This is a genomic window from Methylotenera versatilis 79 (assembly GCF_000384375.1).
GTDB lineage: Bacteria > Pseudomonadota > Gammaproteobacteria > Burkholderiales > Methylophilaceae > Methylotenera_A > Methylotenera_A versatilis_B.
This window is the reverse complement of sequence record NZ_ARVX01000001.1, coordinates 1,381,952-1,497,294: the sequence shown is the minus strand read 5'-3', so window position 1 is coordinate 1,497,294 and position 115,343 is coordinate 1,381,952. Positions and strand designations below refer to the sequence as shown.

Below are 115,343 nucleotides of genomic sequence, written 5' to 3'. Positions count from 1 at the left end.
GCCATATTATATTAGTGCGAAGACCTGTTATATCAACAGATCAACCACCACTGAATAACGATTTAGCATTACTTTTACAAAATCATTACACTGAAAATGTCAGCGATTTAAGCAGCCAAATTACTGGGTTTATTCATATGCAAAACATTACAGCACTCAGCATTTCATCCACTGCAATTAGATCTGCTTTTAATCTAAAAAAAAATCCACGCTATTTAATGCCACATCTTGTCATTGACTATATTACCGCCAATCAACTTTATGATTAATTTATTGTTAAAAAGTAACTGAATAATTCACAACAATCACTACTATTACAAATTTCATGCAAAATAAAAAAGCCTCCAAATGGAGGCTTTTTTGCAAAACTATTAATTAGCTTTTAAATTAAATGCGAATTAAGCAGCTTTTGCTTTGTTACGACGACGTGCAATACCGAAAGCACCTAATGCAGAAGCCATTAATGGCAATGCAGCTGGAACTGGCACAGCGCTTACGCCAACAGCATGATCATCAAAGTCAGTTAAATTAGCAGCTGAGTCATCTAAAAGCAACAAGAATTGGTCAGTAAAACCATATGTACTTCCTGTGACTACTGCAATGCTTGAATTACCGTTAGTAAATTCTACACCATTTGCATCTCTGAATAAAAATTCCAATGCACCACCAGCTGAAACGAAAGAGAAAGTATCACCGTCACCTGTTTTGTTAGAGAAAATGTCTACACCGTTGATGAAAACGTTTGTGTAGCCAGCTTCTGTAAAGCTTGCAAGGTTTGTAAATGTAACAATATCACCCGCATCAGCAGATAAAAAACCGTATGCAAATGTAGCACCTGAACCAACACCGATAACGTCGTTATATGTGTTTGTTGAGATAGTCGTACCTACTTCTGTGAATGTTAATGCTGCTTGCGAAGACATTGCTGCGAATGTGAAACCTAACGCGATTAAAATCTTTTTCATGGTATTTCCCCTATTAAGATTGAACTGAACTTGCTAAAACAACTAACTAAATTTGACAGTTTCAATAATAGGTAAGCGGAGAATTTGCATCAATAGCCCATACGGGCTAACGAAAAATTGACAATATTAATGGTAAATACAGAAACAATATAACCCATTGAATTTAATAAATTAATTAACAGTTAAAAAAACCATTTACATGTGAATTTGTTTAACTGTTTGTAGCTTTTTTGCAATTACTTCAACATTATTGTTGTATTGTTGCATTTTTGGCTCAATTGGGTTCGCTACCCAACCCGCTAAGCTTACATTTCTGGCCTGAATCGCCTCTGCTGTCAGTAACGCATGGTTTATGCAACCCAACCTTATGCCAACAACTAAGATTATAGGGATATTTAATGCGCCTGCCAAATCCGCCATACTAACTGTGTCGTTAAGTGGCACTAAAAAACCACCTGCACCTTCTACAATCACAATATCAGCCATTTCGCTCAATACATTGAATGCTTGTTTAATCACTGCTAATTCAATCACTTCACCAGCCAACTCAGCCGCAATGTGCGGCGCGATGGGTTCTTTAAAGCTGTAAGGATTCGTCAATTCGCGCGGTACCTTTATATTGCTTGCCGCTTCCAGCTTTAAAACATCATCATTTACCCATTCACCATTAATCAATTCACAGCCAGCAGCAACTGGTTTCATACCAACTACTTTGTAGCCTTGTGCAATATATTGCCGAATCAATTTGCAGGCAACATAGGTTTTGCCTATGCCTGTGTCGGTACCGGTAATGAAAAATGCTTGTTTCATTCGAATAGAATTTTCGTTGCTTATTTTGTCAGTTTTATTTGTACGTTTTAAAAGTGATCGGCGAAACGCCTACGCCTAAATCTGAATTAAGCCCATTTTTTGTATCAGCTTTCCAAGCATGCCCATACACCACTTCAAATGTAGCTGGCAACTTCCCACCATCTTCTACGGCTTGCCGAAATTGCTCATATTGTTGTGTTAACTGCTGTAAAAATCCACGTCCTTGTAAGCCGCGAGCACGGCCTTGCGTTGCATTATGGGCGCCGATGGATTTCAAATCTTTCATGACACTTTTTACATCATCATAAGTCAGCGTATAACGCTCAACATCCAGCACTGGCGCGCTAAAACCTGCGCGAGTTAAAGCATCACCAATGTCATGCATATCAATAAATCTGCTGACACGCGTCGTTGAGGTTTCGGAATTAGCAGAGCGACTAGCTACGCGCAACTCTTTTAATGTATCTGGCCCGAACGTGCTAAACATGAACAAACCATTCGGTTGTAATACACGTGAAACTTCACTAAATGCCGCGTCTAAATCGTTACACCATTGCAAAGCTAGATTTGACCACACCATGCCCAAACTGTTGTTTACTATTGGCAGTCGCTCAATATCTGCACAAATTAAGTTTTTTTGTCTCAATAATTTGCTTAGCCATTTTTTTAGTACAGGCTGTTGTTGATGCGTTTTTTGTAGCATTCCAAGCGCAATATCCAGTGATACAACCCGTGCACGACTAAACTTTTTTTGTAATGCGAAACTGCCATGCCCTGTACCGCAGCCCGCATCTAATATCACTTTTGGCTTAATTTTAACCAAGTCTAATCGACTGAGCATTTCAGTACGAACCAGCTTCTGTAGGATGGCGGCGGCATCATACGTTTGCGCTGCGCGGTCAAACGATGCGCGCACGCGTGCTTTATCCATCCAGTACCCGTCTTTGAAATCTTGGTCTTGCGAATTTAAATCTTGCATTAAGGTTCTAAAAATTGGTTGAGTGCAGCGATGAATTGCTCTGAATGTGACAAGAATGGCGCGTGTGCACTACCAGACATGACACGTAAAAATCCGTGCGGAAGTTGTTGCATCATCCAATGCGCAGCTTGTACAGGTGCGAGTGTGTCGCGATCGCCATGAATCAATAATGTAGGCTTGCGAATATTGCTTACTTCAGCACGTAAATCCGATTCCAATAAAATCTGTAATGCGCGCTGCAATGTGGTTTGTGTAGGCGTTGGACGCGTTTCAAAGCTAGCGCGCAACTGTTTAAGCGTACTGCGCGCGTCATCCGCTTTCATGCATTGTAAGGTTAAAAATTGCAATATTGTCGCTTTGTAATCGCTGTTTACAGCCGCTGCAAAAGACTCAAAGTTAGCAGAATCAATGCCTGCATCCCAATCGGCTTTATTCACAAAACAAGGGGTTGAGCCGACTAAAATTAAACGCCGAATACGGTCAGGCTGGTTTAAAGCAATACGTTGTGCAATCAACCCACCCAGCGACCAACCGAGCACATCCGAAACACCTGGAATCACTTGTGCGACTTCATCCGCTAACGCGTGCAAATGATACGGCTCAATTGGACGGCTATTACCCATACCCGGCAAATCGACCAGATACAGCATATATTGTGCCGACAGTTTTTTAATTAATGGCTGCCAAACACCACTGTGCATGCCCCAGCCGTGCAACATAACCAACGGTTGGCCTTGCCCGATTATTTCAACATGTGCGCTCATACTGCTTCCAACCTTTCGGCCATCACTTTTTCCGTCGTGTTGATTGCATGCGCTAAGCGCAATACATCATCAACAGAATGCGCGGCCGATAATGAAATGCGCAGCCGCGCAGTATTTACCGGCACCGTTGGCGGGCGAATCGCTGGCACTAAAATTCCGATTACTTGCAAGTGTTCACTTAAGGCCAGAGCCGCATGATTACTGCCAACAATCAAAGGCTGAACTGCTGTATCAGATGGCAATAATTGCCAATTTTTTAGGGTTAAGTTTGCTTTAAGCGTAGCAATCAAAGTATTTAAATGCGCACGTAAATCATCACCGTTTTTGATCAACTCAACTGATGCTGACAATGTTGCAGAAAGTGCTGGCGGCGCAGGTGTTGAGTAAACGTAACTATTGGCTTTTTGAATCAAGTAATCAATCACCACTTGCTCACCAGCCACAAATGCGCCGGCAACACCGGCCGCTTTACCCAAAGTTGCCATCATAATAATTCGTGGTGACTTTAGATTAAGGTGGCTCAAACTACCTTTACCATGCTTGCCCAACACACCAAAACCATGCGCATCATCGATATAAAGATAAGCATCATATTTTTCACACAGTGCTAGATATTCAGCCAACGGTGCAATATCGCCATCCATACTAAATACTGCGTCGGCAGCAATCAATTTATGGTTTGCGGTACTTTCTTTTAATAATTTTTCCAGCGCCACTACATCATTATGCGGAAAACGATGAAACGCTGCGCGAGACAAATAAGCGCCTTCATTTAAACAGGCATGATTTAATTTATCGGCAAAAATCGCATCGTGGCGCCCCATTAACGCACCAATTACGCCAATATTCGCCATATAACCAGTTGAAAATAATAACGCAGCTGGCATTTCTACAAATCGCGCCAATTGCTTTTCTAACGCATCGTGGTAACGATGATGGCCAGTGATTAAATTAGAAGCACCGCTGCCAACGCCCGAATCGCCTGCTGCTTTTTGCATGGCGGTGATCAATTGCGGGTGATTTGCCAAGCCCAAATAATCATTACTGCAGAAGGATAAAAAATGTTTGTCGTTGGCAATTATATGTTCGGCTTGCGGCGAATCCAGCAACCTGCGCTGACGCAATAAGCCATCCGCTTTGCGCTGGATCAGCTCGTTCCTTAAGCCCGAAAAAAAACTTAACTCCAAGCTTAATTCATCTTTTAATGCAGTTAGCATGACTTAGAATCTACGGTTTTAGATTTTATTAATACCCAGCTTAGCGAATAATTTTTTATCCGTTGCTGCTTCAGGATTACCTGTTGTTAATAATTTTTCGCCGTAAAAAATACTATTCGCGCCCGCAATAAAACAGAGTGCTTGAATACCTTCGTGCATGCTTTGGCGGCCAGCAGATAAACGCACAAAACTATTTGGCATGGTGATGCGTGCCGCCGCAATCGTGCGCACAAACTCAATCGGATCCAGTTCATCTGTACCGTGCAGTGGCGTGCCTTCTACTTGCGTCAGCAAATTAATAGGCACACTTTCAGGTGGACGTTCCATATTCGCCAACTGCGCCAACAAGCCCGCACGCTGGTTGCGCGATTCACCCATGCCGATAATGCCGCCACTACAGACATTGATATCTGCGTTACGCACACGGCCAAGCGTGTCTAATCTGTCTTGGTAAGTACGTGTGGTAATCACATCGCCATAAAATTCTGGCGCCGTGTCTAGATTATGATTGTAGTAATCCAAACCAGCGTCTTTTAACTGCTCAGCCTGACCTTCTTTCAACATACCCAAAGTAGCGCAAGTTTCTAAACCCATCGCTTTCACTTCAGCAATCATCTTCAACACTGGCTCTAAATCACGCTGCTTAGGACCGCGCCAAGCTGCCCCCATACAGAAACGACTCGCACCGTTGTCTTTCGCCTCTTGCGCCGCGGCTAGTACTTCATCTAATTTCATCAAAGGCTCAGCTTCAACCTCTGTATGGTAACGCGCCGCCTGTGGGCAATAGCCACAGTCCTCAGAACAGCCGCCCGTTTTAATGGACAAAAGTGTGCTCACTTGCACCGCATTAGGGTCAAAATTTGCACGATGAATCGTTTGTGCTTGATTGATTAAATCACTAAATGGTAGCTCAAACAAAGCTACAATTTCATCCACACTCCAGCGATTAACCGTTACTGCTTCGCAGGCGCTGCGTTTCAGTGCATCTGTATTAATAACGGACTCATTGAGTATAATGGGTTCATTCACAGATTCTTGGTTTTGATTTTTGATTGCTTCTAGCATGGGGCATTCCTCTTGATATCGCTTAGGCTATATTCGCGTGGTCTATGTGGCTATTTTTATTAGAATATTAACGGCTATTTAACCCAAATTATAAGCGGTAAAGACAGTATGAAGCAAACAATAAACAACTGGTTAAAAAATAGTCATCCGTTAAATTTTAGATCAATTTTCACCTTACTTTTAAAACCACACTGCTTCTTGTGCGCATCAATACAAACTGAGAAACACGGCTTGTGCCAAGATTGTTTAAAAGACTTAACTTGGTCGCCTGCCAGCAGTTGCCCGCAATGCGGCTTGAGCTCAAGCAGTCAGCTTTGCGGTAGCTGCATCAGTTCAGCGCCCAATTTCAATGCGACACATGCGGTATTTTTGTACGCGTATCCTGTCGGCACCATGATACAACGCTACAAATACGGCGGAACATTGAGCTTAAGTCATACTTTTGGGCAATTAATGGGCGAAAAAATACACACAATAAACAATCATGACGCGATAGATTTAATCATTCCCATGCCGATGCATCCCACACGTTTAAAAGAACGCGGCTTTAATCAAGCGCTTGAAATCGCTAAAACTTTAGACAACCATTTCAATAGCACTTCAAAACTAGATTACAAGTGTGTGATACGTCAGACACTTACACCGCCACAAGCCAGCTTGCCGCTAAAAGATCGCGTTAAAAATATCAAAGGCGCATTTAAAATAAATAAAAACTTAACGGGCAAACGCATTGCGATTGTTGATGATGTGATGACCACAGGTGCTAGCTTAAATGAACTGGCTAAAACGCTAAAACAAGCAGGTGCAACGCATGTAGAATGCTGGGTTATTGCACGCACGCTACCTCATTAAGAACTGAAACCATGTTTACCATCGCATTATTTGAACCAGAAATCCCACCAAACACAGGCAATATAATTCGCTTATGCGCCAATACTGGCGCCGATTTACATTTAATAGAACCGCTCGGTTTTAAGTTAGAAGACAAACAATTGAAGCGTGCTGGTTTGGATTATCATGAATATGCCAATCTAAAAGTACATAAAAATTGGGCTGATTTCAGTTTAGCGATGCAAGGTCGACGACTGTTTGCGATAACCACCAAAGGCAGTCAAAATTATGCAAAGGTAGATTTTAAAGCCGGTGACGTATTTGTATTTGGTCCAGAAACACGCGGTTTACCAGAAGACATTCGCGCTGAGTTTGCAGCAGAACATCGGCTGCGATTACCCATGTTGCCAGATAGTCGCAGTTTGAATCTATCTAACAGTGCAGCTGTGTTGCTATATGAAGCTTGGCGGCAGATTGGATTTGTGGGTGGAATTTAGCTAGATTGACTAAAGAACTCACTTTTAAAATTTATTTATATGAACTAATCGACCTAAAAACCTTCGGTTTTTTGTCCACGTCCTAATAAAGTCATCACCGCATCGCGCGCTGATTTTCCATGAGTTAACGCTTGATTTACTTCAAAAGTGATTGGCATATCGATGCCCATCCCGTCAGCACGGCGCATCACTTCACGCGCAGTATTGACGCCTTCAGCTACGTGACCTAAACCCTGTAATATGTCTTCTAAACTTTTACCGCTAGCCAGCTGCAAGCCTACTTCGCGGTTTCTGGAATATTGACCGGTACAGGTTAAAATTAAATCGCCCGCGCCAGCTAAACCCATAAAAGTTTCAGTTTTTGCGCCTAATGCCACACCGAAACGAGTGATTTCCGCAAGGCCACGTGTAATCATTGCAGCGCGAGCATTATTACCAAAACCCATGCCATCACTGATGCCTGCCGCAATTGCCATCACGTTTTTTACCGCTCCACCAACCGATACACCGACTACGTCAGTGCTGTTGTAAACGCGGAGATTCCTACCATGAATCAAGTTGGCGGCAGAAATTGCAAAATTTGCATCATTCGCCGCCAGCGTGACTGCGGTTGGCAAGCCACGCACCAGTTCTGCTGCAAAGCTTGGGCCAGAAAGTGCGCCCCATTTTTGTTGACCACTTAATTCTTCTAATGCCACTTCATGCGGTAATTTAGCGGTTTGCGGCTCTAAACCTTTGTGCGCCCAGATAATCGGCTGATTAGACTTTAACGCTTTGATTTCTTTTAAAATTGACCTGAAACCTGCAGTTGGCACAACAGACAAAATAATATCGGCACCATCAATTGCAACACTTAAGTCGTCTTCAACTTGTAAATTATCATTGAATTTAAAGTCGCCCAAATACATAGGATTAGCGCGCGCTTTGCGCATGCCAGACACATGTCCGCTATTGCGCGCCCACAAAGAAACCTTGTGCTGATGACTAATTTGTATCGCAAGCGCCGTACCCCAAGCGCCTGCACCCAACACTGCGATTTTAGCCATTTATTGAATACTCATTAGTTTGATTTTTACCACTGACATTTAAACTACTGAATTAAACCAGCAGATTAATTAGAACCCCAAAGCGCGCTATTTGGTACATAGCCAGTTGCGCCATCGCGGTGTTTTACCTTGATCCAACCCGTTTTGGTAGTGGATGGCAACAACTCTAACACCACATCTTTTTCAACTGTCGCCACCAAGCTAGCACTGGCATCTTCTGCGGATTTAATATCGGTTTTTGCAATCACCAACACTGTGCGCTTATTGCTTAACTGCTTGCCTTCTACCCAACTTAAGCCGCCCAATGCATCGCGCACTTTTATCCATTCACCTAGATTCACAATCACTTCTACTGGATAACCTTGCCCCAAAATGTAAAGCTTGCTGGCTTCTGTAGATGGTGCGTCATACAGAATCGCTTTAGGCGCGGCGATAGAACGGTAATCGAGTGCTAATGCATTAAAAGAAAATGTTAAGCCAATCAAAATCGCTAGCGTTTTGATTGGGCTTAATATTTTCTTGGTTAATATCATGATAGACAACATACTTAAAATCTTAGCATTTAAAATCTTAACTTTTGAAGTCTTAATAATTAAATTAGTTAGCTTTTGCAGCATTTTCAGCTTGTTGTTTTTGTTGCATAAACAACGCTTCAAAGTTGATTGGATTTAATAAAACTGGCGCAAAACCGGCGCGCGTAACTAGATCAGATACTACTTCGCGTGCGTAAGGAAATAAAATATTAGGGCAAGTAACGCCTAAAATCATTTCTAGATTCTCTTCTGGAATATTGCGAATAGCAAAAATACCCGCTTGTGTCACTTCAACCAAAAAAGCTACTTTATCGCCAATTTTAGCTGTTACAGTTACTTTAATGGACGCTTCAAAAATGCCCTCTTCCAGTTTTTGCGCAGTGTTACCTAGCTCAACATTTACTTGCGGCGGTGTACGATCAGTAAAAATTTGTGGCGCATTGGGGATTTCTAGCGAGGCATCTTTTACGTATAACTTTTCAATTGAAAAACCAGGTTGTACATCTTGCTCTGTTGCCTGATTTGCTCCGTTTGTTTCTGCCATATTATTTTCCTAAAACGATTATATTTACTTACATTAAAAATAGTTAACTTAGACTACTAAGCCTATATAAAAATACAGGCTTAAAAGTTTAAGTGCAAAAAAGCATTTTATCTTTTAATTGCTTTTTGTTCATTACATTATTGTGACAACGCTTTAACAGCCAACTTTTGTGCAAATACTTAACCTGGTTATTCAGTCAAATATTTAGATTTTTAACAGTGAATCCAGTTTTCCCGCCAAATCCAGCGCACGCAAATCGTCATACCCACCAATGTGCAATTCATCAATATAAATTTGCGGCACCGTACGACGACCTGTTTTTTGCATCATTTCTTGCCTTAACTCTGGCTGCAAATCGACGCGAATCTTATTGATTTCCACGCCTTTTGCCACCAAAAGTCGCTCTGCATTGATGCAATAAGGGCAAGTGCCCGTGGCGTACATTAACACATTCGGTGAGTCAGTTTTTTGCATGTCCGCGTTTGACGGACTAGTGTGCGCGCCATTGGTTTGCGTACCGTTATTTTGTGTATTGGTATCGTCCATTTACTATTAAACGCCTAGCTTTTCACCAAAGGCAATTTAGCTTCTGTCCATGCGCTCAAACCACCTTGCAGATTACTAATCTGGCTAAACTGCTGCGCTTTTAAAATCTTAATCGCATTTTTAGCACGCGCGCCACGTTGGCAATGTACCAGTACTGGCTTTTCTTTAAACTTTTCAATCTCTTTTAGTCGACCAGCCAACTCGGCAACTGGGATATTTTTTGCGCCTTGAATATGTCCGCTAGCAAATTCAGTGGCATCGCGCACATCTAATATTAACGGCTTACCGCGATTCAACATTAACACGGCTTCTGCAGCAGATAAATTCGCCACGCCGCTTGCACCGCGATTCAGCATTGGCCACAACAAAGCTACGCCAGAACCAACAGCCAAGCCAATCAGCAATGCGTTATGTTTTACAAATTCATATAGTGCTGCATCAGTCATATTGTTTCCAAAAATTGATATATTCGCAAAATGATTAATTGCGAGCCATTATTTAAATACGCATTTAGATGCGCATTAGACAGCCAACTATTATAATGGATAACTTAACCAATATTTAACGCTATTATTTAAGCTTGCATATTAATTAGCCCAGCAAATGTTTAATCTTAGCGTCAATTAATTTGATTTGGTTTCAATCAGCGCGCTAATTAAGATATAAATCTAAGTTATAAATCAAGTTACCGATTAGGAAGAATTTCACATGCCAGCTACGCCAATTATCAAGCCAGTTACGCCAGTTATATTATTGATTTTAGATGGTTTTGGCCATCGCGAAGAGTTGACCAATAACGCGATTGCGCAGGCAAATACGCCTAATCTAGATGCGTTAAAGCGCAGCGAACCGCACATGCTGATTAACGCTTCTGAACATTATGTCGGTTTGCCTGATGGGCAAATGGGTAACTCTGAAGTAGGTCATTTAAATATTGGCGCTGGACGCATCGTATTTCAAGATTTTGAGCGCATTAACAATAGCATTGCTAGCGGTGATTTCTTCAAACACGCCGCTTTAGTTAACGCATTGCAACAGCTAAAAACCAATAACAAAGCTTTGCATATTTTTGGATTATTGTCAGACGGTGGCGTGCACAGTCACATTAACCATATTTTAACCATGCTTGAAATGGCGGCACAGCAAGGTTTGCAGCGCGTGTATGTACATGCATTTTTAGATGGTCGCGATACGCCGCCAATCAGCGCAGTGCCTTATATTGCTTTGCTGGAAGATAAACTTAACACCCTGGGCGTAGGAAAAATTGCTTCTGTTTCTGGCCGTTTTTATAGTATGGATAGAGACAAACGCTGGGAACGCGTTGTGCCAGCTTACGAAATGATTGTAAACAGCATTGGCGAATATACAGAAGCGAGCGCCAGCGAAGCCTTACACAATGCTTATGCCAGAGGCGAGCAAGATGAATTTGTGAAATGTACAGTGATTCGGCAAGCAAACGAAGCAGAAACGCGCTTAGAAGATGGCGATTGCGTGGTCTATATGAATTTTAGAAGTGACCGTGCAAGACAATTAACCGACGCGCTATTAAATGACGATTTTTCTGGTTTTGAGCGCAGTCGCGTGCCAAAACTTTCTGGCTATTTCACGTTGACGCAATACGATCAAAACCAACGAAAAGCCACGCCTATTTTCGCCGCCACTAGCGTGCCGAATACGTTTGGTGAATATGTTTCTAGCTTGGGTTTAAAGCAATTACGCATTGCAGAAACTGAAAAATATCCGCATGTGACTTTCTTTTTTAATGGCGGCGATGAAGCAGTTTTTAACGGTGAAGACCGTATTTTAGTGCCTTCGCCCAAAGTCGCCACTTACGATTTACAGCCTGAAATGAGCGCGCCTGAATTGACTGATAAATTAGTCGCGGCGGTAAATAGTCAACAATATAGTGCGATTATTTGCAATTACGCTAATGGCGATATGGTTGGCCATACTGGCAATTTAGCCGCGGCAATTATCGCGATTGAAACGCTAGATACTTGCGTAGGCCGCGTGGTAGAAGCGGCCAGAAAAAATGGTGCAGAAGTCATTATCACCGCAGACCACGGCAATGCGGAAATGATGTTTGATGGCATTAATAACCAAGCACACACACAACATACCACCAACTTAGTGCCAATGATTTATGTAGGACGTAAAACTGAATTGGCAGAAGTAGGCGCACTTTCTGATTTAGCACCAACCTTATTAACCATGATGGGATTACCGCAACCCATTGAAATGACAGGTAAAAGCCTAGTTAGCTTTAAGGTTTAGATTGAGTATGACTGACGCATTCAATGATTTTGAGCTTAATACGATTTAATGTTTAATTCATTACGCGCTTCAATTTTTGTGATTATGGCAGCAATGTCGTTGAATGCTACGTTAGTTAACACCAGTTTTGCCGCAAAAAAAATCGATGCTGCAAAAGAAGATTTGGGCGACTTACAGAATAAGATTCAAGCTTTAAAAAAAGAATTAGATAACAAACAAGCCGCGCATAAAGATGCGACTGACGCGCTAAAAGATTCTGAAACAGCCATTAGCCAAGCGAATAAAAAGCTGGTCGATATTAACCAGAAACAAACGCAAAATAAAAACACGCTGATTTCGCTAAAAAAAGAATCGTTGAACATAAACGAAAAACTCAGCGAGCAACAAAAACAGCTAAGCATTTTAGTGCGACAGCAATATGTGCACGGCAATCAAAGTTATACCAAACTACTGTTACAAAACAAAAATCCCAGCCAGATTTCACGCGATATTCAATATTACTCTTACATTGCAAAAGCCCATGCGCAATTAATCGATGAAATGCAAGCCAGTCTTGCTAAAGTAAAAATATTGAATAATGAAACCGCTGCCACTTTACAAGCTGTCGCCGACCTTAAAGCCAAACAACTGGCAGAACGAAAAACATTAGAGCAGCAAAAAAGTGAAAAATCTAAAGTAGTTAAGTCGCTTTCCGGCCAAATTTCTGCAAAGCGCAATGAAATAAAAAAGCTCAAACGTGATGAACAAAACTTATCCCAATTGGTTGAAAGACTCGCCAAAATTATCGCCAAACCGCCAAAAAAAGTGGTTAAACGCAAAGCCGTGGCTAAAAAATCCAATGATCCTGATTCGAATACTGCCGAAGCAAAACCGAGTAGCCAGACAATTGCGAAAAATGAAGAAACGCCAACCAATGCCTACGCTGGCAGTAACTTTTCCGCATTGAAAGGCAAGCTTAACTTACCGGTGCGCGGCGATGTCACTAATCGATTCGGTAGTAGCCGAAGTGATACGGGCGTTTTATGGAAAGGCTTATTTATCCGCGCCAATGAAGGTAGCGACGTGAAATCGGTCGCCAGTGGTCGCGTTGTGTTTGCGGACTGGATGCGCGGATTCGGTAATTTGATTATTGTCGATCACGGCAGTGGCTACATGAGTTTGTATGGCAATAACCAAGCAGTATTGAAGCAAGTGGGCGACGAAGTAAGTGCTGGCGATAATATTGCAGCGGTTGGCAACAGCGGTGGCAATGAAAGTAATGGCCTGTATTATGAATTACGACGTCAAAGCAAACCATTTGACCCGCTTAGTTGGAGTGTTGTACGTTAAACTTTTACGCTAAATTTGATGGTTAAGTTAAACAAGTCAGTTTAATCAATTAGATAATATCCGTGATTATCAACATTTAGTATCGGTAGAATTTAGTCGTTTTATACCGTTAACAATCCTTACAAAGTGATTTTACAGCAATAAAAAAGCGTGCTTTAAGCACGCTTTTTTATTCTAGCTTAATTAATACTTACTTAGCTTCTTCAGGTGCTGCCTCAGCTGCTGGAGCGGCTTCTGCTGCAGGTGCTGCTGAATCAAGTGTGATACCAGGCACGCGTTCTTCTGCAGTTGGCTCATATCCACCCGCGCCGCTTGCTGCTGGAGCAGCATCTGCTGCCGGTGCCGCTGCTGGAGCTGATTCTGCTGCAGGTGTTGGTGCAACTTCTGGCGCCGCTTCCTCTTTTTTGCCACAAGCTGTTAACAATAATGCGCCTAGTAATACTGGAACTAATAAATTTGCGTTTAATTTCATCTTATACTCTCCAAAATTTTTATTAAAAATCAACCACGTAAAAAGTTTTTTTAAACTTACATTCACAATAATAGCAAAACTAGCGTCAATGTCATAATGATGAACTTTACCCCAAATATTTTTCAACCGTCTGTTTGTTACTTAACATTTGAATTTGATAAAAAATCTGAAGCAATTAACTCGCCTTTTGCATAAGCTTCCATTTCATAAGGGCTTTTGAAATAGCCATATCGACAAGACCACACATATTTTAACAAGTTCATGCCATGCAAAAACTGCGAAACATGCATAAGCTCATGCCCTAATAACTCTGCGCCGCGTTTTGTATTTTGCTGATATACACCAGCACGAAAATAAATAGTGCGCCCCAACACAACAGCGCACATATTTCGACGTAACCAAAATGGCACTTTTCCATCCACAATACGGACTTCATTCAATACAATCTGCGCGAAATAAGGCCTAAATAATGCGCGTTCTTGTAAGCTTAATGGACGGCCTTTATACGGTGTACTCACAAATAATTCACTTAACAAATAATTCGCTTAATTGTTAATCACCTAAAGCATGCAAAATAACGCGTCTTGTGGCTGGCACATGCCGATGTTCAAACAGAAATATGCCTTGCCATTGACCTAACGCCACTTTGCCATCCGATATCGGAATTGACATACTGGTTTGTGTTAGCGCGCTACGCACATGCGCTGGCATATCGTCAGGACCTTCAATTGTATGAATAAACAAATCATCGCCATCAGGCACTAAGCGATTAAAAAATGCCTGCATATCCACCAATACATCCGAATCATAATTTTCGTTAATCATCAAACTAGCCGAAGTATGTTGAATATATAAAGTGAGCAAACCAGTGCTAAAGTTGAGCTGTTTAGTCCAACTCAATACTTGCGGCGTGATGTCATAAATATTGCGACCTTGCGTGTTAACACTTATTTCTTGAGTAAATTGCAGCATGCTTAAACCTTTTGTTTAACCTTATCAGCATAACTTATTCGTTTACTTTTTAAAAATAGTTGACGACGTATACTTTTTAATTTAACCTTTTAGTTAATTAACCAACTAGTTAATTATAATACTAACTAAATACATCAGTTTAACTATGACAACAGACCAACTTAGCAATACCTTTTCCGCATTGGCAGACCCTACTCGCCGCGCTATTCTAGCGCGCTTAGCGCTAGGTGAAACTTCGGTTAATGAACTCGCCGCACCATTTGAAATGAGTCTGCCTGCAGTAACGAAGCACTTAAAGGTGTTACAGCGCGCAGGTCTTATTAGTCAAAGCCGCCAAGCACAATCCAGACCCTGCAAGCTTGAGGCAAAACCGTTGCAAGAAGTTGCCACTTTTTTAGTGCAATATCAGCAATTTTGGGAACAACGGCTTGATCAGTTAGATAGCTACCTATTATCACTCAACTTGAAGGAGAATGAGAAATGACAGCATCGTTTAAAATAAATCCTGAGTTAGACCTTGTATTGGAACGCATCATAGATGTGCCACGCGAATTAGTGTGGGCTGCATGGACGCAACCCGAACAACTTAAACAATGGTATTGCCCTTTACCTTGGAAAACCATCGAATGTGAAATTGACTTGCGTCCTGGTGGAAAATTCAGCACTACAATGCAATCGCCAGAAGGTCAGCGTTTTCCCAATAATGGCTGTTATTTAGAAGTGATACCAAACCAAAGGTTAAGTTGGACTAATGCACTAGAACCAGGTTTTCGTCCTGCTAAACAGTTGGAAAAATCACCTGATCATGAGTGCGCAGAACTATTAATGACTGCCATGCTTTTATTAGAACCGCATGAAAAAGGCACTAAATATACCGCTATTGCCTTACATCAGAACCAAGAAAGCCGTAAAAGACATGAAGATATGGGCTTTCACGAAGGCTGGTCAACTTGTGCGGAACAGCTTGTAGCTATGATAAAAAACAATATGAAATAAATATAATTACGCAAAAAAATACACGCTTTGCAAGCGCTTAATATATTGGCTTGCAAAGCAAAATGACTACTTACCAATAATATGGGTAGCCAAAACCGCCGCCCCAACCAAAACGGCTACCAAACCCTCTGCCATAATAGCCATAAGGGTTACCGTAAAAACCGCCGAATCTTGGCCCCCAAAATGGATCATAGTAGCGATTTTGGGCTGCATCACGCTCACGTTTGAGTATTTTTTCAGCCGCTGCACGCTCTTTCGCACGTTTGTTTATTTCATCTGCAATTGCATTTTGTTTGGCTAATTCGTTGCTTTCGTGAATGTAATCCAACACTTTGGTATCCACACCTTTTTTGTTCAAATCTAACGTCTGCGCAGGTGTTAACTCATAACGCGAATTACTCGCTTTGATTTTTGCGATAATTTCATCTGGCGTTTTATTCAGTTTAGAGTCTTTTACAATCTCCTCTAAACTCACTGTTGCAACAGGTTGCGGCAATATTTTTGCCAAATCTTCTGGCGTGATTCTTTCAATTTTAGCCTGTTGTTGTCCAGTGGTAGCGCAGCCAGACACTAAAACCAAACTAATCATTAATGCTAATAAATTTTTCATTTTGAACTCGCTTTCATTAAAACTGGTGATACCGGCATAAAGCTGGCATCGTACGAATTTTTCACGTTAAATCGGTCAGACGTCGCAGGTATCAATTGCATCAAACCTTGTATTTTTTATTGGACATCGCTGAAAGCTTAAAGTTAGATTCAGCAGTACTATAAGTCGCACTCACGTTAACACCGCACGCTAAATTCAAAACAGCGACTAAAAAACTGTGCTTAAAAAATGGTTAACTATTTTCAAGAACTAACTTTCAAGTTCTAGCTTTCAAGCAATAGCGTTTTCATCAGTGTTAACTTGCAAATTAGCCCTTTCTAAACAGCATCTTACTCTCTTTAAATTCAACCAATATAGTATCTTTCGCCACAAAATTGCCCGCCAAAATCTCACGTGCCAACGGATTTTCAATCTCGCTTTGAATCGCGCGTTTAAGTGGGCGCGCGCCGTATACCGCATCAAAGCCCGCGCTAGCGATTTCCGCAATCGCGGCATCAGTCATATTCAGCGTCATATCCATCGCCGCTAAACGTTTAGCCAGCAGCTGGATTTGAATTTGCGCAATAGATTTCACCTGTGCTTCACCCAGGCTGTGAAAAACGACCACTTCATCGATACGGTTGACGAACTCTGGTCTGAAATGCGTTTTAACTTCGCCCATTACCGCAAGCTTTACTAACTGATAGTCTTGATCAGCCATGCTTTGAATCATCTGGCTGCCGAGATTAGACGTCATGATAATCACCGTATTCTTAAAGTCTACCGTGCGACCTTGGCCGTCTGTTAACCTGCCATCATCCAGCACTTGTAACAACACATTAAACACATCCGGATGCGCTTTTTCCACTTCGTCCAGCAGAATGACTGAATATGGTTTGCGACGCACCGCTTCTGTTAAAGTGCCGCCCTCTTCATAACCGACATAACCTGGCGGTGCACCAATCATACGGGCGACACTGTGCTTCTCCATAAACTCACTCATGTCAATGCGAATCAAATGGTCTTCAGAATCAAACAAAAAGCCTGCTAACGCTTTACAGAGTTCCGTTTTACCGACCCCCGTTGGGCCTAAAAATAAGAAGCTACCATAAGGACGGTTTGGGTCACTTAAGCCTGAACGTGAACGACGAATCGCATCAGAAACCAAGCGCACCGCTTCATCTTGACCAACAACACGTTCGTGCAACTTGGTTTCCATCGTCAGCAACTTCTCACGTTCGCCAGTTAACATCTTGCTGACAGGGATTCCTGTTGCTCGACTGACGACTTCTGCAATCTCATCAGCACCCACTTCGGTACGCAGCATTCTATTTTTGGTCGGCGCTGCATTTGCTTCAGAATGCGAAGCTTCTTTTAACTGTGCTTCCAAAGCAGGCAATTTACCGTATTGCAACTCAGACACTTTTTGCCATTCGCCTTTACGCGTGGCCTCTTCCATCTCAAATTTAACTTTGTCGATGGCTTCCTTAATATGGCTAGTGCCTTGCACCTGCGCTTTTTCAGATGTCCAAATCTCTTCTAAATCGGCATATTCTTTTTCAAGATTTTCAATCTCTTCTTCAATCAAGCCGAAACGTTTGCGACTACCTTCGTCTTTTTCGCGGCGCACCGCTTCACGCTCAATCTTCAGTTGAATCACGCGACGCTCTAATTTATCTAATACTTCTGGCTTAGAATCGATTTCCATTTTGATACGCGATGCCGCTTCATCAATCAAATCAATGGCTTTATCGGGTAAAAATCGGTCTGTAATGTAACGATGACTTAACTCAGCTGCCGCAACAATCGCTGGGTCAGTAATCTCAACGCCATGATGCAACTCATATTTTTCTTGTAAGCCACGCAGAATAGCAATAGTCGCTTCAACGGTCGGTTCATCCACCAACACTTTTTGAAAACGCCGCTCCAAAGCCGCATCTTTTTCAATATATTTGCGATATTCATCTAAAGTGGTCGCGCCAACGCAATGCAACTCGCCACGTGCCAATGCGGGTTTCAGCATATTGCCCGCATCCATCGCACCTTCGGCTTTACCCGCGCCGACCATGGTATGAATTTCATCAATAAATACGATGGTTTGACCTTCATCTTGCGACAGTTCTTTTAATACCGATTTCAAACGCTCTTCAAACTCGCCACGGTATTTTGCGCCCGCCAACAAAGCCGCCATGTCTAATGACAAAACCTTTTTACCTTTAAGCGATTCGGGCACTTCGCCATTCACAATACGCTGCGCCAAACCTTCGACAATCGCGGTTTTACCCACACCAGGCTCACCAATCAATACCGGATTATTTTTTGTGCGGCGCATCAATACTTGAATCACACGGCGGATCTCATCATCACGTCCGATCACGGGATCTAATTTGCCCAAACTGGCACGCTCGGTTAAATCTACCGTATATTTTTTGAGTGATTCACGGTTACTTTCACCTTCTTGGTCGTTTACTTGTTCATTACCGCGCACTGCGGTAACAGCGGCTTCTAATGCCGCTTTAGTTAAACCATTTTGTTTGAGTAATTTTCCTGTTTCGCCTTTATCTTCAGCGAGCGCCAGCAAAAACATCTCGCTAGCAATGTAAGCATCGCCGCGTTTTTGTGCAATTTTGTCGGTCACATTCAGTAGATTATTCAAATCACGTGAAATCGCAATTTCGCCATTTTGTGCAGTAGATTTTGATAAATTGGCAATCGCCGCGTTTAAGCCAGTTTTTAACGGCGCAAGGTTAACTCCCGCGCGCGAAAGTAATGAAGCTGCGCCGCCATTATCTTCTTGCAGCAAAGCCAGCAACAGATGTTGCGGTTCAATCGCTGTATTATCCGCACCGATTGCAAGGCTTTGTGCATCGCTTAAAGCTTGTTGAAATTTGGTGGTTAACTTGTCAAATCGCATCGTTTTATTCCTCTTAAAACTAGTGTAATCAATACCATGTCATTAAACCCATGTAAAAAACTGGTGTAAATTTACCGGATGAAATTTACACTTTAAAATAGAGCTCTACTTATACAGTGGAGGTGTTTGCAGATTTATCAATCTGTACTTCATTTAGTTTTTGTTTGATTTTTTAGTTTTCGATTTAATTTAGCTTCTGCTGTTGATGCAACTCAAACTTAAGAATACAATCGCGTCTCATGAGCTTTGGTCAACATCAGCACAGCATGAAACAGCGCTTAATTGCGTTTTTCGCTATTGTGTCGATTTTTCTAGGCATCATCGCACCAAACGTTTCGCATGCAATGATTGCCAAGCAAGTGCCTTTGGGCATGGTAAAAGTATGTGGTGCAAATGGCACTACTTACATTCCAATCAATTTTGCGCAGGCAAAAGATGCCAGTCAAAATTTAAATGCGCAGCTGCTCGATAGCAATGCAAGCGGTAACAATTCTAAAGGCAAATCTTCCTGTAATCACTGCGATCAGCATGCAAACAGTTATGCAGACTTAATCCGTTTTAATCATGCATTTTTTGTTGATGACCTAGCAAAACAATCTAGCCAGTCATTTTATCGTTCCCCTGTAACAACTCTTCCTGTCAGTCAGCACAACCCTCGCGGTCCTCCGCACATTCAACTGTAATTATCTCGCTTTAAGTTTCATCATTTAAGTTTTGTTGCCTTATTTAAGTCGTATTTTTGCGTGGCTTAGATTTTCAATGTGACATTTTTAACCGAATCATTTTTCGGCTTAATTATTGACTTAAATGTTGAATGCAATAGACGCGACGAGTGTCATACACGAATTAAGATTAGGTGTCATACACGCATTAATCCGAATATTCCGCTAATTTTTGTAGCGCAGTTCTGCTCACATGCATATGACAATTTTCGATTCGCTTATCGCCGTATAAAGTCGTCGTTTAGTACGATATTTTTATTCTAATATTTTTTAATCAAGGTATTTTAAAATGAATCCCGCTCCTCTAATAGATAACACCGCGCTGATATTGCTACTTGCATTTTCAGTATCCGTGCTCGGTTTGTTTGTATTTATTTGGTCAATGTCGAATGGTTTTTTTAATACAAAACAAAGCGGTTCGCACATTATTTTTGAGAAAAACGAAATTGGTCTGGTAGAAGATCCTGCCGCTAATCAAACCGATAACGAGTTACAAGAAGCAGCAGGTGAAACCGATGCAAGCCTGTCTGCCAAAGAATTGGCTGATCGCCAAATCGCCGATGACTCTTCTGCGCTTCCCGCTTTCGTCTGCCTGCTGGCTGGTATGTGCTGGCTTATCATTGGCTCCGCCGCTGCGATTATCGCTTCCATTAAACTGCATCAACCCGATTGGCTGGTCGATAGTGCCTGGATGACATTTGGTCGCTTACGTACCATCCATTTGAATAGCGTGATTTACGGCTGGTCTTCAATGGCAGGTATTGGTGTGAGTTTATGGCTGATTCCGCGTTTATTAAAAACGCCATTAAGAGGCGCAAAATTTGTTTATGTAGGCGCTTTTATCTGGCACACCGCGTTAATGTGCGGCGTGGCGGCGATTGGTTTTGGTTATACAGATGGCATGGAATGGTTAGAAATGCCTTGGCAGATTGACATATTTATCGTCATCGGCGGCGCGTTAATGGGCGTACCATTATTTTTAACATTAGCTAAACGCAATGTCGATCATCTTTATGTATCGGTCTGGTACATTGGCGCAGCACTTATCTGGTTCCCTATTCTGTTCTTTGTTGCCAATATTCCAGGCTTACATTTTGGCGTGCAAGGCGCCGCGATGAACTGGTGGTATGGACATAATGCGTTGGGATTATGGTTCACACCAATCGGACTAGGCGCAGCTTACTACTTCATTCCTAAAGTATTGGGCAGACCAGTCTATTCATACAACCTATCATTGCTGGGCTTTTGGTGTTTAGCGTTTTTCTATTCGCAAGTAGGCGGTCACCATTTGATTGGCGGCCCATTACCCACTTGGATGGTGACGCTATCGATTGTTCAATCGATGATGATGATTATTCCGGTTATCGCAGTTGCGGTAAACCATCACATGACAGTTGGCGGTAATTTCAAAGCGGTTCTGCATTCGCCTACGCTTAGATTCATCGTATTAGGTTCTATGCTATATGTAGCCGCGTCTGTGCAAGGTTCGCTAGAAGCATTACGCTCAGTTAACTTAATCACACATTTCACCCATTACACAGTCGCCCATGCGCATTTAGGTATGTACGGCTTTTTCACCATGGTCATGTTCGGCTCTATTTACTTCATTATGCCGCGCATCGTCGGTTGGGAATGGCCACATGCTTGGATGATCAGCGCGCACTTTTGGTTAGTGTCTATCGGTTTTGCTATTTATTTTATTGGCTTAACTATTGGTGGCTGGCTACAAGGTGAAATATTGGTCGATGCAACTAAACCATTTATGGATTCTGTTGCAGTGACAATCCCCTACTTGAAATCCAGATCAGTTGGTGGTGGATTGATGGTATTAGGGCATGCAATTTTCATGGTTCACTTTATTCTGATCAGCTTGCGTTTTGGCCGCAAAAAAGATGCGCCTGTGCAATTGATTCCTAAAGTGAACATTCCGTTTATTAAAGATGCAAAAGTTGCATCTAAAGAATTGAAGAGAGGTTAGTATGGCCGGCCATATTGATGAGAAAAAACTAGTCATTGGTGCGTTAGTGATTATATTGATATCTTCACTTGCACTAGTGATTCTGCCTTATATCCAAATGAAACCTGTGCCAGCGCCTGCAGCATTGAAGCCTTACACAGACGTGCAAGCAAAAGGTCGCGAAGTTTATATGAGTTTAGGCTGCGTTTATTGCCACTCGCAACAACCGCGTGATCCGAAATTTGCTATCGCCGATGAAAAACGTGGTTGGGGCAGAGCGTCTACCGCAGCCGATTACGCCTATGACAAAGTGCATTTATTGGGCACCATGCGCACAGGGCCAGATCTGTTGAATATTGGCGCGCGTCAGCCTTCACAAGAGTGGCATTTAGGCCATTTGTATCAGCCACGTGCTTACGTGCCAGGCTCTATCATGCCAGCGTTTCCGTTTTTATTTGTAGAGCGTAAAGGTCAAATTGAACCAGGCGATGTTGTAGTTAACCTGCCGCCAGCCTTCAAAAAACCGGGCATTACGATTGTGGCAACCACCGATGCGATAAACCTTGTTGAATACATGAAATCGCTGGACAGGACTTATCCAATCAAAAAATCCATCTCTGAAAGTTTAACAACTGAAAAACCCGCTGAAACAACTAAGTAAATGGCGCAGATTAAAGGAAAACTACCATGAGTAAAAACTTAAACGAAGCGCAAAAGCGCGAAAAATTCGATCCTAACGAAGACAACAAACCATTGCCTTGGTTTATTACCATGACTATTGGCGCGCTAATTAGCTGGGGTTGCTTTTATATTAAAGACACCGTAATGCTAGACGCGCCAGAAGCGGGTGATAGCCGTTCGCATGAAGTTGCCGCGCTAGAATGCGCTGGCAGTACCGCAGCCAAAAAAGCCATTGATGGCGGCGCGATATTTCAAGCCAAATGCGTAGCTTGCCATCAAGCGAACGGGAAAGGTGTTCCAGGCGTGTTCCCACCGCTGGCTGGTTCAGAATGGGTAAAAGGGAAGCCAGAAGTATTGGCGCACATTTTACTGCACGGCATTAGCGGCAAATTGCATGTGGAAGGTGTTGAATATGCTGGCCAAATGCCGCATTTTAAAGACCAACTTAAAGATGATGAAATTGCCGGCGTATTAACGTATATTCGCGGCGAGTGGGGAAATACATCACCTGCAGTGGATGAAAAAGTAGTTAGCGAGATACGCGAAGCAACGCAATCGCGCACTACACCTTACAACGGCGACGATGAGTTATCAAAACTCTAACGGCTTTAATTAAGTCATTAAATTTAAGTGAATAATTTAAAATCTAATGTCCGCATTAACTAAAAAAAACCTCATTGCAACGCTACCTTTCCTGGTAGCGCTGTTTTGGGGTTTATGCTTTTTTAACATGACCAGCAGCTTTTCAAATCTCACGTTAGAATCAGAGCGAAAAGCCAATTTGTTTGCCACACAGCCTGAATTTTCGATGCACTTAACCGATGAAAATGGGCAAATTCTCATACTGTCTAATCTGGCAAAACAGCAAAACAAAACCTTGATCACACAGTTTATCTACACGCAATGCAAAACGCTTTGCTTAACGCTTGGCGATTACTTTCAACAAGCGCAAACAGCCATCAAAACGCAGGGTTTAGCGCAGAAAATACATCTAGTCAGTATCAGTTTCGATGTGAATGAGGATAATCCTGAACGTTTAAAAAGCTACCGCAAACGCATGCGCGCCGATGAGAATATTTGGTCGCTGGCTACTATGCAAAGCATGCAAGATTTAGCAGCTGCAAAACAAGATTTAGGCTTAATCGTATTGAAAACGCAATTTAAAGATTATGTACACAACAGCGCGTTTTTAGTGATTTCTAAACAAGGCAAGTTGCTGGGGATTTATGACGATGACGATATACAAGGCGCATTAATATTGGCGGCTAAACAAGGTTAACTATAGATGAGCCACCTTAAATTCAATCAACTAATCAACAGAAAATTAATTAACAATCCTGTAGTTTTATGGCTATTTATTTTGCTGGCAATCACGCCCTCAACGCCCATTTTCAAATACTTAATTGCCGACAGCATGGCATTTCATATGTTAGTGCAAATACCTTTGTTGATATTGGCAGGTTATTTGATTGGCAGATGTTTAAAATTACACCCCAACCCCAAATCGCTTTACATCATTTTAAGTTGCTGGCTTTGGTTTTTATTTGCCACCCTATTTTGGATGTTACCAATCAGCTTGGATAAAGCCTTACTCAGTTACGGCTGGGATTTTTTCAAGATAATCAGCTTGATGCTGTCAGGTTTATTGTTAACAATCGCACTTTCTAGCTCTAAAATACTATCGTTATTTTTTATCGGCAGCACGGTAATGATGCTGTTTTTTATTGGCTACTATTACCAAGATACAACCTTGCGGCTGTGTAACAGTTACCTTATCGAATCGCAACAAAACGCTGGTATTGGCTTAATCGCAATGGCTTTTGCGATTGTGTTTTTATGCGCTGCGGCGCTGTACAAAGAAGCTTAACCATTAAATTTAGCTAATATTTAAAAGCTATTTAAGACTTAAGTGGTATTAACTTAAAACCTTCTTTTTGCGTGTTCCAGGCTAAATAAACTTGCTGATGATATTGCAATAACTGCGGGTAATCTGCTTTATCAGCTGTGCTGGCGAGCTCTTTTGTATCGCTCCAACTTCTGCCGCCATCTTCTGAAAACATGCCGATTATTTTATTGTTTTTCGCTTCAATCTCATGCCAAACTAACCAAACGTGCTCATCACCCGTTTTGTTGCTAATACTTAAAATGGCAGGACGACCTGCCTGATTTTTGTTATTGCCGAATTTCTTAGCTGGTGAAGATGCCCACGCCACGCCATCCATGCGACTGTAATACAAACCTGGCCCTGATTTATCGCCCGCTTTATCATTAGCACTGGCATCTTTTCCATCAAAATAAGCAATGTGATATCCCCACCAATCTTTGCCTGCACCGCCAGCCGCTAACGCCCCGCCGTGATGTGGGCAGCCGTCAATTTGCCAATGCCCAAAAGTGGCACGATGCAGTTGAGGTTTTGCGTTTTCTTGCGGAATCTCTGCAATCATATGATCACGCTCACTGCTTTCAAACACATGTCTCCATAGTACAGCCATAGTACCGTCTGGCTTATTCGCGGTTACAATTCTGCAGCACTCACAACTACTATCCGCCAGCTTTTTTTCTGCTGCAAAACTTTCACCATGATTATTTGAAACCGCATAATAAATCGCTGCGCCATCATACTTTTTACCATCTTTTTTAGCGTTAACTGCATCGCGCTTATCAATCCACGTAACAGTGATTTTGCCGTTTGGGCTGACATTTAATGCATTAAAAGCGTGTGTTATTTCAGCACGATCCTGATGCACGATATAAGGCTTTTCAAAACTTTTTCCCGCATCGATGGAGCGCGCGAACCAGATATATCCAGCAAAATGTGTAGTTAAATTTTGCGTCCAAGTCAGGTAAATATGATTATCTGCGTCTAACGCAATATCTGGACGCGCCTCATTACTTGCGCCAATCTTTTGCGCGATGGGGTTCACTTTAGCTGGCGCTGAAAATGTTTTACCCAAATCGGCACTTTTATCCACCAATAAAAAACCGTCTTTAACAGATACGCGCCACAGATTACCTTTGGTATCAAATGCCACATCGGTTGCAGATAAGCCAGGTGCAGGATGTTGCATATGCGCTTCATGTGCAAAACAAAACATTGAATACAAAAACAAATATATTAGTAATAAAAATCTTTTAATCAATTTAAAACCTCATTTATTCAATCACTTAAACAATCGACTCAATCAAAAGTATTATTACAATTCAGATTAAGCCGATTACCTTAGCTATAGTTAACCTATTTTAATACTTAAATTCTGCACCGACATAAACGGAACGGCCATCGCCCGGCAGAAATAATGATTGGTTCGTGCCAGGTCGTGTCGCATCTAAAATCACGCTAGTTGAAGCTGCGTATTTTTTGTCATTCAAATTACGCGCATCTAAGAACCATGAAAAATGCTCATTCACTTTTTGACCTAGTTTCATGCCAAATAGCGTGTAACTATCGGCGTATAAGGTTTCTGCAAAATCAACCGCGTAGCGTTGCGGCGAAAACTCTACCGTTGGGCCGACATAAAAACCATGATTTCGATACATTAACTCGCCGCGCAATAAGCTTTTTTGTAAGCCGGGTAAATCGCGATTACCAAATGTATTGTCATTATCAAACTTGAATTGGTTGATCAACAAACTTTGGCGCCATTCTAAATGCCAAGGTAATCTGGCGGTTAAACCTAACTCAATACCCGCGTGAATGGTTTTATCGGCATTGGTCGTTTGCGTTGCTGCAGCTGGATTATTACCCGCTGCAAACACCGCAGTTTGCAATAACTCATTGTTTAACTTGGCGTAGTAGGCTGAAAAATCCCAGTCGATTTTTTCACTATTGCCGCGCGTGCCCACTTCAAATGTGGTGCCATCTTGCGCTTCTACGATGTTTGGCGTTAAACCACCAGTTAACTCGCCAAAAGATGGCGGCTCATAACTGCGCGACACATTGGCGTAAAACTGCACATTCGGTCGATAGTCATACAAAACACCTACTTTAGGATTCGTTTGCACATAAGTGGCATCAAAACTTTCATCTTGCGCGGCGCTGCTGAAAAATTTATCTTTTAATTGACGTTGCGAATGCGTGTACTGTAAACCGGTGACCAACGAAACATCTGGCAATATATAAAAACGGTTTTCAGCATAAGCTTCCAAATTTTTGGAACGGTTCTCCAGCTTATTTTGTCTTGCACCTCTTACGCCAAGATTGTTCGTCCATCTATCGTCATAACCTACGCCAAAACTTGGGTTAACACCTAAAATGAACTCATTTTTATGCCCAAAAAGTTCGCCTTCTTGCGAATATCTAGCCTCAAAACCATAGTCGTTCGTGTCTTGGTCTAACACTTGAAAAATAGGATGGAATAAATCTTTGTGCGAAAAATATGCGCTTAATTGTAAGTTGCTATGGTCGCCAATAAGGATATTGGTTTTGTTGGCAACGCGGATCAAATCAATATCGCGTTTTTGCTGGCCTGTAACTGTGCTCAAAAATGCAGCGCTAGGATCATCTTTCAATTGCGCTTTAGTTAAGTTACCCGGTAAATTTGAATCACTTTTGGCATAGCCAACATAGAAACGCGTTTCTATATCGCTATTGATACGATAGCCAAAGTTGGCATTGATGCGCTCGGTATTTTGCGTCGCATAATCGCGAAAACCATCCTGATTAAATGTGCTGCCGCTTACAAAATAATCGAAATCGCCCACTACGCCGCCAGCGCTTAAACCTAAACGGCGATAATCGAAACTGCCAGCCTCTGCACGTACGCTGAATTTTTCAGCATCATAACCAGATGGCGAAATAAAATTAATCGCGCCGCCCAAATTGCTTGCCCCATATCGCAACGCATTCGCACCGCGATACACTTCAATATAACGTGTTGCCATTGGCTCAATCGCTTGATAATCGAAACCACCATCGGCCTGATTCACTGGAATGCCATCTTGCATCAGCTTAATGCCACGCCCGTGGAACGTTCGTTGCAAGCCAGAACCGCGAATGGAAAGTCGTGTTTCTTCTGCGCCAAAACGCGATTGCGCCAACACGCCAGTCGCTAAACCAAGTGTATCTCTAAAATTTGAAACGCGGCCTTCGCGCACTTCATCTAAATCCACAATCGTTACGCCACCAGCGGTTTTGTTAATCGCTTGCTTTGCTTCTTCAATATTGGGTTGAGTAATTGGGCTTATTTTAGTCGCGCTGACATCCACTTCATCTAAGTGAATGGTTTCGTTGTGTTCTGCAAATGCGGTGTGTGAAAAGCCAATAGCTAATGCACTTAACACGCATAAATGGTTAGATTTAATCATTTAAAACTCCAAAAAATAGGGTTTATCGCAAACTGATTGCGACAAAGAAACGGATATTTTTAGAGTGTGCTAGGCGGGGCTTGCGAGGGAGGTGAAACGTAAGGACGGGATACAACAGTTGGTGCAGCGTATTGCGCAATTTGTTGTGCGGTTGCAGCTAATACGGCGATGATGAATGTGTTTGTCGCGGGCAAACTTGCAGTAACAGCAGCGTTGGAACAAAACGGACAATGTTCTAGATGCATTGCCATAGTTTTTGGCGATGATTTACTCACCACAAATTCGGTCGCCAATTGCTTGCCTTTGGTCGTCAGCACTTGAATCACTACTTTTTCGCCACTGCTGGTACAGACTTCTTGTGTAAAGCTATTACTGTTATTTTGAGCGGCTAATGCATGCGAAATGCTAGGTGCGACAGACGCAAAAATGATTGCGAAAAGCGCAATATGATGAATAAAACGAAATAGTCTTTTCGACAACATGTCGCGCATTGTACTTTTCAGCGCCACAGATTGCAACTTTCGCGCAGTAATGCCAAGCGATAATGCAATCAAGAAGTAATACAAATGAGTTAAAATTCCAAATAATTGATATTCATTTCAATCCCTAATATTTAAGAGATTAATCACATGGCAGCTGGCAGTTTACTTGCACTTTTAGACGATATTGCAACCATTTTGGACGATGTGTCAGTAATGACAAAAGTCGCCGCCAAAAAAACTGCTGGTGTACTAGGCGACGATTTGGCCTTAAATGCGCAACAGGTTGCTGGTGTAAAAGCAGAGCGCGAATTGCCTGTGGTGTGGGCAGTTGCTAAAGGCTCGTTTGTCAACAAACTGATTTTAGTACCTTCTGCTTTGGCAATTAGCTACTTTGCACCGTGGGCAATCACGCCGCTATTAATGGTTGGCGGCGCCTATTTGTGTTTTGAAGGCTTCGAAAAAATCGCGCATAAATTCTTACATAAAGAAGATGCCGCATCACCTAAAGCCGAAATCAAACTGGCGAATGAAGATGATAAAGTGGATTTAGTCGCGCTAGAGAAAGATAAGATCAAAGGCGCGGTGCGTACAGATTTTATTCTATCTGCCGAAATTATCGTGATTGCCTTAGGCACGGTGTCAACTGAAATATTCAGTAAACAGGTCACCGTTGTCACTTTGATTGCTTTAGTAATGACAATCGGTGTATACGGTTTAGTCGCTGGCATCGTTAAGCTGGACGATTTAGGATTGCACTTAATGCTTAAAAAAGGCGAAAGTTTTTTCAAGCAATTGCAACGAAAAATCGGCGCAAAAATTGTCGCATTCGCGCCCTATTTAATGCGCACATTATCTATTGTAGGTACTGCAGCGATGTTTATGGTTGGCGGCAGTATTATTGGGCACGGCTTTCCTGCCTTGCATCATATCAGTGAGAACATTTCAGCACATTTGCAGAATTTACCAGCCATTGGTGGTGTTTTAGCTGCAATTTCACCGATTTTAATCGATGCGATTATCGGTTTAATCGTTGGTGCGATCTGTGTCGCAGTGTTTGAAATAGTCAAAAAATTACTGCCAAAAAAGGGTTAACTTTTCTTAAATTTTACGATTAAAGTAAAGACATTAAAAGTGGAAATATTCAAAACTGTAGGGCTTTTTACAGTGACAGCGATTGCTGAAATTGTCGGTTGCTATTTGCCGTATCTATATCTCAAACAAGGCGGCTCTATTTGGTTATTAGCGCCAGCCATTTTAAGTCTAGGCTTATTCGTGTGGTTATTATCACTGCATCCCACAGCCGCTGGTCGCGTGTATGCGGCTTATGGCGGCATATATATTGGCGTGGCGATTATGTGGTTATGGGTCGTAGATTCAATCAAACCCAGCTTAACGGATTGGCTAGGTGCAGTTATTTGCTTGATAGGCGCAACTGTCATTATATTCGGCGCCAAAACCAGTTAATACTAGAAAAGCTAATACAAGGTCGGCTAATCTATTTTGCGTTTGCGTGACAAGCTAATAGAAGCTAAGCCAAGTATCATCATCGCGTAAGCAGATGGCTCTGGCACTTGAGTAACGAGCAAATTAACTTTGTCACCAGCATCTGCTTGAATAGTCAAAACGCCTGAATTAGGCACCAACGTAATTGCCCCGCCAACTCTATCAATCACTACGCTGGGCACATTCGTATTTGATGCAAATTGTATATTGCTGCCTGGCGAAATTTGGAATTGCTCCCAATTAACGACTAATTGTGGCTTTGTTTGAATGGGCGCTTGGTTACTCACGTTAACTTGGCTAGCCACATTAATTTGAGCGGTGTTAGTTAAAACCGTTGACCCTGTTGAACTAAGAGTGACAATGCCGTTTGGCGCATCCAACATGCCATTTACGAAAATATCTTTGCTGATAAGGTTAATGATGGGTGCACTTAATGTTGCATTTTCACCAACACTCAAAAAACCACCTGCCTTTAAATTAATCGACACATCGTTTTGCAACACACCATCTGTAAACGAAAAATCTCCATCACAACTCGCTTGATAGCCGTTATCTAGCGACACCACCAAATTTGAACTGCAACTAAAGCTCGGCGTTGTGGCGAATGCCAATTGAGGGAATAAAACAGCAACTACGCTGACAAAAAAAGCTGTTTTTATTGAGGCTGATTTTATTAAGAATTCACGCATGTTAATTCACTTTTTGGGTTAATTAACATGTTAAGTTACCAAACATGGTAAAGCTATGCGCCGATAAGACTAGGCTTTTAAATCTAAACTGTCACAAATTTGCTTATTGCAAATTATTTCTTAAAGCTCACAAGCAACTACTCAACTAGATGGCTTTGGGCTTTATAAAGCTATCCAACAATAGCAATGCCACACCAACACAAATCGCACTATCCGCTACATTAAAAGCTGGCCAGGCATAAGCTTGATAGTGGAAATGTAAAAAATCCACCACATAGCCCAATGTCAGTCTGTCATATAAATTACCAATCGCGCCACCTAACACTAAGGCCAAGCCTGTGCAAAAAAGTTTTTGGTTTTGGTGCTTTTTAAGCAAATAAGTAATGACTAAAATCGCCACAATTGAAATACCGCTAAAAAACCACTTTTGCCAGCCACCAGCATCAGCTAAAAAACTGAATGCCGCGCCTTCATTGTGATAGCGCACTACATCAAAGAAACTGGTCACCGTTAAATGTTCAGCATATTCAAATGCATTTTGTACTAAATGTTTGGTGTATAAATCCAGCGCAACCACAATCGCGCTAATACTTAACCACTTAAAAACCTGAATATTTTTAGGCATACTTTCTCACTTCGCCTGCACCGAACAGATTGCTCACACAACGTCCGCAAATAGTTGGATGTTCTGCGTGAGAACCAACATCAGCGCGGTAATGCCAGCAACGATCGCATTTTTTTTCTTTACTAGGGTTAACCTTTACCTTAGCTGCACTACCATTGTTATCAGTCCAAACATGCAACCTTACTTTTGAAGTAATAAACAAAAATCTTAAGTCATCACCAAATTTTTCCAATTTCTTGAACATATCTTCTGAAGCATAAATATCCAGCTCTGCCTGCAAAGATGAACCAACTAAACCTTGCATTCTCAAGTCTTCAATTTCTCTATTCGCTAAAATTCTTAATCCAAAAATATTTTGCCAGTTTGTAACTTCCACTTCACTTAGGCCATGTTTCGGCAATTCATACCAAACGTCTTCAAATACCGTTTTCTCTGCATCTAAACCTAAACTTTGCCAAATCTCATTTGCGGTAAAGCTTAAAATTGGCGCGATTAATCGCATAAATGCATGCGTAATATGATGCAACGCGCTTTGAGCGGCGCGGCGTGCGTGTGAATTCTCACCCGCTGTATACAATCTATCTTTCAAGATATCTAAGTAAAAACCACCTAAATCTTCTGAGCAGAAACTGACGATTTTTTGTACGGCCAAATGGAATTCGTAACGGTCGTAATCTGCCAGCACTTCTGTTTGCAGTTTTTCAGTTAAATACAGCGCGTATTGGTCGATTTCCAGCCATTCATTCACAGGTAGCAAATCTTTATTCGCATCGAAATCCGCCAGATTCGCCAATAAGAATTTCATGGTATTGCGAATACGGCGATAGCTTTCTGCGACGCGCTTCAAAATCTCATCCGAAATCGTTAACTCGCCAGAATAGTCGGTTGAAGCAGTCCATAAACGCAAAATATCCGCGCCGTAAGTGTCCATCACCTTTTGTGGCGCTACGACATTGCCTTTAGATTTACTCATTTTATGGCCAGCGCCATCCACCACAAAACCATGCGTTAATAAGGCGTTGTAAGGCGCACGGCCATCGATTGCGCAACCTGTGAGCAAACTAGATTGGAACCAGCCGCGATGTTGATCTGAACCTTCTAAATACAAATCAGCTGGAAAATTCAACTCTGGGCGACGCTTTAATACCGCCGCATGTGTCGCGCCAGAATCAAACCAAACGTCTAAGGTGTAAGTAACTTTTTTGTACTCGCCTGCATTGTCAGGTGCGTATTGCGCTAAAAACGCCGCGCCATCTAAACTAAACCAAGCTTCAACGCCTGTTTTTTCAACTAATAAACAAGCTTGCTCTAATAAAAGTGGTGTTTGCGGATGTGGCTGACCAGTTTCTTTATGCACAAAAAATGGCATCGGCACGCCCCAGTTACGCTGGCGTGAAACGCACCAATCTGGGCGATTTTTAATCATTGCCTCTAAACGTGCGCGGCCCCAGCTTGGGAAAAACTCGGTTGCATCGACTGCTTTATTAGCATGTTCACGCAAACTCGTTCCAGCCGCATCTTGCGAATTCATGCCGATAAACCATTGATGTGTCGCCAATTGCATTAATGGCGTTTTGTGGCGCCAGCAATGAGGGAAGCTGTGATTTAACCTTGCACTTGCTAACAAATTGCCGGTTTCCTGCATTTTGGCCAGAATCACTTTATTGGCTTCTTGGCGAGTTAACCCTCTAATTGCCTCAAATTCCACTAAATCACTGTTAAAGAACTTGCCATCACCGCCCATTAAGATGCGTGGTTTTTCATTCGGAAAATTAGCTTTCATCACCAGCCAGTCATCATTACCATGCGCTGCGGCAGTGTGTACTAAGCCTGTACCTGCGTCGGTTGTTACATGGTCACCGCAGATAATAGGTACTTGGCGGTTGTCGAAAGGGTGTTGAAGCTGAACACCTTTAAGATCAATACCTTGTTCGTGATGCTGGATTGTGTAAGCGAAGTTATGCATATCTTCACCTGAATGCTTTCCAAGTCGATCAAGAAAACTATTCATTAAATCTTCACAAACGATAAATACCTTATTTGCGTAAATACCTTTGTTAACCCTAATAAAAACATAAGTAAGGTCAGCGTTAACACTAACAGCTTGATTGGCAGGTAAAGTCCAGGGAGTGGTTGTCCAAATTACCGCATACACATCTTCTTCAATATATCTTTTGAAAGGCGCGTTATCGACAACTTTAAAACCCACATCAATCGCTGGCGAATTGACATCTTCATACTCCACTTCAGCCTCAGCCAACGCAGAGCCACAATCGACGCACCAATGCACTGGCTTACTGCCTTGATATAGATAGCCGTTTTGATTGATTTCACCCAAAGCGCGCATGATGTCGGCTTCGGTTTTAAAATCCATCGTTAGATAAGGATTATCCCAATCGCCCAACACGCCTAAGCGAATAAAATCTTTCTTTTGGCGTTCCACTTGTTCAGCCGCATAGGCGCGACAAAGCTCACGAAACTTAGCAGGGTCAATATTTTTTCCGTGTGTTTTTTCAACCACCAACTCAATCGGCAAGCCGTGACAATCCCAGCCCGGCACATAAGGCGCATCAAAACCGCTTAGGGTTTTGGCCTTAATGATGATGTCTTTTAAGATTTTATTCACCGCGTGACCGATATGAATATCGCCATTTGCATACGGTGGGCCGTCGTGCAGAATGAATTTAGTTTTACCTTTACGTGATGCGCGAATGCGTTCGTAGAGTTTTTTATCTTGCCATTGTTTTAACCAAGCGGGCTCACGTTTGGCTAAATCACCACGCATAGGAAACGGTGTTTCAGGCTGGTTGATTGGATATTTGTTTTGGTCTTTATTTTCTTCAGTCATCTCAAATCTCGGAAATCTCTTATATCTTTTGAACTGTCATTACTTTGGCAAACTGCCGTCATTCTGGCTTAAGAGAAAATGACGCCACTAAAAAATTCTCTTGCTGCAATCACGTCTTGTGCAATTTGCGCTTTTAATGCGTCTAATCCGCTAAATTTCATTTCATCGCGTATTTTGTGCAGAAACTCTACATGTACATGTCTACCGTATAAATCCTGATTAAAATCAAGAATATGCACTTCTAATGATAACTTTGGCACACCTGTAATCGTTGGACGTACACCTAAATTTGCAACGGCATTCAAACCGTCCAATTTTACTGCATATACACCCGTTAAGGCAGGCCGCTCATGCTTGATATGAATATTCGCTGTAGGAAAACCAAGCTCTCTGCCTCGTTTAGCGCCGTGCACCACTTTACCGCTGATACTGTAATGACGGCCAAGCAACTCTGAAGCGAGCTGTAAATTGCCATAAGACAAAGCATCGCGCACACGTGTGCTAGATATGCGCTCATTAGCAAAGTTGATGGGGGCGAAATCGATTAAGTCAAATTGACTGGCTTTTAAATCGGCAATCGTGCCAGTGCGTTTGGCACCAAACCTAAAATCTTCACCCACCAAAATGGTGTTAACTTGCAATTTTTTGCTTAATACTTCATCCATAAAAACTTGTGCACTAATCACTGAAAAGCGCTGATTGAACGCACATATAAATGTTTTTTCTACGCCAGCAGCGATAAAATGCTCCAGCTTTTCACGTAAGTTACATAGTCGGCTTGGTGCATTCAATGGTGTAAAAAACTCACGCGGATGCGGTTCAAACGTCATCACAGCGGGCGTCAAGTTTTTGGCCTTTGCGACTTCAATCAAGCGCGCTAACAAAGCTCTATGCCCTAAATGCATGCCATCAAAATTGCCAATCGCCAATGCTAGCGGCGGCTGTAGCGTTGCAGGAATATGTCTAAATACTTGCATTAATGCTTCACTCGACGCATATAATCTCGCGGCCTAAAACCTAGCAAAAATAACGTTGCAAAATAACTGAGTCCGCCTAGTGCAATCAAACCACTAATATAAAGCAAGCGTTTCATCAATCCAAAATGCAACCAATCGCTGGCATCGCCCATTGCAAAATACAGCACCACAGCCATCACGCCCAACGCACAAAATAGTTTAATCAAGAAAAACAACCAGCCCGCTTGCGGCTTATAAACCTGCGATTTACGTAAATGATAAAAAAGTAGTCCAGCGTTGATGCAAGCGCCCAAGCCAATTGCCAACGCTAAAGCGGCATGATTTAAATGCAAGCCAAAGATAAAAGCCAGATTCATCAACTGTGTTGTCACCAAAGTGAATATCGCGATTTTTACCGGCGTCTTGATATTTTGCCGCGCATAAAAACCGGGCGCTAAAATCTTGACAAGAATCAAACCCAGCAAACCAATACTGTAGGCAATCAGTGCTTGCTGCGTCATCGCAACATCAATCGCGGTAAATTTTCCATAGTGAAACAGCGTCGCTACCAAAGGTGTAGCCAACACGGCCAGCGCGACTGCGGCAGGCGCGGCTAAAATAAAGGTCAAACGCAAGCCCCAATCTAGTAATTGTGAGTATTCCCTATCATCGCTTCCTGCATAGGCTTTAGATAAACTAGGTAACAATATCGTACCCAATGCAACGCCCAATACGCCGGTTGGAAACTCCATTAAACGGTCTGCGTAATATAACCAACTCACCGAACCTGTTGCTAAAAATGAAGCAAAAATAGTGTTAATAATCAGCGAAATTTGTGCGACTGAAACACCCAAAACCGCAGGACCCATCAGTTTCAATATGCGCCAAACGCCTTCGTCATCGCGCTTAAAATCAAATTTGGGCAGCAAGCCGATTTGCTTTAAAAAGGGGATTTGAAAGATTAACTGCAAAAAACCACCAACAAATACCGCCCAAGCCAGTACTTTTATTGGCTCTGCGAAATGATCGGCAAAGAACAATACCGCAGCAATCATAGCAACATTCAACCAAACTGGCGTGAATGCTGGAATGCCAAAACGATTATAGGTATTGAGTACGCCGCCCGCCATCGAAACCAGCGAGATAAAGAAAATATATGGGAAAGTGATGCGCAATAACTCAACCGTCAATTGCATTTTGTCTGGTTCGGCTTGGAAACCAGGCGCGATCAACGCGACGATCCAAGGCGCAGCCAACATACCTAGCAGAGTGACGCCGACCAAAATAACTCCTAGCCAAGTCGCTACGCGGTTAATTAAATTGTGCGTTTCATCAAATGTTCGCTGGCTTTTATACTCCGCCAAAATCGGCACAAAAGCCTGGCTGAACGCACCTTCTGCTGATACGCGACGTAATAGATTGGGAATCTTGAACGCAACGATAAACGCATCGGTCAACATGCCTGCGCCAAACACTCGTGCAATAAGCGTATCGCGCACAAAACCCAATATGCGCGAAACAAACGTCATGCTGCCAACTTTGGCTAAGGCTTTGAGTAAATTCATTTAATCGTGAATAATGGGTGGCTAGGCTGAATAATCAGTATTTTAACATGGCAACGTTAGTTTAAATATTCTGCAAGGTGAATCTGTATATTTAGACGGGTTTAATGCATGTATTTAATCTGTCTTTATAATGAAGGATACTGGTGAAGCATTTTTTAATGATTAGTTCTTGCCAAACACCTTAAAAAACACTATTATGCACGGTTTCGTATTAACACCCAGCTTAAGCATTAGGACAATTAACACATGGCAAATACCGCACAAGCACGCAAACGCGCGCGTCAATCCGTAAAAGTAAACGCGCACAACTCTGCACTGCGCTCAACGCTACGTACTGCAATTAAAAAAGTACTTAAAGCGGTAGAGTCTGGCGACAAAGCTGCTGCGATGGTTAGTTATCAAGAAAACGTGAGCGTGATTGACCGCATCGCGGATAAAAAAATTATTCATAAAAACAAAGCTGCGCGTCATAAAAGTCGCCTAACTGCAGCGATTAAAGCATTATCTGGTGACGCACCTGCAACGCTGGCAAAAAAAGCCGCGCCAAAAGCAAAAGCAGCACCTAAGGCTAAAGCAGCTGCAAAAACGGCGACTGCAAAACCAAAAACTGCAGCTAAACCTGCAAAAACTAAAGCTGCTGAATAAGTTAGATTCTAGTCATCAAATAAATTGGTGATTAAATAAAAAAGCCTCGCATGCGAGGCTTTTTTATTGGTAACTGTCATTATCGTGATTAAGTTATCCCATTTTTTGATGTATTTTATGTGTTAACTTTCACCAACTCATCATCCAACATTAACCAGATTAACCTTATCAATTCACCCGACATTTAATTCACTGCGCGCAATCAACGCGGCATTTAAAACTGCTTGTTTGTCTTGCCCAATCACTGTGAAATGACCCATTTTCCTTGCTTTACGCGGCTGCTCTTTGCCATATAGATGTAACTTTAGATTATTGTGAGCTAAAGCTTTATCCCAAGCTGGCTCAATTGCATTTACCCAGCTATCCCCCAAAATATTCACCATCACCGCATTGCTATGCAAACTTGCACTTCCCAATGCCAAGCCAGTCATCACACGTACTTGCTGCTCAAACTGATTGGTGATACAGGCATCGAGAGTGTAGTGGCCAGAGTTATGTGGCCGCGGTGCAATTTCATTCACTAACAATTGATTACCAACTACAAAAAATTCAACGCCCAATACGCCAGCGTAATCTAACTCGTTCGCTAATTTTTTTGCCAGCTCCTGCGCGTTAGCTTTAATCACTTCGGAACATCTAGCCGGTGCAATACTGATGTCTAAAATACCATTAAGGTGTGAATTTTCAACCGTAGGAAAAGCGGCAATATTACCTTGCGCGTCACGCGTCAAGACAACGGAGACCTCTAAATCCAACGGTAGCATTTGCTCTAACACGCAAACTTCTTGCTTAAACTCTTTAAAAGCATGTTGCGCTTCAGCCTGATTTTTTACACGAGATTGACCTTTGCCATCGTAACCAAAACGCGCCACTTTCAAAATCGCAGGATACAACTCACTACCATCGTCAGGCAAATCAGCCGCATTATTAATGACGGCAAATGGCGCAACTGGCAAACCCGCTTGTTTAATGAAGTTTTTTTCTAATACACGATTTTGTGCGATTGCCACACATTGCGCGTTCGGGCGCACAATCGTTGATTCAGCTAATTTTTCTAATGTAGCGGCTGGCACATTTTCAAATTCGGTTGTCACGGCGGCACAAGTTTCTGCCATTATTTTAAGCGCAGTAGTGTCATTGTAAGTCGCACACAAATGCACATCTGCTATTTTTCCTGCTGGGCTATTTTTATCTGGGTCAAGTACTGTTACTTTGTAACCCATTTCATGTGCGGCAATCACAAAAAAACGGCCCAATTGTCCACCGCCAAGCATACCTAACATGGCTGGTGGGCTAATAATTTGAGCTAGACTTTCTTTATCTAAACTGACTTGGTTTGGTAGCGTTTGCCTTTTGGTCATGGTTTCTCACTCAACTCCATGGCATGCACTTTATCGCTTTGTTTTACCCTAAATTCCGCCAATTTTTTCGCTAATGTCGCATCATGATTCGCCAAAATAGAGATGGCAAACAAGCCCGCATTTGCTGCACCAGCATCGCCAATCGCAAAGGTGGCAACTGGTATGCCTTTTGGCATCTGCACGATAGAAAGTAAAGAATCTTGACCTTGCAAATGTTTACTTGGCACCGGCACGCCCAACACCGGCAATGTGGTTTTAGCGGCAACCATACCAGGCAAATGCGCCGCGCCACCTGCACCGGCGATAATAATTTGGTAACCTTGTTTGTGTGCATTTTCTGCGAATTCAAACATTAAATCTGGTGTGCGATGTGCAGAAACCACTTTCGCTTCATAAGGCACACCAAAATCTGCTAGCATTTGTGCGGCATTTTTCATCACAGGCCAATCGCTGTCGGAACCCATCACAATGGCGACTAAAGGTTTATTCATTTCAGCATTCTCACTAATAAAGTTTTTTGAGTTAAATAATGATTAAGTTATCTCGATGGATTAACTCTGACTCTTCTACGTAACCCAAAATATGTTCAATTTCGCTGCTTGCGCTACGTTTGATGCGACGTGTATCGCTCGAATTATAATTCACAATACCACGTGCCACTTCAATACCAGACTCGTTCACGCATGAAACCACGTCACCACGTTCAAAACGTCCTTGCACTTCAATCACGCCAATTGGCAGTAAACTTTTCCCATCTGTTTTTAGCACTTTTACCGCGCCAGAATCTAACACTAATTTACCACCTAAGCGCAAATGGTCAGCCAACCATTGTTTTTTTGCTAGTGTTTTAATTTGGGCCGCTTTCAAATGCGTGCCGATTGCTTCGCCCTTACTCAATCGCAGCAAAACATCTGGTTCTCGGCCTGATGCAATAATCGTATGCGCGCCACTTTTAGCTGCACGTTTTGCTGCCAATATCTTAGTTAACATGCCACCAGTGCCAACATTGCTGCCAGCGCCACCAGCCATTTTTTCTAAATCAAGATTTCCAGCAGTCTCAAAATTGATAAATTGTGCCGTTTTATCTTTGCGTGGGTCAGCAGAGTAAAGCCCTTGCTGATCGGTTAATATCACCAGCGTGTCGGCCTCAATCAAGTTCGCAACCAGTGCGGCCAAGGTGTCGTTATCACCAAAACGAATCTCTTCCGTCACTACCGTATCGTTCTCGTTGATAATTGGAATCACGTTTAAAGCCAACAGGGTTTTTAATGTACTGCGCGCATTTAAGTAACGTTTTCTATCGGATAAATCATCATGCGTTAGCAAAATTTGTGCGGTGTGCAGACCGTGTAGCGCAAAACAACTTTCATACATTTGCACTAAACCCATTTGCCCTACCGCCGCGGCGGCTTGTAGCTCATTTACCTCAACTGGACGCTTCTTCCATCCAAGTCGCTGCATACCTTCTGCCACTGCGCCGCTTGAAACCAGCACAACTTGCTTACCTTGTTTAACCAGCGCGCTGATTTGTGCAGCCCAAGCTGCAATCGCAGCTCTATCCAAACCCTCGCCATTATTTGTGACAAGGCTAGAGCCGACTTTTACAATTAAAGTCTTGGTATTATTCAGTAATGATTGGCTCATTTTTAACTTGTTCTAGTGACGCTATTTCTGTCGTTTCTACTTCAAGTGCGGCTTTTTTAACTTCGTCCAAGTGGTCCATCATCGCGTAAGTCAACTCTTTACAACCTACACCACTAATAGCAGAAATGGCAAATACAGGGCCTTTCCAGCCATAATCTTTAACGAATTTCTTCACAACATCTTTGCTATCTTGCAGCATGTCGGTTTTGTTCAACACCAACCAACGCGGCTTGTTATATAACGCTTCGTCATATTTTTTAAGCTCATTCACAATCGCTTTGGCTTCGGCAACCGGGTCAGTAGCTTCATCAAACGGTGCAATATCCACCAGATGTAAAAGTAGTGAAGTACGCGCTAAATGCCGTAAAAACTGATGCCCCAGACCCGCACCTTCTGCCGCACCTTCAATCAAACCAGGCACATCAGCAATCACAAAACTGCGCTCTGCATCCACTCGAACCACACCCAAATTAGGATGCAATGTGGTGAAGGGATAATCAGCAACTTTTGGTTTTGCAGCAGAAACGGAACGAATAAATGTCGATTTACCGGCATTTGGCATACCCAACAAACCAACATCGGCTAACACTTTAAGCTCCATATAAAGCTCAAACTCTTCGCCCGGCTCACCTTTAGTACACTGACGCGGCGAGCGATTGATAGACGATTTAAAATGCACATTACCTAAACCGTTATTGCCACCTTTTGCCAGCAATACTTTGCGACCGTGCGCATCTAAATCAACGATCATACGCTCAGTGGCTTTATCTGAAATAACTGTGCCCACTGGCACACGCAAAATAGTATCTTCACCTTTTGCACCGTAACACTCTGCGCCGCGACCATTTTCGCCGCGCTGCCCTCTAAAGGTTCGCGTGTAGCGGTAATCGACTAGCGTATTGATGTTACGGTCAGCAATAGCATAAATTGAACCGCCTTTACCTCCGTCACCGCCGTTAGGCCCGCCCATTGGCTCATACTTTTCGCGCCTGAACGTGGCAACGCCATTGCCGCCATCTCCTGCGTAGACCTTAATCGTTGCTTCATCAATAAATTTCATAGCTTAGTGTGTACCGAGTGTTAGGCAGACCAAATATAGAGTGTACCTGATGTAGGTATACCGAATATTTAGAGTGTACCAAATAAAAAAGCCCCATCAAACGATGAGGCTTTAATAAAATTACTTAAATTTAAACTGCAACAATGCTTACAGTGTGGCGTTTTAACGCGCCTTTAATTGCAAAAGTAACTTTGCCTTCAATTTTTGCAAATAGCGTATGATCTTTACCCATACCAACGTTTTCGCCAGCGTGCATTTTAGTACCACGTTGACGCACGATGATGCTACCTGCTGAAACAACTGTTTCACCAAATGCTTTAACACCTAAACGTTGTGAGTGTGAATCGCGACCGTTACGTGAACTACCGCCTGCTTTTTTGTGTGCCATGATTTAATCCTTTAATTCTTCAGTGAATTTAATAAATTCACGGTTTTATATTCTAAAGTTTAGGTTATTCTGCCGCTTTAGGCGCTTTGGCTTTTGCTGCTTTTGGAGCAGATGCGCCAGCCGCTAAAATTTCACCAATTTGAATCTCTGTAAAACTTTGGCGATGGCCTTGTGTTTTACGATAATGTTTACGGCGACGAAATTTGAAAATCATCACTTTATCTGCACGGCCATGTGAAAGCACAGTTGCGCTCACAGTTGCACCAGCAATCAAAGGTGCGCCAATCGTTGTGTTTGCTGCGTCAGAAATCATTAACACTTTGTCAATAACCACTGTAGCACCAACATCACCAACGATTTTTTCTACTTTAATTCTCTCACCGGCAATTACTTTGTATTGTTTGCCACCTGTTTTAATTACTGCGTACATGGTTTTGACCTTACTTCTACACGTTCAAATGAATCGCGCATTATACTTAAATTACAAGATTTAGCAAATATAAATGTGCGTTAATCCACTATATTACAGGCTTAATCACTTTAATTAAAATCCTTCCCAAAGACACTCGTTAATACAACGCCATAGACGCATCTTGCTTGTGTTAAAATAGCAAAAATTTAATTGGTTTATTTTGTGGCGTTAAATAACATTCAATCTTCGATTGCGCTTGATATGCAAGCCGTCGACTCAGTCATTCGTCGCTCACTTCACTCCGAAGTGACCTTAATTAACACCATTGGTGAACACATTATTAATGGCGGCGGCAAACGATTGCGCCCATCACTGGTATTATTATCAGCTGGCATTTTTGGCCCGATTCAATCGCACCATCATGAGCTTGCCGCTATCGTAGAATTTATTCACACCGCTACATTGCTACATGATGACGTGGTAGATGAATCCGCCATGCGCCGCGGCAAGAGTACTGCAAATCACCTGTTTGGCAACGCGGCGAGTGTATTAGTCGGTGACTTTTTATATTCACGCGCATTCCAAATGATGGTGCAATTAAAAAACATGCGCGTGATGGAAATTTTGTCTGAAGCAACTAATGTCATTGCTGAAGGTGAAGTGCTGCAATTATTGAATATTCATAATGCAGATATTAGCGAATCACAATATATAAAAGTGATTCACTATAAAACAGCCAAATTGTTTGAAGCTGCCATGCGCTTGGGCGCAGTTATTAATAATGCCAGCCGCGAAGATGAGGATGCACTAGCGCTGTATGGCATGAAACTTGGTACTGCTTTTCAGTTAGTCGATGATGTGCTCGATTTAAGTGGTGACGTGGCAAAAATTGGTAAAAACTTAGGCGACGATTTAAGTGAAGGCAAACCTACCTTACCTTTGTTATATGCCATGCATAAAAGCGCACCTGAAGATGCTAGCGTTGTGCGCAAAGCCATTCAATTGGGTGGTTTAGAAAATTTGAATGCGGTACTTGCCGCTGTGAAAACGACGAACGCTAGTGAATATGTATTAAATTTAGCAAAATCAGAATCCGAAGATGGCTGTGCTGCAATTGCGCATCTGCCAGATTCTGTTTATAAAAAAGCCTTAATAAATTTAGCGACTTTTGCGGTTAACCGCTCTTATTAGTTGATATTTTGCTACATTAAAGCAGTGGTTAATTAGTTGAATTAGCTATTATAAAAACTAATTCAACGTAATCGGCTCGCCACTTTCAGCATGGTAATAACTTAAATGCGCACAATCACTGGTGCCGTTAGTTAATGTGCCATCAAACAAAGCTTTTCCATCCACATCTACCACCGCATAACCATTATGGTAAAGCGTCACTTCTGCTAATTTAATCTCAGCCGATTTAACTGCAGTTGATTTAGTTTCGATAGCTTTATTTTTAGCGCGAGCAGACTCATGGCCATGCAATTCGCGTAGCGCAAAACTAATGCATGTTTCTTCTTCATCTTCGCCATAAACTTCCCATTGCTTGCCACCTGTTAGCTGTTTTAACCAGCCAGGCAAATCCACCTCTACGCGGCAAATAATCGGCTCATCCCATGCGGGATGATTGATATTATTCAGCTCAACTAGCTCTTTACTATTTAATTGCGATTCTTTTTGATTGGTCATATTGTTTCCTAAACGCTTACATCATCATTTCAATGTTAAATGGTGACTGCTTCGCTTAAATTCAAGCTAGATTTACATTAACCTGAATATTCTTTTCAATACTTAAAGCAATACTAATAAACACTTAAGCAATATTGACGCCACACTTTAGCAAAAGTTGCACAGTTTGTTTAACGATGCGATGATTGCGCTAGTTTATATCAACTTTTGAGTTGTGTTCGCGCCAGTAAAACGCCAACTATTAAGGGAAACCATGTTTGATTTTTTAATACCGCTATCTGATTTACTACGCGCCGAACCAATTGTTTTTGTGACAGTTTCAGTCATATTTGGCCTGATGGTTGGTAGCTTCTTAAATGTGGTGATCCATCGCCTGCCAATCATGATGGAGAATACAGAAGAAGCGTATTTTCAGCAGCGCCAAGCCGCTGTAGCCAGTTTAAGCGAAGCTGAATTGAACGCATTACCTCAGCCGCCAAAATATAATATCGTCACGCCACGCTCTGCCTGCACCAAATGTGGGCACAAAATAAGTGCATTAGAAAATATTCCGATCATCAGCTATTTAATATTAGGCGGAAAATGCAAAGGCTGTAAAACGAAAATTAGCGTGCGATATCCGTTAATAGAAGCATTAACTGGCGCGGTAATTGGCGCAGCCGCGTATGTTTATGGCTATGGCGGCGCGACGTTTTTTATTTTTACATTTATTTTTGCGTTAATCGCACTCACGTTTATTGATTTAGATACTTTTTTACTGCCAGATGACATCGTTTTGCCACTACTTTGGCTTGGGCTTTTATTCAACTTAAATACAGGATTTACGGATTTGCAATCCGCTGTAATCGGTGCAATGGCTGGTTATATGGTTTTATGGCTTGTATTTTGGCTATTTAAACTAGTCACAGGCAAAGAAGGCATGGGTTACGGTGATTTTAAATTGTTAGCTGCAATCGGCGCTTGGTTTGGCTGGCAAATATTGCCTGCTGTTATCCTATTAAGCTCTGTAGCTGGCGCATTGATTGGCATTGGCTTGATTTTATTCAAAGGCAAAGGTCGCAATACAGCGATTCCATTTGGGCCATTTTTAGCACTTGGTGGCATTGCAGCACTATTTTTTGGCCAGCAACTGGCTAGCTTTTATTTGCCGCACTAAGGGCAAACTAGTATTGGAAAATGATGTATGTTGTTGCATTAACAGGTGGCATTGGTAGCGGCAAATCAGAAGCCGCAAAGATATTTGCTGAATTTGGCGTGTCAGTCACTGATGTAGACAGCATCTCACACCAATTGACTTCTGCAAACCAACCTTTAGTAGATGTTTTGGCTGCTAATTTTGGCCATCAATACATCATGCCAGATGGCGCACTGAACCGCAAAGCCATGCGTGATCTGGTATTTACAGATCAAAACGCATTAGAAAAATTGAATGCGATATTGCATCCTGCTATTTACGACCAAGCAATCAAGCAATTACAGCAAAATGCCAATGCGCCGAATCAAACATTACCGTATCAAATTTTAGTAGTGCCACTTTTATTTGAAAGCCCGCGTTATTCACCGCACATCAATCGCATTTTAGTCATCGATTGTGATGAAAAAATACAGATTGAGCGCGTTAAAAACCGTAGCAACTTACCAGAATCACAAATTATGCAAATAATAAAAGCGCAAACATCTCGCAAACAACGCTTAAAATTGGCAAATGATGTGATTGAAAATAACGAAAATATCGAAAAATTGCGCGAAAAAATAATGCTCACTCATAAAAAATACATTAATACTTGCATACTTAGCAAAACAATCTCATAATTCACCTCAATTTACTATTATAAGTAAGCAGACTTTTTATACGCTACGATGTCTAGCTACGAATTTCCATTTAACGAACGTATACGCACACTGTTGAGATTAGAAGATCTCTTCTCAAAAGTCTTGCTTAACGTTGATGCTGGTCATCAGCACAACCACCATAGCGCGCTCATTTCACTGTTACAAATGTTGGATATTATCGATCGCGCCGATCTTAAAATGGATTTGGTGCAGGAATTAGATCGACAGCGACTATCTATGCAAAACCTGCGTGGCAACCCGGTAATAGCAGAAGCCGCGTTAGACAAAATACTCAAACAAATTGGCGCATGCTCGACAACTTTGCGTAGTGAAAGCTTAAAGTTAGGTCAGCATTTGCGGGAAAATGAATGGCTGATGAGCATTAAGCAGCGCGTGAATATTCCAGGCGGCGTATGCCAGTTTGATTTACCTTCTTATCATCATTGGCTAAATCTCGACAGCGCACGCCGCAAACAGGATTTTGACGGCTGGCTAACTAAATTAATGCCAATGTACGATGCGATTAAAACGATTCTGCAGATATTACGCGGTAGCGGCGTGGCTTCTAAACTGCATGCTGACAATGGATTTTTCCAACAAATGCTTGGCGGCACTAAACCTGCGCAAATGTTGATTATTCAAATGGACGATGATTGCCCGTGTTTTCCTGAAGTGAGCGCCAACAAATACGCCATCAACGTACGTTTTAATGGTTTGGATTTTGTACAAAGGCCCAAACAGTGCGACCATGCTATCGACTTTACGATGACCCTATGTAATCTTTAGTGTTTGCTATAATATTTTATGGCTGTATGAATCTCCAGAGTAAATCTTAAGTATCAATTTTAAAAGTTAGTTCGAAAATGTCTGATGTAAAACCCCGCTTAGTTGCCTGTCCCCATTGTAAAAAACTGGTTGAATACAGTGTTAACAATAAATTTCGCCCCTTTTGTTCCGAGCGATGCCAAATGATTGATTTGGGTGATTGGGCAAATGAAAACTATAAAATTCCCGATAATTCGCCACCTGAGCCTGATGATGAATTTAATTAATTAGTTTATATTTGAATTTATTGCTTTATTCGCTTGTCACAAAATAATAAATTTAACGTAATTTAATTTATAGAAAATTGCTAATATCCATGAAAAATCTATTTAGAACAATTCTTTGCACACTCTTTTTAATTGCTGGCAATGCTCACGCAGACGCATTAATTAGCGACGCTTGGGTTAGAGCGAATGCGCCAGGACAAAGTGTTGGCGCGGCTTACATGACACTGAAAAGCCCACAAGACAGCACGTTATTCCATGTAGAGAGTCCATCTGCCGGTTCAGTTGAAATTCATAGCATGACGATGGAAAATGGCATAATGAAGATGCGCGCTTTAGAAACATTACCATTAGAAGCGGGCAAACCAGAAAAGTTAGCGCCTGGTGGGTTTCATTTAATGCTGTTTGATTTAAAAAAACCATTAAAGGTCGGCGAAAAAACGACGTTTACGTTAAGTTTTAAAGATAAAGCGGGAAAAGTCACACATCAAGATGTTATGTTGCCAATTAAAGAAGCGAATTAACTCTTAATTTCATTTAATATTGATTTCATACTTGCTATATCGCTCGTTGCATCGCGATACCACGCGCACCGGCCTTTAAAGCTAAAGGCATATCAGATTTCTGCATACCGCCCAACGCGTAAACGGGCACATTACTATTTTGGATCAACTGCTCAAATAATTGCCAGCCTATAGGCGTTACATTTTCATGGCTTTTTGTCATATTAACTGGCGATAACACCACAAAATCTAAACCCAATTTTTCTGCTTGTGCAATCTCTGTTCGATTATGACAAGACGCCGCAACCATTAAATCGCTGGGTTTCAGCTGACAATCCATCAGAATTTCACTGTTTAAATGCACGCCATCCACACCCAACTCTATTGCCAATGGAATGTCGGCATTTAATAACACTTTCGCAGTGTATGGTTTGGCAAGATGCTGAATCTTAGTAACTAAATTAATCAAATCCATGCGTTTAAGCTGCTTTTCGCGTATTTGAATTAATCCTAGACCTTGTTTTAATTGCAATTCAAGCGCAGTTAAAAAAGCTGTTTCGCCCATCTCTGCTACATTACTAATAGCATAAATAGGCGGCAAAGCCAGTGCATGCATGATGGGCGCATTAGCGGGTAAAACAGGTGAAACGGTCAGATGAGAGTTGGATTGCCAGCTTAATTGTTGACCTTCGCGCGGGGTTAAGTTACCTTGCCATTGGGTGACGAAATAGAAATGCAACTGAACTGTTTTGGCAACAGAATCGTGCGTGGCTGGATAATCAAAATACCGCGTTAACCAAGCTTGCGTTTTTATTGGCGTAATCCCTAACTCTTCGTGCAACTCGCGGCTTAAAGCTTGCTCTGGCGATTCGCCAGCCTCTACTTTCCCGCCAGGAAACTCCCACCAGCCCGCCCAGCCTTTTCCGTCAGGGCGACTTGCCATTAAAAATTCGCCTGCTGAAAAAAGGGATGAATTTCGTTGCAAAATCGCAACAGCAACCTGTACAACTTTTTTGCCCTGAGTCACTTCTACTGGACTCACTTTGGTAGAGTTTGCTGTAACTGAGTTTGATTTACTTGATGTTGATTTAATAGTTGAGCCAAACCTATTTTTCCCGAATAGTCGCGCGCAAACTGGTAAGCAATACGCCCACTACGCGCACCACGTGTTAATGAAAAATCCAGTGCAGCTTTGCGCGCAGATTCATCAAAAACCAAATCAAAAGTTTTTAGCCAATTAGCGGCAATCTGCAAATATTCGTCTTGGTCAAAACTATAAAAAGATAGCCATAATCCAAACCGTTCCGATAGCGAAGTCTTTTCTTCCACCGTATCACTCGGCCTGATCTCATGGCGGCCATTTGCATTTAACCCATGCTGAGTGGCTAGATTATCAGCCATCATTTCAGGTATAAGATGCTTACGATTAGATGTTGCATACACCAGCACATTGTCTGAAGTATGCGCAATTGAGCCATCCAATACAACTTTTAAAGCTTTATAGCCATCATCATTCGCTTCAAATGTGAGGTCATCACAAAAAATGATGAATTTTTCCGGACGCTCACGAAGTTGTTGAACAATCTCTGCTAGGTGACGCACATCCTGCTTCTCAATCTCAATTAAACGTAAACCTTGTGCAGAAAACTCGGTTAACAAAGCCTTAATCAAAGAAGATTTTCCAGTACCGCGCGCGCCAGTCAGCAACACATTATTGGCAGAAAAACCAGCCAAAAACTGGCGCGTGTTACGCACAATTTCCGTTTTTTGTGCATCCACAAAATGGATATTGGCGAGCTGAATTTGATGCGGGTGCGTAATAGCTTGCAAATAGCCCTTATTATTCGCCATCACCCAGCGCCATGCCGTCGCAGACCAATCCACAGTTGGTTGCGTGCTTGGCAATAAAAGTGCTAGCTTATCTATCAAGCCTTCCGCACGAGTGATTAAATCATTTAAATTTTGCATAAGTAGTCAGGTGTCAGCACAGGGCTGAAGTGTTTTCACAGATATTATGGGCGATACTTTTAACTTCTATAATCGGCATTAATTTTCACATAATCGTAGCTAAAATCACAGGTCCAAATCGTGACGTTTTCATTACCGCGATTCAATACCACACGAACTAAAATATCAGGTTCTTGCATAATCGCCGCGCCTTGCTCTTCTTTATAGGAAGCGGCTCTACCGCCTTTTTCAGCCACTAGTACATCGCCTAAATAGAGGTCTAGATTATTGACATCCAAACTATCCACACCTGCATAACCAATAGCGGCCAAAATACGTCCCAAGTTAGGGTCAGAGGCAAAAAATGCAGTTTTAATCAACGGCGAATGTGCAATGGCATAAGCCACTTTGCGACACTCCGCAACGTCTTTACCGCTTTCAACAGTAACGGTCATAAACTTAGTCGCGCCTTCGCCATCTCGTACAATCGCTTGCGCCAGTTCAATCGCCACTTCAGTTAACGCATCGCGCAAGACAATAAAATCTGCGCTCGGCCGTACAATATCACCCTTGGTAATTTCTGTGTTACCAGCCAAATTAGTCGCCATCATAATCAAGCTATCGTTAGTTGATGTATCGCCATCAACTGTGATGCAATTAAATGATTTATTCACTGCATAACGGATAATTGCATCCAGCGCGGCTTTACTAATCACGGCGTCCGTTGCAATATAGCCCAGCATCGTCGCCATATTCGGGTGAATCATGCCGCTACCTTTGCTGATGCCGGTAATCGTCACCGTTTTACCATTCAGCTGAATTTGACGCGATGTGCCTTTAGCAACAATATCGGTTGTCATAATTGCCTCAGCGGCATTTAACCAGTTATCTTGCTTTAAATTTTCAATCGCTGCTGGCATGCCTGCAATCACTTTATCTGCCGGTAATGGCTCCAAAATCACGCCAGTTGAGAACGGCAATACTTGATTGGCTTCAATATTTAGTAACTCAGCCAATGCATCGCAAGTTTGTTTTGCGCGATTTAAACCATCTTCACCTGTGCCCGCATTAGCGCAGCCAGTGTTTACCAACAAAGCGCGAATATTCGTCTGTTGGGCAAGATAATCTTTACACAAAATCACGGGTGCTGCACAAAAACTGTTTTGCGTGAATACACCCGCCACATGACTGCCTTCAGCCAATGTCATGACCAACAAATCTTTACGATTAGGTTTACGAATATGCGCTTGGGAAAAACCCAACTTAACGCCATTAACAGGCAATAAAGAAGAAGATTTAGGGGTAATTAATTTGACTGGCATAGCTAGCTTTATATGGATTAATATTTACTACGCATATTTTATCGCAATTAGTGACAGTATCTATAACCTGTTTAATTTAAAAAATTTGAATCAGACTAACGCATATCAATATAGAATATAAGAAATCTTAGTGGAATTGTGCATGGTTTTTTTAAATTATATGAATGCTTTTAGAGCATTAACCATTTTTCTAATCGTTGCAGTACACACCGTCCTTGTATTTTCTTGGGATAACAACCTATCCCAGCAAAATGCCTTAAATATAATATATGGAAATAGCACGACTCTATTTATGTTTATTTCAGGCTACTTGTTTCAACATTTATTGGTGAAATTTAATACAAAAAGATATTATTTTTCCAAATTGAAATACGTACTTTTGCCTTATTTTGTTATTTCTTTACCAATAATTTTGTATTACGTACTAGTCGCGCCAAAATCCATAGTCAACTCAGACTTTCTTGCACAACCTGCTTGGCTACAATTTCTAAATTACTATTGGTGGGGAATCCATCTCTATCCTATGTGGTTTATGCCTGTGATTGCTATGTTCTATTTAGCGGGGCCTTTACTAAAATGGGGCGACAGAAATAATCTCATATACTGGCTATTACCTTTTTTCATTCTGATGTCATTCCTCATTGGCAGGTCGTTATTCCCATACTTTAACTTTTTGCATTTTCTTTCGGTCTACGTTTTTGGCATGTTATGTTGTAAATATAAAAACCTTATTAATCCATTTATAACAAAATACAGCGTGCTAGCCATTCTAATATCGACATTTTTATGCCTTTACGCACTAGAATTTTATGAGGTATTTCCTCAATTTACGGCTATCAATTACGTACAAAAATTATTCTTAATATTAGTTTTGCTAGGTTTAATGATTAAGTTTGAGCGGCACACCAAACATCAATTAATTAGCATTATCGCCAACACCAGTTTTGGTGTCTATTTTGTACATACGTTTGTATTAGTTGCAGTGAAATTTGTATCGAGCTACATCAATAATCAATTTTCAATGAATTCAAGTACTAAATATTACCCAGGCAATCCTCTGCTTCACTTTGTAGTTACTTGTATAGCATTGACACTTAGTATTTTACTAGTTTTGGCAATTAAAAAAGTGTTGGGCGACAAGACATACATATTAATTGGGAACATACCTGCTACAAAAAGCGCATCTAAATAGTCTGAGGAATTAGATGCGTTCTATACCAAAGCAAAGTGGTGAATGGTATAGATTCCGAGTCTAGTGTTGATATTTTTTAACTTTGCCTCACGTAGGAATGTTTAGGATTTACTTAATCACGCCAACGCGTTTATATATTTTCCCTAGTAACGACGCACAAATTATGATCTGTCTTAATAACTGTGAATAAAGCTAAAAGTTAACCGTTAAAATTGATTAAGTTTTGAACGCATTACGCTCTGCGCCAAGTCGTTCCTTGTGGCGTGTCTTCTAAAATAATGCCTGCATCGGCAAGTTCTCTACGGATCCTGTCTGCCTCAACAAAATTTTTGGATTTTTTTGCTTCAGTTCTATTCAAAATTCTGGTTTTAATTGAAAGCTCCGAAAATACAATGCTTGCATTAACAATATCTGTCGCATCAACAGCTTCCTTTATAGAAACTTCTAGTATTTGACCCTGCAAAAACGCACTCGGCTCACGCTCCAACAAGCCAACAATTCTACCCAAGCTTTTAAGCAAACCAGCCGTTTCTGGTAATTTTGTTCTATTTAGTTCATTTGCCAAATCAAACAACACTGCCATTGCCTCTGGTGTATTAAAGTCATCATCCATCGCTGCTTTAAATCTTGCAGCTTGTGGATGCGTCCAATCAATTGCTGATTCAACCACTTCAAAACCGCATAGTGCTAACGATGTATACAAACGCCTTAAAGACGACTTTGCATCATCCAAATGTTGGTCTGAATAATTAAGTGGGCTGCGATAGTGCGCACGCAGAATGAAAAAACGCACCACTTCGGCATCGTATTTTTTAAGCACTTCGCGAATCGTAAAAAAATTGCCTAAGGACTTAGACATCTTTTCATCATCTACCCGCACAAAACCGTTATGCATCCAGTAGTTCGCCATTTTGCAACTATGTGTAGCCTCAGATTGCGCGATTTCATTTTCATGATGTGGAAACTGTAAATCTTGCCCGCCACCGTGAATGTCAAAGTGTGCGCCTAAATGCGTTGCACTCATCACAGAACACTCGATATGCCAACCTGGACGACCTTTTCCGCCATTTGGCCCGCCAAAAGGTGAGTCCCAATTCGGTTCATTAGGCTTAACCGATTTCCACAACACAAAATCCATTGGGTCTTTTTTGAAAGTATCGATTTCTACACGCTCGCCCGCGCGCAAATCTTCTAAACTTTTACCAGACAATTTGCCATAATCGTTAAAGCTACGCACGCTGTAAAATACGTCGCCATTTGCGGCTGTATAGGCATGGCCTTTTTCAATTAAAGCCGCAATCATGTTAATCATGCCGTCAATATGCGCTGTTGCGCGCGGCTCAATACTCGGGCGAATAATGCCTAACTTGGCTGAATCTTCATCCATAGCGGTAATAAATCGCTGGGTTAATTCGCCAATGGTTTCATTATTTTCGTTGGCGCGTTTGATGATTTTGTCATCAATATCCGTGATATTGCGTACATAAGTCACTTCATAATCGCTGGCACGAAACCATCGCGTGACCATATCAAAAACCACCATCACGCGCGCGTGGCCTAAATGACAAAAGTCATACACCGTCATGCCGCAAACGTACATGCGCACTTTATTCGGCTCAATCGGGGTGAAGGTTTGTTTGTCGCGGCTAAGCGTGTTATAGATTTTCAGCATGAATTAGAGATAGAAATGAGCGTTTTAAGATTAAATTTTCAATAATTTGCATTAAAAACCAACTAATCACCTGTCTAAGCTAAATGGGCTATTGGATGTTGGCTAGGCTATTGATAGAATGGCGTTTTAATTAACGAATTTGAGTATATCACAATGAATATTCGCAGCCGCTCGCTATATAAACTAGTCGTTCAATTTTTATTCGCGTTTAGTTTTGCAGCATCTTATGCGTTTGCGGATGAGCTCAAAGATATTTCTCAACTGTCTGATCAAGGCCAACAAGCGGCAGCGTTAGAGCGTGTGAACGCTTATTTGGTTGCCAATCCGAAAGATCCTCAAGCCTTGTTTATGAAAGGTATTATTCTGGTAGAAAGTGGCAAACGCGATGATGCAATTAAAGCTTTTACTGATTTAACTGAAAAATATCCAAATTTGCCAGAGCCTTACAATAATCTGGCAGTTTTATACGCCGATGCTGGGCAATATGACAAAGCAAAAAAAGCCTTGGAAACAGCCATAAAAACACATCCAAGCTACGCAACGGCGCATGAGAATCTAGGCGATATTTATGCGCGTATGGCGTCAGAAGCTTATGACAAAGCCTTGCAACTAGACAACGGCAATACGCGTGCTCAAAGCAAATTGTCGCTGATTAAAGATCTATTCGGCACAGGCAATAAAGTGGCGATGAAACCGACTGAAACGGCGAAACCGACTAAATCTGGCACAATGCCAATTCGCCCGGCAGACAAAAAAGTAGAGTCAGTTAAACCAGCTGAAATAGATAAATCCGTTGAAGTTGCAACTTCTGATGACGAAAAAAATGTTTCAGATGCAGTTAACAGTTGGGCAAAAGCTTGGTCTAGCCAAGATGTGGATAAATACTTAGCCAGCTATGCGACTAGCTTTAAACCACCAAAGGGTGAGAATCGTAAAGCGTGGGAACAATCGCGCCGCGAACGTATTAGCAAACCGAGTAGTATTAACGTGGAATTAGAGAATGAAAAAGTGACGATTATTGATAGCAATAATGCAAAAGCGACTTTTAAACAAACTTATAAGGCAAACGGAAAACCGATTCGTACCGATAAAACTTTATTGCTTAAAAAAGCCAATGGCATTTGGTTGATTGATCAAGAAATTGCATCAAATTAATGGTTAAGTCAGACTAAACTTAAGTTTGATTTTGTAGATTATATTGAATAAACATGTTTAAACAATTGGTTATTGGCTTAGGCTATAGGAAACATTGAAATTGAGATGGTTATCAATTTAAAATTAAAGTTTTTAAAAATTATCGCCGTTGTATGTTGCGCAATATTGCCGTGGAACGCGACAGCTGTGAATCATGGCAGTATGGCGGATTTGCTGCTCAATCAGAAATTTGGCAAATCTCTAGTAGAAAGCCTGCTGGTTAAAAGTTTGTTAGAAATTACGCAAGGCAATACAAAACAAGCGTTTGCAACGATTAACGAGCTGATTTGCACGGCGCCAAATTTCAAACTAGCTTATTTGATACGTGGCGATTTATTAAGCGCGCAAGGACGTGGGCTAGAAAGCTTGGGCAATGCGAATTTAGCGCTTGCTTCTAAAACGAATAGCGATCAAATCGAGGGCTTGCGCCAAGAAGCGCGCACACGAATCGACTACTATTTGTCGGATAAGAAGAATCATCAAATACCTAATCTTTTAGTTAAGCTTAGCCCAGAACAAACACACGTTATTGTGGTGGACACAGTAAAATCGCGTTTGTACGTCTACAAAAATGCAGATAATAAATTGCAATATGTCGCCGATTACTACGTGACTATTGGCAAAAATGGCGCAGGAAAACAAGCGCAAGGCGACAAACGCACACCGTTGGGCGTTTATTTTGCTGGCAAAAAATTAACCCAACCGTTAGCCGACATGTATGGTTCAGGCGCGTATCCGCTCAATTATCCGAATGAATTAGATCAGCATCAGAATAAAAATGGCTATGGCATTTGGCTACACGGTACGCCAACCAATACTTACAGCCGTCCGCCGCGTGCAAGTGATGGCTGCGTTGTATTGAGTAATCCAGATTTGAGTTCGCTAGCGCCTATTTTACAAACTGGTAAAGTGCCTGTGATTATTTCTGATAATATCGAATGGTTAAATCCAACTAAGTCTGACTTCCAATCGAACGAACAAAAAAGTTTGAGTGAATCGATTGAGGATTGGCGTAAAGACTGGGTTTCTCAAAATGCAGATAAATACTTAAGTCATTATTCTGAGCAATTTTTCTATAGTGACGGCAATTATCAAAAATGGGCTGACTACAAACGTGTTGTACAATCTGCCAAACCCAAAGTATCGATTAATATTGATAAAGTAAGCATGTTTAGCTACCCAAATCTGAAAGAAAATATTGTGGTGGTTAATTTTGAGCAGGATTTTAAAAGCGCTACGCTGCAAAATAAAATGCTGAAACGTCAATATTGGATCAATCAAAACAATCAATGGAAAATTATTTATGAAGGTGCAATCTAAAAGCATGAAAACAATATTCAATTTTTTTAGCGCAATATGCATGTTTGCTGCGCTATCTAGCAATTTACAAGCAGCTACAACCCTAGTCGAATTTCAAACCAGCCAAGGCAATTTTACGGTTGAGCTTTATCCTGAAAAAGCGCCCAAAACGGTGGCAAACTTTGTGCAATATGTGAAAGATGGTTTTTATGACAATACGATTTTTCACCGCGTGATTAATCGCTTTATGATTCAAGGTGGTGGTTTTGAGCGTGATTTATCTGAAAAAAGTACACGTGGACCTATTGTAAATGAAGCAAACAATGGCTTATTGAACGAACTTGGTACGCTCGCAATGGCACGCACTGCAGATCCTGATTCTGCCACGGCACAGTTTTTTGTAAATCTGGGTAATAACCAGTTTTTAAATTACACTGGCCCAGATGCTGAATCGATTGGCTACTGCGTATTTGGCAAAGTCACTAGCGGTTTAGAAGTTGTGCAAAAAATTGGGTTAAGTGCGACTGGCAATATGGGCAGACACTCTGATGTGCCAATTAAACCCATTACTATTAAAAGTGCAAAACTGCTTTCAGCCGAAACTAAAGCAGAGCCAGAAGTCAAAGCTGAACCGAAACGCTAATAAAATATCAGTAAAAATATTAAGCAAAATCTTAAATCTAAGCAGATGACTGGTTTGATTACCAGTCAGTTTTTATTTATTCAAACTCATTCATTATTTTTTAAAAGGATTTACCCGTGGTTAAATTGATTACCAATTTTGGCGATATTACGCTTGAACTTAATGCTGAAAAAGCACCAATAACTGTCGCCAATTTCTTACAATATGTTGAAAGCGGTTTTTACACCGATGTAATTTTTCATCGCGTGATTAACGGCTTTATGATTCAAGGTGGTGGTTTTGATACCAACATGAAACAAAAAAAGACGGTTGCTGAAATTAAGAATGAAGCAGATAACGGCTTAACGAATGACAAATACACAATTGCGATGGCGCGTACTTCTGTTCCTGATTCTGCCAGCAGCCAGTTTTTTATTAACGTTGGCGATAATGACTTTTTAAACCACACCGCGCCAACTTCCAGCGGCTGGGGCTACTGTGTATTTGGCAAAGTAGTTGAAGGCATGGATGTGGTCGATAAGATTAGAGTAGTGAAAACAGCCAGCAAAGGCGGTCATCAAGATGTGCCTGTTGAGTCTGTGATTATCGAAAAAGCGACTGTTATTTAAGACGGTTATCTTTTAGCTCAATACATTTAATCAGAATAGTTTCAAATTGATTCATTTATTCAAACACATTCTTTTTAATAATGATTGATTAAATGAACCAACAAGCACACAGCTTATTTATTTCTGATTTGCATCTATGTGATTCGCGGCCCAATATTACTCAAGCTTTTATTGCCTTTTTGCAAAAAACGGCAATAAAAGCCCAAGCGCTGTATATATTGGGCGATTTGTTTGAGTATTGGCCAGGTGATGATGCAATTGAAACTGGCTTACATCGCACCACAATCAACGCACTGAAAAAGCTGAGTTTGCAAGGTGTAGACACTTTTTTGATGCATGGGAATCGTGATTTTTTACTCGGCGATGACTTTGCAAAAGCCGCCAATATCACCCTGTTAGCTGACCCTGCTTTGCTGCATCTTTATGGAAAACCCGTTTTATTGAGTCACGGTGACGAGTTATGCACAGATGATGTCGCTTATCAGCAATTTAGACAACAAGTGCGTTCTGCCACGTGGCAAAACCACTTTTTAAGTCAGCCTTTAAATAATCGCATTGCTTATATTGAAGATTTGCGTATTAAAAGTGCGCAAGAAAAATCCCATAAAAGCATGTCGATTATGGACGTCAATGCAGATGCAGTGATCACGCTATTGCGAGAAAATGCTTATCCGCCTTTGTTTATTCATGGTCATACGCACAGGCCGCATCAACATGCTATTGAGGTAGATGGACATAAATGTGTGCGCTGGGTATTGGGGGATTGGTATGAGCAAGGTAGCTATTTAAGGCTGGATGCGAATGGCTGCCAATCGCAGCAGTTATAGGGGCTAAACCTATCGCGGCATAATTGCACGATACGCTGAGATTAAAATGAAGAAAATATTAGTGTGTACGAATTTTCGCGCCAATCCTAACAATCCATCCTGCGCGGCACGTGGCAGCAAAGAATTACTCACTGAGTTAACCCAACAAATACAGCAAAATTCGCTGGCGATGGCTGTTGAAGAATCACCTTGTTTAGGATTTTGTCAGATTGGACCCAATGTACGCTTGGTGCCAAACGGACCGTTTTTTCATGCAGTTTCAATGGGAAAACTAGACGACTTAATAGAAACCGCTAAAAAATTTATCGTCTAATTTAGCGGTTTTTTAGTGTTAACTTTACTAAGTATTTAACTTGAATATCCTGGAATATTCGCTTCGATTACTTCATCAATCTGTGCTGATTCTAAAAACCTTTCTGCATATTTTAAGTAGATTTTTTCGCGAATAAATAAATCAAAAATATCAGGGTCAATATGATTTTCCAACTTCATATTACCTAAAATAGTTAAGGTTTCAGAAAGTGATTTTGCACGTTTATAAGGTCTGTCTTTAGAAGTCAGCGCCTCAAAAATATCTGCAATCCCCATCATGCGTGCAGGAATCGACATTTGTTCGCGCGTTAATCCTTTTGGATAGCCTTTTCCATCCATGCGCTCGTGATGTCCGCCTGCATATTCAGGCACGCGTTTTAAGTCTTTAGGATAAGGCAAGGCCTCCAGCATATTGATGGTCACTACAATATGATTATTGATAATCTTGCGTTCTTCCGGCGTTAACGTGCCGCGCACAATCGTCAGGTTATACACTTCGTTTTCGCTCAAGAATTTTAGCGAATGTCCTGAGTCACTCAAATATTCATAATGTGCTATATCGCGCACGCGCTGTTGATCTTCTGGCTGCATAAATTCGCTGCCAAAATTAATCTTACGAATAAAGTTTTTATCGTCGTCCAACTGTTTTTTGATGACATTGATGTTGTGTTCGATGTATTTGGCACTCACTGATTTACCGCTTTGCACATCATTCATTGCTTTGCGTAAATACGCATTTTCACGCTGGGTTTTGAGCAACTCAAAACGTTGATCAATCAAATGAATACGGTCAAAAGTGGTTTCTAATTTAGTCGCTTTATCCATTACAGATTCTGGCGTAGTAACTTTGCCGCAATCGTGTAACCAAGCCGCAATCTTGAGCTCATAAATCTCTTTTTCGCTCATCGTAAAATCGCGCAGTGGGCCAGTATTTGTTTTAATCGCAGCTTCAGCTAGCATCATGGTTAACTCAGGTACGCGCTGACAATGTCCGCCTGTATATGGAGATTTTTCGTCAATCGCATCGGCAATTAACTTAATAAAAGACTCGAATAAATTTTTAAGCCCAACGATTAAATTTTGATTGGTTAAAGCAACTGCGGCCTGTGAGGCCAGCGATTCAACTAAACGCTGATGTGAATCTGAAAAGGCAATAATCTGATTAGTGCGCGGATCAATCGCATTGATGAGCTGCAATACGCCAATGATTTCATTCTCATGATTTTTCATCGGAACGGTCAGAAACGATTGTGAGCGATAGCCCATTTTTGCATCAAAACGCGCAGTGCCTGAGAAATCGAAACCTTCAGTCAAATAAGCATCGGGAATATTCACCGTTTTGGCATTGGCAACACTATATACGGCGACCATCGTGAGATTTGGTTTGCCATCTTCCCCATAAATCGGCAATGGCGGGAAAGGGATATCTTGCCCCGTAGTGCCGCCCATGGCGATGTCTAAACTTTTACTACGTAGAATCTCAAACTTCAACTGCGAGTCATCGGTAACGGTGTACAAAGTACCGCCGTCCGCATTGGTCAACTCTTTGGCGCCTAATAAAATAATCTCCAGCAAGCGTTTATTGTCGTGTTCGGCGGAAAGCGCAACGCCAATAGAGTTAAGCCGTTCGAGCTGACTAAATCCATCTTGTTGGTAAAGCAGATCAGATTGTTGCATCGTAATTTTGTTATCGTTTTAGTCGATGTGCAAAATTATTCTAGGAAAAATTCCATTCTTGTACCAGCCAATTCAACCACATCGTGATTATTTAAAGCGTGCGCTTGCAAACCGATTGTCTGACCATTGACCATTGGCAAACTATTGCCGCCGACATGCGTAATAAAATAACCATTAGGCCGCTTATTGATCACTGCGACTTGTGAGCCGGGCTTGCCCAATGTTGTCATGGTTTTATTCAATACTAATTCACGCCCTGCACTGGCGCCATTTAACACTTGTAAACGCGCAATTTCAATGCTCGGCACAAATGCTGGATTAGGTTGCGTGATAGGATTTTCTGCTGCTGATTTATCTACAACAGACTCATCCGCTATTTGTTTATCAGCATCAACATTTGATTCTGCCACAAGTGAACTGTCATTTTGTAATACAGTTTCTTCTAATTTTTTTTCTTCAACGCTTTGTTCATTCAAACCTTTTTCAACAATATCCTCATCAGCCAACTCTTGCTTAATCGCGGCTATTTCTGCAACGGATTTGTCTCTAATGGGTTTGGGCTGTTTGCTAGGCATTAACATCATGGTTTTTTCAAAACCGTCATGATGCGTTGTGCCAGTTTGGTTTTCATTAACATATTTAAGCTGATATTTGCCAAACTCAATCACATCATCATGTTGTAGCACGTGTTTTTTGATCGATTCACCGTTCACCATTGTGCCGTTGGTGCTGTTCAAATCTTCTAAAAATGAATCGTTGCCAATAGTGACGATAACCGCGTGTTCACCACTAACGGCCAAATTATCGATGTGGATTTGATTGCTAGGACGACGGCCTATCGTAATGCGCTCTTGATCCAGCGCAAATTCGCCCATCGAATTACCGTCTAACAAAAAAAATAGCTTTGCCATAATGACCCTTAATTTTAACTAACTAGCCGTTGTCGTACTAAGTACTAATCAAACTAACTATTAACTAACCTAATTTCTAACATATGCAGATTACTGATTAACAAGTAATTTCACTTAAATTTATTCAATCATTCTAATGCATTCACCTTTTATTTTTCACGCGTCCAAACAGATTTTTTACCCAACCACCTTCACTCGGAAAAGGCTTTTCTATCAACGCCAACACAACCGAAATATTATCTGTTCCACCCATTTCATTAGCGACTTGCACTAATTTGTTCGCCGCAAATTCAATATTTCCATTCGAATATAGCAAGATTTTTTGTATCAATTCATCTTCAACCAAATCGGTTAACCCATCAGAACACAGCAAAAATATATCGCCTACTTGCACATCAAACGCTTGTACCTCTGGCTCAACTTCTGGGTCTATACCCAAAGCACGCGTGACTAGATTTTTGTGGCTGGCTGTTTTTGCTTGCTCTGCTGTAATCAAACCTGAGTTGAGTTGCTCTTGTAATAATGAATGGTCTTCAGTGACTTGAATCAACGTTTCTTGACGCAGACAATACAAACGCGAATCACCGATATGGCCAACCACCAACTTATTATCGGTAAAAATACCCACCACCAATGTCGTGCCCATACCCGCGCATTGTGGTTGCTCTTGAGATATTTGATAGATGGCTGCATTAGCGCTTTCAATCGCATCAATCAACATTTGTGACTCTGGTAATAAGCCTGGCATCAATCTCACTGATGCTTTATGCAGCATCGCCTCTGTGATCTCTGCAGTCAAGGTTAATACTGCAATTTCACTGGCTACTTCACCAGCTTTATATCCGCCCATGCCATCAGCTAACACTAATAAACCGATGGATAAATCACTGGCAACCGCATCTTCATTATGGTCGCGATGTAATCCGACATCGGTCAATCGCGCAATTTTAATTGCCTGTTCTACGTTCATACCTTCACAGCCTTAACCACAAACTTCTTTAATTCATCGACATTTAATTCAGCAGATTCTGGGGTGGTATTGAGTGCGGCGGATTGTGTGACAAGTGCTGCGATTTTATTGATATAAGCTAAGCCGGCATCGCGTTGCACGGCACTAGCACCCCGATCAAACGCTTTACGCTCTAAGCTTTGTAATGCATCGCTACCGCTTGCCAATAAGAAGGCAAGTGATACTGCACTGGCAAATAACCAGTCGGATTTCCAATGCATTTTTAACAAACTTTAACCTCTCACCGCGAGCTATCAATCGCAAGTTAAAAATGTTGTCAGGACTTAACAACATTTTTATGCCAATATTTTTAAATCAAAAAACAAATATTTTTAAAACAAAAACTCGGGTTAAGTTAGCTAAATCAGAACTTAAATTAAAGCTAAAAAGAAATAGTCAATTAAAACAACAGTGGAAAATTCGCGCAAATCGAGCAACTATCGTCTAAATTCTTGCGGCCTTACTGCTGCTGCTACTTTATCTAAAACGCCATTGATGTATTTATGTCCATCTGCGCCGCCATACAATTTAGCTAATTCCACACCTTCGTTAATCGCTACACGATAAGGAATCGTGCTATCGAACATCAACTCGAATGAAGAAATACGTAAAATCGCGTGTTCTACTGGGCTTAACTCTTCAATTTTTCTATCGATGAATGCGGCCACTTGGCTGTCTAACTCTTCTATTTTACTCGTTACGCCTTCTAGCAAATGCCTAAAATAGGCTTCATCTGCTTTGCCATATTCCGGATCTTCTTTGGCATCAGCAATAATTTGCTTTAACTCAGAAGCATTAATCATGCCACGGTAAACCGCTTTTAAAACTAGCTCGCGCGATTTACGGCGATTTTGACTGGTTCGTGGTTTTTTGGCTGCTTTAATTGGTGCTTCGCTCTTCGTTTCTTGAATAGCATCAGCCTTTGGGATAATCATAACGCATGTACCAAATTAGCCATTTCAATCGCCACTTGTGCGGCTTCGGCTCCTTTAATCTGCATACGGGCAATGGCTTGATCGTCATCTTCGGTAGTTAATACTGCATTCGCCACAGGGATGCCGGTGTTTAACTGAACCTCTGAAATACCGCGTGCAGACTCGTTAGAAACCACTTCAAAGTGATAAGTTTCACCGCGAATAATTGCGCCTAAAGCAATCAGCGCATCAAAACGTTCACTTAAAGCCATGTGCTGCAAAATCAGCGGCGCTTCTAAAGCACCAGGCACAGTGGCAATACGAATATCTTCTGCCAGCACACCTAATTTTAAAAGTTCCGCATGACAAGCCGTTAATAAACCATCACCAATATTGCTGTTAAAACGTGAAAGTACAATGCCGATTTTTTTGCCTGTGCCGTCTAAATCAATCTTAATTTTATCCAAGTTATTCTCACTTCATGCCTAAAACGTCTATTTTACCTTATCTTGGGTGACACAAATCGTCAGCTTTGTCCATAATCTTTACTTTTATCAGCATTGATTTCAAATGCGTTCAAGAAAGATATAGTAAGAAAAATATACTTAAGAAAATAATACCCACGCTTTTTGTACTGTACTCCAAATGCCATAACTAATTGGAATCAACACCGCAGGCCATGCCAGCTTCACTAACAGAGAGCTTTGCTTTTCAGCAGATGCGATTACGATGGTACTGGCTGTATTTTTTAAAGATTTTTCATGGCTTATTTTACGCTCTGCTTCCAATTCGGCATCTGTCATAAAATATCGATTATCCACTGGCTTAACCAATAAGTTAGCAATAAAGCCCACTACCAGCAAGCTTGCTAATACCAAGAATATCGGCGCGTAAATTTGGTCAAACGGTACGCCAGACTCTAAGCGCGTATCGTGCATATAGTTAACCACCACTGGCCCTAAAATACCTGCGGTTGACCATGCTGTGAGCAAACGTCCATGAATGGCGCCGACAAACTGCGTGCCGAACATATCGGCTAAATAGGCAGGAATCGTAGAAAAACCGCCGCCGTACATCGATGCAATCACACAAAAACTTGCTACGAATAAAGCCAGCGATTTAAAGCCAGCCACATAAGTAGCGGTGCAATATAGCGCTGCGCCTAGTATGAAAAATATAAAATAAGTGCGTTTGCGGCCCAGTTTATCCGATGCGCTTGCCCAACCAATGCGCCCAAAAATATTAAACAATGAAATAAGTCCGACAAAACCCGCACCGACAGCCGCTGCGGCGGCTGTCATAGATTCATCTTTTTTAATCTCGGCGAAACCGATAGGTTGATGTGCAGCGTCGAATTGTCCAATCAGCGCGCCACCAAAGGTTTCTTGCAGCATTGGTGCGGCGGCACCAATAATGCCAATTCCAGCAGAAACATTCATACACAACACTAACCACAGCAGCCAAAATTGCGGCGTTTTGTGCGCTTTGTCTAAATGCACATGGCGTGTTGCAATCATGCTGTTGTTTTGCGTCGCTGGTGGCGTCCAGTTTGCTGGCTTCCAACCCGTTGGCGGCACGCGATAACCCAAACTGCCGCACAACATAAATACCGAATAAATAACCGCCAATGCGACAAAAGTTTGCCACACGCCGACACTAGATGGCGTGGCGAAATATGCCATTAATCTTGTGGCGAGTGGCGAACCAATCATCGCTCCGCCACCAAAACCCATAATCGCCATGCCCGTAGCCATGCCGCGCCTATCAGGAAACCATTTGATTAACGTAGAAACAGGCGAAATATAGCCCAAACCCAGCCCAATTCCACCAATTACCCCGCTGCCCAGCCACATTAACCATAATTGGTGCGTATAAACGCCATAAGCCGAAATCAGCAAACCGCCACACCAACATAATGTGGATACCAAGCCTGCTTTACGCGGACCAGCGCGCTCCAACCATCCGCCCCACAATGCGGCGGAGCAGCCTAATAACACAAAAAACAAGGTATACATCCAGCCCAAGTCAAACTGCGTCCAATTGCAATCAGTAGCGAATAAAGCTTTTGCGGTACCGGCTAATTTCTCGCTAAAATTTGTTGCGCCCGCTGCGCAAGCTGCAAGTGGCTTACCATCTGCACCCATTAAAGCATTGCCGAGTGGTTTCCAAAACACACTGAACCCATACGCCATGCCAATGGATAAATGCACAGCCAATGCAGCTGGCGGCACCAGCCAGCGATTAAAATTGGCATTTGCGGTAATGTGTTCTTTTGATAAAAAATCGGCCATACTAACCCCTAAATTAGATGCAATACTTGATGCGATATTTAATGTAATGTCTGCTGAATACTTGCTGTCTTTTATTTTGTGTTAACGATTATTTAATGCTGTATTTAACGCGGTGTTACATAATGTTACAAATTAACAAAAATGGCAATTGCCGTTCAAATATCTATTTCCCCCGTCAAAAAAACATTTAAAATTTGTCATTAATCTGTCATATTAAAGTCACAAAATAGCATCGTTGTCTAAATCTACATCAATAGTAAGAATCAAAACAAAGTGATTGGAACGAAAGAATGCCTGCAAATATTTTAGTGATAGAAGACGAACCAGCGATACAAGAATTGCTTGCGCTTAACATTACCCAAGCTGGCCACAATGCCCTGCGCGCGTTATCAGTAGAGCATGCACAAGAGTTGTTACGCGAAACGATGCCAGATTTGATTTTACTTGATTGGATGTTGCCAGGTATGAGCGGCATCGAATATGCGCGCCGCTTGAAGTCTGACAGCCTCACCAAATCTATCCCGATTATTATGTTAACTGCACGTGGCGATGAATACGATAAAGTGCGCGGTTTAGAAGTCGGCGCGGATGATTATGTGACCAAACCATTTAGCCCGCGCGAATTGAATGCACGCATTAAAGCGGTATTACGCCGCCGTGCGCCACAAATGACGGATGATCCGATTGAGATTCAAGGCTTATTATTAGACCCAACTACGCACCGCGTAACTGGCAATACCGCCAATATCGATTTAGGGCCAACCGAATTCAGATTGCTGCATTATTTTATGAGCAATGCAGAACGCGTTCACACACGCAGCCAATTGTTAGACAAAGTGTGGGGCGACCGCGTATTTGTAGAAGATCGCACAGTGGATGTACATATTCGCCGTTTACGCAATGCGTTAGCTGCTTCTGGCCATCAAGATTTAATTCAAACCGTACGTGGTTCTGGTTATCGCTTGTCTTCTCAAGCTAATTAGCTTTCTCAAGCAAACTAATTTCGTAGCGAATTAACTCGCCCATTTGAAGATTAACTGCTTAAATTAAACCCGTAATTTATGGTTAACTTTCATACTTAACCCTTTATTTAACGCAATTTTTAAACAATCAACCTTGTTGATTGTTTACGCCTAAAGTTGAATGGCTTAAAAGTCAGATGTCTTAAAGTTAAGTGACGTAAAGTTGAAGCGGCGAAAAAGCTCGTTATAATAAGCAAACTCAATCGATAGTGAGCAACTGTGCAAGATATTCGTTGGAACGCGTTTTGGTTAGGATTAATTTTAAGCGTAGTCTGTCTGATTACTTGGGCAGCGGTTGACGCGACTATTGCGCTAATTGTCTTCAGTGCTGGTTTATTGATCTATCTCATCAGCCATCTTTACTGGCTACATCGCCTGCATATTTGGCTACAAAAACCTGTTCTTAGCCACATGCCCAATGGCACTGGCATTTGGGAAGATATCTTTGCATCGCTATACCAAGAACACCGCAAAAATTCCCGCAGCCAAACTCAGTTAAGCTCTACTTTAGAGCGCTTTAGACATGCCGCCAGTGCGCTGCCAGATGGTGTTGTTGTGCTGAATAGTGATAACGAAATTGAATGGTGCAACCCACCGGCTGAAAACCAATTGGGTTTAAATTTGAGGCATGATCAAAATCAACCCATCAGCTATTTAGTCCGTCACAGTGATTTTGTCGACTATTTACAAGCGCATGAACAAGGCGAATCTAACGCCTCACAGATAAATCCCATCAAACTAGAGCCAATTAAATTAAAGTCATGGCGCAATCCAGAAATCACACTTGAAATTCAGTTAATTCCGTTTGGCTCTAAACAAAAACTGCTTATTTGCCGTGATGTCACTGCGCTTGAAAAAACTGACATCATGCGCCGCGATTTTATCGCCAATGTATCGCACGAATTGCGCACGCCATTAACAGTGGTAGGTGGTTTTTTAGAAACCATTGCCGATATGGATGGCGCGGTGCCGGCGAGTTTGAAAAATTATTTCGGCATGATGATGGATCAAACCAGCCGTATGCGCCGCATTATTGAAGATTTGTTGACCTTATCGACTATTGAAAGCAATGTGCAAAGCCCAGATGACAGTGAAATTGATATGCCGAAACTGCTGAATCAGATACAAAATGATGCCAATAATTTGAGCAAGAGCCTCAGTAAAGCGCGTCATCATGTGCATTTGGATATGGATAAAAACCTGCATATCAAAGGCGCACAAGAAGAACTTTATAGCGCACTCAGCAACTTAACCAGCAACGCTATTCGCTACACGCCGGCTGGCGGCGATATTTTTATCGGCTGGAAATTACGCGACGATCTGGCAGTATTTAGCGTGCGCGATACTGGCATTGGCATCGAACAGCAACATATTGACCGATTAACCGAACGTTTTTATCGCGTAGACCGCAGCCGCAGCCGCGAAACTGGCGGCACAGGTTTGGGCTTGGCGATTGTGAAACACATTCTCAGCCGCCATCACGCAAGGCTAGAGATTGAAAGTGAAGCAGGCGTTGGCAGCACATTTAGCATTGTTTTCCCCAAAGCCTGCGTTGTGATTAAACAAGTTGAGTCTATTGCGTGAAACGCGTTTATTGGCGCATGCTTAATTCACGCATTCTGGGCGTATCAATTTTATGCAGTATGATTTGCGCCTGTGCGACTCATTTATCCAAAGATGAAAAACTCATTCCCGAACGTGGCGATAGAAGCTCTGCCAACCAATTAATCAAAAATGACTTTGACCGTATGGCAGATGTAGAGCTATATGAAAATTCGCAAAGTTTGCGTAGATTAATGACCAAATTGTATAAGCGCAATCCGCATGAACTGGCAAAAAGCACATCTGACCCAGTGAATAAAATGGTGGATTGGGTGTTTGATGGCGAGTCGCAACATCACTACAAATTTAAAGCCATCGACAATAAACAAGGTACAGATGCGATTTTCTTAGCCTTTAATGCCAATTATCAAGGAGATCGCGTGTTGCCTTTTATTGTCGGATTACAAACCATGTTGCTAAAAGCGCATGGCGATAAGTTGGAATTTTATCTCACCGATAGCATTGACCCGCAGAGCATTTACAATGTGGCGCGCAATATTGAAATCGCCGCATGGAAGTTATCCACCAGTCGCGATTTAAGCGGGCACTTGTATTTATTGAGCAATGAAATCAATATAAATGACCACAATTTAAGTTTTGAACGCGAGTTTGGCAAAATGATCGGTCGCACCGATTTATACGCGATAAGTTTGGCAGAGAAATCACAACGCATGATTTCGCGCGTGATGCAAAGCATTGCAACCGCCGTTTTTTTACCGTTTTAAATGTGTTAAGTACAGCGTTATAGAATACTTAAATCAACAAATTTTAGACAATAAAAAAGAGCTTTTCAGCCCTTTTTTATTCAATACTTAACCTAATAAATTGGTTAACTTTTAAACCAACTAATTATTGAGCTGGCGCAGGTGCTGGCTCTGCTACAAAAATCTCTACGCGACGATTTTTTGCTTTATTTGCAGCAGTATCATTTGCCGCAATCGGCTCACGTGAGCCACGGCCTTCAATCGCAATGCGGCTTGAAGCCACACCTCTATCAGCCAAATAATCGCGCACACTTGCGGCACGGTTTAACGATAGCGGATTATTCACCGCATCACTACCAGAACTATCAGTGTGGCCGATAATCGTGACATTACTATTTGGCGTGGTTGCCAAGCTAGTCGCAAAAGTACTTAAGACCGTTCTAAAATTAGGCTGGATATCTGCACGGCCAACAGCAAAAGAAATATCACTTGGAATATCTAATTTCAAACGATTATCCGCAGTTTGCGTTACCGCAACACCAGTACCAGCAGTTGCCTCTTCCATTTGGCGTTTTTGCTCTTCTTGACGCTTAGTCCAAACGTTACCAGCCACCGCACCAACACCAGCACCAACAGCCGCGCCAATTGCCGCGCCCTTGCCTTTGCCTGCGATAGCACCAACAACCGCGCCGACACCAGCACCAATACCAGCGCCTTTAGCCGTGCCTTTTTGCGTCTCACTCATATTGGCGCAACCTCCCAGCACAAAAGCCACCAACACAGAACCGACTATCAAATTATTACGCATATTATTCTCCTTTTTTTGAAATACATAAAATTAACTGCAAACTTAAAACACCGCCAAAAATATTATAAATTCAGCTAAAAAACTCGTTAAGAAAATCTGTTAATAATTAACGCAAAGTATGCATTAACAAAGATTTTAACCTCTGTTAATTAACGCACATTAACAGAAATAGTTTACCAATAATGCTTAATAAAAGATGTTAATAAAAGTAAATACAGACTGTTTAATTAACTTGTATCTAAATAGAAGTTTCGCGCACCATGACAATCATAACAAATGCTCAACTCTTAAATTTTAGTTGGTTTTAAATTCCCCTGCTACCGCGCCTGCGCTGCTATTAAAAGTTGGGAGTTTTTAAGCGAGGACTGTTTGAGCCCAACGGTTTATTGCGCTTCTATTAATTTGGCTTTTTGCTTTGCTTGTATTTTATTAGCCTTTTTAATAAGTTCTAAGGCGGCCTTTGCTTCGTCACTATCAACAAGCTCACGCTTTAACACTTCATTTTGCAACGTGAATTTCAAAAAATCATCATCAATTTTTATCGTTGGGCTTAGTTTTTTCAACTCCTTCCTTAACGCTGCCAACACACTCTCACTTGTTAATAAAGCTGCTAATGAAAATTTACTGGTTGCCTGTTGCTGTTGAAAAAACGCAGTCATTGATGATTGGGTAAACCCTTCTCGACTTAAAGTACCAAAGCAGTCTAAGAGTTGGGAGTTTTTTGGACTGGTATTTAATAAGTCCACTTCAAAAATCAAGGACTTATCAATTGGCTGTCTAAAATGAATTTTGTAAACTTGCCATATCGCACCATTAGTTAGCACAATCCATTCAATACCATGATTAGCTCCATAATCAATGGCTTGTTTAATATGATTGTCTTTCAGGTCAACATTTATTGCTTTAGCTTCAATAAGAAATCTAACATCACTACCTACTTTTACTGCCAAATCCACATACGTGCCTCGTATTGCAAACTCAGTGGTAATTTCAATGTATTTTTTATAGCCAAGAAGCTCAGCAAGCATGTCCCCCAAAATGACTACAGTATCTGACTCACTAATATCTCGACTTTTTGCATCTGATAGTATGGTTTGAAAACGTTTAAGGTTAAGACTAATCCTGTCACTGACTTTTTTTGTAATCGCCATACTTTAATCCCCTTGAGTTTTAACGCTGTTTATAATAATGGGCAAACTTTAAAAGTTGCAAGTCACCCCAGCTCTACCTGCACCAAATTATCCGAAAACGTAGTCGAATGCCCCATATCCCCAAACTCCGCCGAACTAATACAATTCACCGTTCCCTTATTTAACTGCCGCCAATACCCAAGCGTCGCCACCACAATCCCAGGATTCACATCTTTGGTTATGCGTGCATCACCTTCAAACGCGCCACGTTCATTAAACACGCGCACTTTTGCACCGTCTTTAATACCACGCATATCGGCATCGGCTGCATTAATCATCACAAACTGCTCACCCTGCCCTTTGATCTTTTCGGTCACATTAGCGTAGCAAGAGTTTAAAAAGCCATGACTTTTTGGTGAAATAATACTTAAGGGATATTTGGCAGCCAATGCTGGATTACTGTCTGCAGATTCACGCGAGGCAACGTAATCGGGCAGAGAATCTAAATCTTCATTTGGCTGAAAGCCTTCGTACATTTGTCTAAAAGGCCCTGCGACAAAGTTTTTTGCACCTTCTACCAAGAACATACATTTGCCTGTTGGCGTTGGAAATTTACCTTCTTTGTGCGGTACTCGGTTGTCTTTAGTGCCTACGTTTAACCTTGCAAAGCCATGCTCGCGCAAATAGGCTAAATCAATACCATCACAAGCTGGCGCATCCCAAGCAACATAGTTTTCCAAACATTCAGAATCTGACCATTTGAAGTTTTCTTCTTCAAAACCCAATCGCTTGGCCAAACGGCGGAAAATCTCGTTATTAGAAATTGCCTCACCTGGTGCATCTATGCATTTCGCGTTGTAGGTCAAGTACAAATGTCCCCACGAAAGAATCATATCTTCCATCTCCGCGCCCATGGTGGCTGGCAGCACAATGTCGGCATAGGCGGCGGTATCGGTAATAAAGTGATCCGCCACAATGGTAAATAAATCTTCGCGTTGTAAACCCGCAACTATCTTGTCAGTTTCGGGCGATTGCGTCACTGGGTTGGTATTCCAAACCATAATGGATTTAATCGGCACATCTAGTTTGATTTCGTTCGTTAACACACGGCCAAGTTGCAGAATATTCACGACTGGTGTGCCTTCTGGAATTAAATCAGGGCGCGAAATTACATCGAATTTATAGGGATGTTCCCAGACAGGAAATTGCAGCGCGCCGCCGCCAACATGTCGCCAAGCGCCAATCAATGCAGGCAAACAGGTCACAGCGCGAATGGCTTGACTGCCGCCATAACTGCGTTCTAAAGCAACGCCTAAACGAATCGCAGCCGGTGGCGTAGTGGCATATTCTCTAGCGAATTGACGGATATCTTCTGCTGGAATACCAGTGATGCTTTCGGCCCATTCTGGCGTGCGAGTTTTGGCGCGCTCTGCTAATTCTTTATAGCCAACGGTGTAATTATCAACATAATCTTGGTCGACCAAACCTTCTTCGATAATCACATTCATCATCGCCATCGCCAATGCGCCATCTGTGCCGGGTTTTGGCGCAATATGCCAATCCGCTAATTTGGCGGTTTTAGATGCATAAGAATCTACCACGACGACTTTTGCGCCACTTTTCTGCGCTTCGTGAATAATATGCCAGTGATGCAAATTGGTAGAAACCGAGTTACATGCCCAGATAACAATATATTTAGAGTGAATAAAACTTTCTGGATCTACGCCAGCCGTTGGCCCAACAGTCAATAGCCATGCGGTACATGAACCTTCACCACAGAATGTACGCTCAGTAACCGTTGCGCCAAGGCGATTAAAAAAAGCATCGCCTCCATTTAAACCGTGCACCAAACCTTGATTGCCCAGATAGCTGGCAGGCATAATCGCACGCGGGCCATTTTCTTTAATGATGGCTTGCCACTTATTTACAATCGTATCTAATGCTTCATCCCAAGTGATTCTTTCGAATTGCTTGCTGCCTTTTGGACCCGTTCTTTTCATCGGATAAAGCAGGCGATCTGGATGATAATGGCGTTTTTCGTAATCTTTGAGTTTGACGCATAAACCGCCGCGCGTCATGGGGTGTTCTTTATTGCCAGTTACTGAAATAAGCTTGTCATCTTTAACCGTATAAACCATAGAGCAAGTATCAGGGCAATCATGCGGACAACCGCCGTGAAAGGTTTTAGTGCCAGAATCACTTATATTCTCTTGTAAACTATTGGCTAAATCTTTGGCAACTGGCGCATTCATATACAACTCCTCAAGATTGATACGGACTTTGCTTATTGAATTTAAGTCTTTTATTTTATAGTGTTTGCATCAATATATACCTATCTGTATAGCAGTGCAATGGCATAATTAACCTCTTATTTATCGGCTTACTTAACACTTTATTTATGGCAAAAAACCAAGCATTAACCTTACTCGGCGGATTAGCACCTAGCGAATTCTTAACAGAATATTGGCAAAAAAAACCGCTGCTAATCAAGAATGCGATTCCCAATTTTTCCGGATTATTAAGCCCAGATGATTTGGCTGGATTAGCTTGCGAAGATGAAGTGCAATCGCGCATCGCGCAAATAAAAGGCGGCAAATGGTTGGTTAAGAATGGTCCTTTTGATGAAGCGACTTTCAGCAAATTACCGAATAAAGATTGGACATTATTAGTACAAAGCGTGAATCATTATTTGCCAGAAGCGGCGGATCTATTGGCGCAATTTGATTTTATTCCGCATGCCAGATTAGACGATTTAATGGTAAGTTACGCGCCAGACGGCGGCGGCATTGGTGCGCATGTAGATAGTTATGATGTATTTTTGCTACAAGGTAGTGGACGTAGAAATTGGAAAATCAGCAGCCAAACAGACTTAAGTTTGATTGAAAATGCGCCGCTAAAAATACTGAAAAACTTTGAGCCAGAGCAAGAATGGATTTTAGAAGCGGGCGATATGCTTTATCTGCCGCCACAAATCGCCCATTTGGGCACTGCCGTGGGCGAAGATTGCATGACGTATTCCATTGGTTTTCGCGCGCCTAAGGAACAAGAGTTGATGCATGAATTTTTAAGCTATCTGCAAGATGACTTAACCCTAAAAAACAGTCAAAATTTATACTCTGACCCAGATTTACAGTTGCAAAAACATCCTGCTGAAATCGGCGATGCGATGATTGACCAAGTAAGCGATATGCTGCAAAAAATCACTTGGGATAAAAATAATGTAGCGGATTTTTTAGGTAAGTATTTAACAGAACCTAAGCCAGACGTGTTTTTTGAACCTGCGAAAGGGTTAAGTAAAAAGCAATTTCTGGTGCGTTTGCAACAAAAAACGTTACGGCTGGATTTAAAATCGCAACTGTTGTTTACCAATCATGTCTTTTATTTAAATGGCGAAAAATTGTTGGTAGAAAATGCATTGATAGAAACACTGAAAGACTTTGCCAATAATCGTTACTTAGACAAAAATAACGTAACAGAAAGCTTACATAACTCACTTGCAGATACGTTTTTTGAACATTATTTGGCTGGCTTTATTGTCTTTGAATAGTTTTTTTGAGTTAATTAAGCTTAAATTAATTTTGCAGGAATGATGATGGATGAAACAGAATTAATTGCCGATAGCGTGATGCTAGGTGAGCGCAGTTACGTTGCAGCGCTGGATTTGGTGATTGCGCAGGCCGAAAATCATTTGTTGATCTTTGACCAAAGTTTTGAAAAAGGCGATTACGCCAGCTTGAAACGTTTTGAGTTGATTCAACATTTTCTTGCCAAAAATGCACAATCTGAGCTGACTATTATTTTGCAAAATGCACAGTTTTTTAGTGTTAACTGCCCGCGTTTATTCGATTTATTAAGCATTTATGCGCATAAAATGCGCGTGTATGAAACCAATGACTTTGCCAAAATAGCCAAAGATTGCTTTGTGATTGCCGATAAAAAACATTACTGCCGACGCTTTCATATCGACCAAGCGCGCTTTAAATTTGCGCTGAATGATGTGGAAACGACAGCAAGTTTGCTGTTGCGATATGATGAATTGTTAGCAGAAACTGCTGACACGATTTCAGTGACCAAATTAGGCTTGTGATTAGAGTGTGTTTAAATTTTTGAATATATCTAAACCGCTATTTTTAAGGAATATGCTTGAAAAAATCCAGATTACTTAATACTAGATTGCTCCATGTAAGCTTAGTTTTCGCAATGTTTGGTTTAATGATAATTAGTTTGATTGCGCATGCCGAAACTGAATTTAAAATCATCACGTTACAACACCGTTTTGCCAGTGATTTATTGCCGACTATTACGCCAATGGTCGGCGCAGATGGCACAGCGACTGGTATGCAAAACCAATTAATTTTGCGCGCATCGTCAGAACGCATGCGGAATATTGAGGCGATGATAGAGACCTTAGATACTGAGCGCGTTAACCGCAGAATTACGGTAAGCAATAGCAATAATATCGACAGCCAGTTAGACAGAACCGAAGCCAGCGGAACGATTAGAAGAGGCAATGTCATCATCTCTAACGATAGACGCGCAGCACCGAATACTGGGCGAATCGACATTGAGCGCAGCACTTCAAACACCTCTCGCAACAACAATCAGTTTATTAATGTGGTCGATGGCGAGCGCGCTTACATTAGCAATGGCCAAATTGTGCCTTTTACGCAGGAATGGATCAGCCTCAGTAAGCGTTATATACAAATTGACCGATTAACCGATTGGCGTGAAGTGACCACTGGTTTTGCGGTAAGACCACGTACGATTGGTAATCAAGTTGAGCTGGAAATCACGCCGCGCATCGCACGATTAAATAATCAAGGGTTTATTGATTTTGAATCGCTAACAACCACCATTAGAGTTGGTCTAGGTGATTGGGTGAATATTGGCGGCACAATGCAAAATAATGATGAAATAAGTCGCAAAATTTTGGGCTTACAATCAACGTCCAATAGTCAAAATAGCAATATAAACATCAAAGTCGAATAGTTACTTTGCAATTTAAATGAGATTTACAGCATAAATTGTTGCAAATCAACGCCTTTATTCTTCAAATAACGGGTTAAGTTCAAAAATCTAGTGGAATATTTTATAATTGCTGGTAAAATTCTTTCCATCCGGCGGACTTAGGTGGTCCACCGTAATGGTTAAAACTCTTAGTCTACACACTCTCGTTAAGGATATATAAATGACACGTTCTGCCCTATTAGCTGCATTATTAGCACTTGCATTAACTGCTTGTGGTCAAAAACCTGCTGAAGAAGCTCCAGTTACTGACGCTCCTGCTGTTGAAGCTCCTGCCGCTGAAACTCCAGCTGCTGAAACTCCAGTTGAAGCTGCTCCTGCTGAAGCCGCACCAGCTGAAGCTGCTCCTGCTGAAGCCGCACCAGCAGAGCCAGCTCCTGCAACTGCACCATAATTTAGTTAATCGTTAAAACCTAATTAATTTTAGGTTTTAGTGAAGACTAGATAACAAAAAAGCCGACTTAATGTCGGCTTTTTTGTTATGTTGAATCTTTTTATTTTTAATAATTTCAGAATGTATTTCAAACTAAAAATAGGTCCAATTAAGTGAGTAAATCACAACCAATCGAACAGAGTTAACCCTTAAAAAGCATCCATTAATTGGCTAGCTAAAACCGCGCCATTCAAAACCGCTGGTCTGTTGTGCAATCCCAATCCAATCGGCTTCGCAATTTAATGCGTTACTTAAGGCAGTTTTAGCTAAATCTTGTGTGTTATTTTTTGCGCTAAGATGCGCGGCAACAATATGTTTTAGCTTTGTATTATCCAACTTAGCCAACAGTTGCGCAGCACTCGTATTATCCAAATGACCCAGGCGACTGCCAACACGCTTTTTAAGTGACCAAGCATATGGACCATTTTCCAACATATTCAAGTCGTGATTACATTCCAGCACCAAGGCATCACAACCATTTAATACCTGTTCGATATGATATGTTGACGAGCCTGCATCAGTTAATACGCCTAATTTGTACTGACCATCAGAAAAAGTAAATTGTGTCGGCTCGCGCGCATCATGCGGCACAGGATAAGGCGTAATTTGTAAATCTTGTACTTCAAAACAAGTGTGGCTATCAATAAGATTCCATTGAATAGGCGCGCGCTCTGGCAGATAACGCTCAATCATTTTGTGCGTGCCGTGCGATAGCCAAACAGGAATATCGTATTTAGCGGCTAATTTAAAAGCGCCCTTTGCATGATCATCATGCTCATGCGTGATTAAAATGCCAGTGATTTGTTCAGGTGTTAAGGTTAATTTCTCTAGCCGCGCGATGACTTCTTTTGCACCAAAACCGCAGTCGAGCAATAATCTTGTTGAACCTTGCTCGACCACCATGCAGTTGCCCGCGCTACCACTACCAATAGATGCAAACCGCATTTAAATGTAAGTCCGCAGAGTAGCCTTATTTCAGTTGATCATATAACAATGAAATAATACGATTAGCGGTCGTGCTGCGGTTGCGGGTACCATCTTCGTTCACCACGTTCACACTACTTCCACCATTTTCTACTTCAACCACTTTGATGCGATATTGTTTAGAAGGATCAGATTTTGTGTCATCACCTTTCCAAAACTTCATTTTATCGACTATAGTTTTCTCTTCTTTTGGCTTAGATTTATTTTCGATTTCTTCATCGCTATCTTTCCAAAATGCCAACGTATCTAACAAGCCTTTTTTCTTTTTCGGGCCAGTATCAATGTCTACATCTGAATAACGTACAAAGAATAGGCCAGTAGAACGATCTTTATCTTCAGTCACAAAGCCGACTCTATCTAAAGCCAAACCAACTCTGCGCCAGCCGCGATCAAACGGATCATTCAAATTAAGTGTGACACTGTTATCGGCCTCTTTAACCACATCGGCACGTTTTTCATTCACAGGATTCGCAACGATTTCTTGTGCACGTTTTTCTTCAACGCCTAACTTAACCATCAATCGACGCAATAATTCAGCATCTAAATCGCCATCTTTTTCTTCTACGGTTTTTTGACTAGGGTCTGCACGATAACCAGTATCGATTTCACCCAATTGCGTTTGCACTCTATTTTTACCGTCGTCTGGCGCGCCACTAACTGTGCGGTGCGTCATATAAATTTCAGTTGAGCCTTCTTTTTCGCCACGTTCTAAACGCGTACGAAATTTGCGTCTGTCTGCTAAACCAGATAATTTATCCATCCATTTATCGAATTTTTCGCCAATATTTCTTTTCTCATCTTTGGCTTTAATCGCATCCGCTTCAATCCACTCGGTTTCCATCACGCCTGTTTGCGCATTTTCTACGCGTACCGCAAAACCTTGCTCAATCCAAAATTCACGCACTGCTGGCCAAATTTTTTCAGCTGGCGCATTTACTACCAACCAACGTTGCGCACCAGCTTTTTCTAAACGCACACCCTCTGAAGTCGGCAATACTTTTTCCACGCCCACTTCTTGGCCGTCTTGCGCTTGATTATAGGTACTGTAACTGGTGCTGCCACCTGGAACATTGTAAGCATCGCTCGTTTGTACACTGGTCAAATCTGGCGGCACTTCTAACGGTTTTGCACGTCCTGCGCCTTTATAATCAGAAGAAGTATCAATGAATGGAATAGAATCGCAAGCTGTTACTAACATTGCCAATACAATTCCTGCTGTCAATTTTAACACCTGCTTTTTTACGAGTTGTTTCATATTAATTATCACCATTTATATTGCTAGCCCTAATAATTTAAATACCATCATTTCAATGTTGTCATTTAAACACTGCGTCGCTTAAACACTACTAATGCAACATTTTTATCATTTTAAAGCTTAAGTAATTTCTGCGCTTTTCATTGCCAACCGCAACACATCATGAAATTGCGCCGAACAATTAACCATTGGTAAACGAATACCCGATTGAATTAGACCCATTTGTTGTAAAATCCATTTTGCGGGGATTGGATTTGCTTCAACGAATAATTTTTGATGTAGTGCAAATAATTTCCCGTTGATCTCACACGCTTTCGCTACATTTCCCGCCATCGCAGCCACAACCATCTCATGCATCAGTTTTGGCGCAACGTTAGCCGTTACTGAAATCACACCTTGTGCGCCAAGCAACATTAGTGCCATTCCAGTAGCGTCATCCCCACTGTAAACTGCAAAATCTTTAGGCATACGCAACAGCAAATCGGTTCCGCGCTCAATACCACCGGTCGCATCTTTAATACCGACAATATTCGCAATTGCCGATAAACGTATCACCGTATCATTACTAATATCACAGCCTGTACGACCTGGTACGTTATACAAAATCTGCGGAATATCAACCGCAGCAGCAATCGCCGCAAAATGCTGATACAAACCTTCTTGTGTCGGCTTGTTGTAATAAGGCGCCACTAAAAGACAAGCGTTCGCGCCTAATTCTTTCGCATTTTTGGTTAGCTCAATCGCTTCACGCGTGGAGTTTGCGCCAGTACCTGCAATCACTGGCACGCGACCAGCCACTTGCTCAACCGTCGTTTTAATCAGCAAACAATGCTCATCGACATCTACCGTAGGCGATTCACCCGTCGTTCCGACGACCACGATGCCGTCTGTGCCAGCTTCGATATGCCAATCAATCAGTTTGCGTAGCGCGCCTAAATCTAAACTACCATCATCAAACATCGGCGTGACGATAGCAACCATACTACCTTGCAACATAGTTAACCTTCACCTACAAAATTATGAGTATTTTAACTGAAACTAGCTGCTTAATGCGAATACGTCGCTGATTCAATTGGCATAAAGCTTGATAAATTGATTAACGAGTATTCATGCATGTGTTTACACCAATATGACAAGCAACGCCTTAGCTCTATTTTGGTTGATTCGTCATTGCATTTAAGCGTTTAAGCTGATGAGATGACTAGGCTTTAAGCGGTATAATTCAACTCAAATTGAAATAATTAACATGCAAATTCATTCAAATATTAAAGCTGAATCATTAATCGTGCGAATCGATGCGATTTTGCCACAAACGCAATGTGAAAAATGCGGCTATCCTGGTTGCAAACCTTACGCAACAGCTATTGTAAATGGCGAGGCAGATATTAACCAATGTCCACCAGGTGGCGATGCTGGCATACGCGCATTGGCTAATTTGACGCACCAACAATATAAGCCACTTAACCCTAAAAATGGGTTAGAAAAACCTAAAGCATTGGCTGTTATCGACGAAGCAACTTGCATCGGTTGTACTTTATGCATTCAAGCTTGTCCAGTAGACGCGATATTGGGCGCGTCTAAACAGATGCATACGGTGATTGCAATGGAATGTACTGGCTGCGAATTGTGTGTGGCGCCCTGCCCTGTCGATTGCATCACGATGCAAGAAGATATCTCGCATGACTGGTCGTTGAATTACCCTGTCATTACTAGTGATAAAGCCAAAGCAGTAGCCGATTTAGCACGCAAACGTTACGATTTCAGGCTGAGTAGAATTGAGCGCGACAAAGTGGAGCTTATGCAAAAACATGCTGAACGCACTGCGATATCTAAAGTCGAATCGGCAAAACAGTCTATAAAAAAATCTGCCGTTGCTACCGCCATAGAACGTGCGAAGCTGTTAAAAATAGCATCACAAATCTTAACCAACATCGCTAAAGATTAATGCTCTACTAAAGATAACTCCTATACTTAACCTTATATTTCTATGAATAATCGTACCTTTATTAATTACACCCTAAAATGAACGCAGAAAAACGTTTTGAGATTTTCAGGCGCTTAAGTATTGCGATTCCGCATCCAACGACTGAGCTGGAATTTAGCAGCACATTTGAATTGCTAATCGCCGTCATCTTATCCGCACAAGCTACCGATAAAGGCGTAAATATTGCTACGCGCAAATTATTCGCCGTCGCTAATACACCACAATCCATATTCAATTTGGGCATTGAAGGCTTAGAGCCTTATATTAAAACCATCGGTTTATATCATGCAAAAGCGAAAAACGTGATTGCCTGCTGCAAACAGTTAGTTGATTTGCACAATAGCAATGTGCCGGACACCAGAGTTGCGTTAGAAGCCTTGTCAGGCGTAGGTCGCAAAACAGCCAACGTAATCTTGAACACTGCTTACGGCCAACCCACTATTGCGGTAGATACGCATTTGTTTCGTCTAGGCAATCGCATTAAATTAGCCACCGGCAAAAACGTATTCGCAGTCGAGCAAAAATATTTAAAGACGATTCCAGCCGTTTTTCTAAAAGATGCGCATCATTTATTGATTTTGCACGGTCGCTACACTTGCACCGCGCGCAATCCAAAATGCGGCGAATGTTGCATCGTGGATTTGTGTGAATATACGCATAAAAACATTCCCAAAACACATCTGATGGCGGGTGAAGGTAGCCTGAATAAAATGCCTGAAGAGTTATTGAGCAACATATGAAAGTCGCCACTGGATTAGCAATCGGCAATAAAGCGTTGCCAGAATTGGCAGCGCAAGCCGTGTTAAGCGCGATGCAAAAAGCAGAGTTAGATTCGCCAACTTGCGTATTATTATTTTTAACCTCAGAGTTTGCTGCAAAGCCGCAGTTAGCGATTAAAGCCGCCGCCAAAGCGGCAAGTTGCACGCAAATAATCGGCTGTTCTGCGATTGGTATTTTTACCGAAGAAGATTGGGTGATTGATAGCCCCGCTGCTGCTGCCATGGTTTTTTCTGAAAATATTTGGGTAAAAAATACAGATAAAAACCAAGAGGAAAATACGGGAATACTGAATGATAAAACTAATGAAAATTTTGGGTTAACTAAGCAGTCTATTTTACTCACGCTTGCCGCGCCCAGCGCGATCAATAGTTCATGGCTAGATTCAAAGTCCGCTCGATTTGGTGGTGTTTCTGGTGATGCGATTGGACATGGCGCTTTTTCGGTATGGGAGAACGCAAAGGGCGTGACGCAAGGTTTATGCGAAATGCAATTAAGCAATACGGATTACGCGGTCGGCGCCACGCATGGCTTAAAATTAATCACCAGCCCACGCAGAGTTACCGCTTGTCATCAGCATGACATTCAAAAAGTGGCTAATTTGCCCGCATTGAATACCTTAAAATCTGCGTTCAACAAACATGCAGCAAACACTGCGCCAACAAGCCAAACTTCACTACCTTATCATCAGCTAATGGCGGTTCATGCCACGCACGCATCGCAAATCGAGCGTGGTGATTATTCGCTGGCTACGATTATTGCAGGAGACGAATCGGCTGGTACAGTAACACTCGCCAAGCCTTTACAAGTGGGCGATTGGTTAAGTTGGGCAGTGCGCGATAGTGATGCCGCGCAAATAGATTTAGTGAAAACAGCCACGCAACTTAAACAACAATTAGCGGTAAAACCTGCGTTTTCTTTATTGTTTTCAAACCTTGGTCGTGGGCCGTATCTATACAACGGCATTGATCAGGATCTAGCATTAATCAAAACGCTATTTCCACAATTACCGTTGATCGGTTTTTATGGCAATGGCGAAATCGCGCCGATTCTGGGCAAAAATACCTTGTTACAATATTCTGCAGTGTTAGGACTTTTTGGACGTTAATATGGCTTTATTCAATCCTTCTCGTGATGAAGTGCGTGAATTCTTTTTTGGTACTTGGGCTAAATTTAATTCGCAGCAAACCTTAACCGAATTAGAAAAAATCGGCTTAAGCGTGATGCATCTGCATCCCGAATATCAGGATATTTTAAGTAAACCAGAACACTATAAACAAGTCGCTTATTATCCAGAATTGGGTGAAACCAACCCGTTTTTGCACATGAGTTTACACTTATCTATTTTGGAACAGATCAGCATTAATCAGCCGATTGGCATTGCGCCAATCTATGAAAAACTAAAGATCAAACATCAAAATGAGCACGATGCATTACATGATATTTTAGATTGTTTGGCCGAAACGATTTGGCTGGCGCAGCGCAATAATACGGGTTTAGATAGCGCACATTATTTAACTTTATTGCAGCAAAAAGCCGGCATTATTTAGCTTTCAAGCCGCAGCTTCAAGCAGCGTTTTGACGCGACTTAACCCTTCAATTTGCTTAATTTTTCCTTACATGATTGAATATTGACCATGACAACAAGCAATGTGCATGACTGGCTGAATCAACATGGAGATTTTTTATATCGATTCGCGTTAGCACGTTTGCGTGACCCGCACTTGGCAGAAGACGTGGTGCAAGAAACCTTTTTAGCGGCGATTAAAAGCCCATCATTTGCTGGTGACTCATCCCCACGCACTTGGTTAACCGGTATTTTGAAGCATAAAATTATTGATGTGATGCGCAAGAATGTGCGCGAAATCGTAGCCAGCGATTTAATGTCCGATGCTGATGCCAGTATGGATGAATTCTTTGATGATACTGGTCATTGGATTGAAGGACCGCAGGCTTGGGATATGCCTGAAGATGCGTTAGAACAAAAACAGTTTTTGCGTATATTGCAAAACTGCATGGACAAATTACCCGCCAAATTAGCTGCGCTTTTCATGTTACGAGATGTGCAAGAAACAGATAATGATGAAATTTGTAAGGAACTGAATATCACCGCGACCAATGCTTGGGTGATGTTGTATAGAGCCCGCATGGGTATTCGAAAATGTCTGGAAATCAATTGGCTTGGTGTTTAATTTTGGGGAGCTTAAATCTTTAACATGTTGACTTGTAGAGAAACAACTCAACTTATTTCAAAATCGTTAGATCGCCAGTTATCTTGGCGGGAACGTTTTGCGGTACGTCTACATTTATGCATATGCAAATACTGCAAGCGCTTTAGCCAGCAATTGGTGGTGATGCGTAATGCGTTGAATCGTATGACTAAATCGATTGAAGATGATGATAGCATTCAGTTGCCAGTGGAAACTAAAACCCGTATCGCTCACTCAATTGAATCTGTGGTTGATTGAATTGCGTATATAAATTGTATATAAAATGAGTTTGGCTCTATAAAATATTTACTTAATCGCTTACTTAACCTAATTTTTGTCACAACTTTTTTAATCAAAACTTATTCACTTAACAAGAAGGAAATAAATCATGAAAACTTCTAACAAAACAATCGCTTTAGCATTATCAGGCGCATTCGCTTTATCTGTCGGTGCGACAACTGTTAACGCAGCAGAAAATCCATTTGCGATTAAAGCATTATCTAGCGGCTACCAAGTGGCAGATGCTGATTCAAAAGCAAAAGAAGGTAGCTGTGCAGAAGGTAAATGTAGTACAGAAATGAAAAAAGATCACGCTAAAGCCAAAGATGGCAAATGTGGCGAAGGCAAATGCAGCGCTGAGAAAAAAGCTGCTGCTGAAGCAAAGGCTAAAGAAGGCAGCGGCGCAGAAAAAGCTAAATAATTAATCGTTATTTAATCACTAAAGTTACACATAATTATTAGCTATACGTAATCATTGTGGCATCTTTAGCGGATATTAAAGGCGTGGGTTTGGGGTTAAAGCGTGAGCTGATTCCTCAAATCCAAAACCTTTATATAGAAGCATCTCAGCAAGATTTATCTATTCACGATTCACTCATTGCCAATATTAATTTTGTCGAAATCGCACCAGAAAACTGGATTAATGCAGGCGGCAAAGCAGAAGCCGATTTAGCTTGGTTTGTAGAACGATATCCAATCGTTTGTCACGGCTTATGCTTATCTTTAGGTGGCCCAGATCCGCTGAACAAGCACTTTTTAAAGCAAGTTAAGCAGTTTTTATCTGTGAATAAAATACCACTTTATACCGAACATTTAAGCTATTGCACTGATAATTATCAAGGTAAAACTGGCTATTTGTATGATTTATTGCCGATTCCATTTACAGAAGAAGCGGTTAAATATGTGGCGCAACGCATTCGTCAGACACAAGATATTCTAGGTCAGCACATTGCGGTAGAAAATGCCTCTTTTTATGCTGCCGCGCCCATTTCGACTATGGATGAAATCACTTTTTTAAAGGCAGTTTTGCAAGAGGCCGATTGCTGGCTGCATTTAGACATTAATAATATTTACGTCAACAGCGTGAATTTTGCCCACAAGCAAGACCCCATCAAACTAGCGCAGGATTTTTTACGAAAAATTCCTGCTGAACGCATTATCTACAGCCACATTGCTGGACATTATCAGCAATCGCCCACGCTATTAATCGACACGCATGGCAAAGATGTGATTGACCCTGTTTGGGATTTATTGGATACCGCGTATCAACTTTTCGGCACTTTTCCAACCTTGTTGGAACGTGATAATAATATTCCGCCTTTGCCAGCACTGATGCGTGAGGTGAACAAAATAGCGGCGTACCAAGCACATTACCAAAACAATCTTGCAGCGCCGCAAGACTCAACACTCGCCACATGCTAGATTTTCAACGTTATCAACTGGCATTTACTGCGCATATTCGCAACCCCAAACTGCACGCAAAACCTGCCAATGTGGTTGAAAAACGCATGTCAGTTTATCGCGAATCGGTATTTAACAATATCTTTGAGTCCGTTTCTGTTTGCTTTCCTGTGTGTCAAAACGTGTTGGGTAAGCGTAAATGGCGTCATTTAATACGCAATTTTGTCGCCAATTATTCTGCTATTAGCCCATTTTTTAGAGAAATTCCACAGCAATTTTTAGCATTTTTAGAAAACATTACGGATTTACCATCTTATTTAAAACCGCTTGCGCATTACGAATGGATAGAGCTGGCGATTAGTAGCCAACAAACACGTCCGTTATCAACACAGCAAACATTGAATACACAGTTAAATTGTATGGATGATGTGATTACACTCGCACCCGCCAGCGCATTACTGGCTTACGATTACCCTGTACACAAAATATCAAAGCGCTTTAAACCCGCAGCTATTGAAAAAACTTATTTACTAGTATTTAGGAATACAAGTTTCGAAGTGAAGTTTATTGTGCTTAATCCTGTTACTTTTAATCTGTTATCGCTTACCCAGTCACAACCATTAACCGGCAGGCTTGCATTAACAACTCTTGCTAATGAATTACAACATCCAGATTTAGATCTATTTATGCGATTTGGTGCAGAGATTCTACATGACTTATGCAAGCAACAAGCAATCACACTCAGCCAAAACACGCTTGATATAAATATTCCACAATAAATTCCACCCAGCACAAATAAATTCTATATTTGGGCTTCTTAAGATGCTAGTTAGGTATAAGTTAAATCATATAGTTGCTGCCATACGTAACACCATAAAACACAATCTACATACCCCGTAAGTTGCAAAAGTTTCTGCTGAAATTTACGCATAGGCTACGACTCATAAATTGCGTCCGCAATTTCACCTCAAAATTTCGAAATAAATTTTGTATCTTTGCTTTTCCCAGAAGTGGCATCCACCCCAAACCTCTCCTCTCCAAAAGCCTTCTTTTTGAGTTTTTCATGCAGTACCTGATAAAACCTCTCATCGTGAATAGATCACTTTAAGTCAGTGACTTACTCACATATTTCCCTTCATTCAGTTTTTAATATGAATATAGTCTTGACAATAACAAAACGAAACCGTACAGTTTCATTTAAGGGGATTTATAGTAAAAGAGTATAGATTTTGCCAACAATAATTATTGGAGTTTCTGATGGTAAGAGTTAAAACTAATGCACGCTACGAAGCATTTCTAGCTGCTGCTGCTGAGGTCTTTCAGGAGATGAGTTTCGATCAGGCAACTATGGACGAGATAGCCGCAAGAGTAGGAAGTTCTAAAGCTACCCTATACCGCTACTTCGACTCCAAAGAGGCGTTGTTTATGGCACTCATCCAACGAACAGCAAATGGGCAAGGTGGCAGGATGGTCCCCATGCTTCATGCTGCTTCTGGTGGTGTACCTCCAGACCAAAATACCACAAATGATGTGGTGGACTTGATGGGAACACTCAATCCTACAGAGGACGTAGCTATTGCACTTACAAGATTTGGTCATCATGTGCTTAAAGCATTTCATACACCAAAAACTCTCGCAGTTCAGCGAATGGTTATTGCAGCATCAGTTAACCCAGAAATCGGAAGAATGTTCTATGAGCAAGGACCTGCTCGGGCAATTAAATTTGCAGAGCAATACTTTGCTGCAGTTATACAAAAAGGGCAGATCAGGCCGAGTGATCCGCATGTTGTCGCTTGCCACTATTTTGGTTTGTTGGAATCCGAGGTGCATCAGGCTGGTATATTCAATGTGGTAACCGAAATCGATGACAAAGAAATTTCCGAAATCGTAACTCGTACGATTGAAGTATTTATGCGGGCTTATGGATCATCAAAAGATTGATTAAATTTTCAGAACCTTATTTTTAAACCTATTAATACTCTTTTCAATGAAAAAAAGGAATCTTGATATGAAAACAATACCCAGCTTGAATGCAATTGTCTCCGTTACATTAATCACTATGGCACTCAATATTTCCAAAGTAATGGCAATTGAAGCACTAATCCCAAGTAATGGTGTAGTGAATGGTTTCGTTACTTCAGGGGCTTCCTCTACACCAGAGCAAGCTGTCACACCAAATGGTAGCTAAGTCGATGACTCAAAAATCGTAAACGATCCTTGGGAAGAATATAACCGGAGTATATATAGTTTTAACAATGGCTTCGATAAAGCTATTGCCCGTCCTCTTGCCAAGACCTACGAAAAAATCACGTCTGAATCAGTGCAAAATTGTGTTAGTAGTTTTTTCGGAAACCTACGTGAGCCAGGTACCGCAGTTAACCAAACTTTACAAGGCGAACCACTCAATAGTCTGCGAACGATTGGGCGTTTTGTTATCAATACGACTGTTGGTATAGCTGGATTGTATGACCCGGCTAGCTATTTTGGCATATCTAAAGGATATGAAGATTTTGGACAGACGCTTGCTGTATGGGGCTGGCAGGACTCTCGATATCTCGTTGTACCTTTGTTAGGCCCCCGCACGGTTCGCGATACTGCTAGCATAGTGGGCGATCAACCATTGTCAGCCATTGGTTATGTAGAGAATGGCAGTGTAATGTTGGGACTAAACATTATGCAACTCACGGATGCGCGTACTCGTGCCTTGCCTTTTGACGAAATACGAAGCCAATCAATTGACGAATATGTAATGGTAAGAGATGCATGGATGAAAAAGCGGGCTACTCAAATTACTAAGGACTAGTAAACCTCCACCGAATTCCTGCTACTTCTATTCTAGTTTCTTAAAAAGAAAGTGGCAGGATTTGCATTCACAATAAAAAGTTATTCATTATGGCTTTAATTGCCTCATTTAGTGGCAGCGCTCCACTTAACCAATGGAAATCAAGGATTTCATATGCTTAATCGTAGAATTATTTCTGGATGGATATTTCTGCTAATCTTGGCCATCATTATAAATGGATTATAAAAGGGCCTGAACTATCAGGCTCTTTACTAGTGCTTAATATGGTTGGTGCTAACGACTTATGAGGTAGTGCTAGTCGCTTATAGGGTGTCACACATCCTGCAAGTCAATCTATCGCTTGCAATTAAAATGACTATCTGAAATAATTAAATCAATCGTTTGATTTAATTATTGACTAATGCTAAATATCAGCTTAAAAATGGAGTAATTAAAATAAAAATTTGTGAATTACTATCGCCTAAGCGTTCAGATGGTGAAGAATCCAGAAAACGTATTGTGATGGCGGGGCTCGAATTATTTGCAGAGCATGGATACGCACGCACATCCACCAGACAAATAGCGCGACAGGCGCAAGTAAATATCTCGGCGATTTCCTATTATTTTGGTGATAAGGCGGGTCTGTATCGTGCGGTATTTACGGAATCTTGTGGTGCAGCTGATGACGATATTGCGCTATTTAGCGATGTTAACTTAACACTAGAACAAGCCTTAAACGGCTTGTTTCAAGGGTTTATAGGACCGCTTAAACTGGGTGATATTGCCAAATTGCGCGTGCGTTTACACATGCGTGAAATGGTTGAGCCGACCGGTATTTGGGCAGAAGAAATTGATAATGGCATTGCGCCGTATCATCAAGCGTTGATCGTATTGCTACAAAAACATTTAAACATTAACCAAGTAGATGATGATTTGCATCGTTTAGCATTGTGCATTGTGGCGATGGGCGTACACCTTTTTACTGGTCGCGATGTGATAGAACGCATTACGCCAGAATTGACTGCGACGCATAAAGCATTAGATATATTGCATGAAAGATTAACTTTTTTTGCAGTGAGCATGGTGCATGCAGAAGCCGATAGGCGCAAACATTTAGTTGCACAGCAGTTAACAGAAAAGTCTTTGAAACAAACAGCATTGTCAGAAAAAAAAGTACAAAAACAAGGTCAATATGACACCTAAAAATCCACAATTATCCATAGTGTTAATCCTTTTATTGAGCTTGAATCTATCAGGCTGTGCGTCTTTGGATTTTCTAAAAAACAAAGCTTCGCCCAAAGAAACAATCGCGACTACAAAAATCGCCCCTGCATGGCAAACCAGCTTGCCACACGGCGGTGATGTGTCGCAATTAAAAACATTTTGGACGCAATATCAAGATCCGCTGTTATTGGAATTGATTGAAAAAGCGCAAACTGAATCCGTCAACATTGCCACAGCAAGCACCAAAATCGCAGAGGCAAGAGCCAGCCGTGTCAGCGCTTTATCGTCATTGCTACCGACTTTAGACACCACACTTTCATCATCCAAAGCCTTACAACAACCGGCCATTGGCAGTTCTGGCGTCAGTGCAGTTCCGACTGGAACTGGTCAAACAGGTGGTGCGCAAGCAGGTGCTTTTGGCTTTGGCGGCCAAGCCATCACCACCACGCAAATTAATGCACAAGCCGCGTGGGAACTGGATTTATTTGGCGCGAATCGTGGCTTATTGAAAGCAGCGCAAGCACGCGAAAAAGCCGCACAAGCAGGCTGGCACGATGCGCGCGTAGCCGTGGCGGCAGAATTGGCGACGTCTTACTTTAACCAACGCTTTTGCCAAATGCAATTAAGCATCAACCAAAATGATGCTAAATCGCGCGCAGAAAGCGCACGCGTGACTGAAATATCTTACAAAGCGGGTTTTAGCGCAAATGGCGCTTACCAGCTAGCGCTTGCTGGCGCAGCAGATGCCGCACAACAAGTAAAAGCGCAGCAAGCACAATGTGATTTGGGCGTTAAAGAATTGGTTGCGTTGACTGATTTAGACGAAACTACGTTAAGGCAAAAGTTAGCAGAAACGCCATTTAGCGCTAATGAAAATAATCAAACGCTGTTTACTATCGCTGAACTGCCTGCAACTATCATCAGCCAGCGACCAGATATGCTGAGCGCGGAAGCGGATTTAATGACAACGGCAGCTGAAGTTAAAAACACACAAGTACAACGCTTACCCAAAGTCTCGCTTAACGGCTCTATAGGCTGGATGCGACTTTCAGGCACGGGATTTAAAGGTGAAGGTGAGGTGTGGTCGATAGGACCAGTTTCTATTACTTTACCGATTTTCGATGCCGGAAAACGCAGGGCGAACGTAGATAGTGCAGAAGCGAAATATGCCGAAGCAGCCGCAAACTATCGCAGCAAGGCGCGTTATGCGGTAAAAGAAGTAGAAGATGCGTTAGTGAATCTACACGCAAGCGAAAACAGGCAAGCGAATGTGCAAACGGCTTTAAATGGCTATCAGGCATCATTCTTGGCGACAGAACAAAAAGTGAGCGCAGGCTTTGCTAATTTGATTGAGTTGGAAGAAAACCGCCGTTATGCTTTGCAAGCGCAAACCAACCAAGTTAACGTATTAAAAGATCGCAATAATGCCTGGATTGCGTTGTATCGTGCGGCTGGCGGTGGCTGGCAAAATACTGAATCTCATGCAAAAAACAGCACCGAAGTTAACACTAAAAATACTCAAGAAAATAGGTAAGCATCATGGTTAAAAAAAATCGACTCGTTTGGATTGGTTTGGCAATTGCGATTGCTTTAGCGGTCTACTTTTTAGTAGTTAAACAAAAATCGCCTGATACAAAAGAGCTGTCTGCTGAAAAAACTCAAGCATCCAATACCAATGCAGCGCTTACCGTCAATACCGTCAAAATCAAACGCAGCATGTTGAATTTGACGATTCCCGCAAATGGCAATATCGCAGCATGGCAAGAAGCGGTCGTAGGCACAGAAGTAAACGGTTTACTTTTAAACGAAGTATTGGTGAATGTGGGCGATAAAGTGAAGCGCGGTCAGGTATTAGCACGTTTTGCATCAGGCACAATTTCAGCCGATTTAGCCCAAGCCAGCGCCAGCCTTGCCGAAGCAAAAGCAGCTGCGATAGAAGCGGCTGGTAATGCGAGCCGCGCAAAAAGCATTCAAAGTTCTGGCGCATTGAGCACGCAGCAAATTGAGCAATTTTTAAGTGCAGAAGCCAGCACAAAAGCGCGTGTAGAAGCAGCCGAGGCGACACTTAATCTGCAAAGTATCAAGCTAAAACAAACCACCGTCAACGCACCTGATGATGGCGTTATTTCGTCACGTACTGCAACGGTCGGCTCTGTTGCCGCTGCAGGGCAAGAGCTATTTAAACTAGTGCGCAAAGGCCGTTTAGAATGGCGCGCAGAATTAACATCAGCCAATATAAACAAAATCCGCATTGGCATGCAAGCAGACTTAACACTTCCAGATGGGCAAAAAATTATCGGCAAAGTACGCGCGATTGCGCCAAGCATTGATAGCGCAACGCGTAATGCGCTGGTATATATTGATATTCCTGCAGAAACGGCTAAGGCTGGCATGTATGCCAGAGGCGTGTTTATATTAGAAAATACTGAAGCGCATACCTTGCCTGCTAGTGCGATTGTGTTGCGCGATGGCTTTTCATACGCCATGCAAGTGGTTAGTAACCCTGCCGATAAAAACGGCATTGCACAAATCAAACAAATAAAAGTAAATACAGGACGGCGCAGTGGCGATTTGGTTGAGCTACTTGAAATTGAAAATCAAGGCGGCGCGTTTCAAACGGTTGAAAATCAAATCAATGACGACTTTGTTGCCAATGGTGGCGCATTTTTAGCCGATGGCGATACGGTGAGAGTAGTAAGCAAAACTGAAGCAGCCTCAAATGATGCAGTTTCGAATGAAAATGCTACAACTGAAAGTATTTCTAAATGATGAACGTTTCAAGTTGGTCGATTAAAAACCCTGTTCCTGCGCTGATTTTATTTATTCTATTAACGCTTGCTGGCTTCATGAGCTTTAAAGCCATGAAAGTACAGAATTTCCCCGATTTAGAATTGCCGACTGTGACAGTGAACGCCTCTTTACCAGGCGCTTCACCTGGCCAACTTGAAAACGAAGTGGCGCGAAAAATAGAAAATTCCATCGCCAAGCTACAAGATCTAAAACATATTTACACCAAAATTCAAGATGGCAGCGTCACGATTACCGCAGAGTTTCGCTTAGAAAAAGCCACGCAAGAAGCAGTTGATGATGTGCGTTCTGCGGTATCTGAAGTGCGTGCAGATTTACCTGATGATTTGCGTGACCCGATTATTTCAAAAGTGAACTTAGCGGGTTCGCCTATTTTGGCGTTTACCATTTTTTCGCCAAGTTTAGATGACGAAGCGCTCTCTTGGTTTGTAGATGACACGGTGACGCGCAAACTGCTTGGCGTACAAGGCGTTGGTAGCGTTAGCCGCGTCGGTGGTGTGAATCGCCAAATATGGGTGGAATTAGATGCTGCCAAATTGCAATCTTTAAATGCCAGCGCAGCAGATATCTCACGTCAATTAAGATTATCGCAAATTGAAGTGGCAGGCGGCGCAACCAAACTCGGCGGCAGCGATCAGCCTATTCGTACAATCGCCACAGTGAACTCGGCTGAAGCGCTGGCGCAGTTAGAAATACTGTTAAATGATGGCCGAAAAATTCGTTTAGACCAAGTGGCCACTGTAAAAGATACATTTGCAGAACGCACGTCTACTGCATTATTAAACGGTAAAACGGTTGTTGGTTTTGATGTCACACGAAGCAAAGGCGCCAGTGAACTTGAAGTTGGCGCAGGCGTGAAAAAGGCGCTGGATGAACTTAAATCGGCACATCCAGATATTCAAATAACCGAAGCTTTTAACTTTGTAACGCCAGTACAAGAAGATTTTGATGCGTCTATTACTTTATTGCTTGAAGGCGCAGTATTAGCGGTGTTGGTCGTCTGGTTATTTTTGGGCGATTTCCGCGCAACATTCGTATCAGCGGTTGCATTACCATTATCTGTCATTCCTGCATTTATCGGCATGCATTATTTGGGCTTTTCAATCAACGTGGTCACTTTGCTTGCATTATCTTTGGTAATTGGCGTGCTGGTGGACGATGCCATTGTAGAAGTAGAAAATATTGTGCGGCATTTACGCATGGGCAAAACACCTTACCAAGCCGCCATGGAAGCAGCAGATGAGATTGGCTTGGCAGTTATCGCCACTACATTCACTTTGATCGCAGTATTTTTACCAACGGCATTTATGAGTGGTGTTCCAGGCAAGTTTTTTAAACAATTCGGCTGGACTGCTTCTATCGCAGTATTCGTCTCATTAGTTGTTGCACGTATATTAACACCTATGATGGCGGCATATTTGATGAAACCGGTGGCGACAGGTCATCCCGAAGACGGCAAAATCATGAGTTTATACATGCGCGTAAGCGGTTGGTGCTTGAATCATCGGCTTGCAACTACCTTAGCGGCTATCGCATTTTTTGTTGCGTCATTAATGCTCATTCCTCTTTTGCCGACAGGATTTATCCCAGCAGATGACAATTCACAAACACAGGTGCGCTTAGAGTTGCCGCCCGGCGCGTCGTTAAATCAAACGACTGCTTTATCTGAGCAAGCGCGTTTAATTATCGCTAAAATCCCGCATATTAAAAGTATCTACACCACCATTGGCGGCGGCGCTGCAGGCACTGATCCTTTTGTGAGTTCTGGTGCGGTTGAGACACGAAAATCTACATTAACTATTCTTTTGGATGCGCGTGATAGTCGCCCGAAGAAACAAGAGATTGAGAAGCAAATACGCGAACAGTTGCAGCAATTGCCAGGCGCTCGAATTAATGTTGGCTTGGGCGGCAATGGCGAAAAATACATATTGGTACTTTCTGGGGAAGACAGTAATGCGCTACAAGCCGCAGCCAACACGGTTGAAAAAGACTTACGCAAGATTACAGGCTTAGGCAATATTGCGTCTAGCGCATCGTTGGTGCGGCCAGAAGTGATTGTGACGCCAGACTTTACTGCTGCGGCAGATTTAGGCGTCACAAGTTCTGCGATAGGCGAAACTTTGCGCATTGCTACGGTGGGCGATTATCAACAAGCATTAACCAAACTAAATCTGGAAAAACGCCAAGTGCCAATTTTGGTTAAATTAGATGAAACTGCGAAAACTGATTTAAGCGTGTTACAAAAATTGTCTGTGCCAGGTTCGCGCGGTCCAGTGCCATTAGAACAAGTTGCCAATATGAAAATTGCCAGCGGCCCCGCCATGATTGACCGCTATGATCGCTCACGCAACATTCAGTTCGATATTGAAACAGCGGGCATACCTTTAGGCGAATTAACCAAGATTGTAAAAACATTGCCCAGTATTCAAAATCTACCGGCTGGCGTTGAGCAGCGCGAATTAGGCGACTCAGAAGCGATGGGCGAATTATTTGCCAGCTTTGGCTTAGCTATGCTAACAGGTGTGGTTTGTATCTATTTTGTATTGGTACTGTTATTTAAAGACTTTTTGCAACCAGTGACGATTTTAGTCGCCTTACCATTATCGTTAGGCGGTGCATTTTTGGGTATGTTGATTGCCGGAAAAGCGCTGTCTATGCCATCGATGATTGGGTTGATTATGCTGATGGGCATTGCGACCAAAAACTCAATCTTACTGGTGGAATATGCGATTGTTGCACGTCGCGAATTGCATTTAAGTCGAGTGGAAGCGATTAAAGATGCGTGTCATAAACGGGCGCGTCCCATTATTATGACCACCATCGCGATGACTGCCGGTATGTTACCGCTGGCGATGGAATGGGGCTCTGGCGATGGATCGTTCAGAAGTCCAATGGCGGTTGCGGTGATTGGCGGCTTATTGACTTCTACCGTGTTGAGCTTATTGGTGATTCCGGTAGTGTTTACTTATGTGGACGATTTTGAACAGTTTTTATTAAGAATGTTTAAGCGTGCAACAAAAACTAAGGCGTAAAACTGGTTAAGTATTGAGTCGGTTAACTCTTAAAAAGATAGATTGAATCGAGAAAATGGTTATTTAAAACTGTGACTTAAATTTGTTTGATTTACACTTTTAATCAAGTCGTATTTAATCAAACATTTGCGCTTCGCGCTCAGTTGCTTTATGTACAACCTCTTGTTTCTGCTGATTAGTTAAATCCCACCACGCCTGAATTTCATCTATCGTGCGATAGCAGCCTTGGCAAAACCCGCTTAACTCATCCATGCTGCATAAGCCTATACAAGGCGACTGAATTTCAATTTCTGACATCTCTGTTATTCCAAATATTCAAACCAAATATGATTGAAGCTGATATGAAAATGCGCGATATTTAATCGCGCACTTTATGAATCTAAAGCAAAAGTTAACCACTTTTTAGTGTTAACTTATTTAAATCACTCGCTTTAAAGCATTAGCTCAAAGTACCGTGGCACTGCTTATATTTTTTGCCAGAGCCGCACGGACATGGATCGTTACGTCCAACTTTTACGCCTTCGCGCAAAAATGATTCGCCTCTAGCCGTTTGTGCACTTTCTTCACCACTGTACTCATCGGCTGGATTAGCCAATGCCTCGTCAAAATCCGCATGTTGATATTGCACATTTGCCACATCCACTGGTTTTTCAACTGCTTCCACGTCGTCCTGCGTTTTCACTTGCACCAACATCGTCACTTTAGTCACTTCACTTTTAACGGTGTTTAGTAAACCTTCAAACAATGCAAATGCTTCACGCTTATATTCCTGCTTAGGATTTTTTTGCGCATAAGAACGTAAATGAATACCTTGGCGTAAATGATCTAATGCCGCCAAATGTTCACGCCAATGGCTATCGATGCTTTGCAACATCACCGCACGCTCAAATTGACGCATCGTGTCATTGCTCGCCAATGCTTCTTTAGCTTTATACGATGCTTCAGCCGCTTCAAAAATGCGTTCACGCAAGGTTTCTTCATGCAGATCAGGATTATCTTCCAGCATTTTCTGCAAAGGTAAATCCAAACCAGTTTCTGCAATCAGATTTTTTTCTAAGCTTGGAATATCCCATTGCTCCTCCACACTGCCAGGCGGAATGTGTACGCTAAAAATACTGGTCATCACATCAGCACGCATCGCAGCGATAGTTTCACCAATATCGTTAGCTTCTAATAGCTCGTTGCGTTGCTCATAAATCACTTTGCGCTGGTCGTTCGATACATCGTCAAACTCGAGTAATTGCTTACGAATATCAAAGTTACGGCCTTCTACTTTGCGCTGCGCATTTTCAATCGCGCGCGATACCATCGCATGTTCAATCGCTTCGCCTTCTGGCATTTTTAACCGTTCCATAATCGCCGAAACGCGATCGCCAGAGAATATACGCAATAATTGGTCATCTAATGCCAAGTAGAAACGACTTGATCCTGGGTCACCTTGACGACCTGAACGGCCACGCAGTTGGTTATCAACGCGGCGCGATTCATGACGCTCAGTGCCGATAATATGTAAACCACCTGATGCTAAAACCGCATCATGACGCTGTTGCCATTCCGCTTTTAATTGTGTGATTTTGGCGGCTTTTTGTGCATCATCCAATTTTTCATCTAAATTAACCGCGTGAATCGCCGATTCTGGATTGCCGCCCAGCACAATGTCTGTACCACGGCCGGCCATATTGGTAGCGATAGTAATCGCACCTGGCTGACCTGCTTCCGCAACAATATGCGCTTCACGCTCATGTTGTTTGGCGTTTAATACTTCATGTTTTAAACCAGCTTTGGTAAGTAAGCTTGAGATAATTTCAGAATTTTCAATCGAAGTCGTCCCGACCAACACTGGCTGACCAATGGCTTGGCATTGTTTGATATCTTCAATCACCGCATTGTATTTTTCAGCCGACGTACGATAGACTTTATCCATCGCATCTTTACGCAACATGCTTCTGTGCGTTGGCACAACAACCGTTTCCAAGCCATAAATTTGATTAAATTCATACGCTTCTGTGTCGGCCGTACCCGTCATGCCGCTTAATTTCTCATACATGCGGAAATAATTTTGGAATGTAATCGATGCCAGCGTTTGATTCTCTTTCTGAATCGCAACGCCCTCTTTGGCTTCAACCGCTTGATGCAACCCATCTGACCAACGACGACCTGGCATTTTACGACCAGAGAACTCATCCACGATGACGATTTCGCCGTCATCTACCACGTAATGTTGATCTCTTTTGAACAGGTTTTGCGCACGTAATGAGGCATAAAGATGATGCACTAAAGTGATATTGGCCGCTTCATAAAGACTAGAACCCTCAGCCATCAAACCAGAACTCGCTAAAATCGCTTCTGCACGTTCGTGTCCGCTCTCACTCATGGTCACTGTTTGGGCTTTTTCATCTACCCAAAAATCGCCAGCGCCATCTTCAACGGTTTGTGCACTTAACTGCTTGGCAACCGCATTAATTTGATTATATAAATCAATACTGTTTTCAGCTTGGCCTGAAATGATTAGCGGCGTGCGTGCTTCATCGATTAAAATCGAATCGACTTCATCCACCAGCGCATAGCTTAAAGAGCGTTGAACACGCTCATCTTTGGTAAATACCATATTGTCGCGCAGATAATCAAAACCGAATTCGTTATTGGTACCGTAAGTAATGTCCGCTGCATAAGCTAACTGTTTCGCATCGTGTTGCATCTGCGATAAGTTAATGCCTACACTCAAGCCCAAAAAGTTATATAGCTTCGCCATCCACTCCGCATCACGTTTCGCCAAATAGTCATTCACGGTAACCACGTGTACGCCCTTGCCAGTGATGGCATTCAGGTAAACCGGCAATGTTGCCACCAAGGTTTTACCTTCACCAGTACGCATTTCGGCGATTTTGCCCGAATTCAGCACCATACCGCCGATCATTTGTACATCAAAATGACGCATACCCAACGCACGCACGCTGCCTTCACGCACTACTGCAAATGCTTCTGGCATCAGCTTTTCTAAAGTTTCACCTTGCTGAAAACGCTGTTTGAATTCTTCTGTTTTAGCGCGCAAGGCTTCATCTGATAAAGCTTGCATAGCAGGCTCTAATGCATGAATTTCTTTAACGGCCTGACCATATTGCTTAACCAGCCTATCGTTACGACTACCGAAGAATTTTCTAAACAACGTGGATAACATGAAGAGACACCGCTTTTCCGAGACCTCGGAAACCTATATTTGAGATTAAATGAAAGGATTGATTATATTGTATGGATATTGGGTAATTATTTTTTATTTCAATGTCGATTTTTAATTTAGTCGTTTTTTATTTTATGAATGACAACTTACTTATCTGCTTAATTACTTGCCTTATTTATTTAAATATTCGCTTAGCTTGTTATTAATTAACAGACATTATTTATGCAAATATTTACGCGGATCAAGCGCATTGCCATTTAACCGGATTTCATAATGCAAATGTGGCCCAGTTGAACGGCCCGTACTACCCACTTGCGCCACTATTTGGCCTTTTACAACACGCTCACCTGCTTTAACTAGTAATTTAGAAGCATGCGCATAACGCGTCTCTAAACCTGAACCATGATCAATCTTAACTATATTACCATAATCGGGCGTACGCTCAGCGCTAGTCACGATACCATCAGCCGCAGCCCAGATAGGCGTACCCGTATCTGCCGAAAAATCTAAACCTTCATGAAAAGCTTCATTGCCATTGAACGGATCGACACGCCAGCCATAACTGGATGAATTAAAAGCTGCATTGATAGGACTGCTGTTCGGCAACATATCTTTCAACACGCTTTTTTGTAGAATTTTCGCTTCGATACTACTCAAATAATCATCGCGCGAATTCACTGCTTGAGTTAACTCTTCTATGGCAGCAATTAATTCAGCTTCACTCATCGTATGCGATGTCACATAAGGACCGCCAACGCCACTATGATGAATACTGTTAGGGGGAACATTGCTGGTCGGTTTTGAATTAGGTTGATTAATCACGGGAATTTCTTTTTCGCCGGCTAATTTTGCCAGCCGCTGACTTTGCGCATCTAAGCGCATCATGCGTGCTTGTAATGCGCCTAGTTGTTTGGCGTAAGCGTCTAAATGTACTTGTGATGAAATAATAGAACTTCTGATTTGTGGCGGCAATAAGGCTTTCATGCCTTGTTCTTTAATATTGCTTGGAGGCGTAATAAACAGCAACGTCAACATCACTGGTACCAACACGAGAGCCGCAATAAGTGCACCAGCTTGGAATGCCGACAAACTTTTGGCCGTTGCCAATTTGTTAGAAATTAAAATAATATTCATAAAAAAATTTGGTTAACTCGCGTCCACTACACAACCCAGTAAATAATCTAGATTAACTAGTTTCGTTATCACTGTTTTTTAGCTAAGATTGCGTATGCGCAAAATCGATACGCTACTTAATCACAACAGCCAACTGAGTACATTGACTAAAAATGTGCAATCTCATAAGTTGTTGCAAAAATTTTGGGTGGCTGCAAGCCCACAAATGTTAAGCAATCTCAGTTTTGTAGGCAGTTTAATCAATGGCCAATTAACCATTTACGCTCATAGCGCAATTGTGGCGAATAAAATCAAGCTCACACTCGCTAATCTTTTGACTCAATTACAAAATCTGCAACAAACCAACCCTAACTTTAGGGAATGTAAAGTTACTGCAATTAGTGTGAAAGTGCAAGTTAAATCTCAGCAAAAAGCACCAGTAAAACCCGTGCGCAAGCTATCTAAAAACGCCGCCAATAGCTTAAAAAAACTAGCGCTGGATTTGGGCGAATCTCCATTATCTACCCAACTTAATTCACTTGCCAATAAAGTATTACCGTCGCAATAACGCTAATATTTTTTCAAAATAACGCCTCAAAGCGTGTTCTGCTAACCGATCGAACACTAAAAAGATGAGTGTTTTACGTAGATTTAAATTGACTCGAAATGCTTGTTTTAATTCACTTTATCTGAAAACTCCTTCAATAATCTAAGCGGTTGTCGCAACCGTTCTTTAGTGCCATAATGCATTGAGCTGTTACAAATTAATTACATTTGTTACAACTTACGTTTTTTATAAGCTAGTCGCATTATTCTTACAGTCATTGATGTCGTTTCAGATTTATTCATAACAAATAGATAGGGAGAAGTCATGTCAGTTGCACTAATAATCGCCATAGCTGCCGCAGTTTTAGCAGTGCTATATGGTGTCGTAATGAGTAGATGGATTACCAGTTTGCCAGCAGGAAACGCACGTATGCAAGAGATTGCAGGCGCAATTCAACAAGGCGCAGCCGCCTATTTAGCCCGCCAATACAAAACAATCGCTATCGTTGGCATTATATTGGCGGTTTTAATCGCAATATTTTTAGGAATCACTACCGCAGTCGGATTTGTCATCGGTGCAGTTTTATCGGGCGCATGCGGATTTATCGGCATGAGCGTATCGGTGAAAGCCAATGTGCGCACCGCACAAGCCGCAACCAAAGGAATTGGCCCAGCATTAGATGTCGCATTCAAAGGCGGCGCGGTGACTGGCATGTTGGTGGTTGGTTTGGGCTTATTAGGTGTCGCAGGTTTTTATTGGTATCTCGGCGCAGAGGCGAATACGAACTTAGATCCGTTAATTGGCTTGGCATTTGGCTCATCATTAATTTCCATATTTGCGCGTCTAGGTGGTGGCATTTTCACTAAAGGCGCAGATGTTGGCGCAGATTTAGTCGGCAAAGTTGAAGCTGGCATTCCTGAAGATGATCCACGCAATCCAGCCGTTATTGCGGATAACGTGGGCGACAATGTGGGCGACTGTGCAGGTATGGCAGCCGATTTATTTGAAACATATGCGGTTACATTGATTGCCACGATGGTATTAGGCAGTTTGCTGATTTCTGATGCAGCTGCAAATGCGGTGATTTATCCATTGATGTTGGGCGCAGTTTCCATCGTCGCATCTATCATCGGGTGTTTTTTTGTAAAAGCGTCACCTGATATGAAAAACGTGATGCCCGCTTTGTACAAGGGTTTAGCGGTCGCTGGCATCTTATCGCTGATTGCTTTTTACTTTGTTACGCAACATTTATTCCCGCAAGGCTTAACTGCGGGCGACTTAACCATTACTGCGAATCAATTATTTGGTTCTTGTTTCGTCGGTTTAGCCTTAACTGGCTTACTGGTTTGGATTACCGAATACTATACAGGCACAGATTACGCACCAGTGAGGCACGTTGCACAAGCTTCAACCACAGGCCACGCGACTAACATCATCGCGGGGATTGGCATCTCAATGAAATCCACCGCATGGCCAGTGCTTTCAGTCTGTTTAGCGATTTGGACATCATTCCATTTGGGCGGTTTATACGGTATCGCAATCGCTGCAACATCCATGTTAAGCATGGCGGGCATTGTGGTGGCTTTAGATGCATATGGTCCAATCACTGATAACGCGGGCGGCATTGCGGAAATGGCGGAATTACCCAGCAGCGTGCGTGATGTAACTGACCCGTTAGATGCAGTTGGCAACACCACAAAAGCCGTGACTAAAGGTTATGCAATCGGCTCTGCAGGTTTGGCAGCGTTGGTATTATTTGCCGATTACACGCACAAATTAGAAGGCGCAGGTATCGCTGTTAAGTTTGATCTAAGCGATCCAATGGTGATTATTGGCTTATTTATCGGCGGCTTAATCCCGTTCTTATTCGCTGCGATGGCGATGGAAGCGGTTGGTCGTGCGGCGGGTGCAGTGGTAGAAGAAGTGCGCCGCCAGTTCCGAGATATCAAGGGCATCATGGAAGGCACGGCTAAACCAGAGTATGGCAAAGCAGTAGATATGCTTACCACTGCCGCAATCAAAGAAATGATGATTCCGTCATTATTACCAGTTGCGGTGCCAATTGCAGTCGGCTTATTATTGGGCCCAGTAGCGCTTGGTGGCTTATTAATGGGCACGATTGTAACGGGCTTATTCGTGGCAATTTCAATGTGTACTGGCGGCGGTGCTTGGGATAACGCCAAGAAATATATCGAAGATGGCAACCACGGCGGTAAAGGTTCAGATGCGCATAAAGCCGCTGTCACTGGGGATACTGTGGGCGATCCATACAAAGATACTGCTGGCCCAGCCGTCAATCCGTTGATTAAGATTATTAATATCGTCGCACTGTTGATTGTGCCGTTATTGCATGTTTAAAACTGAACTTTAAAAGCAATACGTTAAAATAAAAAAGGCGATATAAATCGCCTTTTTTATTGCCTGCCTTGGATTAGTAAAGTTAACCAATAATAATGGTTAACCTGTATTCCTCAATCCAGCCGCAATACCATTGATGGTTAACTGTATAGCAAGCTTCAATTTTTCATCTGTTTCACCAGATCGATACCGCTTGATCAGTTCTACTTGTAAATGATTCAGCGGGTCTAAATAGGGCAAACGATTACGAATTGAATAAGCCAATGTCGGATTGCCACTCAATCTCTCCGTGCAACCTTGCAGCAAATTAAGCGCATTGGTGGTGAGTACATACTCCGCTTCTATGCGGCTAAAAATCGTTTCTCTTAGGTGTTTATCTGTCACCAGATGTGCGTAATGCCGCGCCACTATTAAATCGGTTTTAGCTAATACCATATCGACATTGGCGATTAATGTTTTAAATAATGGCCAAACCGCCAACATCTCCTGCAGTGTTTTTAAGCGCGTTTCATACACGCTTTCATCTTGATTCAGATATTGATGGATCGCGCTACCTAAACCATACCAACCTGGCAATAACAATCGACATTGTGCCCACGAAAATCCCCACGGAATTGCGCGTAAATCTTCAATACGACGCGTTGATTTTCGCGCGGCTGGACGGCTACCAATATTCAATTCAGCAATTTCAGAAATAGGTGTTGCGCTAAAAAAATAGTCCGCAAAACCGGGTGTTTCATAGACTAAACTGCGATAGCTGGTCATCGCAGTTGTAGATAAATCTTCCATCACCACCTCGAACGTGCGCCGTTTTGGCGTACTTAATGTTGTTTCTGGCAATAACGTGGCATCAATAGTGGCCGCAACCAGCGTTTCTAAATGTTGTCGCCCCACCTTCGGGTCAGCATATTTATTGGCGATGATTTCGCCTTGCTCGGTTAAGCGAATCTGTCCATCAACCGTGCCGCTAGGTTGCGCCATTATTGCTTGGTAAGTTGGTCCGCCGCCGCGCCCAACCGTGCCACCGCGCCCATGAAAAAGCCGCAGCTTGATTTTGGCTTGGTTGAATAACTCAACCAACGACACTTCTGCTTTATACAATTCCCAGTTAGAGGTTAAAAAACCGCCATCTTTATTACTGTCAGAATAGCCCAACATGATTTCTTGCTCATTGCCTTGGTTGCGCAACACATAGCGAATGCCGAGCAAACTGAGCCATTGCCCCATAATCATCGGCGCGTTACGCAAATCGGCAATGGTTTCAAATAGCGGCACCACATTTAGCGCTAACTGAATTTTTTGTGAACCCCAAACGCCTTTTAGCAGACCCGTTTCTTTTTGCAATAGCGCGACTTCTAATAGATCGGACAGCGTTTCAGTGTGCGAAATAATATATTGCTTAACCGTGCGGTCGCCAAAAATATATTTAATTCCGCGCGCTTTATTCAGCACATCAATTTCGCTATGCACTAATTCAGAATATTGTTGATAGGGTGAAAACAATAAACGCGGCTGTTTTAACTCATCTAATAGAGTCTGAATTTTTTCCTCTTCGGTCAATTCGTCATATTCAAAATCATAACCGGCTTTGTTAAAAAGCTCTTTAATCACGGCTTCATGCACATCTGAAGATTGTCGAATATCAACTGTAGCTAAATGAAATCCGAACGTTTCAATAGCTTTAGTCAATTTGCCCAAGCGTGAATAAATAAGCGCCTCGCCACCAAATTCTCTCAGCGAATCGACCAGCACATTTAATTCCGCCAGCAAGTCGTTCGCATTGCGATAAGGCACGGCTTGATTAGCACTTTCGCGCAATTCCAACTGCGGCAACATTTGTTTAGCCGTAGCTATCAACCTATCGTAAATACCATTCACTGCAAGTCGATACGGTTCATCCAATCGATGTGGAGATTGGTCTAATGACAAGTTTGCTAATTCCAAAAGCGCAGGATTCACATTGACCAAACGCGTTGAAATAGACAATTCACGTCGCAGTGCATCCAACTCTTTTAAATAAAATTTAAACGTAGTGGCGCTTTGCATCTCTACCGCTTGCGTTAGCGTTGCGCCATTTACAAACGGATTGCCATCGCGATCACCGCCGATCCAACTGCCCATGTGTAAAAAACTAGGTAACTGGAAAGGCTTTTCTAATTCCGCTGCATATTGCTTGTTAAGATCGCGCTCTAAATCTTGCAGAATTTCCGGAATCACATTTAAAAACGTGGTTTCGTAATAACTTAACGCATTTTCAATTTCATTAACTACTGTGAGTTTTGAAAAGCGCACAATCCGCGTTTGCCACAAGGAGCAAATAGCCGCCTGTATCAATAAATCACTCTGTTCCAGTTCGCGTTTTGAGATTAGATTAGCGCGCGCTGCCAATAAAAAAGATAATTTGTGCTCAATATCTAAAATGCTTTTGCGCTGTACTTCTGTGGGATGTGCGGTTAATACCGGCGAAACCAGCGCATCTTTGAAAAACGTTTCTACGGCTGAAAAGGGCAGTGCTTGGCGCGCAATTTTATCGACAGAATACGCCAGCATGCCTGGCAACAGTTTGTCTTCATTCAAACGTGTCTGCTGACGCGCAAATAGATCTTCGGCGATATTCACCAAATGTTTAAAGTAACTAAAAGCGCGCACTACCGAAATAGTTTGTTGCGGTGATAGATTTTTAAGCAGCTTTTCTAAAGTTAAAGTAGATTTCTCATCATTTTCACGGTGAAACTTAACCGCAGCTTGCCGAATATTTTCGATTAAATCAAACGTGGCCTTGCCATCTTTAGCCAAAATCGTTTCGCCTAAAACACGGCCTAAATAACGAATATTATCTTTTAAAGCTTGGTTCTGACCATTCGGTTCAGGCTGACCTAAACTGAACAGCTCGGTGCTTATAGATTGAAGGCTTGCAGTTTGAAATGATGTGTTGCTCATACAATCGTCAACTTAAAATAAGTATTAATTAATTAATTATAAGCAACAATTACACCACGCTTTAAACAAGCAGTATTTTATAAAATAACCATTAATTTCAATATAAACAGCAGGTTAACTTAACCACTATATTCATCCAATTTTCACACGCACGCTTAATGTGCAAGCCAGTTAAATGTTGCGGTTTTACGGTGCAAATAATCAGGCGTTAAAAAAGCAGCCGAAGCTGCTTTTTTAATTACGCATTTAAACACAAGTTAAATTAAATAAAAAACTGCGCCTTAAAATGCTGGCTTAACTACCGCATTATTGTAGTTTTCAACGCCAGTTAAAATTTCTTTTCTAGCCGCATCAATATCGCCCCAACCATTGATTTTCACCCATTTTCCTTTGTCTAAATCTTTATAGTGCTCAAAAAAGTGTGAAATCATTTCTAAACGCCAATTAGATACATCGGCAAGGCTTTCTAAATGTCCGTATAAACCGCAAACTTTAGGCACAGGCACTGCAAATAATTTCGCGTCTAGCCCTGCTTCATCTTCCATCAACAAAACACCTAACGGGCGGCAGCGTACAACGACACCAGGAATCAACGGTACAGGCGTCATCACCAATACATCTACTGGGTCACCATCATCGGCTAACGTGTGTGGAATATAGCCATAATTGGTCGGATATTGCATCGCAGTACCCATAAAACGATCGACAAAAATCGCGCCGCTTTCTTTATCCACTTCGTATTTCACAGGGTCACCCTGCATTGGAATCTCAATAATCACATTAAAATCATTGGGCAAATCTAAGCCAGATGGCACTTGGTTTAACGACATGTTGAATATAGCCTTGAACGAAAAAACGAAATTATACTTGAAGTTTGTGTGTAATTTGTTGCGTTAAGCTGGATGATGTGCTGAGACGCAAGTGAAAAACCTATGTGCTCAATAAATTAAATGAACGCTAAGGCGTTTTAGCAAAATATTGCCAGCTTTTTTTAAGCAATACCACGATGATAACGATGCCTAAACCCACCATAGTGAACGTACCTAAATGCTGTTTAATGATAGGAATATTGCCAAAAAAATAACCGAGTAATACGCAAGTTAACACCCAAAAAACCGCACCAATTGAAGATGCACGCGCGAACTTGATAAACACCATTTGCGTGACACCGGCTAAAAACGGCGCAAGCGTTCGAATCACTGGTAAAAACAGGCAAATCAAAAAACTTTTTTCGCCATGTTTATCATAAAAATTACGGGTTTTATCTAACGTCGCTTGCTTTGGCCATTTTAGATAATCCAAAAAAAATAGTTGCCCAATGGTTTTACCCAAGCCATAAGCGCATAAATTACCCAACACGGCAGCGACTATTAATACGATTAACAGTAGGCTGATATTTAATTGTGAAGCAGCCCAAACTGCGCCGCAAACAAATAAAAATGGGTTGCCTGGCAGAAAAAATAAAGGCAAAACACCGATTTGCAAAAAGATCACCGCAAACAAAATCCAATAAACCATGTTGGCATGTGCGGCGACTAACTGTGGCAAATGCGCATCAAAATTGAGAATCATTTGCCAAATTTGCATCATGTCAAAACGCTTCCGCTTTCTGTATTTCTACACGCGTCAATAATATCTGCTGGTGTTAATTTCAAAGCCCAATATAACAGCAAAGGCACAATCACCAATTCATCCAATTGCCCAATAATTGGCAGAAAATCCGGGATTAAATCGAACGGCATTAGCACATAGCCAATTGCCAGCCATAATAAAGCTTTAGCCAATTTTGGTGTTTGAGGATGTTTTTGCAGGCGCTGATAAAAAACAAACTCGGCTTTTAAACGCGCGGCCATTTGTTTGAACTTTTCTAGCATATGAATGAACTATTCAAGCTTTTAAAGGGTTAACTTGCTAACCTGTTAACTTTTGACCAGTTAATTTCTCATACGCTTCTAAATATTTTTCACTGGTTTTATGTGCGACATCTTCTGGTAAAGCAGGTGCTGGCGGCGCTTTGTTCCAGTGGATACTTTCCAGCCAATCGCGTACAAATTGCTTGTCATAACTAGGTGGATTACTGCCAACTTGATATTGTACCAATGGCCAAAAACGTGATGAATCAGGCGTTAACACTTCATCCATCACATGCAACACACCATCAGAATCTAATCCAAATTCAAACTTTGTATCGGCAATAATAATGCCGCGAGTCAGTGCATATTCGGCTGCTTCGCTATACAGTTGAATCGCTACTTTTGCGACTTTTTCTGCCATGTCATGACCAATTAAATCGGCGCAGGCTTGCAGGCTGATATTTTCATCATGCTCGCCCACAGCCGCTTTAGAGGATGGCGTAAAAATCGGCGCTGGCAATTTTGATGCTTCTTGCAAACCTGCGGGTAAATTAATACCGCAAACCGTGCCTTTGGCCTTGTATTCCTTCCAACCGCTGCCAACCAAATAGCCACGCACAATCGCTTCAATCGGCAAAGGTTTCAATCGCTTCACCACCACCGCACGGCTTAAATTGCCTTGTCCAAGTTGAGCTTTATCGGAATTATCAACAACAGAAAGTGGGTCAATCCCAGTTAAGTGATTCGGTACAATATGCTTGAGTTTTGCAAACCAGAAATTCGCCATTTGCGTCAACATAGCGCCTTTATTCGGAATGCCTGTTGGCAAAATCACATCGAATGCAGACAGTCTATCTGTGCTGACCAGCAACATGGTTTCGTCGTTAATCGCATAAATATCGCGCACTTTACCTTGGTGGATTAATTTTAGGCTATTGATATTGGTTTTGAGTAAAGGCATTGTCATATTTGGTGTACCTTGATATACAGTTGTAGCTGGATAAAAATTGGCGTGTAAATTAGAAAGTGCTTTATTATAAATTGCGCTGGATGTTAATGCATATTTTTAACGAATATATTACGTTAACTTTTTGGGTAAATTAATGTGTTAACTAACGAAGTAATTTGTGCAAAAGTTAACCCATTTTTAGTGTTAATAATCGCCGATTTTAACAATCTTCATCGTATTGGTTCCGCCTAAACTACCAATCGGCTCACCAAATGTCAGCAAGACTAAATCGCCAATATCCACCACTTTTTGTTGCAATAAAACTTGCTGCATCTCCTGCAGAATTTCATCTCTGTTTTTATTTTCATGCTCAATCGGATAAGGATAAACGCCGCGGTGCAAAGTGAGTTTTCTGCGTGAAAATTTATCTGGCGAAAGCGCGTAAATCGGCACTTGCGCATCTGCACGCGATAACCATTGCGCCGCATTGCCCGATTGCGTAAGCGCGGCGATGGCTTTTACCCGCATATGCTGCGCGGTGTAAATCGCAGCGGCGGCAATCGCTTCATCCGTTTTCACGAATACCTGGTCTAGTTTCTGATTGCGATATTGAATAAAATATTCTTTTTCCGCTTCCCTCACCACTCTATCAACCGCTTGCACCGTTTCTAGCGGATATTGCCCCGCCGCAGTTTCTGCAGAAAGCATCACGGCATCCGTGCCATCTAACACCGCATTAGCCACATCGGACACTTCTGCTCGCGTTGGAATCGGGCTGGTAATCATCGACTCCATCATTTGCGTGGCAGTAATCACTAATTTATTTTGCGCACGCGCCATGCGAATCATGCGTTTTTGCAGACCTGGCACAGCCGCATCGCCCACTTCCACGCCTAAATCACCACGCGCCACCATAATCGCATCACTGGCTTCAATAATCGCTTCTAAGTGATCGATTGCTTCTGCGCGTTCAATTTTGGCCACAATGCTTGCCGCACCGCCCGCTTGTTTGACCAGATTTTTTGCCAACACGATATCTGCTACGGATTTTGGAAAAGAGATGGCAATATAATCAGCCTCAAGTGCTACAGCCGTTTTTAAATCCTCTTTATCTTTGATGGTTAACGCATCGGCCGATAAGCCACCACCTTGGCGATTGATGCCTTTATTGTTGCTTAACACGCCGCCACTCAATACCACACAATGGATTTGATTACCTTTTACGCGGTCCACCTGCATGGTAATTCGCCCGTCATCCAGCAACAGCACAACACCTTCGGTTACTTCTTGCGGCAAGGTTTTATAATCTAAACCCACTTTGAATTGACTACCTAACAAGCAATCGGCATCCAAAATAAACAAATCGCCCGTTTTTAAGCTGACTTTACCCAGCTCAAATTTGCCTATTCTGATTTTTGGGCCCTGCAAATCGCACAACACACCAACGGGCCGGCCAAGCTTTAACGCAATTTTACGCACGATTTCTGCACGTAAAATATGTTCCTCAGCCGTGCCATGTGAAAAATTCAACCGCACCACATTTACACCAGCCGTAATCAAACGCGCAATCATTTCCTCTGAAGTGCTTGCCGGACCTAACGTTGCAACAATTTTAGTTTTGCGTAATATCATTTGCTGACCTAAATAATTACTTTTAATGCTGTCATCAACAATGGTTAAATTCAATTGACCTCATTTACATCATCACCCTAAAATAGGATTGAATCAATTTAATGACAAAAATTGAGCAATAAAAAAGAGGCCATCAGCCCCTTTTTAAAAACGTGCAAATAAAGCGCATATTTATTTACTTGCTTGCTCTTTCGCTCGACTTTCTAAAATCTCAACTGCTGGCAATGTTTTGCCTTCCAAAAATTCTAAAAATGCACCGCCTGCAGTGGATATGTAGGAAATCTTATCGTAAATATCATATTTTTGAATGGCTGCAATCGTGTCGCCGCCGCCTGCTAACGTAAACGCTTTGGTGTTGGCAATTGCATGCGCGATGGTTTTAGTGCCTTCGCCAAATTGATCGAACTCAAATACGCCAACTGGACCATTCCACACTACCGTTCCAGCATTATTGATAATCTCTACTAGTTCTTTAGCAGATTTCGCACCAATGTCAAAAATCATATCGTCAGACTCAACAGCATCGGCACTTTTTTTCACTGCGACCTCGTCTGCGCCAAATTTTTTAGCACAGACAACATCGACTGCAATCGGCACTGCTGCGCCTCTTTTGCTCATTTTTTCCATTAAGGTGCGTGCTACTGGCACTAAATCATCTTCACATAATGATTTTCCTACTTCAAACCCTGCGGCTTTTAGAAATGTATTGGCAATGCCGCCGCCGACCACCATTTGGTCTACTTTTTCTGACAAGCTTTCTAATACGGTTAGTTTGGTCGATACTTTGCTACCGCCTACAATCGCGACCATTGGACGCGCTGGATTTAACAATGCTTTAGTTAATGCTTCTAATTCTTCGCTTAATAACAAGCCTGCACAGGCCACTGGTGCATACTTGGCAATGCCGTGCGTACTAGCTTCGGCGCGATGTGCGGTGCCAAACGCATCCATTACAAACACATCGCACAAGGCGGCATATTTTTTAGCTAACTCATCGTTGTTTTTCTTTTCACCCACATTAAAACGGCAGTTTTCTAGTAAAATCAGCTCGCCATTTTGTATGGTCATGCTGCCTGCTGGTGCCGCGTCACTCAACCAGTTCTTGACTAAGCGCACTGGTTTTCCCAGTTTAGCTGACATCACATCAGCCACTGGCTGTAAGGAATTTTCTTCTGAATAAACGCCTTCTTCTGGGCGGCCTAAATGTGAGGTCACCATCACTTTTGCGCCCGCATTGAGCGCGTATTCAATGGTCGCCATGCTGGCTGTGATTCGCGCGTCTGAAGTCACTTTTCCATCTGCAACAGGCACGTTTAAATCGGAGCGGATGAATACGCGTTTGCCAGATAAATCTAAGTCGGTGATTTTAATAAATTTCATTTTAATCTCAGTTTAAACAGTTTCTATACACAACTCTCACAAGATAAGCTCAAGATGGGATGAAGTGCAAGGCGCACAGCGCGCAACGACCGAGACATACCATTAAGGTAGGCGAGGAAGTGAGCACTGCGCAACGCCGCAATTCGCCCATCTTGTGCTTATTTATCAGCAATATATTGCACTAGGCGCATTAGGTTACAGGTATAGCCATATTCGTTGTCATACCAAGCGACAACTTTTACAAATGTCGGGTCTAACATAATGCCTGCATCTGCATCGAACACGCTGGCGGCTGACGCACCTCTAAAATCGGTTGAAACCACTTTATCGTTGGTGTAAACCAGTACATTTTTGAGCGAACCTTTTGACGCAGCCTGCATAGCAGCGCAAATATCCGCGTAACTGGTCGGTTTCACTAACTCAACAGTTAAATCCACCACTGAAACATTCGCAGTAGGCACACGTAGCGCCATACCAGTTAGTTTTTTATTTAATGCTGGAATGACTATACCAACCGCTTTAGCGGCACCAGTAGTCGATGGAATGATATTTTCAAACACGCTACGTCCGCCACGCCAATCTTTATTACTAGCACTATCCACAACCATTTGTGATGCAGTTGCCGCGTGTACTGTAGTCATTAATCCACGCTTGATTTCAAAGTTATCGTTAAGTACTTTAGCAATAGGAGCAAGCGCATTCGTTGTGCAAGAAGCGGCAGAAACGATTGCCTGCCCTGCATAACTTTCATGGTTTACGCCATACACAAACATCGGTGTGTCATCTTTTGCAGGGGCAGATTGCACTACTTTTTTAGCACCTTCTGCCAAATGGCCTTTGCAACCTTCAGTGGTTAAGAACACGCCGGTCGCATCGATTACCACATCAACCCCTCTTGCACCCCATTGAATATGAAAAGGATCTCGCTCTTTACTCACCGCAATTTTTTTGCCGTTGACAATTAAAGCGTCACCTTTAATGCTGACAGTGCCGTTAAAACGCCCATGCACAGAATCATATTGCAGCATATGTGCCATGTAATCGATATCTTGCATACCGTTAATCGCGACTACTTCAATATCTGCGAATTCGCTTTCCTGTATGACAGCGCGTAACGCCATACGCCCAATGCGCCCAAAACCGTTAATGCCTACTTTAATCGTCATGCCTGTTCCAAGATGAAAGGTTTACAAATAAAAAGAGCCTCAATACTTAGAGGCTCTTTTCAAGACTATCTATTCAATGATTACAACACTGACTTAACAACAGCAACAACGTTTTCAACTGTAAAGCCGAAGTGTTTCATCAATACGCCGCCTGGAGCTGATTCACCGAATGTGTCGATACCAACCACAGCACCTTCTAGACCTACATATTTACGCCAGAAATCTGTTACACCAGCTTCAACCGCCACGCGTTTAACGCCTGGAGTTAACACGCTGTCTTTGTAAGCTTTATCTTGACGGTCGAATACATTTGTTGATGGCATTGAAACTACGCGTACTTTAGTACCCGCTGCATTCAACTCAGCCGCTGCTTTAACTGCTAATTCAAGCTCAGAGCCGTTAGCAATAATGATCACTTGCGCGCCAGCAACATCAGACAACACATAACCACCTTTACGCATTAAAGCAAACTGCGCTGCATCATGCTTGAAGCCTGCTACGTTTTGACGGCTTAATACCAAGCTTGAAGGACCAGTCAAACGCTCAACAGCTGCAACCCAAGCAACTGCAGTTTCAGTTGAGTTACCTGGACGCCATACATCCATATTTGGAATTAAACGTAAACCAGCCGTATTTTCAATTGGTTGGTGTGTTGGACCATCTTCACCTTGACCGATAGAGTCATGTGTCAATACCGCAATCACGCGTTGTTTCATCAATGCAGCCATGCGCAATGCGCTTTTTGCATAGTCAGAGAACATGTGGAATGTACCGCCGAATGGAATCAAACCACCGTGCAATGCCATACCGTTCATAATCGCAAACATACCGAATTCACGTACGCCGTAAGAGATATAGTTACCCGGTTTTTTCGCATCAACGTGTACAAAGCTACCAGTTGAAGTTAAGTTTGAACCGGTTAAGTCAGCAGAACCGCCTAAGAACTCAGGTAATAATGGTGCTAAAGCGCCAATGACGTTTTGTGATGCTTTACGAGTTGCAACACCTTCTGCTTTTTCGTTTGTTGCAGCGATGATCGCATCAGTCGCTTCCTTCCAGTTTGCTGGCAATGTACCAGACATGCGACGTGTGAACTCTGCCGCTTCAGCCGGGAATGCTTTTGCATACGCATCAAATTTAGCGTTCCATGAAGATTCAGCAGCCGCACCTTTAGCAGTTGCATCCCAACCAGCGTAAACATCTGCTGGAATCACAAATGGCTCATGTGCCCAACCGATGTTTGCACGTGTTGCAGCAACTTCGTCTAAACCTAATGCAGAACCGTGGCAATCATGTGAACCAGATTTGTTTGGTGAACCTTGACCGATTACTGTTTTACAACAGATCAATGATGGTTTGTCTGTTACTTTTTTAGCTGCAGCAATTGCAGCACCGATAGCAGCAACATCATGACCATCTACTGACTGAACGTGCCAGCCGTATGATTCAAAACGTTTTGCAGTGTCGTCTGTGTACCAGCCTTCGATATGACCATCGATAGAAATACCGTTGTCATCCCAGAATGCTGTTAATTTACCCAAGCCCCAAGTACCAGCCAGTGCACAAGCTTCGTGAGAAACGCCTTCCATCATACAGCCGTCGCCCAAGAACACGTATGTGCTGTGGTCAACAATGTCGTGGCCTGGTTTGTTGAATTGATTTGCTAATAGTTTTTCAGCCATCGCGAAACCAACACCGTTTGCAATACCTTGACCTAATGGACCTGTGGTTGTTTCAACGCCTGGTGCGTAACCATATTCTGGGTGACCAGCACATTTTGAATGCAATTGACGGAATGTCTTGATTTCGTCCATTGGCAATGCGTAACCTGTTAGGTGTAGCAATGAATAGATCAACATAGAGCCATGGCCGTTAGAAAGCACAAAGCGATCGCGATTAGCCCATGATGGATTTTTTGGGTTATGGCTTAAATGATTGTTCCAAAGTTCTTCGGCAATTTCTGCCATGCCCATAGGCGCACCTGGGTGGCCGGAATTGGCTTTTTGCACTGCATCCATCGATAACGCACGAATTGCGTTGGCTAAATCTTTACGCGTTGCCATTATTTTCTCCCTAAATTTTAGCTAAACTGAACAGGTTGTTATTAATATTTAAACTAACGATAAACCTAATAGAAATTGCAAAAAAGCTTGTTTTAAAACCTGTTAACCTGTTTTAAAGCTTTTTAGTAAGACACTTTTTGTAAAGTGGTAATTATTCCCTAATTAGGCATTTTCAGCAAGTTTCAAGCGAGGATAATTTGGCGGCAATACACCACTTTTACAGATTATTTTGGTGTAATCCACAAGTCATACGAGTGTATTAATATTGTTTTGGTTTCAACTTTAATCTTATTCTGTCAATAACAACAAAAACCAAATAAAAAAGCCAATAAAAAAAACTAAGTGCAAAACAACCGCACTTAGCTTAAAACTGCACATATAACTAATATTTTTTAACTACCAATGTATTGGATTAATAAGATGTTTATTTGAGTACATGATGGTTAGTGTTAATTGAGATAATCAATCAATCAAACAGAACGGCGACTTGAACGCATTACAAAACAAAATAATGCCCCAAGTATTAACCAAGCCTGCGGCGGTAACTTATTTAACTCAAACGTAGATAACTCAACAGTTGATTTATCGGATGCCGAATTTTTCTCCGACACATTTCTAACGCCCATGTTTGTGTCATCTACACCTTGCAATTGCGCAACATCATTCACTGCAAGCCTTATTACTGGCGCCGCGTCATTCATTTTCACATTACCGCCAATTTTAGCCACACTGTTAATGTCAGCCAAAACTGTCGTTGATACTGCCGAAATCATACTTAACAACATAAACGCCATCATTTTTTTAAACATTTTTGATATCCAATTTAGACAATAAACTTAAAGTAATTAAGCCTTTGCAAGTTGGATGCCAATTATATTTTTTTAAAAATACACATATAAATCAAATGATTGGATTTATCTTAAACATGTCTAAATGTTGTGATTTTGACACTACTGTCAATTTTGCCAGTCACAACCAAACCAATCTCAATACACTTAACCTTTAAATATCAAGCAAAATGGTCATCTCTGCTGCTTAAGTTAGTTCGCTTAAGTTAGACAGAAATGTCCTACAGCAATATCAGCAACCGCCTATTCGATATTTTTTTCAAATGCCTAGAATGGCTACTGTGTTAAGCACATATCTATTTATTATCGAAAGGAAATACAAATGAAAGCAAATCTTAAAACGTTACTAGTTGTTGGTGCTTTAGCATTACCTTTGGCTGCATTTGCTGCAGAAGGTGATTCAGTTAAAACTAAAGTTGGCGACGCGGTTATTACGACTAAAGTAAAAGCAGAATTAGCAAAAGACAAAACAGTTAGCGCAACTGATATTAAAGTTGAAACTGACAGCAACGGCTTAGTGCAATTAACAGGTACAGCAAAATCGCAAGCTGAAGCAGATAAAGCAGTTGTGTTGGCTAAAAATGTTAAAGGTGTAACTGGCGTTAAAAACGACATCGTTGTAACAACAGCGCACTAATAATTTTGTAGAAATACATTTTACGGCTTAGATTTAAGTATCTTTGCTAACTAATCAATCGACGTCCATAACGTGTATTGTTTGGATAATAAAAAACGAGGCCTCGCGCCTCGTTTTTTTATTGCCATTTTTTATGGGTTAACCT

116 protein-coding genes (1 of these 116 cut by a window edge) are annotated in these 115,343 nt (G+C 42.0%); 55 read left to right on the top strand and 61 right to left on the bottom strand.

Annotation, left to right across the window (positions count from 1 at the left end):
• Window positions 1-269 carry the end of a nicotinate-nucleotide adenylyltransferase gene (gene nadD, locus METVE_RS0107405; RefSeq protein WP_020167829.1) on the top strand. The gene continues 376 nt to the left of window position 1, outside the view, so 269 of the gene's 645 nt are visible here — the last part of the coding sequence; its start codon lies beyond the left edge, outside the window; its stop codon occupies window positions 267-269.
• Window positions 270-398: 129 nt separating this feature from the next.
• Here the strand turns inward: nadD and METVE_RS0107400 are convergent, their stop codons facing one another.
• The 6 genes from METVE_RS0107400 to bioB form a co-directional block, all read right to left on the bottom strand.
• Window positions 399-965, bottom strand: a complete 567-nt coding sequence (locus METVE_RS0107400) for a VPLPA-CTERM sorting domain-containing protein (RefSeq protein WP_020167828.1) — start codon at window positions 963-965, stop codon at window positions 399-401.
• 195 nt (window positions 966-1,160) lie between these two features.
• Window positions 1,161-1,775, bottom strand: coding sequence for a dethiobiotin synthase (gene bioD / locus METVE_RS0107395; protein ID WP_020167827.1), 615 nt, complete (start codon window positions 1,773-1,775; stop codon window positions 1,161-1,163).
• 34 nt (window positions 1,776-1,809) lie between these two features.
• On the bottom strand, window positions 1,810-2,754 hold the full coding sequence (gene bioC, locus METVE_RS0107390) for a malonyl-ACP O-methyltransferase BioC (protein WP_020167826.1): 945 nt from the start codon (window positions 2,752-2,754) through the stop codon (window positions 1,810-1,812).
• Complete coding sequence (gene bioH, locus METVE_RS0107385) at window positions 2,754-3,518, bottom strand: pimeloyl-ACP methyl ester esterase BioH (RefSeq protein ID WP_020167825.1); 765 nt, start codon at window positions 3,516-3,518, stop codon at window positions 2,754-2,756. The genes bioC and bioH overlap by 1 nt, the downstream gene beginning before the upstream one ends.
• The gene (gene bioF / locus METVE_RS0107380) at window positions 3,515-4,735 is read right to left on the bottom strand and encodes an 8-amino-7-oxononanoate synthase (RefSeq protein WP_020167824.1); all 1,221 of its coding nucleotides are present in this window, start codon (window positions 4,733-4,735) and stop codon (window positions 3,515-3,517) included. Before bioF ends, bioH begins: the two co-directional genes overlap by 4 nt.
• Before the next feature lie 18 nt (window positions 4,736-4,753).
• Complete coding sequence (bioB, locus tag METVE_RS0107375; protein ID WP_020167823.1) at window positions 4,754-5,800, bottom strand: biotin synthase BioB; 1,047 nt, start codon at window positions 5,798-5,800, stop codon at window positions 4,754-4,756.
• 108 nt (window positions 5,801-5,908) lie between these two features.
• Here bioB and METVE_RS0107370 point away from each other — a divergent pair, with 108 nt between their 5' ends.
• Both METVE_RS0107370 and trmL read left to right on the top strand, forming a co-directional pair.
• On the top strand, window positions 5,909-6,652 hold the full coding sequence (locus METVE_RS0107370) for a ComF family protein (RefSeq protein ID WP_020167822.1): 744 nt from the start codon (window positions 5,909-5,911) through the stop codon (window positions 6,650-6,652).
• Window positions 6,653-6,663: 11 nt separating this feature from the next.
• The gene (gene trmL / locus METVE_RS0107365) at window positions 6,664-7,128 is read left to right on the top strand and encodes a tRNA (uridine(34)/cytosine(34)/5-carboxymethylaminomethyluridine(34)-2'-O)-methyltransferase TrmL (RefSeq protein WP_020167821.1); all 465 of its coding nucleotides are present in this window, start codon (window positions 6,664-6,666) and stop codon (window positions 7,126-7,128) included.
• 53 nt (window positions 7,129-7,181) lie between these two features.
• Here the strand turns inward: trmL and METVE_RS0107360 are convergent, their stop codons facing one another.
• The 5 genes from METVE_RS0107360 to METVE_RS0107340 form a co-directional block, all read right to left on the bottom strand.
• Window positions 7,182-8,174: an NAD(P)H-dependent glycerol-3-phosphate dehydrogenase gene (locus METVE_RS0107360; protein WP_020167820.1), complete on the bottom strand. Its 993-nt coding sequence runs from the start codon at window positions 8,172-8,174 to the stop codon at window positions 7,182-7,184.
• A 65-nt stretch (window positions 8,175-8,239) separates the two neighbouring features.
• The gene (locus METVE_RS0107355; protein ID WP_332309916.1) at window positions 8,240-8,719 is read right to left on the bottom strand and encodes an SH3 domain-containing protein; all 480 of its coding nucleotides are present in this window, start codon (window positions 8,717-8,719) and stop codon (window positions 8,240-8,242) included.
• Window positions 8,720-8,771: 52 nt separating this feature from the next.
• On the bottom strand, window positions 8,772-9,251 hold the full coding sequence (secB, locus tag METVE_RS0107350) for a protein-export chaperone SecB (protein ID WP_020167818.1): 480 nt from the start codon (window positions 9,249-9,251) through the stop codon (window positions 8,772-8,774).
• 204 nt (window positions 9,252-9,455) lie between these two features.
• Window positions 9,456-9,725: a glutaredoxin 3 gene (grxC, locus tag METVE_RS0107345; RefSeq protein ID WP_036297936.1), complete on the bottom strand. Its 270-nt coding sequence runs from the start codon at window positions 9,723-9,725 to the stop codon at window positions 9,456-9,458.
• 86 nt (window positions 9,726-9,811) lie between these two features.
• The gene (locus METVE_RS0107340; RefSeq protein WP_020167816.1) at window positions 9,812-10,243 is read right to left on the bottom strand and encodes a rhodanese-like domain-containing protein; all 432 of its coding nucleotides are present in this window, start codon (window positions 10,241-10,243) and stop codon (window positions 9,812-9,814) included.
• Between the two features lie 262 nt (window positions 10,244-10,505).
• Between METVE_RS0107340 and gpmI the strand changes: the two genes are divergently transcribed.
• Together gpmI and METVE_RS0107330 are read left to right on the top strand one after the other, a co-directional pair.
• Window positions 10,506-12,071, top strand: a complete 1,566-nt coding sequence (gpmI, locus tag METVE_RS0107335; protein WP_020167815.1) for a 2,3-bisphosphoglycerate-independent phosphoglycerate mutase — start codon at window positions 10,506-10,508, stop codon at window positions 12,069-12,071.
• Window positions 12,072-12,119: 48 nt separating this feature from the next.
• Window positions 12,120-13,400: a murein hydrolase activator EnvC family protein gene (locus METVE_RS0107330; RefSeq protein ID WP_020167814.1), complete on the top strand. Its 1,281-nt coding sequence runs from the start codon at window positions 12,120-12,122 to the stop codon at window positions 13,398-13,400.
• 190 nt (window positions 13,401-13,590) lie between these two features.
• Here METVE_RS0107330 and METVE_RS12585 read toward each other — a convergent pair whose 3' ends face one another.
• The 3 genes from METVE_RS12585 to METVE_RS0107315 all read right to left on the bottom strand — a co-directional run bounded on the left by METVE_RS12585 (window position 13,591) and on the right by METVE_RS0107315 (window position 14,844).
• Window positions 13,591-13,872 (bottom strand): hypothetical protein, encoded by a 282-nt coding sequence (locus tag METVE_RS12585; protein WP_026362055.1) that lies wholly within the window; start codon window positions 13,870-13,872, stop codon window positions 13,591-13,593.
• A gap of 137 nt (window positions 13,873-14,009) precedes the next feature.
• Window positions 14,010-14,390, bottom strand: coding sequence for an eCIS core domain-containing protein (locus tag METVE_RS0107320; RefSeq protein ID WP_232415430.1), 381 nt, complete (start codon window positions 14,388-14,390; stop codon window positions 14,010-14,012).
• Between the two features lie 34 nt (window positions 14,391-14,424).
• Window positions 14,425-14,844 (bottom strand): secondary thiamine-phosphate synthase enzyme YjbQ, encoded by a 420-nt coding sequence (locus METVE_RS0107315; RefSeq protein ID WP_020167811.1) that lies wholly within the window; start codon window positions 14,842-14,844, stop codon window positions 14,425-14,427.
• A 145-nt stretch (window positions 14,845-14,989) separates the two neighbouring features.
• On the opposite strand from METVE_RS0107315, the gene METVE_RS0107310 reads away from it, so the two are divergent.
• Together METVE_RS0107310 and METVE_RS0107305 are read left to right on the top strand one after the other, a co-directional pair.
• Window positions 14,990-15,328 carry an ArsR/SmtB family transcription factor gene (locus METVE_RS0107310; RefSeq protein WP_020167810.1) on the top strand — a complete coding sequence of 113 codons (339 nt, stop codon included), beginning with the start codon at window positions 14,990-14,992 and terminating at the stop codon, window positions 15,326-15,328.
• Window positions 15,325-15,840 carry an SRPBCC family protein gene (locus tag METVE_RS0107305; RefSeq protein WP_020167809.1) on the top strand — a complete coding sequence of 172 codons (516 nt, stop codon included), beginning with the start codon at window positions 15,325-15,327 and terminating at the stop codon, window positions 15,838-15,840. Before METVE_RS0107310 ends, METVE_RS0107305 begins: the two co-directional genes overlap by 4 nt.
• A gap of 70 nt (window positions 15,841-15,910) precedes the next feature.
• On the opposite strand, the gene METVE_RS0107300 is transcribed toward METVE_RS0107305, so the two are convergent.
• Together METVE_RS0107300 and clpB are read right to left on the bottom strand one after the other, a co-directional pair.
• Window positions 15,911-16,450 (bottom strand): hypothetical protein, encoded by a 540-nt coding sequence (locus METVE_RS0107300; protein WP_020167808.1) that lies wholly within the window; start codon window positions 16,448-16,450, stop codon window positions 15,911-15,913.
• Between the two features lie 307 nt (window positions 16,451-16,757).
• Window positions 16,758-19,343, bottom strand: coding sequence for an ATP-dependent chaperone ClpB (gene clpB / locus METVE_RS0107290; RefSeq protein WP_020167807.1), 2,586 nt, complete (start codon window positions 19,341-19,343; stop codon window positions 16,758-16,760).
• 239 nt (window positions 19,344-19,582) lie between these two features.
• Here clpB and METVE_RS0107285 point away from each other — a divergent pair, with 239 nt between their 5' ends.
• From METVE_RS0107285 to METVE_RS0107260, 6 genes are all read left to right on the top strand, one after another.
• Complete coding sequence (locus METVE_RS0107285; protein ID WP_020167806.1) at window positions 19,583-20,026, top strand: DUF2946 family protein; 444 nt, start codon at window positions 19,583-19,585, stop codon at window positions 20,024-20,026.
• 328 nt (window positions 20,027-20,354) lie between these two features.
• Complete coding sequence (locus tag METVE_RS0107280) at window positions 20,355-22,043, top strand: cbb3-type cytochrome c oxidase subunit I (RefSeq protein WP_020167805.1); 1,689 nt, start codon at window positions 20,355-20,357, stop codon at window positions 22,041-22,043.
• A 1-nt stretch (window position 22,044) separates the two neighbouring features.
• Entirely contained in the window at window positions 22,045-22,683 is a 639-nt protein-coding gene (locus METVE_RS0107275; protein WP_020167804.1) for a cbb3-type cytochrome c oxidase subunit II, read from the top strand.
• Between the two features lie 26 nt (window positions 22,684-22,709).
• A complete protein-coding gene (locus METVE_RS0107270; protein WP_020167803.1) occupies window positions 22,710-23,306 on the top strand; it encodes a c-type cytochrome in 597 nt (198 codons plus the stop codon).
• 127 nt (window positions 23,307-23,433) lie between these two features.
• A complete protein-coding gene (locus METVE_RS0107265; RefSeq protein WP_232415428.1) occupies window positions 23,434-23,982 on the top strand; it encodes an SCO family protein in 549 nt (182 codons plus the stop codon).
• A 6-nt stretch (window positions 23,983-23,988) separates the two neighbouring features.
• Window positions 23,989-24,570, top strand: coding sequence for a hypothetical protein (locus METVE_RS0107260; protein WP_020167801.1), 582 nt, complete (start codon window positions 23,989-23,991; stop codon window positions 24,568-24,570).
• Window positions 24,571-24,601: 31 nt separating this feature from the next.
• On the opposite strand, the gene METVE_RS0107255 is transcribed toward METVE_RS0107260, so the two are convergent.
• The 3 genes from METVE_RS0107255 to METVE_RS0107245 form a co-directional block, all read right to left on the bottom strand.
• On the bottom strand, window positions 24,602-25,798 hold the full coding sequence (locus METVE_RS0107255; protein ID WP_020167800.1) for a sialidase family protein: 1,197 nt from the start codon (window positions 25,796-25,798) through the stop codon (window positions 24,602-24,604).
• A gap of 145 nt (window positions 25,799-25,943) precedes the next feature.
• Window positions 25,944-28,007: a TonB-dependent receptor family protein gene (locus tag METVE_RS0107250; protein ID WP_020167799.1), complete on the bottom strand. Its 2,064-nt coding sequence runs from the start codon at window positions 28,005-28,007 to the stop codon at window positions 25,944-25,946.
• 59 nt (window positions 28,008-28,066) lie between these two features.
• The gene (locus METVE_RS0107245; RefSeq protein ID WP_020167798.1) at window positions 28,067-28,561 is read right to left on the bottom strand and encodes a DUF2946 domain-containing protein; all 495 of its coding nucleotides are present in this window, start codon (window positions 28,559-28,561) and stop codon (window positions 28,067-28,069) included.
• A 75-nt stretch (window positions 28,562-28,636) separates the two neighbouring features.
• On the opposite strand from METVE_RS0107245, the gene METVE_RS0107240 reads away from it, so the two are divergent.
• Together METVE_RS0107240 and METVE_RS0107235 are read left to right on the top strand one after the other, a co-directional pair.
• Window positions 28,637-29,581 (top strand): DUF808 domain-containing protein, encoded by a 945-nt coding sequence (locus METVE_RS0107240; protein WP_020167797.1) that lies wholly within the window; start codon window positions 28,637-28,639, stop codon window positions 29,579-29,581.
• A 39-nt stretch (window positions 29,582-29,620) separates the two neighbouring features.
• A complete protein-coding gene (locus METVE_RS0107235; RefSeq protein WP_020167796.1) occupies window positions 29,621-29,953 on the top strand; it encodes a YnfA family protein in 333 nt (110 codons plus the stop codon).
• Between the two features lie 26 nt (window positions 29,954-29,979).
• Here METVE_RS0107235 and METVE_RS0107230 read toward each other — a convergent pair whose 3' ends face one another.
• From METVE_RS0107230 to murJ, 5 genes are all read right to left on the bottom strand, one after another.
• A complete protein-coding gene (locus METVE_RS0107230) occupies window positions 29,980-30,681 on the bottom strand; it encodes a PEP-CTERM sorting domain-containing protein (RefSeq protein ID WP_020167795.1) in 702 nt (233 codons plus the stop codon).
• Window positions 30,682-30,826: 145 nt separating this feature from the next.
• Window positions 30,827-31,306 carry a signal peptidase II gene (gene lspA / locus METVE_RS0107225; RefSeq protein ID WP_020167794.1) on the bottom strand — a complete coding sequence of 160 codons (480 nt, stop codon included), beginning with the start codon at window positions 31,304-31,306 and terminating at the stop codon, window positions 30,827-30,829.
• The gene (gene ileS, locus METVE_RS0107220; protein ID WP_020167793.1) at window positions 31,299-34,154 is read right to left on the bottom strand and encodes an isoleucine--tRNA ligase; all 2,856 of its coding nucleotides are present in this window, start codon (window positions 34,152-34,154) and stop codon (window positions 31,299-31,301) included. The genes lspA and ileS overlap by 8 nt, the downstream gene beginning before the upstream one ends.
• 68 nt (window positions 34,155-34,222) lie before the next feature.
• Window positions 34,223-35,131 carry a bifunctional riboflavin kinase/FAD synthetase gene (locus METVE_RS0107215; protein WP_020167792.1) on the bottom strand — a complete coding sequence of 303 codons (909 nt, stop codon included), beginning with the start codon at window positions 35,129-35,131 and terminating at the stop codon, window positions 34,223-34,225.
• Window positions 35,131-36,675, bottom strand: coding sequence for a murein biosynthesis integral membrane protein MurJ (gene murJ, locus METVE_RS0107210; RefSeq protein WP_020167791.1), 1,545 nt, complete (start codon window positions 36,673-36,675; stop codon window positions 35,131-35,133). The genes METVE_RS0107215 and murJ overlap by 1 nt, the downstream gene beginning before the upstream one ends.
• Before the next feature lie 246 nt (window positions 36,676-36,921).
• Here murJ and rpsT point away from each other — a divergent pair, with 246 nt between their 5' ends.
• Window positions 36,922-37,320 (top strand): 30S ribosomal protein S20, encoded by a 399-nt coding sequence (gene rpsT / locus METVE_RS12580; RefSeq protein ID WP_020167790.1) that lies wholly within the window; start codon window positions 36,922-36,924, stop codon window positions 37,318-37,320.
• A gap of 173 nt (window positions 37,321-37,493) precedes the next feature.
• On the opposite strand, the gene METVE_RS0107200 is transcribed toward rpsT, so the two are convergent.
• The 6 genes from METVE_RS0107200 to rplU all read right to left on the bottom strand — a co-directional run bounded on the left by METVE_RS0107200 (window position 37,494) and on the right by rplU (window position 42,203).
• Complete coding sequence (locus METVE_RS0107200; RefSeq protein ID WP_020167789.1) at window positions 37,494-38,681, bottom strand: 5-(carboxyamino)imidazole ribonucleotide synthase; 1,188 nt, start codon at window positions 38,679-38,681, stop codon at window positions 37,494-37,496.
• Window positions 38,678-39,172: a 5-(carboxyamino)imidazole ribonucleotide mutase gene (purE, locus tag METVE_RS0107195; RefSeq protein WP_020167788.1), complete on the bottom strand. Its 495-nt coding sequence runs from the start codon at window positions 39,170-39,172 to the stop codon at window positions 38,678-38,680. Before purE ends, METVE_RS0107200 begins: the two co-directional genes overlap by 4 nt.
• Window positions 39,173-39,203: 31 nt before the next feature.
• Window positions 39,204-40,325, bottom strand: coding sequence for a glutamate 5-kinase (proB, locus tag METVE_RS0107190; protein ID WP_020167787.1), 1,122 nt, complete (start codon window positions 40,323-40,325; stop codon window positions 39,204-39,206).
• Complete coding sequence (gene cgtA / locus METVE_RS0107185) at window positions 40,303-41,385, bottom strand: Obg family GTPase CgtA (protein ID WP_020167786.1); 1,083 nt, start codon at window positions 41,383-41,385, stop codon at window positions 40,303-40,305. The genes proB and cgtA overlap by 23 nt, the downstream gene beginning before the upstream one ends.
• A gap of 130 nt (window positions 41,386-41,515) precedes the next feature.
• A complete protein-coding gene (rpmA, locus tag METVE_RS0107180) occupies window positions 41,516-41,773 on the bottom strand; it encodes a 50S ribosomal protein L27 (protein ID WP_020167785.1) in 258 nt (85 codons plus the stop codon).
• A 64-nt stretch (window positions 41,774-41,837) separates the two neighbouring features.
• Window positions 41,838-42,203 carry a 50S ribosomal protein L21 gene (rplU, locus tag METVE_RS0107175; protein ID WP_020167784.1) on the bottom strand — a complete coding sequence of 122 codons (366 nt, stop codon included), beginning with the start codon at window positions 42,201-42,203 and terminating at the stop codon, window positions 41,838-41,840.
• A 243-nt stretch (window positions 42,204-42,446) separates the two neighbouring features.
• Between rplU and METVE_RS0107170 the strand changes: the two genes are divergently transcribed.
• Window positions 42,447-43,376, top strand: a complete 930-nt coding sequence (locus tag METVE_RS0107170) for a polyprenyl synthetase family protein (RefSeq protein ID WP_198290322.1) — start codon at window positions 42,447-42,449, stop codon at window positions 43,374-43,376.
• Window positions 43,377-43,433: 57 nt separating this feature from the next.
• Here METVE_RS0107170 and METVE_RS0107165 read toward each other — a convergent pair whose 3' ends face one another.
• A complete protein-coding gene (locus METVE_RS0107165; RefSeq protein WP_020167782.1) occupies window positions 43,434-43,871 on the bottom strand; it encodes a hypothetical protein in 438 nt (145 codons plus the stop codon).
• Between the two features lie 253 nt (window positions 43,872-44,124).
• On the opposite strand from METVE_RS0107165, the gene METVE_RS0107160 reads away from it, so the two are divergent.
• The 5 genes from METVE_RS0107160 (at window position 44,125) to METVE_RS0107140 (ending at window position 47,277) form a co-directional block, all read left to right on the top strand.
• The gene (locus METVE_RS0107160; RefSeq protein ID WP_020167781.1) at window positions 44,125-45,027 is read left to right on the top strand and encodes a prepilin peptidase; all 903 of its coding nucleotides are present in this window, start codon (window positions 44,125-44,127) and stop codon (window positions 45,025-45,027) included.
• A gap of 20 nt (window positions 45,028-45,047) precedes the next feature.
• Window positions 45,048-45,683 carry a dephospho-CoA kinase gene (coaE, locus tag METVE_RS0107155; protein ID WP_020184215.1) on the top strand — a complete coding sequence of 212 codons (636 nt, stop codon included), beginning with the start codon at window positions 45,048-45,050 and terminating at the stop codon, window positions 45,681-45,683.
• 48 nt (window positions 45,684-45,731) lie between these two features.
• On the top strand, window positions 45,732-46,490 hold the full coding sequence (zapD, locus tag METVE_RS0107150) for a cell division protein ZapD (protein WP_020167779.1): 759 nt from the start codon (window positions 45,732-45,734) through the stop codon (window positions 46,488-46,490).
• Between the two features lie 77 nt (window positions 46,491-46,567).
• Window positions 46,568-46,756, top strand: coding sequence for a DNA gyrase inhibitor YacG (locus METVE_RS0107145; protein WP_020167778.1), 189 nt, complete (start codon window positions 46,568-46,570; stop codon window positions 46,754-46,756).
• Between the two features lie 89 nt (window positions 46,757-46,845).
• Window positions 46,846-47,277: a copper chaperone PCu(A)C gene (locus METVE_RS0107140; RefSeq protein WP_020167777.1), complete on the top strand. Its 432-nt coding sequence runs from the start codon at window positions 46,846-46,848 to the stop codon at window positions 47,275-47,277.
• A gap of 34 nt (window positions 47,278-47,311) precedes the next feature.
• Here the strand turns inward: METVE_RS0107140 and METVE_RS0107135 are convergent, their stop codons facing one another.
• From METVE_RS0107135 to argJ, 3 genes are read right to left on the bottom strand one after another with little or no spacing between them, the layout of a single operon-like run.
• A complete protein-coding gene (locus tag METVE_RS0107135) occupies window positions 47,312-48,298 on the bottom strand; it encodes a Nudix family hydrolase (protein ID WP_020167776.1) in 987 nt (328 codons plus the stop codon).
• Entirely contained in the window at window positions 48,295-49,224 is a 930-nt protein-coding gene (locus METVE_RS0107130; RefSeq protein ID WP_020167775.1) for an ATP-binding protein, read from the bottom strand. Before METVE_RS0107130 ends, METVE_RS0107135 begins: the two co-directional genes overlap by 4 nt.
• Window positions 49,225-49,283: 59 nt before the next feature.
• Window positions 49,284-50,525 carry a bifunctional glutamate N-acetyltransferase/amino-acid acetyltransferase ArgJ gene (gene argJ / locus METVE_RS0107125; RefSeq protein ID WP_020167774.1) on the bottom strand — a complete coding sequence of 414 codons (1,242 nt, stop codon included), beginning with the start codon at window positions 50,523-50,525 and terminating at the stop codon, window positions 49,284-49,286.
• Window positions 50,526-50,667: 142 nt separating this feature from the next.
• Here argJ and METVE_RS0107120 point away from each other — a divergent pair, with 142 nt between their 5' ends.
• Window positions 50,668-51,717 (top strand): acyltransferase family protein, encoded by a 1,050-nt coding sequence (locus METVE_RS0107120; RefSeq protein ID WP_232415424.1) that lies wholly within the window; start codon window positions 50,668-50,670, stop codon window positions 51,715-51,717.
• Window positions 51,718-51,949: 232 nt separating this feature from the next.
• Here METVE_RS0107120 and cysS read toward each other — a convergent pair whose 3' ends face one another.
• A complete protein-coding gene (gene cysS, locus METVE_RS0107115; RefSeq protein ID WP_020167772.1) occupies window positions 51,950-53,389 on the bottom strand; it encodes a cysteine--tRNA ligase in 1,440 nt (479 codons plus the stop codon).
• A gap of 153 nt (window positions 53,390-53,542) precedes the next feature.
• Here cysS and METVE_RS0107110 point away from each other — a divergent pair, with 153 nt between their 5' ends.
• The 6 genes from METVE_RS0107110 (at window position 53,543) to METVE_RS0107085 (ending at window position 58,273) form a co-directional block, all read left to right on the top strand.
• Complete coding sequence (locus tag METVE_RS0107110) at window positions 53,543-54,544, top strand: tetratricopeptide repeat protein (RefSeq protein WP_020167771.1); 1,002 nt, start codon at window positions 53,543-53,545, stop codon at window positions 54,542-54,544.
• A 105-nt stretch (window positions 54,545-54,649) separates the two neighbouring features.
• The gene (locus tag METVE_RS0107105) at window positions 54,650-55,903 is read left to right on the top strand and encodes a L,D-transpeptidase family protein (RefSeq protein WP_020167770.1); all 1,254 of its coding nucleotides are present in this window, start codon (window positions 54,650-54,652) and stop codon (window positions 55,901-55,903) included.
• Between the two features lie 40 nt (window positions 55,904-55,943).
• Window positions 55,944-56,525 (top strand): peptidylprolyl isomerase, encoded by a 582-nt coding sequence (locus tag METVE_RS0107100; RefSeq protein ID WP_020167769.1) that lies wholly within the window; start codon window positions 55,944-55,946, stop codon window positions 56,523-56,525.
• 116 nt (window positions 56,526-56,641) lie between these two features.
• Window positions 56,642-57,133 carry a peptidylprolyl isomerase gene (locus METVE_RS0107095; RefSeq protein WP_020167768.1) on the top strand — a complete coding sequence of 164 codons (492 nt, stop codon included), beginning with the start codon at window positions 56,642-56,644 and terminating at the stop codon, window positions 57,131-57,133.
• Window positions 57,134-57,225: 92 nt separating this feature from the next.
• Window positions 57,226-57,960, top strand: coding sequence for a UDP-2,3-diacylglucosamine diphosphatase (locus METVE_RS0107090; RefSeq protein ID WP_020167767.1), 735 nt, complete (start codon window positions 57,226-57,228; stop codon window positions 57,958-57,960).
• A 46-nt stretch (window positions 57,961-58,006) separates the two neighbouring features.
• Entirely contained in the window at window positions 58,007-58,273 is a 267-nt protein-coding gene (locus tag METVE_RS0107085; protein ID WP_020167766.1) for a (2Fe-2S) ferredoxin domain-containing protein, read from the top strand.
• Between the two features lie 35 nt (window positions 58,274-58,308).
• Here METVE_RS0107085 and METVE_RS0107080 read toward each other — a convergent pair whose 3' ends face one another.
• The 7 genes from METVE_RS0107080 to METVE_RS0107045 all read right to left on the bottom strand — a co-directional run bounded on the left by METVE_RS0107080 (window position 58,309) and on the right by METVE_RS0107045 (window position 65,074).
• The gene (locus METVE_RS0107080) at window positions 58,309-59,949 is read right to left on the bottom strand and encodes an HD family phosphohydrolase (protein ID WP_020167765.1); all 1,641 of its coding nucleotides are present in this window, start codon (window positions 59,947-59,949) and stop codon (window positions 58,309-58,311) included.
• Between the two features lie 35 nt (window positions 59,950-59,984).
• On the bottom strand, window positions 59,985-60,860 hold the full coding sequence (locus METVE_RS0107075) for an FHA domain-containing protein (RefSeq protein WP_020167764.1): 876 nt from the start codon (window positions 60,858-60,860) through the stop codon (window positions 59,985-59,987).
• Window positions 60,861-61,002: 142 nt separating this feature from the next.
• On the bottom strand, window positions 61,003-61,830 hold the full coding sequence (locus METVE_RS0107070; RefSeq protein WP_020167763.1) for a Stp1/IreP family PP2C-type Ser/Thr phosphatase: 828 nt from the start codon (window positions 61,828-61,830) through the stop codon (window positions 61,003-61,005).
• Complete coding sequence (locus METVE_RS0107065; RefSeq protein ID WP_020167762.1) at window positions 61,827-62,090, bottom strand: hypothetical protein; 264 nt, start codon at window positions 62,088-62,090, stop codon at window positions 61,827-61,829. The genes METVE_RS0107070 and METVE_RS0107065 overlap by 4 nt, the downstream gene beginning before the upstream one ends.
• Before the next feature lie 216 nt (window positions 62,091-62,306).
• Window positions 62,307-62,804 carry a transcription antitermination factor NusB gene (nusB, locus tag METVE_RS0107055; RefSeq protein WP_020167760.1) on the bottom strand — a complete coding sequence of 166 codons (498 nt, stop codon included), beginning with the start codon at window positions 62,802-62,804 and terminating at the stop codon, window positions 62,307-62,309.
• Complete coding sequence (gene ribH / locus METVE_RS0107050; RefSeq protein ID WP_020167759.1) at window positions 62,801-63,250, bottom strand: 6,7-dimethyl-8-ribityllumazine synthase; 450 nt, start codon at window positions 63,248-63,250, stop codon at window positions 62,801-62,803. Before ribH ends, nusB begins: the two co-directional genes overlap by 4 nt.
• A 138-nt stretch (window positions 63,251-63,388) precedes the next feature.
• On the bottom strand, window positions 63,389-65,074 hold the full coding sequence (locus tag METVE_RS0107045) for an OFA family MFS transporter (protein ID WP_020167758.1): 1,686 nt from the start codon (window positions 65,072-65,074) through the stop codon (window positions 63,389-63,391).
• A 290-nt stretch (window positions 65,075-65,364) separates the two neighbouring features.
• On the opposite strand from METVE_RS0107045, the gene phoB reads away from it, so the two are divergent.
• The 3 genes from phoB (at window position 65,365) to METVE_RS0107030 (ending at window position 68,423) form a co-directional block, all read left to right on the top strand.
• A complete protein-coding gene (gene phoB, locus METVE_RS0107040; protein ID WP_020167757.1) occupies window positions 65,365-66,057 on the top strand; it encodes a phosphate regulon transcriptional regulator PhoB in 693 nt (230 codons plus the stop codon).
• Between the two features lie 258 nt (window positions 66,058-66,315).
• Window positions 66,316-67,680 (top strand): phosphate regulon sensor histidine kinase PhoR, encoded by a 1,365-nt coding sequence (gene phoR / locus METVE_RS0107035; RefSeq protein ID WP_020167756.1) that lies wholly within the window; start codon window positions 66,316-66,318, stop codon window positions 67,678-67,680.
• A complete protein-coding gene (locus METVE_RS0107030; RefSeq protein WP_020167755.1) occupies window positions 67,677-68,423 on the top strand; it encodes a hypothetical protein in 747 nt (248 codons plus the stop codon). The genes phoR and METVE_RS0107030 overlap by 4 nt, the downstream gene beginning before the upstream one ends.
• A gap of 124 nt (window positions 68,424-68,547) precedes the next feature.
• On the opposite strand, the gene METVE_RS0107025 is transcribed toward METVE_RS0107030, so the two are convergent.
• From METVE_RS0107025 to METVE_RS0107015, 3 genes are all read right to left on the bottom strand, one after another.
• Window positions 68,548-69,210 carry an OmpA family protein gene (locus METVE_RS0107025; RefSeq protein WP_020167754.1) on the bottom strand — a complete coding sequence of 221 codons (663 nt, stop codon included), beginning with the start codon at window positions 69,208-69,210 and terminating at the stop codon, window positions 68,548-68,550.
• Between the two features lie 383 nt (window positions 69,211-69,593).
• Window positions 69,594-70,361 carry a type I restriction enzyme HsdR N-terminal domain-containing protein gene (locus METVE_RS0107020; RefSeq protein ID WP_020167753.1) on the bottom strand — a complete coding sequence of 256 codons (768 nt, stop codon included), beginning with the start codon at window positions 70,359-70,361 and terminating at the stop codon, window positions 69,594-69,596.
• A gap of 62 nt (window positions 70,362-70,423) precedes the next feature.
• On the bottom strand, window positions 70,424-72,592 hold the full coding sequence (locus METVE_RS0107015) for a molybdopterin-containing oxidoreductase family protein (RefSeq protein ID WP_020167752.1): 2,169 nt from the start codon (window positions 72,590-72,592) through the stop codon (window positions 70,424-70,426).
• A gap of 146 nt (window positions 72,593-72,738) precedes the next feature.
• Between METVE_RS0107015 and METVE_RS0107010 the strand changes: the two genes are divergently transcribed.
• The 4 genes from METVE_RS0107010 to METVE_RS0106995 all read left to right on the top strand — a co-directional run bounded on the left by METVE_RS0107010 (window position 72,739) and on the right by METVE_RS0106995 (window position 75,759).
• The gene (locus METVE_RS0107010; protein ID WP_020167751.1) at window positions 72,739-73,887 is read left to right on the top strand and encodes a cupin domain-containing protein; all 1,149 of its coding nucleotides are present in this window, start codon (window positions 72,739-72,741) and stop codon (window positions 73,885-73,887) included.
• Window positions 73,888-73,932: 45 nt separating this feature from the next.
• Window positions 73,933-74,427 carry a hypothetical protein gene (locus METVE_RS0107005; RefSeq protein WP_232415423.1) on the top strand — a complete coding sequence of 165 codons (495 nt, stop codon included), beginning with the start codon at window positions 73,933-73,935 and terminating at the stop codon, window positions 74,425-74,427.
• Window positions 74,428-74,552: 125 nt separating this feature from the next.
• Complete coding sequence (locus tag METVE_RS0107000; RefSeq protein ID WP_232415555.1) at window positions 74,553-75,329, top strand: secretin N-terminal domain-containing protein; 777 nt, start codon at window positions 74,553-74,555, stop codon at window positions 75,327-75,329.
• 199 nt (window positions 75,330-75,528) lie between these two features.
• Window positions 75,529-75,759 carry a hypothetical protein gene (locus tag METVE_RS0106995; RefSeq protein ID WP_020167748.1) on the top strand — a complete coding sequence of 77 codons (231 nt, stop codon included), beginning with the start codon at window positions 75,529-75,531 and terminating at the stop codon, window positions 75,757-75,759.
• 210 nt (window positions 75,760-75,969) lie between these two features.
• Here the strand turns inward: METVE_RS0106995 and METVE_RS0106990 are convergent, their stop codons facing one another.
• The 3 genes from METVE_RS0106990 to dapA all read right to left on the bottom strand — a co-directional run bounded on the left by METVE_RS0106990 (window position 75,970) and on the right by dapA (window position 79,033).
• A complete protein-coding gene (locus tag METVE_RS0106990; RefSeq protein WP_020167747.1) occupies window positions 75,970-76,743 on the bottom strand; it encodes an MBL fold metallo-hydrolase in 774 nt (257 codons plus the stop codon).
• A gap of 25 nt (window positions 76,744-76,768) precedes the next feature.
• On the bottom strand, window positions 76,769-78,037 hold the full coding sequence (gene bamC, locus METVE_RS0106985) for an outer membrane protein assembly factor BamC (protein WP_232415422.1): 1,269 nt from the start codon (window positions 78,035-78,037) through the stop codon (window positions 76,769-76,771).
• A gap of 120 nt (window positions 78,038-78,157) precedes the next feature.
• On the bottom strand, window positions 78,158-79,033 hold the full coding sequence (gene dapA / locus METVE_RS0106980) for a 4-hydroxy-tetrahydrodipicolinate synthase (protein ID WP_020167745.1): 876 nt from the start codon (window positions 79,031-79,033) through the stop codon (window positions 78,158-78,160).
• Between the two features lie 250 nt (window positions 79,034-79,283).
• Here dapA and rsxB point away from each other — a divergent pair, with 250 nt between their 5' ends.
• The 16 genes from rsxB (at window position 79,284) to METVE_RS0106895 (ending at window position 94,534) form a co-directional block, all read left to right on the top strand.
• Window positions 79,284-79,982: an electron transport complex subunit RsxB gene (rsxB, locus tag METVE_RS0106975; RefSeq protein ID WP_020167744.1), complete on the top strand. Its 699-nt coding sequence runs from the start codon at window positions 79,284-79,286 to the stop codon at window positions 79,980-79,982.
• Between the two features lie 77 nt (window positions 79,983-80,059).
• Window positions 80,060-80,761 (top strand): endonuclease III, encoded by a 702-nt coding sequence (gene nth, locus METVE_RS0106970; protein ID WP_020167743.1) that lies wholly within the window; start codon window positions 80,060-80,062, stop codon window positions 80,759-80,761.
• Window positions 80,758-81,906, top strand: coding sequence for an FIST C-terminal domain-containing protein (locus METVE_RS0106965; protein WP_020167742.1), 1,149 nt, complete (start codon window positions 80,758-80,760; stop codon window positions 81,904-81,906). Before nth ends, METVE_RS0106965 begins: the two co-directional genes overlap by 4 nt.
• 1 nt (window position 81,907) lies before the next feature.
• Window positions 81,908-82,348 (top strand): DUF1841 family protein, encoded by a 441-nt coding sequence (locus METVE_RS0106960; RefSeq protein WP_020167741.1) that lies wholly within the window; start codon window positions 81,908-81,910, stop codon window positions 82,346-82,348.
• 87 nt (window positions 82,349-82,435) lie between these two features.
• Window positions 82,436-82,990, top strand: coding sequence for a sigma-70 family RNA polymerase sigma factor (locus tag METVE_RS0106955; protein ID WP_020167740.1), 555 nt, complete (start codon window positions 82,436-82,438; stop codon window positions 82,988-82,990).
• A gap of 24 nt (window positions 82,991-83,014) precedes the next feature.
• Window positions 83,015-83,266, top strand: coding sequence for a zf-HC2 domain-containing protein (locus METVE_RS0106950; RefSeq protein WP_020167739.1), 252 nt, complete (start codon window positions 83,015-83,017; stop codon window positions 83,264-83,266).
• Between the two features lie 130 nt (window positions 83,267-83,396).
• Window positions 83,397-83,708: an HvfA family oxazolone/thioamide-modified RiPP metallophore gene (locus METVE_RS0106945; RefSeq protein WP_020167738.1), complete on the top strand. Its 312-nt coding sequence runs from the start codon at window positions 83,397-83,399 to the stop codon at window positions 83,706-83,708.
• Window positions 83,709-83,764: 56 nt separating this feature from the next.
• Window positions 83,765-84,709: an HvfB family MNIO-type RiPP peptide maturase gene (locus METVE_RS0106940; RefSeq protein WP_020167737.1), complete on the top strand. Its 945-nt coding sequence runs from the start codon at window positions 83,765-83,767 to the stop codon at window positions 84,707-84,709.
• Window positions 84,703-85,467: an HvfC family RiPP maturation protein gene (locus METVE_RS0106935; RefSeq protein WP_020167736.1), complete on the top strand. Its 765-nt coding sequence runs from the start codon at window positions 84,703-84,705 to the stop codon at window positions 85,465-85,467. Before METVE_RS0106940 ends, METVE_RS0106935 begins: the two co-directional genes overlap by 7 nt.
• A gap of 478 nt (window positions 85,468-85,945) precedes the next feature.
• Window positions 85,946-86,629, top strand: coding sequence for a TetR/AcrR family transcriptional regulator (locus METVE_RS0106930; protein WP_020167735.1), 684 nt, complete (start codon window positions 85,946-85,948; stop codon window positions 86,627-86,629).
• Window positions 86,630-86,696: 67 nt separating this feature from the next.
• Entirely contained in the window at window positions 86,697-86,876 is a 180-nt protein-coding gene (locus METVE_RS12795; RefSeq protein ID WP_198290305.1) for a hypothetical protein, read from the top strand.
• A 15-nt stretch (window positions 86,877-86,891) separates the two neighbouring features.
• Window positions 86,892-87,491: an MlaA family lipoprotein gene (locus METVE_RS0106920; protein WP_081621897.1), complete on the top strand. Its 600-nt coding sequence runs from the start codon at window positions 86,892-86,894 to the stop codon at window positions 87,489-87,491.
• 393 nt (window positions 87,492-87,884) lie between these two features.
• Window positions 87,885-88,673, top strand: coding sequence for a CerR family C-terminal domain-containing protein (locus tag METVE_RS0106910; protein WP_020167731.1), 789 nt, complete (start codon window positions 87,885-87,887; stop codon window positions 88,671-88,673).
• Complete coding sequence (locus METVE_RS0106905) at window positions 88,663-90,228, top strand: efflux transporter outer membrane subunit (RefSeq protein ID WP_020167730.1); 1,566 nt, start codon at window positions 88,663-88,665, stop codon at window positions 90,226-90,228. Before METVE_RS0106910 ends, METVE_RS0106905 begins: the two co-directional genes overlap by 11 nt.
• Window positions 90,229-90,233: 5 nt before the next feature.
• The gene (locus tag METVE_RS0106900; RefSeq protein ID WP_020167729.1) at window positions 90,234-91,463 is read left to right on the top strand and encodes an efflux RND transporter periplasmic adaptor subunit; all 1,230 of its coding nucleotides are present in this window, start codon (window positions 90,234-90,236) and stop codon (window positions 91,461-91,463) included.
• A complete protein-coding gene (locus METVE_RS0106895; protein WP_020167728.1) occupies window positions 91,463-94,534 on the top strand; it encodes an efflux RND transporter permease subunit in 3,072 nt (1,023 codons plus the stop codon). Before METVE_RS0106900 ends, METVE_RS0106895 begins: the two co-directional genes overlap by 1 nt.
• A gap of 114 nt (window positions 94,535-94,648) precedes the next feature.
• Here the strand turns inward: METVE_RS0106895 and METVE_RS0106890 are convergent, their stop codons facing one another.
• The 3 genes from METVE_RS0106890 to METVE_RS0106880 form a co-directional block, all read right to left on the bottom strand.
• Window positions 94,649-94,831 (bottom strand): DUF1289 domain-containing protein, encoded by a 183-nt coding sequence (locus METVE_RS0106890; protein ID WP_020167727.1) that lies wholly within the window; start codon window positions 94,829-94,831, stop codon window positions 94,649-94,651.
• 142 nt (window positions 94,832-94,973) lie between these two features.
• Window positions 94,974-97,712 (bottom strand): preprotein translocase subunit SecA, encoded by a 2,739-nt coding sequence (gene secA, locus METVE_RS0106885; RefSeq protein WP_020167726.1) that lies wholly within the window; start codon window positions 97,710-97,712, stop codon window positions 94,974-94,976.
• 216 nt (window positions 97,713-97,928) lie between these two features.
• Window positions 97,929-98,846, bottom strand: coding sequence for a M23 family metallopeptidase (locus METVE_RS0106880; protein ID WP_020167725.1), 918 nt, complete (start codon window positions 98,844-98,846; stop codon window positions 97,929-97,931).
• Between the two features lie 94 nt (window positions 98,847-98,940).
• Between METVE_RS0106880 and METVE_RS0106875 the strand changes: the two genes are divergently transcribed.
• Together METVE_RS0106875 and METVE_RS0106870 are read left to right on the top strand one after the other, a co-directional pair.
• The gene (locus tag METVE_RS0106875; RefSeq protein ID WP_020167724.1) at window positions 98,941-99,393 is read left to right on the top strand and encodes a DciA family protein; all 453 of its coding nucleotides are present in this window, start codon (window positions 98,941-98,943) and stop codon (window positions 99,391-99,393) included.
• A gap of 303 nt (window positions 99,394-99,696) precedes the next feature.
• On the top strand, window positions 99,697-101,730 hold the full coding sequence (locus METVE_RS0106870) for a sodium-translocating pyrophosphatase (RefSeq protein WP_020167723.1): 2,034 nt from the start codon (window positions 99,697-99,699) through the stop codon (window positions 101,728-101,730).
• 99 nt (window positions 101,731-101,829) lie between these two features.
• On the opposite strand, the gene ppc is transcribed toward METVE_RS0106870, so the two are convergent.
• The 10 genes from ppc to METVE_RS0106810 form a co-directional block, all read right to left on the bottom strand.
• The gene (ppc, locus tag METVE_RS0106865; RefSeq protein WP_020167722.1) at window positions 101,830-104,670 is read right to left on the bottom strand and encodes a phosphoenolpyruvate carboxylase; all 2,841 of its coding nucleotides are present in this window, start codon (window positions 104,668-104,670) and stop codon (window positions 101,830-101,832) included.
• A 281-nt stretch (window positions 104,671-104,951) separates the two neighbouring features.
• Window positions 104,952-105,500 (bottom strand): inorganic diphosphatase, encoded by a 549-nt coding sequence (gene ppa / locus METVE_RS0106855; protein ID WP_020167720.1) that lies wholly within the window; start codon window positions 105,498-105,500, stop codon window positions 104,952-104,954.
• Window positions 105,501-105,627: 127 nt separating this feature from the next.
• Window positions 105,628-106,257 carry a VTT domain-containing protein gene (locus METVE_RS0106850; protein ID WP_232415554.1) on the bottom strand — a complete coding sequence of 210 codons (630 nt, stop codon included), beginning with the start codon at window positions 106,255-106,257 and terminating at the stop codon, window positions 105,628-105,630.
• Entirely contained in the window at window positions 106,257-106,544 is a 288-nt protein-coding gene (locus METVE_RS0106845; RefSeq protein WP_020167718.1) for a YkvA family protein, read from the bottom strand. The genes METVE_RS0106850 and METVE_RS0106845 overlap by 1 nt, the downstream gene beginning before the upstream one ends.
• A gap of 37 nt (window positions 106,545-106,581) precedes the next feature.
• Window positions 106,582-107,490, bottom strand: a complete 909-nt coding sequence (locus METVE_RS0106840) for a phosphoribosylaminoimidazolesuccinocarboxamide synthase (RefSeq protein ID WP_020167717.1) — start codon at window positions 107,488-107,490, stop codon at window positions 106,582-106,584.
• 186 nt (window positions 107,491-107,676) lie between these two features.
• Entirely contained in the window at window positions 107,677-109,104 is a 1,428-nt protein-coding gene (gene pyk, locus METVE_RS0106835) for a pyruvate kinase (RefSeq protein ID WP_026362050.1), read from the bottom strand.
• Window positions 109,105-109,275: 171 nt separating this feature from the next.
• On the bottom strand, window positions 109,276-110,484 hold the full coding sequence (locus METVE_RS0106830; RefSeq protein WP_020167715.1) for a phosphoglycerate kinase: 1,209 nt from the start codon (window positions 110,482-110,484) through the stop codon (window positions 109,276-109,278).
• Between the two features lie 158 nt (window positions 110,485-110,642).
• Window positions 110,643-111,650 carry a type I glyceraldehyde-3-phosphate dehydrogenase gene (gap, locus tag METVE_RS0106825; RefSeq protein ID WP_020167714.1) on the bottom strand — a complete coding sequence of 336 codons (1,008 nt, stop codon included), beginning with the start codon at window positions 111,648-111,650 and terminating at the stop codon, window positions 110,643-110,645.
• Window positions 111,651-111,730: 80 nt separating this feature from the next.
• On the bottom strand, window positions 111,731-113,713 hold the full coding sequence (gene tkt, locus METVE_RS0106820) for a transketolase (protein ID WP_020167713.1): 1,983 nt from the start codon (window positions 113,711-113,713) through the stop codon (window positions 111,731-111,733).
• A 470-nt stretch (window positions 113,714-114,183) separates the two neighbouring features.
• Window positions 114,184-114,522, bottom strand: a complete 339-nt coding sequence (locus METVE_RS0106810; protein WP_020167711.1) for a hypothetical protein — start codon at window positions 114,520-114,522, stop codon at window positions 114,184-114,186.
• 361 nt (window positions 114,523-114,883) lie between these two features.
• Between METVE_RS0106810 and METVE_RS0106805 the strand changes: the two genes are divergently transcribed.
• The gene (locus METVE_RS0106805; RefSeq protein ID WP_020167710.1) at window positions 114,884-115,198 is read left to right on the top strand and encodes a BON domain-containing protein; all 315 of its coding nucleotides are present in this window, start codon (window positions 114,884-114,886) and stop codon (window positions 115,196-115,198) included.
• Window positions 115,199-115,343: the final 145 nt, after the last annotated feature.

Coding starts and splice junctions, on each gene's coding strand:
- METVE_RS0107400 (WP_020167828.1), bottom strand. CDS start 965: ATGAAAAAGATTTTAATCGCGTTAGGTTTCACATTCGCAGCAATGTCT.
- bioD (WP_020167827.1), bottom strand. CDS start 1,775: ATGAAACAAGCATTTTTCATTACCGGTACCGACACAGGCATAGGCAAA.
- bioC (WP_020167826.1), bottom strand. CDS start 2,754: ATGCAAGATTTAAATTCGCAAGACCAAGATTTCAAAGACGGGTACTGG.
- bioH (WP_020167825.1), bottom strand. CDS start 3,518: ATGAGCGCACATGTTGAAATAATCGGGCAAGGCCAACCGTTGGTTATG.
- bioF (WP_020167824.1), bottom strand. CDS start 4,735: ATGCTAACTGCATTAAAAGATGAATTAAGCTTGGAGTTAAGTTTTTTT.
- bioB (WP_020167823.1), bottom strand. CDS start 5,800: ATGCTAGAAGCAATCAAAAATCAAAACCAAGAATCTGTGAATGAACCC.
- METVE_RS0107370 (WP_020167822.1), top strand. CDS start 5,909: ATGAAGCAAACAATAAACAACTGGTTAAAAAATAGTCATCCGTTAAAT.
- trmL (WP_020167821.1), top strand. CDS start 6,664: ATGTTTACCATCGCATTATTTGAACCAGAAATCCCACCAAACACAGGC.
- METVE_RS0107360 (WP_020167820.1), bottom strand. CDS start 8,174: ATGGCTAAAATCGCAGTGTTGGGTGCAGGCGCTTGGGGTACGGCGCTT.
- METVE_RS0107355 (WP_332309916.1), bottom strand. CDS start 8,719: ATGTTGTCTATCATGATATTAACCAAGAAAATATTAAGCCCAATCAAA.
- secB (WP_020167818.1), bottom strand. CDS start 9,251: ATGGCAGAAACAAACGGAGCAAATCAGGCAACAGAGCAAGATGTACAA.
- grxC (WP_036297936.1), bottom strand. CDS start 9,725: ATGCAAAAAACTGACTCACCGAATGTGTTAATGTACGCCACGGGCACT.
- METVE_RS0107340 (WP_020167816.1), bottom strand. CDS start 10,243: ATGACTGATGCAGCACTATATGAATTTGTAAAACATAACGCATTGCTG.
- gpmI (WP_020167815.1), top strand. CDS start 10,506: ATGCCAGCTACGCCAATTATCAAGCCAGTTACGCCAGTTATATTATTG.
- METVE_RS0107330 (WP_020167814.1), top strand. CDS start 12,120: ATGTTTAATTCATTACGCGCTTCAATTTTTGTGATTATGGCAGCAATG.
- METVE_RS12585 (WP_026362055.1), bottom strand. CDS start 13,872: ATGAAATTAAACGCAAATTTATTAGTTCCAGTATTACTAGGCGCATTA.
- METVE_RS0107315 (WP_020167811.1), bottom strand. CDS start 14,844: ATGCTGCAATTTACTCAAGAAATAAGTGTTAACACGCAAGGTCGCAAT.
- METVE_RS0107310 (WP_020167810.1), top strand. CDS start 14,990: ATGACAACAGACCAACTTAGCAATACCTTTTCCGCATTGGCAGACCCT.
- METVE_RS0107305 (WP_020167809.1), top strand. CDS start 15,325: ATGACAGCATCGTTTAAAATAAATCCTGAGTTAGACCTTGTATTGGAA.
- METVE_RS0107300 (WP_020167808.1), bottom strand. CDS start 16,450: ATGAAAAATTTATTAGCATTAATGATTAGTTTGGTTTTAGTGTCTGGC.
- clpB (WP_020167807.1), bottom strand. CDS start 19,343: ATGCGATTTGACAAGTTAACCACCAAATTTCAACAAGCTTTAAGCGAT.
- METVE_RS0107285 (WP_020167806.1), top strand. CDS start 19,583: ATGAGCTTTGGTCAACATCAGCACAGCATGAAACAGCGCTTAATTGCG.
- METVE_RS0107280 (WP_020167805.1), top strand. CDS start 20,355: ATGAATCCCGCTCCTCTAATAGATAACACCGCGCTGATATTGCTACTT.
- METVE_RS0107275 (WP_020167804.1), top strand. CDS start 22,045: ATGGCCGGCCATATTGATGAGAAAAAACTAGTCATTGGTGCGTTAGTG.
- METVE_RS0107270 (WP_020167803.1), top strand. CDS start 22,710: ATGAGTAAAAACTTAAACGAAGCGCAAAAGCGCGAAAAATTCGATCCT.
- METVE_RS0107265 (WP_232415428.1), top strand. CDS start 23,434: ATGACCAGCAGCTTTTCAAATCTCACGTTAGAATCAGAGCGAAAAGCC.
- METVE_RS0107260 (WP_020167801.1), top strand. CDS start 23,989: ATGAGCCACCTTAAATTCAATCAACTAATCAACAGAAAATTAATTAAC.
- METVE_RS0107255 (WP_020167800.1), bottom strand. CDS start 25,798: ATGTTTTGTTTTGCACATGAAGCGCATATGCAACATCCTGCACCTGGC.
- METVE_RS0107250 (WP_020167799.1), bottom strand. CDS start 28,007: ATGATTAAATCTAACCATTTATGCGTGTTAAGTGCATTAGCTATTGGC.
- METVE_RS0107240 (WP_020167797.1), top strand. CDS start 28,637: ATGGCAGCTGGCAGTTTACTTGCACTTTTAGACGATATTGCAACCATT.
- METVE_RS0107230 (WP_020167795.1), bottom strand. CDS start 30,681: ATGCGTGAATTCTTAATAAAATCAGCCTCAATAAAAACAGCTTTTTTT.
- lspA (WP_020167794.1), bottom strand. CDS start 31,306: ATGCCTAAAAATATTCAGGTTTTTAAGTGGTTAAGTATTAGCGCGATT.
- ileS (WP_020167793.1), bottom strand. CDS start 34,154: ATGACTGAAGAAAATAAAGACCAAAACAAATATCCAATCAACCAGCCT.
- METVE_RS0107215 (WP_020167792.1), bottom strand. CDS start 35,131: ATGCAAGTATTTAGACATATTCCTGCAACGCTACAGCCGCCGCTAGCA.
- murJ (WP_020167791.1), bottom strand. CDS start 36,675: ATGAATTTACTCAAAGCCTTAGCCAAAGTTGGCAGCATGACGTTTGTT.
- rpsT (WP_020167790.1), top strand. CDS start 36,922: ATGGCAAATACCGCACAAGCACGCAAACGCGCGCGTCAATCCGTAAAA.
- METVE_RS0107200 (WP_020167789.1), bottom strand. CDS start 38,681: ATGACCAAAAGGCAAACGCTACCAAACCAAGTCAGTTTAGATAAAGAA.
- purE (WP_020167788.1), bottom strand. CDS start 39,172: ATGAATAAACCTTTAGTCGCCATTGTGATGGGTTCCGACAGCGATTGG.
- proB (WP_020167787.1), bottom strand. CDS start 40,325: ATGAGCCAATCATTACTGAATAATACCAAGACTTTAATTGTAAAAGTC.
- cgtA (WP_020167786.1), bottom strand. CDS start 41,385: ATGAAATTTATTGATGAAGCAACGATTAAGGTCTACGCAGGAGATGGC.
- rpmA (WP_020167785.1), bottom strand. CDS start 41,773: ATGGCACACAAAAAAGCAGGCGGTAGTTCACGTAACGGTCGCGATTCA.
- rplU (WP_020167784.1), bottom strand. CDS start 42,203: ATGTACGCAGTAATTAAAACAGGTGGCAAACAATACAAAGTAATTGCC.
- METVE_RS0107170 (WP_198290322.1), top strand. CDS start 42,447: ATGCAAGCCGTCGACTCAGTCATTCGTCGCTCACTTCACTCCGAAGTG.
- METVE_RS0107165 (WP_020167782.1), bottom strand. CDS start 43,871: ATGACCAATCAAAAAGAATCGCAATTAAATAGTAAAGAGCTAGTTGAG.
- METVE_RS0107160 (WP_020167781.1), top strand. CDS start 44,125: ATGTTTGATTTTTTAATACCGCTATCTGATTTACTACGCGCCGAACCA.
- coaE (WP_020184215.1), top strand. CDS start 45,048: ATGATGTATGTTGTTGCATTAACAGGTGGCATTGGTAGCGGCAAATCA.
- zapD (WP_020167779.1), top strand. CDS start 45,732: ATGTCTAGCTACGAATTTCCATTTAACGAACGTATACGCACACTGTTG.
- METVE_RS0107145 (WP_020167778.1), top strand. CDS start 46,568: ATGTCTGATGTAAAACCCCGCTTAGTTGCCTGTCCCCATTGTAAAAAA.
- METVE_RS0107140 (WP_020167777.1), top strand. CDS start 46,846: ATGAAAAATCTATTTAGAACAATTCTTTGCACACTCTTTTTAATTGCT.
- METVE_RS0107130 (WP_020167775.1), bottom strand. CDS start 49,224: ATGCAAAATTTAAATGATTTAATCACTCGTGCGGAAGGCTTGATAGAT.
- argJ (WP_020167774.1), bottom strand. CDS start 50,525: ATGCCAGTCAAATTAATTACCCCTAAATCTTCTTCTTTATTGCCTGTT.
- METVE_RS0107120 (WP_232415424.1), top strand. CDS start 50,668: ATGGTTTTTTTAAATTATATGAATGCTTTTAGAGCATTAACCATTTTT.
- cysS (WP_020167772.1), bottom strand. CDS start 53,389: ATGCTGAAAATCTATAACACGCTTAGCCGCGACAAACAAACCTTCACC.
- METVE_RS0107110 (WP_020167771.1), top strand. CDS start 53,543: ATGAATATTCGCAGCCGCTCGCTATATAAACTAGTCGTTCAATTTTTA.
- METVE_RS0107105 (WP_020167770.1), top strand. CDS start 54,650: ATGGTTATCAATTTAAAATTAAAGTTTTTAAAAATTATCGCCGTTGTA.
- METVE_RS0107100 (WP_020167769.1), top strand. CDS start 55,944: ATGTTTGCTGCGCTATCTAGCAATTTACAAGCAGCTACAACCCTAGTC.
- METVE_RS0107090 (WP_020167767.1), top strand. CDS start 57,226: ATGAACCAACAAGCACACAGCTTATTTATTTCTGATTTGCATCTATGT.
- METVE_RS0107085 (WP_020167766.1), top strand. CDS start 58,007: ATGAAGAAAATATTAGTGTGTACGAATTTTCGCGCCAATCCTAACAAT.
- METVE_RS0107080 (WP_020167765.1), bottom strand. CDS start 59,949: ATGCAACAATCTGATCTGCTTTACCAACAAGATGGATTTAGTCAGCTC.
- METVE_RS0107075 (WP_020167764.1), bottom strand. CDS start 60,860: ATGGCAAAGCTATTTTTTTTGTTAGACGGTAATTCGATGGGCGAATTT.
- METVE_RS0107070 (WP_020167763.1), bottom strand. CDS start 61,830: ATGAACGTAGAACAGGCAATTAAAATTGCGCGATTGACCGATGTCGGA.
- METVE_RS0107065 (WP_020167762.1), bottom strand. CDS start 62,090: ATGCATTGGAAATCCGACTGGTTATTTGCCAGTGCAGTATCACTTGCC.
- nusB (WP_020167760.1), bottom strand. CDS start 62,804: ATGATTATCCCAAAGGCTGATGCTATTCAAGAAACGAAGAGCGAAGCA.
- METVE_RS0107045 (WP_020167758.1), bottom strand. CDS start 65,074: ATGGCCGATTTTTTATCAAAAGAACACATTACCGCAAATGCCAATTTT.
- phoB (WP_020167757.1), top strand. CDS start 65,365: ATGCCTGCAAATATTTTAGTGATAGAAGACGAACCAGCGATACAAGAA.
- METVE_RS0107025 (WP_020167754.1), bottom strand. CDS start 69,210: ATGCGTAATAATTTGATAGTCGGTTCTGTGTTGGTGGCTTTTGTGCTG.
- METVE_RS0107020 (WP_020167753.1), bottom strand. CDS start 70,361: ATGGCGATTACAAAAAAAGTCAGTGACAGGATTAGTCTTAACCTTAAA.
- METVE_RS0107015 (WP_020167752.1), bottom strand. CDS start 72,592: ATGAATGCGCCAGTTGCCAAAGATTTAGCCAATAGTTTACAAGAGAAT.
- METVE_RS0107010 (WP_020167751.1), top strand. CDS start 72,739: ATGGCAAAAAACCAAGCATTAACCTTACTCGGCGGATTAGCACCTAGC.
- METVE_RS0107005 (WP_232415423.1), top strand. CDS start 73,933: ATGGATGAAACAGAATTAATTGCCGATAGCGTGATGCTAGGTGAGCGC.
- METVE_RS0107000 (WP_232415555.1), top strand. CDS start 74,553: ATGATAATTAGTTTGATTGCGCATGCCGAAACTGAATTTAAAATCATC.
- METVE_RS0106995 (WP_020167748.1), top strand. CDS start 75,529: ATGACACGTTCTGCCCTATTAGCTGCATTATTAGCACTTGCATTAACT.
- METVE_RS0106990 (WP_020167747.1), bottom strand. CDS start 76,743: ATGCGGTTTGCATCTATTGGTAGTGGTAGCGCGGGCAACTGCATGGTG.
- bamC (WP_232415422.1), bottom strand. CDS start 78,037: ATGAAACAACTCGTAAAAAAGCAGGTGTTAAAATTGACAGCAGGAATT.
- dapA (WP_020167745.1), bottom strand. CDS start 79,033: ATGTTGCAAGGTAGTATGGTTGCTATCGTCACGCCGATGTTTGATGAT.
- rsxB (WP_020167744.1), top strand. CDS start 79,284: ATGCAAATTCATTCAAATATTAAAGCTGAATCATTAATCGTGCGAATC.
- nth (WP_020167743.1), top strand. CDS start 80,060: ATGAACGCAGAAAAACGTTTTGAGATTTTCAGGCGCTTAAGTATTGCG.
- METVE_RS0106965 (WP_020167742.1), top strand. CDS start 80,758: ATGAAAGTCGCCACTGGATTAGCAATCGGCAATAAAGCGTTGCCAGAA.
- METVE_RS0106960 (WP_020167741.1), top strand. CDS start 81,908: ATGGCTTTATTCAATCCTTCTCGTGATGAAGTGCGTGAATTCTTTTTT.
- METVE_RS0106955 (WP_020167740.1), top strand. CDS start 82,436: ATGACAACAAGCAATGTGCATGACTGGCTGAATCAACATGGAGATTTT.
- METVE_RS0106950 (WP_020167739.1), top strand. CDS start 83,015: ATGTTGACTTGTAGAGAAACAACTCAACTTATTTCAAAATCGTTAGAT.
- METVE_RS0106945 (WP_020167738.1), top strand. CDS start 83,397: ATGAAAACTTCTAACAAAACAATCGCTTTAGCATTATCAGGCGCATTC.
- METVE_RS0106935 (WP_020167736.1), top strand. CDS start 84,703: ATGCTAGATTTTCAACGTTATCAACTGGCATTTACTGCGCATATTCGC.
- METVE_RS0106930 (WP_020167735.1), top strand. CDS start 85,946: ATGGTAAGAGTTAAAACTAATGCACGCTACGAAGCATTTCTAGCTGCT.
- METVE_RS12795 (WP_198290305.1), top strand. CDS start 86,697: ATGAAAACAATACCCAGCTTGAATGCAATTGTCTCCGTTACATTAATC.
- METVE_RS0106905 (WP_020167730.1), top strand. CDS start 88,663: ATGACACCTAAAAATCCACAATTATCCATAGTGTTAATCCTTTTATTG.
- METVE_RS0106900 (WP_020167729.1), top strand. CDS start 90,234: ATGGTTAAAAAAAATCGACTCGTTTGGATTGGTTTGGCAATTGCGATT.
- METVE_RS0106895 (WP_020167728.1), top strand. CDS start 91,463: ATGAACGTTTCAAGTTGGTCGATTAAAAACCCTGTTCCTGCGCTGATT.
- METVE_RS0106890 (WP_020167727.1), bottom strand. CDS start 94,831: ATGTCAGAAATTGAAATTCAGTCGCCTTGTATAGGCTTATGCAGCATG.
- secA (WP_020167726.1), bottom strand. CDS start 97,712: ATGTTATCCACGTTGTTTAGAAAATTCTTCGGTAGTCGTAACGATAGG.
- METVE_RS0106880 (WP_020167725.1), bottom strand. CDS start 98,846: ATGAATATTATTTTAATTTCTAACAAATTGGCAACGGCCAAAAGTTTG.
- METVE_RS0106875 (WP_020167724.1), top strand. CDS start 98,941: ATGCGCAAAATCGATACGCTACTTAATCACAACAGCCAACTGAGTACA.
- METVE_RS0106870 (WP_020167723.1), top strand. CDS start 99,697: ATGTCAGTTGCACTAATAATCGCCATAGCTGCCGCAGTTTTAGCAGTG.
- ppc (WP_020167722.1), bottom strand. CDS start 104,670: ATGAGCAACACATCATTTCAAACTGCAAGCCTTCAATCTATAAGCACC.
- ppa (WP_020167720.1), bottom strand. CDS start 105,500: ATGTCGTTAAACCAAGTGCCATCTGGCTTAGATTTGCCCAATGATTTT.
- METVE_RS0106850 (WP_232415554.1), bottom strand. CDS start 106,257: ATGCAAATTTGGCAAATGATTCTCAATTTTGATGCGCATTTGCCACAG.
- METVE_RS0106845 (WP_020167718.1), bottom strand. CDS start 106,544: ATGCTAGAAAAGTTCAAACAAATGGCCGCGCGTTTAAAAGCCGAGTTT.
- METVE_RS0106840 (WP_020167717.1), bottom strand. CDS start 107,490: ATGACAATGCCTTTACTCAAAACCAATATCAATAGCCTAAAATTAATC.
- pyk (WP_026362050.1), bottom strand. CDS start 109,104: ATGATATTACGCAAAACTAAAATTGTTGCAACGTTAGGTCCGGCAAGC.
- METVE_RS0106830 (WP_020167715.1), bottom strand. CDS start 110,484: ATGAAATTTATTAAAATCACCGACTTAGATTTATCTGGCAAACGCGTA.
- gap (WP_020167714.1), bottom strand. CDS start 111,650: ATGACGATTAAAGTAGGCATTAACGGTTTTGGGCGCATTGGGCGTATG.
- tkt (WP_020167713.1), bottom strand. CDS start 113,713: ATGGCAACGCGTAAAGATTTAGCCAACGCAATTCGTGCGTTATCGATG.
- METVE_RS0106810 (WP_020167711.1), bottom strand. CDS start 114,522: ATGTTTAAAAAAATGATGGCGTTTATGTTGTTAAGTATGATTTCGGCA.
- METVE_RS0106805 (WP_020167710.1), top strand. CDS start 114,884: ATGAAAGCAAATCTTAAAACGTTACTAGTTGTTGGTGCTTTAGCATTA.